Source organism: Bacillus salipaludis, assembly GCF_030938565.1.
Taxonomy (GTDB): domain Bacteria; phylum Bacillota; class Bacilli; order Bacillales; family Cytobacillaceae; genus Neobacillus; species Neobacillus salipaludis_A.
The window spans coordinates 1-115,343 of record NZ_JAVGVR010000001.1 but is presented as its reverse complement, the minus strand read 5'-3'; the positions used below and the strand labels follow the sequence as shown (position 1 = coordinate 115,343).

Genomic DNA, 115,343 nt, shown 5'->3' with positions numbered 1-115,343 from the left:
ATCCTCTGATAATTGAAAAATCAGGTTACAGTGAACAAAACCCTGAAGAATGGGTGGAAAAAACGAAGGCTGGATTAGCCGAATTGATAGCACAATTTGATGGCGATGTAAACGATATCGAAGGCATCTCTTTCTCCGGACAGATGCACGGCCTTGTTTTGTTAGACGAAAACAATCAAGTGATTCGAAACGCAATCTTGTGGAATGATACGAGGACGACGAAACAATGTCAGGAGATCTATGATGTGGTTGGCAAACAGCGTTTATTGGAGGTAACGAAAAACCCTGCTTTAGAAGGCTTCACGTTGCCGAAAATTCTTTGGGTAAAAAAAGAAGCGCCTGAACTTTTTGCGCGTGCGGGTGTTTTTATGCTGCCAAAGGATTATCTGCGTTATCGGATTGCCGGGAATATACATATGGATTATTCTGATGCTGCAGGGACTTTATTGTTAAACGTGGCGAAGCGGGAATGGAGCAATGAGATGTTAGAATTATTTGGCCTATCCCCCGACATCTGTCCGCCACTCGTGGAATCTCATGCATTGGTTGGGAATGTTACATCTGAGTTTGCTCAGGCAACAGGATTATCGGAAGCCACCAAAGTGTTTGCTGGAGGTGCGGATAATGCCTGCGGTGCAATTGGCTCCGGCATTTTATCAGAAGGTAAAACATTGTGCAGCATCGGCACCTCTGGTGTGGTCCTTTCTTATGAAGAACGAAATGACCTTGATTTTCATGGAAAGGTTCATTACTTTAACCACGGTGAAGAAAATGCCTATTATACGATGGGTGTAACCTTGGCTGCCGGCTATAGTTTAAGCTGGTTTAAAGATACCTTTGCAAAAGAAGAAGCGTTTGATCAGTTTTTAGAAGGTGCGGATGAAGTACCTGCAGGCTTGGCGGTCTGTTATTCACTCCATATATAGTGGGAGAAAGAACTCCGCATGCCGACCCGAATATTCGTGGAAGCTTTATTGGTGTGGACGCTTCCCATGAGCGCAAGCATTTTGCCCGTGCTGTTCTTGAGGGGATTATCTTCTCTTTAAACGAATCCATCGAAATCTTTAGAAGCAGCGGCAAGACAATTGACTCGATCATTTCAATCGGCGGCGGTGCCAAGAATGAAACATGGCTGCAAATGCAGGCAGATATTTTCAATGCAAAGATTGAAAAGCTAACCAGCGAACAAGGTCCCGGAATGGGTGCGGCAATGCTGGCAGCATACGGCTGCGGCTGGTTCCCGTCACTTAAAGAATGTGCAAAAAGTTTTATTCAAACCTCAAAAACCTATAATCCGATTCCGGAAAATGTCGAAGCATACAAGCAACTATTTAATATCTATCAACAAGTTTACGCGCAAACGAAGAAATTAAATGAGCAATTAAGTAAATTTAGAAAGTAACATAATCAGGATAAAGCAGTTTGATTAAACGGGAGGGAGAATCAAAATGAAAGTTATTCAGGAACATTTTGGTCAAATCGATGATCAGTCTGTCTCTTCGTTCACATTGGTTAACGATCATGGTGTAGAAGTTACTGCCATTAATTATGGCTGCATTATAACGAAAATAGTGGTTCCTGATAAGAATGGACATTACGAAAATATTGTCCTTGGGCATGATCAATTAAATGATTATCTTCGAGATCCCTATTTTCTTGGTGCTGTGGTAGGAAGAGTAGGTGGACGAATTAAAGGCGGCTCTTTTGAATTGGATGGTAAAACGTACACCCTTGAAAAAAACGATGGTAACAACCATTTGCACGGCGGCATAAGAGGATTTGATAAGGTTGTTTGGGATGCAGAGATGATGGAAGATGGAGTTTGTTTTTCCTATTTCAGTCCTGACGGTGAGGAAGGATACCCTGGGAATTTGCAAATCCGGGTAACGTATATTCTAAATAACGATAATGAATTGAAAATTAACTATGAGGCCCAAACCGATAAAAAAACCCTGCTAGCGGTTACGAACCACTCTTATTTTAATTTAAGTGGTAACTTAAAAAGGGATATATTGAATCACACGTTAACCATGAAGAGTGATCAGTTTTTAGAACTCGATCAGGGGTTTATTCCAACCGGTGTTTTTATCGACGTGAAAAATACGCCATTTGATTTTACAAGTGAAAGGGTAATAGAAACAGGAATCACATCTGCTCATCCACAAAACATATTAGTTGGGAATGGCTACGATCATCCCTTTCTATTAAACACAAACCATGCTGAGGAGATCGTTTTGAAGGATTCTGAAAGCGGTCGTATTTTAACCATTGAAACAGATGAAGTTGGGGTTGTCGTCTATTCAGGTAATTCGTTAAAAACAGAAGGTGAATTCCGGGGAGTACAATCAAGCAAATACCTTGGTATTTGCTTGGAGACTCAAGGCTTACCTGATGCGGTCCATCATTCTCATTTTCCATCCGCCATTTTAGATAAAGATCAGCGTTATTCATCAACGACCATATATACGTTTGGGATTGAAAAATAGAGATAAGGAGTTTAGAAAATGAATTATCGTGAACTAGGGAATACCGGAATAATGATAAGTGAAGTCAGTTTTGGAACATGGGCCATCGGCGGTGCATGGGGAAAGACCGATGATACAGGAGCGTTGAAGTCTTTAGATTATGCGATTGGACAAGGTGTTAATTTCTTTGATACGGCCGATGTATATGGGGACGGCCACAGTGAGGAATTATTGGCTAAGGCTGCAAAAGGCAAGCAAGACCAGATTTATATCGCTACGAAATTCTGCCGGCAGGGAGATATTTTTGACCCGCAAAATTACAGCTATGAAAAAGTCAGTTCTTATTGTGAAGACAGTCTCCGCCGCTTGAACAGAGAAGCAATTGATTTATATCAAATCCATTGCCCTGCTACTGAGATTTTGAAAGATGGCCAAGTATTTGAAGTGCTTGACCGCCTGCAGCGTGAAGGGAAAATCCGCCACTACGGGGTCAGTGTGGAAACGGTGGAAGAAGGGCTGATTTGTTTGGAACACCCGAATGTGAAAAGCCTGCAAATCATCTTTAATATGTTCCGCCAAAAACCGCTGGAAAAATTAATTCCGGAAGCCTATCAAAAAGGGGTAGGATTGCTCATCCGATTGCCGCTTGCGAGCGGACTGCTGACTGGTAAATTTACCGCAGATCACGTGTTTGAAGCGGATGATCATCGCCGTTTCAATGAAAATGGCGAGGCATTTAATGTTGGGGAAACGTTTGCCGGTTTGGGTTTCAGCAAGGGTGTGGAATTGGCTGACCAGCTTAAGTGGATTGCTGTGGGCAGAAAGTCTATGGCCAGTGCCGCACTGCGCTGGATTTTAGATCAAAAAGAAATTACTTGTATTATTCCAGGTTTTAAAAATATCAAACAGGTTGAGGATAATCTAACAGCACTAGAGACAAAAGCATTCTCAGAAGAAGAAAAGCAAGTAATTGAACGCTTTTATCAGGAATCAGTAAAGGATTTCATCAGAGGCCCTTATTAAGAATGGAGAGATTCCAATGGGGGAAAAAAGTTTAATGAATGAAGTACCTGTACCGCAAAAGGCAGTTGCCATTACGTTTGATGATGGTCCTAATCCCATTTATACTCCACAAGTGTTAGAGATTTTTTCGAACGCAGAAGGTAAAGCGACATTTTTTATGATCGGTGAGCAAATCATTGCAAATCCTGCCATTGTTAAACAGGTTTGGGAACGAGGGCATGAAATTGGGAATCATACTTACAGTCACCCTAAGTTAACTGAATTAAGCCCGGCAGAATGTCTAAAGGAAATCGAACGGACAGAGAAATTAATCGAGGATTTGGCAGGCCAAAAGCCCGTCGTCTTTCGCCCGCCTTACCTTGATTACCATGATGAAACGGTTTCTATTTTGGAGCAAAAGGGTTACCCCATGATTGGTGCTCTTAATCTGGAGGCCCAGGACTGGGACATGCCCGGGGTTGAGCATATTCTGGAAAAAACAAGAGACTGTGTGAAAAATGGCAGTATCCTTCTTTTTCATGATGGTTATGGAGACCGCTCACAAACAATAGAAGCGGTAGGGACGCTTGTTTCTGAATTAACCGCCCAAGGCTACAAACTTGTCACCGTAAGCGAACTATTAAAGTTGTCAGATTTAAAATAAAAAAAGGAAGCGTAATTAAAGTGATTACGCTTCCTCAGATTGTCGAAAAGGGTATTTTTCTCGGCAATTTTTATTTTGTCAGAATCTAAGCTATCGCTTTTTCATTAAATATTTGTACCTGCTACTGGCCCGTTGATTTCCGCTCCGGGTGCTTCGCTTTCCGCGGGCGTGCCGGGGAGCCTCCTCGTCGCTTCGCTCCTGCGGGGTCTCCCCTGCCCCGTACTCCCGCAGGAGTCTTCGCACCCTCCGCTCCAATCAACAGGGTGAGAATCAACCAAATGTATTGCCACACACCTTTTTCTAGCCTGGCTAAGAGTGAGACAATATTTTTTAAATTTGGCAGGCTGCAGATAGGAGAGTCTGTGCACTTATATTCATTCGATCCCCGTAACCGCCAGTAGCGAAGCATGCAGCTCTTTTGAGTGAGCGAAGCTTCGCTCACTTTTTTCCTTTCTAAATTCATAAAGAAATTTACCGATTTTATACAAACGATTTAACCTAACTAATCGTCGTGAACGTGAAAAAAGCAAGAAAGCGAGAACAATCAGGGGCTCATAGTGCCCGTAAATATGAAAAAAGCAAGAAATCGTGAACAATCAGGGGCTCAAAGTGCCCATGAACGTGAAAAAAGCAAGAAATCAGGAACAATCAAGGGTTCATAGTTCCCACAATGATGTGAAACCGAATTATGGAATTTAAACCTGAAAACCAAAGGCAGACAATGTTCATTTTAATTTCTTTATCAAGTTGTCTTTCAGAACAAATTCCAATTAGATACTCAATGAACATCATTTTAAAAAGAAGGAGGGGATTGGAGGTAGGACGTTATCCTCGCTATAAAAAGGATGAACTTTTTCTAAAAGAAATGAAAAATCTATATATTTGTCAATTAAACACAGAAGGTGATCGTCCGGAACTAGTTCATCAATAGACACAAATCCATAATTAATTTGGTTAAACTCTTTTGGCTTAAACATTAATTTCAACACTTATATTTATTTTATTAGTTTAGAGGAGGTCTTAAATTAATACCGCAGAGTTGATTGGAGCGGAAGGCGCGAAGACTCCTGCGGGAGTACGGGGCAGGGGAGACCCGCAGGAGTGAAGCGACGAGGAGGCTCCCCGGCACGCCCGCGGAAAGCGAAGCGCCTGGAGCGAAAATCAACGGACCTGTTGAAAAGCATATATATTAATAATACTATAACGATTTAACGCGTTTAATTATTAAAGTAGGAGAATACAATAAAAGGCTATCGAAAGTTTTTCGACAGCCTGAGGAAGCATAATTAAACGGATTACGCTTCCTTCTGCTTCTTTTCAATTCTTTGGAATGCTAGATAGCAGGATGACATAATGATCGCTGCCGAGATACTTCCGCCAAAGAAGAATAACAGTCCAGGCAGTACTTTCATAACAAAGATGGCCGCTGCAACTCCCAGCAGCATGACAAGATTGGAAATAGGATTAACCAGCATGATTAAGAACGCATTTTTAAATAGCTGGATAAACTTAACCTCATAGTGAACATAAACAGGGAAAATATACAAAACGGTCATGATGATCGCAATAATAATTAAATATAAAGGAATGTGAGTTAGTTGCAGCAGATTACTTTGACCGATTTTCATGTAAGATAAATCAATATAAATAATGCCCGTCAATAAAAGGAAAATGACTCCTATTAAATTACTTTTTAAAAATTCTTTTTTATAGGCATCCCAAAAGGTTCGAAACACCGGTATGTCGCTCTCCCCCATCGTCCATTTACGTAAAACGGTAAACATAGCGACAGTCGCAGGAAAAAAACCAAAAACTACTAATCCAAGAAAAGAAAGGCCTATCCAAAGCAAGTTGACATATGCAAACTTCGTGATCCACTCAGTAAAGGCATAAAGACCATTTATTGATCGTTTTTTCATAAACCTTCCTCCGCTATTTCATGACTTATTTTTCGGATTATTCAATTATATCCCATTGTATTAATCTTGGTAAACTTTTAAAATATAATTATTCTAAAAAAATATTAAAGATTCCACAATAATCAGGCAGGGTAAAGAACCAAACTACCTTATGATCCAAAAGGAAGATGGTAAATGTTTTCAAGATTAAATAAATGGAACACATTAAGAAATCAAATTCTAGTCGTATTTTTAGTTGTCATGGCGATTGTTTTATTGATTGTCGGCATTTTAACGTTTAATCAAGTGTCGGCCATGCTGAAAAAGAATGCAGAGAAACAAATCTATCAGACAGCAGTTGAAACAAATGGCAGAATGGAGTCTTTATATAAACAAATTGGCACGGCCTCTAAACTGGTCATGACAAATAATAATATTCAAAAAACGTTGACAAAAGGATATAGGGGAGAACGAGTTAGTTTTGGGGAGCGTCAGCAATTAGATGGGATTGTTAACACCATCCAAGCCAATACGGATGGAATTTTTTCATTTGAGCTTTATACGAAAAATTTGCACCGGTTACTTCCATTAGGTGATACCAGTTTAATCACCAGAATTAATGAAAAGTGGATCGAAAAGGCTGAGAAAGCAAATGGGCGGCTCGTTTGGATCGGTGATGATCCTCTTAACTCCGATAATATATTAGCCATACGGCGGGTAAATTTAATGAACCAGCACTATGCGAATGGCGGCTACCTTCTTATTAGTACGTATAAAAGCTATTTCCAGTTGACAAACCAAAATGAAAAAAAATATAAAAATCAGTATTCTATTTTATTGGATAGTGATTTAAAGCCTATTCTATCAAACTATAATCAATCACTTGAACCAATCATAAAGAATGATAAACCTGTCATAACGCTCTACAACCAGAATTATATGGTAACAAAACAAACCTCTGATGAAACTGGATGGACACTGATTATTCTTACCCCAATTAACGCCCTTACAGAAGGCATTAGTGTATTACGTATGGGCATTATGATTTCCGGTATTATTGGATTTATTATCTTTCTTATCAGTTCATTATTCCTATCCACTTTTATTACGAGACCCATTATCAAATTAACCAAGACCATGCAGCAGGCAAGCGCGGGTTCTTTAGCAATGAACCCTAATGTTACGACTATTAATGAAATAAAAGAATTAAATAGTACCTATAATCAACTCGTTAAAGAAACGAATCATCTGATAAAAATGGTCTACGAAAAGGAAATTACCCGGAGCCGCAGCGAGCTAAAAGCGCTGCAGGCACAAATTAATCCGCATTTTCTATTCAATACACTTGATGCACTTAGATGGTCGCTGGAGGATAAAGATGAGGAAGAACTCGCTGAGCTTGTTATCGCCATGTCAAATCTATTCCGTTATACCATCACCAAGCAAACGAATGGAGATTGGGTAACCATAAAGGAAGAAATGAACCATATCAAAGAGTATATGGAAATCATAAAAATGCGATTCGGTCATCATTTAAAATGGAATCTAACCTTGCCGCCTGAATGGGAGCATGTCAATATCCCCAAACTGCTGATTCAACCTCTAGTAGAGAATGCAGTGCTGCACGGGGCGGGGAATACAGTAAAGCCATGCACCATTTCCGTATCGATTCAACCTACGGCAGATACGCAGTACCTGCAAATCACTGTACGAGATGACGGTCCGGGGATAGACATGGGAAAATTGGAATCTATTAAACAAGCGATGAAAACCGGAGGGATTACCGCTATCAATAAAGGCCACGGAATGGCTATTTCGAACGTACACAAACGGCTGGAATTATACTATCAAAATCGTTTAAAAAGAGGACTAACCATTAATAGTGAGGTAAACGTTGGGACAACCGTTTCTTTTGTTATACCTGTAATGGGGGAGGAGCAACCATGCTGAATACGAAAACCATTTTGATCGTAGATGATGAACCAAGAACCCGCCAAGGGCTAAAGAAAACATTGGATGCTTGGGCAGATGGAAAATATCAGATCTTTACAGCTGCAAATGGAGAAGAAGCGATTGGTCTTATGCAAAAACAAAAGGTCCATATTCTCATAACGGATATCCGGATGCCGGAAATAACAGGCCTGCAATTATTAAAAATGGCAAAAGAGCAAAATATCTTCCCCGTTATGATTGTCATTTCGGCATACTCTGAGTTTGAGTATGCCCAGGAGGCCCTTCGATTAGGTGTGATTAACTATTTGCTAAAGCCAATTAGCAAAAAGGCTTTAATCGAAGCTGTAGAAGATGCCCTGCAGGCTGTTGAAAAACAAGAGCGGGCAGGAATGATGGAAAAAGTGGTCGATAAGAAACTTGTTGATGCCAGTACTCAAAATCCTTTGGATCGTGGACCGATCAGAGAGGCAATGGATTATATCAACAAGAATATTAAGAATGAACTAACCCAGAAAGAAGTGGCCGATCATGTTCATTTAAACCCAAGTTATCTTAGTGTCTTATTTAAAGAACATGTCAAGCTAAACTTTAGTGAATATGTAACCAGAAGGAGAATTCAACGGGCGAAGGAATTATTAATTACTACTAATTTTCCAATAAATGATATCGCAGAAGAATCAGGGTACAAAACCGCGAAATATTTTATTAAGATATTCAAAGAATTAGAAGGAATGACACCAAGTGCATACCGGAAAAACCAACAATGAAAGGGTTTTCTAAAAATAGTAGTATTTTTCCTAATCGTAGTGACCTATTTTTCTGAACTATCTGAATGTATTCTATAAATATAACCAAATATTAAAAAAGGTCATAGGGGGAATCATATTGTTTAAAAAGAAAACGGTTGCAATCTTAATGTCTGTAATCATGCTTATCTCTCTAGTAATAGCAGGTTGTTCTTCCACAAGTTCGAGTGAGGAAAGCAGCGCTGATGGCAAAAAAGTGATCAAATTTATGCATTTATGGCCTGAAGGCAGTTCCAATGCCCAGTTCTCCATCGTCAAAGATATCATTGGAGACTATGAAAAGGAACATAAGGATATAAAAATTGAAACAGAAATCCTCAATCCGGACCAGTACAGAGAAAAACTTAAGGTTCTAGCCTCTTCCAATGAACTTCCTGATATTGGTATGACTTGGTCAGATGGGTTCATTAAACCATACGTGGACGGCGGCATGTTAGCGCCATTGGACGATGTAGTTGATCAAAACCCGGATCTTAAAGATGCGTTTATTCCCGGTGTAAAAGAATCCTATGCAGTTGATGGAAAAACGTATGGTCTTCCACTAGAGTTAAACATTTCCTATGTTTTCTACAATAAGGAAATCTTTAAAAAGTACAACCTTGAAGTTCCAAAAACCTTTGAAGAATACAAAAACGTTGTTAAAACTTTAGCAGATCATGGAGTGATCCCTGCAACTGTAGGAGCAAAAGACGGCTGGCCGGCATCATTCTGGTTTATGTATCTTGCAGACCGTATCGGCGGACCTACTATTCTGACAGATGTTATCCATGGAAAAGCAAAAATGGATGATCCAGCCATTATAAAAGCAGCACAAGAAGTACAAAATCTTGTAGATATGGGCGGCTTTGAAAAGGGTGCCAGCGCTTTATCAAATGATGATGCAAAAGGATTCTTCATGAATGAAAAAGCGGCTATGTTCTTAACAGCTACTTGGGAACTGCCAAACTATACAACAAGCCCTGATGTTAAAAAAGAATTTAAAAATAAGATTGGTTATTTTAAGTTCCCAGTTTATGAAGGTGGTAAAGGCACTGATATCAACAGTTATGTTGGCGGCCCTGGTGTAGGTTTATTCGTAGCAAAAGATTCTAAAGTTCAAAAAGAAGCAAAAGATTTTGTTGGTTACTTTGTGAAGAAATGGGGAGAAAAGTCTGTAACGGATGCAGGTGTTATCCCTGCAACGAAAGTAGACACAGCAAACTTGGATCTTGATCCAATGTATATTCATATTTTGAAAGATTTGAGTGAAGCATCGAATGTTACCACTTATTTTGATACTCAATCCAGCCCTGCTGTATCGGAATTACACCATGATTTAGTTACAGCTTTATTTGGAAAACAAGTTACGCCAAAAGATTTTGTTAAGCAGCAGGCAGATGAACTTGCTAAGGAGCAAAAGAAGTAAAATTTAAGTATAGAGGGCATACAGGATATGCCCTCTATCATTTTAACCGCTTTTCAATCAGAAGGGAGTATAGAAAATGAAAAGTGTAATGTCAAACAAATGGGTAATCAGCCTTTACGTACTTCCTGCGTTACTTCTTATTTTATTATTGATTTATATTCCAATTGTTTTAACTGGTTATTATGGGTTAATGGACTGGAACGGCATCGGTAAGATGAAGTTCATTGGCTTAGACAATTACATGGAGTTAGTCAAGGACAAATTGTTCTGGCAAAGTACGTGGCATTCCTTGTTATTAGGTGCTTTCTCTGCATTGAGCCTGGTTGGTTATTTAATTTTATCGCTGATTTTGGCAAGTAAGATAAAAGGAGCTAACATTCTAAGAAAAATCTATTTGATTCCAATGTTATTATCATCGGTTGCGATTGGTCAGCTTTGGGCCAAGATCTTTGATCCTTCAAACGGTATGATCAATCGATTGTTAATCCTTTTTGGTGTTGATAACCCGCCTGTATGGTTAGCTGATTCAAACATTGTATTATATGCGCTGTTCTTCCCAATCGTTTGGCAATACGCAGGCTTTTATATCATCATTTTCTATGCTGCATTAAAAAATGTTCCAGAAGAACTAGTGGAAGCGGCGAAAATTGATGGAGCCACTCCGATTCAAATTGCTTATAAAATTAAATTGCCGCTTATTTCAGGTGTTATAAAAGTTATGGTGATTTTAGCGATTGTCGGTTCTTTAAAGTATTTCGATTTGATTTTTGTCTTAACTGGCGGCGGTCCGAACCATGCGAGTGAGGTTATGGCCTCCTATATGTATACAGAAGCATTTAGCAAATACCACTTCGGATACGGAAGTGCGATTGGATTTGGTTTATTGATCATTTGTCTTCTGATGACCTGGCTGATTCAAAAATTACTGTCTTCTAAAGATGTGGAATTTTAACAAAGTGGAGTGGAAAAGAATGAGTAGAGCAGCAATTGAAACCAAAGCCAATACGACCCTGTCAGCTTCTTATAAAACTAGTAAATCACTCGGAAATAGAATTGGATTTGGAATACTATATGTTATTCTCGGAGTCATTGCGATTGTTCAAGTTTACCCGTTAGTGTGGCTATTCCTGTTTTCCTTGAAAACCAATCAAGAGGTTTTTGGCATGTCTCCGTTCTCACTGCCGCATAATCCTCAGTGGGGCAACTATGCCAAGGCTTGGACAGCAGGTCACATTGATGTTTACTTTTTTAATAGTGTGTTGTACACCGTTATCGCTGTCGTACTAACCGTTATTCTTGCGAGCTTTGTTACGTTTGCGATTACAAGAATGTACTGGAAGTGGAGTGGAATCGTTCTTGGGTTGTTTATGGCAGGGTATATGATTCCTCTTCATTCAACCTTGATTCCATTATTCAACATATTTAAATCGACAAACCTCATTGATAATCCAGTTTCCGTGATTTTATCTTATGTAGCATTTAATTTACCCATTACGATTATGATCTTGGCAGGATTTTATCGAACGATTCCGCGGGAGATTGAAGAAGCAGCCGTAATGGATGGGTGTTCGGTCCACAGGATCTTCTTCCAAATCACATTGCCAATGACAATACCTGTACTTTCAACAACTGTTATTATTAACATGATTTATAACTGGAATGAATTTGTTTTTGTGAATACATTCCTTAGTTCTGATAAATGGAAAACCATTACGGTTGGCGTCAACAACTTTGTTGGCCAGTATTTAACGGATTGGGGAGCAATTGGGGCGACCCTTATGATTAGTATTATCCCGGTATTAATTGCTTACTTTATTCTTAGTGATCGAATCGTCGAAGGGATTGCATCAGGATCGGTAAAAGGATAAGAAAAAAGCTGACTCGAGTGACAGTTCAAAACCTTCGAGTCAGCTTTTTTTTGCTGATCAATAGCAATTGAAATGATCTTTTTAACAGCTCAAGCTGAACGTCGAAGGATGTTGAATTTTGTATTTTTATTTTATGATATTTTAGACTTAAACTTTGTTTATCTAGTAGACAAACCATATAATTGGGTTTAGAATAAATATGTAAATTCAGAATAGTTTGAAAGGTGGATGCAAAAATATAAGGATAGCTAAGGTTGCGGTCACTGCATGCAAGCATCATACTTCAAGCAAAAATGAAGGAATGAAATGCAACTGAAAAGCTAATGGACAAAATAATTAGAATAAGCATTTTTTGTTCTATACTTAGTTTGTTAATTATATAAACTAAGTTGGTGGTCCTAGTAGACAACCATTTTGTTTTGATTGTATTGAAAACGTCTTCAAAAGGAATCTCTCAGGTTAATGGAGGCCCTTCGTTAATCTGGTGGATATAAATTAAAAGGGGGATGAATATATGAGTAAGCGTAAAAAAACCTTGTCCGTGCTACTCACTGCCGGCCTTGGTCTTAGCTTATTTAGTAGTTTACCAGCTCAGGCAGCCAACAGTGCAGCAGGAACAAAACCAAATCCGGTTCAGGCACCTAATGTTTTAGCGAAACAGCCCATTTATCTGGACAAATCTTACTCTTTCCAAGAAAGAGCTGCGGACTTAGTTTCCCGCATGACGCTGGAGGAGAAGGCCTCCCAGATGAATAGCAGCTCAGCACCCGCTATACCAAGACTTGGTGTTAAAGCCTATGGCTGGTGGAACGAGGCACTTCATGGGGTAGCCCGTACCCAATACAATCCAACTGGTAACGCGACACTATTGAATAACACAACCTCCTATCCTATCGACCTTTCACTTGGTTCTACATGGGATCCGCAGCTAATGTATAAGGAAGCTGGGATGATTTCAGATGAGGCCCGTGAAGTGGCGCCGGAGAACACTCAGGATCTCGATTACTGGTCACCAACCATCAATTTGGCCCGCGACCCGCGCTGGGGAAGAAATGATGAATCATACGGAGAAGATCCATTCTTGACAACACAAATCGCTTCTCAGTTTGTTAACGGTATGGAAGGTAAGGACATGAATGGAAAGCTGCTGCCTGAGGGCGACGGCTATCTCAAAACAGTAACTACAATAAAGCATTATGTAGCGAACAATAGTGAAGTCAACCGTTTAAACGGTTCATCAAATGTAGATGAACGTTCACTAAGAGAGTATTTTTCTGCACCTTTTAAAGGGGTTGTACAGAAAGCCAATGTTAGTTCAGTCATGACTTCTTATAATAGCATTAACGGAGTACCAGGATCAGCCAATGTTCATACAATGGACACGCTCCTTCGTCAAACGTTTGGTTTCTCCGGTTATGAGACTTCTGACTGTGACGCCGTTTTTGAAGTTTCAAATCCTGGCGGCCACAACTGGACTCCGCCAGGATGGACGCGTCCTGTAAATCAGATAGAAAGAACAGCTTTTTCGATAGGAGCAGGTGAAGATCTTAACTGTAACGCAGGCTACAGTGATGGATACAGCTTTGGTAACACTGTACCGGCAGCTATTTCACAAAAAATTGTCACTCCGACTGGCACATTCTCAGAAAACGATGTTGATACAGCCTTAATCCGTCTCTTTACTGCTCGGATGCAGCTTGGAGAGTTTGATAATCCAAATAGTGTTCCATGGGTTAAAGAAGCGCGTAAGAATGTTCCAGAAGGTACTTGGACCAATAGTAATGATAATAACGCCATTACTCAGACGAAAGAAAGATTGGACATGGCCCGTAAAGTAGCTGCTAACTCTTTAGTTCTGTTGAAAAATAATGAAACCACACAGAAAGACGGTAGCAAAGGAAAGCTTCTTCCTCTAAAGGTTCCAGCGTCCGGCAGTTTCAAGGTTGCTGTGGTAGGCTATTTTGCCAATCCTGACAACATGTATCTTGGCGGGTATTCAAGTAATCAAGGCAGTGCCGGTGTTGCCAAATTTGTAAATGCTTATAATGGTATCAAAAATGCTGTAACAGCTGTTAACCCTAATGCTGAAGTTACCTACTATAAGGGCTTTACTGATCAAGGGACGACAGCTAAAGACCTCAAAACAGTAGATCCAGCCGCTGTTGAGGCTGCAAAAAATGCTGATGTTGTGATTGTATATACTGGAACGGACAACAGTACTGCAGACGAAGCCGGAGACCGTCACGACCTCGCTCTTCCTGGAGCACAGGCTTCTTTAATTGATCAAGTTGCTAAGGCGAACCCAAATACAATTGCTGTTATGGAAACAATTGGCCAAGTAGAAGTGAATTCATTTGATCAGGATATTTCTGCAATGATTTGGAGCTCTTATAACGGCGAGCGCAAAGGTGAAGGTCTGGCGGATGTTCTTTTAGGCAACCATAATCCAAGCGGACATTTACCATTCACATGGTATCAAAGCAGTTCACAACTTCCAGCGATCACTGATTATACATTAAGACCTACAGGAGATAATCCTGGCCGGACTTATATGTATTTTAACGGTCCGATTTCCTATCCATTTGGACATGGTCTAAGTTATTCAACCTTTAAGTATTCAAATCTTGATATTAGCAAGAAAAATCTTCAGGCTAATGACACATTTGATGTAAGTGTTGATGTTACGAATAGTGGAAAGACAAAAGGTGATGAGGTTGTTCAGCTTTATGTGAACACACCTGACGCGGCACCGGAACTACAGCGTCCAAACAAGCGTCTGGAAGGATTCCAGAAGGTTTCATTGAATCCTGGAGAAACAAAGACTGTTACCATGACTGTTAAAGTTCCTGATCTTGCTTTCTTTGATGAAGCACAGAATAAATATGTAGTAGACCAAGGCCGTTATGGTATTCAGATTGGTACATCAAGTGCTGATGCTGATATCCAGCAGCAAGGGTTCATAAAGGTACATGGAGACTTGAAGCCTGAACTAAGTGTTGTTACCGTGAAGCCTGTTCAGGAAGGTGACAAAGAGGCGGATGTTCCTAGCCGCGTGATGTATGACAAAGGTAAAGTAGTCATTCCTCAAGTTACTGTATCTATGAACGATGATAGTCTATATGGATACATTTACAAGAATAATAGCAAATCATTACCTGAAGGATTGAATATCAAATACAGCAGTAACCGTCCCGATGTAGTTTCCGTTGATGATGGCGTAATCAGAACGATTAAAGGTGGTGCAGCTACCATTACTGCTACTGCAAGCTATCATGGCGTTAAAAAGTCCACTCAATTTGTTGTGTATGTTAAGCAAGGAGAATTAGATGGAATTAATGTGGATGGTAAACCGTTAGCTGGATTTTCCGGTAATCAATACAACTACTCCGTACAAGTAGCGGATGGCACGAATACTGTTCCGCAAATTTCAGCCATCAGTCATGATTCCGATGTGAAAGTAACAGTAACCCAGGCAACTTCCATTTCCGGTACGGCGACAATCGTTACTAAGCAGGGTGATGTTACACAAACCTATAAAATCGGCTTCGGACGTGCTCCGGTTTCCGCTGATTTTAAGTCTGATACACTTGGTAACCAGTGGTCGATCTTAAATGAAGATAAAAATAATTACAGCTTGACAACTGATGGTTTGAAAATCGCAACACAGCCAGGCAATATTGCCGATGGATCGATTAAAAATATGTTCCTTCAGCAGGCTGCAGGCGATTGGCAATATGAAACGAAAATCAATCTATCAGCCAAACCTACAGGCACTCAAGAGGTTGGACTTGGAGTATATGATGATCAGAATAATTATATCAAGGTAACCTACGGAACATCCTATTCAGGCCAGCAATCTCTCAATCTCATCAGGTCTATCGATGGAGGCGAGATGTTGTTTAAAACACAAAATCTAAGTGCAACAAATCTTTATTTACGTATTGTTAAGGCAGGCAGCCAATATACTGCGTATTATTCTACTGATGGTTCTACTTTTAGATTGCTGAATACGGCACCGATATCAATGGCAAATCCAAAGATCGGTATAATCGCTACGAATGGAACAGCAAACGCAGCTGCTCCTATCAATGCAGTATTCTCATATCTTAAAAACTATTAATACGCAGGTAAACTAGCATTAACTTCGATGAATCAGCTATTGGCAGAGATTTCTGCCAATGCTGATTCATTTAAATCCATATGGAAAACCAGGCAGTTGAGGTGCTATCAAAATGTCTAATCAAAAAAAAGGTTCTAATCCTTCTTCTGCGAAGTTCATATTTTGGGTGGTCAGTTTTGTTGCAGTCATGACAATTGGCTTTATCTTTTTAGCTCCTCATAAAAGTCAAAGTACAACAAGTCCAAAAGTTGAGTCTAATACTGGAAAAAGTTCAGCAAAGATTGATTATACACATGAGCCTTTTATGGGAAAAAGTTCAGCACCTGTTTCGATTATTGAGTTTGGAGATTATAAATGTCCAGCCTGTAAAAATCTTAACGAAAAGGTCATCCCAACCATTAAACAAGAGCTAGTAGCTACGGGTAAGGCAAAGTTATACTTTATGAATTATTCATTTATTTATACTGATTCAGAACGTTCGGCAAAGTTTGCCGAGTCTGTTTATGCCGTACTGGGAAATAAGGCATTTTGGAAATTTCATGATCTTCTTTATCAAAAACAACCTGACAGCCAATATGAAAAAATGGATATTTATACTGAAAAATTTCTTACGGACACATTAAAAAAAGTTGTCAGTGAGGCCGATGTAAAAAAGGTTGTTGAATATTTTGATGCGAATAAAGCGGATGCTGCTTGGCAAAAGGATATGGATCTTGTGAAGCAACTGAATGTAAATGGGACTCCTACGATTTTTGTTAATGGTAAATTGGCAAAGACAATGGATGATTTGAAAAACATGGTAGACAAGGCAGCAAAGGAGAAATGAGACCCGCATACAAGGTAGAGGAGAAGAAACGAATAGCGGTGATTGTTGGTTCACAATGAAAGATGGGGAAGAAGGGTATAAACATTTTGTTAACTTAGTTTATCTAATGGACAAACTAATGGTGTGATGGTATATTGGTTTTGTAAGGAACAAAAGTAAAATTAAGGGGGCAACATAATGAAGAAGTGGAAAGGTATTATTGCCAGCTTACTAGTCGTTTTGTTAGTTGGAATGCTTGCGGCATGCGGCGGACAGGATCTGGCCAGCAAGAATGTAAGCGATAACAAGGCTGACGGTAAAAAGAGCGGAAAACTCAAAATTGGTTTATCTGTTTCAGACTTAACACTAGAAAGATGGCAGCATGACAGAGACATCTTTGTAGACAAAGCCAAATCACTTGGGGCAGATGTTTTAGTACAATCAGCGAATGGTGATGAAGCGAAGCAATTATCACAAATTCAAAATATGCTTTCACAAGGCATTGATGCCCTTGTTATCATTGCAATCAACTCTGATTCATTATCCCCAGTGGTTGAGCAAGCGAAAAAGGAAGGCATTCCTGTTTTAGCCTATGACCGCTTAATTAATAACGCTGATGTGGATGCATATGTATCCTTTGATAATGTTCGTGTAGGAGAAATGCAAGCTGAAGCCATTGTGAAATCAGTACCAAAAGGCAACTACTTCCTTCTAGGCGGATCACCAACAGACAACAACGCTAAAATGTTTAGACAAGGTCAAATGAATGTGATTCAGCCACTAGTGGATAAAGGTGATATTAAAGTGATTGGAGACCAATGGGCAAAAGATTGGGATGCCAATGAAGCTATGAAAATTATTGAAAATGGTTTAACCGCTAATAAGAATAAAATTGATGCAATTGTAGCATCAAACGATAGCACTGCTGGCGGTGCCATCCAAGCGTTAGCAGGACAACATTTAGATGGAAAAGTTGCAATTTCCGGACAAGATGCTGACTTGGCAGCTGTTCAACGGATCGTTGAAGGTAAGCAAACCATGACTGTGTACAAACCAATTAAGACGATTGCTTCGAAGAGTGCAGAAGTAGCCGTACAACTTGCCAAAGGTGAAAAAGTTCAGGCAGATAGTACTGTAAACAATGGAAAGATGGATGTTCCATTTATCAAGCTTGATCCAATCATGGTAAACAAAGATAACGTTATGGATACAATCATTAAAGATAATTTCCATCCTTATGATGATGTTTACAAAAACGTTCCAGCAAGTGAACGCCCAGCTAAACAATAACTGGTGAAAATTGAAGATAGGGGGCTATTATCCCCTTCTTCTTTTTTTAGAATGACAGAATGGCAGAATAAAAGTTTAAATGAATGAAAGAAACCCGGCGTCTTTTTATGATGTCCGACAATAGGCCGTCATAACGGTTTGAGTGAAGTCCAGCCTAAAAAAGATTTTTAATAAGGCGTTTTGCTTTATTGGGGAGGTACAAAGTATGGAAGCTTTTGCACTGCAAATGCAAGGCATTACGAAAGAGTTTCCCGGAGTTAAAGCGTTAGATAATGTAACATTTTCAGTGCGCAAGGGAGAGATTCATGCCTTATGTGGTGAAAATGGTGCAGGAAAGTCTACCTTAATGAAGGTATTAAGTGGTGTATATCCCAGTGGTTCTTACAGCGGTCAAATTTTGATTAATGGGAAGGAGGTTTCGTTCAAATCGATTAAGGAGTCACAGATTGCTGGTGTTTCGATTATCTATCAGGAACTGGCGCTAGTAGGAGAAATGTCAGTAGCGGAAAATATCTTCCTAAGTCATGATCTAATGAGAAGTAAAGTAATAGACTGGAATAAGATTAATACCGAAGCACAGAAATGGCTGAAATATATTGGTTTGGATATTGACCCTGAAACGAAGGTTAATCAACTGACCGTTGGAAAACAACAATTGATTGAAATCACAAAAGCATTGACACATCATACGGATATTTTGATTTTAGACGAACCGACCGCTGCACTGACCGAGAGTGATGTTGAAATTTTAAAAGGAATTTTAATGGATCTAAGGTCTAAAGGTGTTACCTGTATTTATATCTCTCATAAGCTTGGTGAGGTAATGGCATTAGCTGATAGTGTAACCATCCTTCGTGATGGTCGTACAATTGGAACCTATCCAATTTCAGAAATGAATGAAGACAAGATTATCGAAAAAATGGTTGGCAGAGAACTCACTGAATTATTTCCTTATGAACCAAGGAAAATTGGTGAAAACGTCTTGGAAGTGGAAAACTATTCTTTTTATGACAAAAAAGCAAATAAAATGATTGTTAAAAATGCTTCATTTAACTTGAAAAAAGGTGAAATACTTGGATTTTCAGGGTTAATGGGAGCTGGCCGTACAGAGCTGTTCATAAGTCTATTCGGTGGTCTTGAAGGCAAAAAGCAAGGCCAGGTAGTTATTGATGGGAAGGAAGTACATATTCAAAAACCAGCAGATGCTATAAAAGCAGGTTTGGCCTATGTTTCTGAAGATCGAAAAAAATATGGCCTTGTATTAGGGATGGATATTGCAAAGAATTCTACACTCGTCGCCCTTAATAAAGTAATTAAACTTAAAGTAATTGATGATGCCCTTGAGATTAAAAGAGCTGAAGAAATTACGAAAAAAATGAAGCTGAAAGCACCCAATCTTGAGGCAAAGGTTGGTCAATTGAGCGGGGGGAATCAGCAAAAAGTCGTTTTAAGCAAGTGGATCCTTAATGATCCCAAAATTCTCGTTTTAGACGAGCCAACCAGAGGCATTGATGTAGGAGCCAAATATGAAATTTACAAAATCATTAATGAATTGGCTGAGCAAGGAGTGGGAATTGTCATTGTTTCCTCGGAATTGCCGGAAGTACTTGGAATGTCAGACCGGGTCCTTGTCATGTCAGAAGGCGAGATAATGGGTGAATTCAGCCGTGTTGAAGCGACACAAGAAAAAATAATGGCATGTGCTACTGGAGGGAAAAAGCTATGAGCAGTCAGATCTCTACTTCTACTAAAATGAAACCGCAAGATAAAAGGGCAGTCAGCTTTAAATTTGATATACAATCTTATACATTAATTATCGCTCTGGTTTTTATTGCAATTATTTTTGGAGCTTTTACCGGCGGGGAGTTCCTATCATCTCGAAATCTTTCAAACTTATTTACACAAATGGCTGTTATGTCTGTTCTCGCTGTTGGGATGACACTTGTCATTGTTGCGGGGCATATTGATTTATCCGTTGGTTCCATTGTCGGTTTAACTGGGGGAATTGCGGCGATTTTACAAGTATGGAATGGCTGGAATACAGGAACCGTTATTATTGCGGCAATTGTGGTCGGAGCCATCATTGGTTTATGGCAAGGCTGGTGGGTTGCTTACCGCAATGTTCCTGCTTTCATTGTCACTTTAGGCGGTATGTTGATTTTTCGCGGAGTATTAATTGGTATCAGCAAGGGACAAACGATTGCCCCGCTAAGCCAGAGTTTTGGTCAAATTGGTAACAGCTTTTTGCCCTATGTTCTAGGATACATCCTTGCAATCATCGCTGTCGTTCTATTGTTTATTTCAAAAGTACGTTCAAGAGCAAAACGTCAATCTTTAGGTTTGTCCCTTTCACCATTGTTTATCGACTATGGAAAAATATCTGTTTACTCTATTTGTATATTATTTTTAACGTATATGCTTAATCGTTATTTGGGAATTCCTGTCCCAATGCTCATTGTCGTGATCTTAGCTGGAATTTTTCTATTTGTATCCCACAAGACATCCTTTGGCCGGTTCACCTATGCGATTGGCGGTAACGTTGAAGCCGCAGCTCTATCAGGGATTAATATTAAACGAACGATCTTATATGTATTTATTCTAATGGGTGCTTTGGCTGGTGTAGCTGGGGTTCTATTAACAAGCCGATTGAACGCTGCAACTGTAAGCGCAGGGACTTCCTATGAATTGGATGCCATCGCAGCTTGTGTAATTGGCGGTACAAGCTTGATGGGGGGAAAAGGGAAAATCGTTGGAGCCATTATTGGAGCCCTTATTATGACAAGTATTGATAATGGTATGAGTATGATGAATATTGAGGCATTTTGGCAGTACATCGTTAAAGGTTTGATCCTTATTTTTGCTGTATGGATGGACGTATCGAACCAGAAAAAATAATAGAGTATTTCGTAAACTCGTTTAAGGAGGCTCATTCATGCGAAAAGTTCGTTGGGGAATCGTAAGTACTGCTGATATTGCAAGAACACAAGTGATTCCTGCCATCCTTCAAGCAGGAAATGCAGAAATTGCAGCGATTGCAAGTTTAAGTGGCCGTGCGCAAGAAACAGCTTTAGAATTCAATATTCCTAACTATTATGATCGTTACGAGGAAATGTTAGCCAATCCGGAAATTGATGCTGTGTATATCCCACTTCCGAATCACTTGCATAAACAATGGGTGATCGAAGCGGCAAAACAGGGAAAGCATGTACTCGTTGAAAAACCGGCAGCTCTAAGCGCAGAAGATGCGCTTGAGATGGCCAATGTCTGTCGTGAAAATCATGTTAAATTCATGGAAGCCTTTATGTATCAATTCCATCCGCAGCATCAACGGGTTCGGGAAATTCTTGTTTCAGGTGAAATAGGGGAAGTTAAGCTAATGCGTGCCTCTTTTTCCTTTTTTCTTGAACAAAAAGAGGGAAACATTCGTATGGACAAAGCGAAAGGCGGCGGCAGCATTTACGATTTGGGATGCTACTGTATTCATGCAATCCGAAATGTTTTAGATTCGGAACCGGTAACAGTTGAAACTTACGCTGAATTTGATTCTAAAACAGGTGTGGATCTTTCAGCCATTGGTATACTAAAACTTGAAAATGGAGTAAAGGCCGTTTTTGATTGCAGCTTTGAAATGGCGTTCAAACATGAATATGAAATTGTCGGGACAAAAGGAAGAGTCGTTGTTCCAAGAGCTTTCCGTCCGGATGTTAATGGCGGCGAAGGGGTTATTATTGTTCAAAACGATTCTGTTGACAGAACGGAAAGAATATATGGAGATCTCTATTTACAGGAGGTCGAGTATTTTTCAAATGCTATTTTGAAAGATGAACCAATCCATTATACTGGTGAAAATATCATTAATAATATGCGTGTCATCGATGCTTGTTATCATTCTCTAAATAATAGATGAAAAAGTACAGCCAAGGGGCTGTATTTTTTCATTTTAGTCAAAAAAAAGTTTATAACGGTACATAAAAATGGTGGGCCGCACCTATTCGTTTCTGCGCTTTTTCCTTTTCACATTTATGTTATCGAAATTTTTTCACTGGATATCAATACAAAATTGAATTATATCAACACTTTTTAATAGGATATCGACACTTTTTAGTAGGATATCAACAATGGTTAATCAAAAAGTAATTTTGGGGCCCTGTAAAAAACTTGTCTATGACGGAACTGACAGCGGTATAAAACAACTTGTTACATCTGTACTTGCCTATGAAAAAGTTTGGGGTATGGACCTAAATCATGTGCCACTGTTAACAGAGTCGGTGACGAATTACCTCATTAAAATTGAAAATGATGGGATGCAAGAAGCTAATAAAGAGGTTACTAATATGAATGCCGCCATTTAGGTTGGCTGATCCTTGGCACGGTGAACCTTATCATAAAGACGGTATTTATTTAGTAGAGTTGGAAAATTATAAGCTGAAGAAATCAGGCGAATTTTTCACCTGATTTTTTCATTGTACAAATGAATTTTCTTGTGTTTTCGTCTGCTTTTTTGACAACTTTTTTGCATTTTTCTATCCATAAACCTATATATCAGAAGGGATTGTTCGGTTTTTAATCAAACGTTTGTGTAGAAGTCATGTTTGTCGAATTCGGTATAATTTTGTAACCGAAAGTCATTTTTTTGAGAATGGGGGGATATGAGCAGGGAAATTGAATGGAATTTATCGACAAAATATTTCCTCGGAAACGCGAGAATATTCGTTTTCTAAAAGGCTTTGTCCCGGTTTTAATCAAACGTTTGATTGAAAAAATAAGCGTCGGTAGCTGTCGATTCGTAAAGAATGGTGAGGGTTTTAAAACCATAGTCCGAATAGAAGGGCCTTTTTCCTACTCCATCCATCTTATTAATAAAACATAGATATCGGAAAATATACGATTTACCTAAAAATACAAAGAACGTCTGCCTTTATAAGCAAACGCTCTTTCATGAAAAGAAGGTAATGTAGAATATGTTGGTTCTACGCTGGTGGTAATCATAATATATGTACAAGATCATAAAATGGCATGGACAAGGGCTGATTTTAAAGAATTAATTCTTGGTCTGTGCTTAAATACAAATTCCCCTTAATCGGTTGGATACTCATTTAAACGGTCGTATAGTCTAGAGTGTACCGGAAACCTATAATCTGCCTTAACGCAAAGACTTGTTAGAGTAATCTCAATCAAAAAAAGCCCAACTTGGGCTTTTTTGTATTTTTCCTTATCAAAAAGTGCCCCTTTAGCATTTAATATAATGTGAAAGTAAATTCAAGTTTGTCTGGTGTATTTTTTTCAACATGATACTGGCGATTTTATAGACCTTTATCGGTTAGAAGATTGGAATTTGAAATAACTTGGCAGGTGGTAGAATTTATGGGATGTTCCTGTGGCGGCAGTAAAAATAATAATGCAAACCAAAATCACAAAGGTAAAAAAAACCTTCAAACAAATACGAAATACAAAACTCAAGAAAAAGGCAATGTAGCCTATATAAAAGCTGACAAGGGAAAGAATCATCAAGTCTGGGTTAAGAAACCGAATTAGAATCTAAAAAGCGAAGAAAGGCAGAATGCTCTGCCTTTCTTCGCTTTTTAGACTTCTTTTAATTTTGATAGTAAATTGTCAATTTTTAAAATATATAGACAACTAATTGTCAATTGTGTTAATATTTCCCTAACATAATTGAACGAACATCATGTGAACAAGAAAAGGAAGAAGTGAGGTGACTTTTGAAAAACGGTGACAAGGATTTTGGAAGCGTTCGCATAGGACCTTTCGCTCTGCCATGTTATCTTTAAAGAAAGGTCTTATACACACTGTAGGGCTGTTTTCAATTTTGGAGGTTAGAGACGATGACAACAAATTCGATGGATAAAATGAAGGGGATTAAACCGTCCATTTTATTGGAGCAAAACAAGCATACCTTTACGAAAGCAGAAACTAAAATCTATGAATACATTCGAAATCATAGTCAACAGGTGATCTATCATTCTTTAACAGAACTATCAGAGGCTAGCGGGGTAGCGGAAGCAACCGTTTTACGTTTTTTTCGAAAACTGGGGTTTAAAGGTTTTCAGGATTTTAAGTTTTTGTTTGCACAAGAGACATTACACGCAGCACAAAAGGACAGCCATGAAACCATCATTAGAAAAATCAGAAATACGATGATCCAAGCAATCAATGAATCATCTGAAATTGTCAGATTGGAAGACTTGCAAGCGGGAATCGACATGATCCATCAATCCGATGATGTCGTAATTTTTGGTATTGGAGCTTCAGGTATCGCCGGATTGGATATGCAGAATCGCTTAATGAGAATTGGAAAACATGCAAGTGTTGTTACGGACTCACATTTTCAAATCATGCGGGCATCGTCTATGACGGAGAAAACGGTTGTCATTGCCATTAGTCTTACAGGCAGTACAAAAGACATTGTCGATGCGGTGGAAGTAGCCAAGCGCAATAACGCGACGGTGATTGCCTTAACAAGTTATGTGAAATCCCCCTTAACACGGTTTGCTGATTTGCTCTTATTGTCGTCTGCGAAGGAGAGTCCATTAGATAGTGGATCCTTAGTGTCGAAAGTCGCTCAAATGTATCTCATTGACCTTCTCTGTACGGGACTGGCCATGCAAAAATTTGAAATTGCCAAATCGATGAATGCGAAGATATCTGAAAACTTATCAAGTAAGCTTTACTAGAATTTTTTGAAGGAAGAGTACAATACGAGGAGGAAATCGCTTGAAAAAATTTTTAATAGCAGGAATGACATCCATGCTGGTTCTTGGGAGCTATGTTGGGATTAAAGCAAACGCTTCTGAAAGTGCAAAATCTGTTGATCGAATCACATGGGAATATGGAGGAGAACTAGAGGCACAAAAGGGATTTGACAAGAATATCGGTACAGCAGGAGTGTTAGCGGGATCTTATAAAAAGAATTTAATCATTGGAGGCGGAGCGAATTTTCCTTTCGAATCCGTCTTAAATGGAGGGGCAAAGAAATATTACTCCGATATCTATGTTTTAAAAAATGAAGATCATCAATTAAAGATGGTCGAACATACAAATCTTGATCATGAGATTGGATATGGAACTTCGATCACGACAGATCAAGGCGTTTACTACATTGGAGGAAGTCCTGAAAAAGAATACGCAGATGATATCACGCTGCTAACTCTTGATTCACATAAAAAATTGAAAGTGAAAAAAATAGGCGATCTGCCATTTACGATCAGTGATGGGATCGCTGTTCAGAAAGATGGAAAATTGTATATTGGCCTTGGTAAGCAAAGTGGAAAAGATAGTAATAAATTATATGAATATGATTTAAAAACGTCTAAAACGAAAGAGCTAGCGTCCATCCCAGGGGAAAGTGCCAGGAATCAAAGTGTGGCCCAACTATTAAACGGAAACCTCTATGTCTTTAGTGGTGGAGGATCCGTTGCTTATACAGATGGGTATAAATATGATATTGAAAAAAATTCCTGGTCAAAAGTTTCTTCCGTCAAAGTGGATGGAAAAGAAATCTCTTTACTAGGAGCCAATTCGGTAAAATTAAATCGGGATGAAATGATGGTCATTGGTGGATTTAATAAGGAAATCTATGATAACGCTGTTAAAAATTTAGGCTCACTAACAGGAGAAGAATTAGCCGCTTTTAGAACGAAATATTTTAATGCGGACCCTTATGAGTTTCATTGGAACAAAGAGATTTTAATCTATAATGCAAAAAAGGATACATGGAGATCAATCGGAAAGGTTCCTTTTGATGCACCTTGTGGGGAAGGCTTAGTGTTAATGAATAAAAATATCTTTTCGATCAATGGAGAAATAAAACCTGGCGTAAGAACGAATGCGATTTATTCAGGAACCTTACTCAACCATTAACTAGATTAAATGATTTCTAGAAGTCCCTTTATTGCCTCGTGAAACGAATATTTCATACAGCTTATGAGGACAAGCTAAAATGCAGAGCTTACAGCACAGAGAGAAATAGTTGTTTCGTATAAAAAATTTATAGAAATGGAGTTTTGTATGAATACTTTTTTCGCTAAACGTCTATTTAATTTTTTGCTAGCTTTTGTGCTTGTATTCTCTCTTAGTTCGATGATCCATGTGAGTAACATAAAGGCAGAGGCCAATGCACTGCTTGATTACTCGATCAATCAGTCCTTTAACGGCACGAGTGACTACATAGATAAAACAGCGGATGTTCAAAAGGTTTCAGGGCTGACGAAAGGATCGATCGTGGCGAAGTTTAAAACCACTAGCGGTGCTGCTGCCAAAGCAATCATTAGTGGTACGGATAAAAAAGATCCTTCGAGTAATATCACCTTAAGTGTAAATGGATCTGATTTATATTTTGAAAATCGGGAAAACGGAAGTTACGCTGCTAGTCTGAAGGCAGCCGGTTATTATAATGACGGGAACTGGCACACGGCTGTCCTAACGGTGGATGCTGCTGGAACTAAATTATATGTCGATGGAATTTTAATGGCCACCCATTCTTCTACAGCATTTTTCTCCCATGTAACAGATATGGATGGTTTGTATATTGGCCGTAATGCCGATAATGGCGGCGGACAGTGGTACTTTAGTGGAGACATTGAGAACGTGAAGATCTTCAACCAAGCCTTAACGGCGGAAGATGTGAAAAAAATAAGCGGTGATACCATCTATCCTGCTCCAGATGTACCTGCGGCTGTTCCTTTATTTGAACCAGGCATGGCGAATACGGCGGCCTATCGGATTCCCTCTTTGCTTACCACCCAAAAGGGAACTATCATCGCTGCTGCAGATGTAAGAAAAATTGGTATAGCTGATAGTCCGAATAATATTGATACCGGCATCCGCAGAAGTACAGATAATGGTAAGACCTGGAGTGATTTGGATGTCATTATTGATTATCCAGGTTCGGGATATGATGGTGCTTCTACCATTGACTCTTCCATGCTGCAGGATCAAGAGTCCGGGACCATCTGGCTTTTGGTTGACCATTTCCCTGGCAGCATTGGGTTTGGAAGTGCTGTAGCAGGTAAAGGGTTTGATGCCAACGGATACCGCCTTCTTTATGACAAGGATGGAAAGGAATTTACCCTAAGAGAAAACGGACAAGTGTTTGACCAAGCCGGAGTCAAAACAGAATACACAGTGGCTTCCAATGGTGATGTCGATCTAAACGGCGAAAAACGTGGAAACATCTATCTGAAAAAAGGTGTTGACCCAAAAGAAAGCCTTCTTGAAGCAAGAACCGCCTTTTTGCAAATCATTAAAAGTGATGACGATGGAAAGACATGGTCAAAACCGATGGATTTGAACAGCCAGGTGAAGGAGTCCTGGATGAAATTCCTTGGTACAGGACCCGGAAGAGGACTTCAACTAACAAAGGGCGAGCATAAGGGACGATTAGTTTTTCCAGTTTACTATACAAATAAGAACGGGATGCAATCCAGTGCCGTCGTCTATAGTGACGATCACGGAAAGACGTGGAAACGCGGTGAATCTCCAAACGATGGCAGGGTATGGCAAGGCACAACGCTGCAATCTGAAACAACAGGTGTTTATGGGGCACAATTAACCGAATCACAAGTAATTGAACTGGACAACGGAACGTTAAAATTATATATGCGAAATACTTCAGGGACAGGAAGAGTGGCAGTTGCCGAAAGCTTGGATGGAGGAGAAACCTGGGGGATGTAACCTTTGATCAAACCCTGTTGGACCCTTATTGCCAGTCAACGGTTATCAATTATCCTGATCTGGGAGACGGTAAAAACCGTGTCATCTGGGCGAATCCGGCAAGTACTTCCGGCAGGGTAAACGGGACGGTACGTGTAAGTGAAGATGAAGGGAAGACATGGAAATCTTCCATGCTGGTAAAACCGGGCGGCTATGCTTATTCAGCTTTAACCGTTCTACAGGATGGGAAAATCGGTCTGTTATATGAAGATAACGCAGGGTCGATTTTATTCACCTCCTTCTCGCTCTATGATGTAACGAAAGAGGATTCCACCCCGCCTGTGATTGATCTTAAGGACTCTCTGACCGTAAACCAGACAGATGAAGCCAATATTCCAGTTACAGTGACGGATCCAATAAGCGGAGTGGCTGACGTTCAAATGACTTTGGATGGGAAAGAAGTCGAGAATCCGATTCATATCGAGCCGCTATCCCTTAAGGCGGGCGATCATACGCTTCAAGTGAAAGCAATGGATGTTGCTGGAAATGAAGCAGTGAAGACAAGTACGCTCCATGTATCCTTTGATATCGGTTATCTGGATGAATTCCTGGCTGTCGCGAAGAATAAAGGCTGGGTGACAGATGAAGGAATTTTGAACAGTTTAACGTCAAAAGTTCAGCACATTCAGTCTAAGCAGGATGACAAAGGCACCGTTCTGAACGGTCTGAAGGCTCTCGAGAACGAAGTGAAAGCACAAGAAGGCAAAAAGATGGATGAAAATGGTGCGAAATTGCTTTTGGATGATATTTCCTTTGTTAAAGCGAATTTAGAGTGAATTTTTGGGGACCATGGGGACGGTTCTGCCGGCTTTTTTAGTCCACGAGATGAATAAAGTAGACCAAGAGAACCGTCCCTGTGGTATAAAAGGAGACCGGCTTCACGAAGAATCCGGCCTCTCACTTTTATCCCGCATTAACGGACAGTAAGACCCCAACTTAAGAATTTGACGGACATTCAGATAAGCGGGGGTCAACTGTCCGTAAAAGCCCGATTGGTTTAACTAACAATCAGTGGGAAAAAGACCCCACTGATTGAAGTTTCACCTTAAACAAGCTCATAATCTGTTACATTACGTTCCACGATTCTTGCTCCTTTTGCTGAAACAAGATCGCCACTTCCTGTATAGAAAGCTCCGGAACTCACGATTTGATCCATTGATTGCTTTACAACGGCTTCATCAATCGGTTCCTTTGGGTTATCAACGGTAATTCGGGCAATTTTACCGGTAGCTGTTACGAATTGTAATTCCAATGTTTTAGCCAAACTCCTCACCTCCAGTCCTCAAAAAATAATTGCTTACTAGACTAATAAATCGGAACTGTCGTTTTTCTCGATGCGGTAAAGCGTATCGTTGCATAATACAAAGATGGCTTGTGCTGCTTGATAAAGCTGGTCCGCAGTAGCGTCTTTTTTGACATTGCTGAAGGTCTTGGATCGTAAAATTGGATTTCCTTCACCGTCCACGCCTGTTTCAAATACGATACGAAGCTTCGTCGTAGTTAATCGTGCCTGTGCCATTGTTTCTCACCTCCTCCTTACACCTTCTATATAAAGAAAAATGAAAGAAAAGGACAGGGTCTTGGAAAATAAAAATTAACCTGGTGTCGGCTAAGATTTGTCTTTCAGTGAAAGCAACCTTCGACAAATTCCTTACTGGAAAAAATAATGAAATCCTTATTTAACAAGGTAAAATTCGATTCTAATCAAACGTTTGATTGGAAATGGTTTTTGTGGAATAAGTAAAAGATTGTAAAAAGATCACTAGTTTTGCTAGCTTATTCGATAAATAGAGAGAACAGAACATTTTTATCGACAAAAAATTTTCTTGAAAAGGGGATAAAGTTTGTTTTTTAAAAGGCTTTGTTGCGGTTTTAATTAAACGTTTGATTAACAATATGTTTCGTGAAAAGGGTCGAGATTTGTCTGATTTAGTATGTTTATTCAGGAAGGGTGTATGAAATTCTTCTTATTTAGATTTCGTGGCAGAAATTTTGATCCGTTATGGGGGGACATATGAGCATGGCCATGGCAACGGTTCTAGCGGCTTTTTTGATCCAAGAAATGAATAAAATAGATTAATAGAAGTGTTCCTTTCAAATGCTTTTATTTTTAAAAGATTCTTAGCTTTCTTCGGTTCGCAGATAAAATGCTTCGGTACAAGATAAATGTTGTATTTACGCAGATAAATTCCTCGGAATCGCAGATAAACTCGCATTTAAAGCAGATAAAGCAGAGAAATGCCCGTAAAGTTCTGGATTATTTCCTTACTTGGGGGGAGATTTAGAAGTTTAGGGTATTTTGCCCCGAACCGTACCATAAGTAAATGCGGTTTTTTCAATCATTAATAAATGAGGCAACTACCGTTTTGTGGTAGTTGCCTTTAATCATTTCAAAAGTATTTAAGCTTTAATCCAGTACCTTATTTCTTGATTAAGCCAATCTCAACCAATCTTTCATACAGAAAGTCACCAGCTGTAATGGCAGGATATCTTTCTGGATTTTCTTCAGAAATACAAGCTGGAATGGTTTCTAATAAGCAAGTGCTATATGGATGGACAAAGAAAGGCATGGAATAACGAGCTGTGTTTTCTCCTTCAGGGTTCACGACACGATGCGTTGTGGCTGGGATTACCTCATTTGTAATACGAGATAACATATCTCCAGCATCGACAATAATTTGTCCTGGCTTCGCTTTGACTGGCATCCAGTCTCCTTCACGTGTTAACAGTTCTAGTCCTGAAGCAGTGGATTCCACTAATAACGTAATAAGGTTAATATCTTCATGCTCGGCTGCACGAATGGCATTTGGATCCATCAATTCCTCTAATGGAGGATAATGAATGGTGCGAAGGATACTATTTCCATCCTTAATCATATCCGCAAAGAAGTTAGGGCGAAGATCAAAATGCATCGCAAGTGCTTCGAGCATATTACGTGCCACACGCTCTAATTCACTGTAAAAGTTTACAGCAAATTGCTTCAGTTCAGGAACTTCCGCTGGCCAAATGTTGGCAGGATATTGACTGGTTAGAGGATGGCCGACAGGTAATTCTTGTCCAACATGCCAGAACTCTTTTAAATCGCCAACTGTACGGTTTTTCGCATGCTCTTTTCCAAAACCTGTGTATCCACGTTGACCTCCATTAATACCTTCATATTGTTTTTTTATATCAACATCTAGATTGAATAACGTTTTCCATAGCTCATAGTTTTTTTCAATTAGCTTAGGGTCAACCCCGTGGCCCTCTAAAATGATAAAGCCTGTTTCTTTTAAACCTGCAGCAAATTCTTCTGCAAATGCAGCGCGTTGCTTTGAATTCCCGTGGGTGTATTGCTTTAAGTCTAAGGTACGAATCATTAGATTTGTCATCTTCTATTTGTCTCCTATCTATATTGTAAGCGCTTCAAAACTATATAAAATTAACATACCATTTAGGTAAACACAATAGAAAAATTATTGGGAAAACCAGGACCATGGGACGGTTCTCGCGACGTAAGGCCAGCGTCACGAAGGATCCGGACCTCCTCTACAAAAAACAGCCCTCCCTAAAGTAGGGAGAGCTAGCCTAGTCTATTTTTTTATTGATATAGGTTTACCAGGAATAATTATATGCTTTCCAGATGCCATTTACTTTTACCATTGAGAGCTTTTGTTTAACATCAGGGGGATCCATTTGGAATTGGAAATTGTTTCGGCAAATGAAACCCATTAACAACTCTTTGCTTTAGCTTCATGAGCACCCTGATCATACAAATAATAACTGTTTTTTTTCAGTGATTTAGCTTTATACATGGCTACATCAGCGTTTCTTATTAATGTTATCGTATCTGTTCCATGTTCCGGAAAAAAGGCTAAACCAATACTTGTAGAAGTCTTGATTTGAATCTTATTGATGGTAATAGGCTTATTCATCTCCTCAAGGATTCTTTTAACAATGTTTATAACAGCAGGTTTGTCCGTGTCTGGTAAAAAGATCACGAACTCGTCACCGGCATAACGTGAAATCGTATCCTCTTTGCGTATGCAGTCCAAAAGTCGATTTCCCATTTCCTTTAATAAAAGATCACCCACTTCATGTCCATGATTATCGTTGACCTGTTTAAATCCATCAAAATCTAAAAATAAGACAACACCCGTTTTATTTTCTTTTCCTAAATCGATCAGTGAATGAGTCAAATTCTCTTCAAAATATCTCCGATTTGACAGTCCCGTCAACTGATCATAATAGGATAGGGCTTTAAATTTTTCTTCTGCCCCCTCTAATCGAATCCTTTGTTTCATTACAATAAAGAGGAAGGGCATAAAGATTAATGTAGTGCTAATCGTACCAATGAGCTCTTCCGTTCCAACCACCGGTATTTTCCAAAACCAATGGATCATCCTAAATAAAATGTTAAATTCAGAAACTTTTAAAACCAGTAAACCTATTAAGATAAAAATGATTTTATATGACCAATTTAAATATTTATTTTTTCTTATTTCCAAATAAGTCAACTCCAATTTAGTACATTTCATTAACAGATTACTAAATCTATATGAGTACTTCAAATGATGTTTTCTGGTAAAAAAAACTCACTCAAAATCCTGTTTAGTTAGATAACTCCCGTTCAACATTTTCTCTAATATCCACTTTTGCCAACTTTCTTATTGACAAATTTAAGCTGCTTCGGCAGCTTATTTATTTTTTTCTGAGCAATCAAGATGAATATATAGACGGAAAGAGTCGTTAACGAAGAACCTTTTTTGTGCTATTATGTCATTTTTTGATCGTTTGGAAGAGTAATCGGGAAAAGTTAAACGAAATAATCGACAAATTATTTCCACGGAAACTAGACGATGTTCGTTTTCCAAAAGGCTTTGTCCCAGTTTTAATCAAACATTTGATTAAAAAAATAAGCGTCGGCAGCTGTCGATTCATAAAGAAAGGTGATGGTTGTAACCATTTGGTTGGCTAATCCACATTTCATATATTTCCGCATAATAAAGCCATTAAATTTTTTCCAAGAAGCCGTAGCAGTTTCAGAGAGATTGTCGGAATGGAATGTAAGGGTTATTCGGATAGGACAAGCGGGAAATTGCCGGTAGAGAGTCCGAATGCAAGACCTAAGCAGAAAAGTTTCAAAAATAAAAAGTTAAATTAAACAGCAATTAGGATAAAACGAATCACTTTTGCATCATTCGATGTAAAAAAAGTTCAATGATAGATTCGTGTGAAAAGTAAACAATCATTTACACTTTCTACGAATTACACATTACAATGATGCGAAATGTGTTCAATCTGAAATGAGTATTTTAAAAACTATTCTATGAATGGGCCCTTTTTTCAGTACTTAATATGGCATAATTCTTGCATTTATAAAAAAAGGGAGGTGATGTCAGAATGGTATATGGTTTATAATCAATCAAAAGGTATAAAATCAAACTATTAAAAATTTTGGAAAATTTAGGGTCTGGTTATAAGCTATTTCAACAATTTTTGGAATTTAAGAAAGGAACAAATAGCAAACCTCTTAGAAGATTTATCCTCAATATCGTTATCTCCAAACAAGTTAAAATGGAATAGAAACAAGGGGCTTTTGGAAGTGGTTTTTAAAATTTAGAAAGCGCTTTAATTTTCAATCACTATAAACGAGAGGTGTAGTATATGAACATTGAAAAACGAAGCATTGAATTTATTCCTGAGAATGAGAGGCATGGCAATGCTAAAAGCTTAATCACAATGTGGTTTAGTGCAAATATGCAATTAATGACACTTGTTACTGGTGCTCTTGCAGTCACAATGGGTCTAAATCTCTTTTGGAGTGTTGTGGCAATACTTGCGGGAAATGGGATAGGCGGTATTTTCATGGCCTCTCATTCAGCACAAGGTCCAAAACTGGGAATTCCGCAAATGATCCAAAGTCGTGCACAATTTGGTGTAAAAGGTGCCGTCATACCATTGATTGTTGTTATTCTAATGTATATTGGTTTCTTTAGTGCAGTCGCTCTGCTTGGAGCAGAAGGACTTAGTGCAGTAACACCGATACCAATGAATTGGTCATTAGTAGGACTCAGTGTGATTACGCTGATTTTCGGTATTTTGGGATATGATTTTATTCATTCATTAGAAAAGTACTTAAGTTTTCTCTCAACGATTTTATTTGGTATTGCAACGATATTAGTCCTAACAATTGGAGTGCCAGCGGGCAGCTGGTCCATGGGTGATTTTCACTTTGTCCCTTTTATGCTATTTTTGAGCATCATTGTAACCTGGCAAGTGGGTTTTGGACCATATGTTGCAGATTATTCCCGATATCTTCCTAGCAAAACATCAACTTCAAAGACGTTTTGGTACACTTATTTTGGAAGTGTAATTGGGGCCGTTTGGATGATGACTCTGGGGGTTCTTTTGACATTGGCTATACCTGATTTCATGAATAATTCTACTTTGCACTTTGCTAACATGTTTGGTTCCAATTTCTCTGTGATCGTAGTATTGGCTCTTATTTTAGGAATCGTTGCACTAAATGTGCTGAATATTTATGGGACATTTATGTCAATCACGACAACACTCGTATCATTTGTTGACCTGCGCATAACGCCAAAGCTCCGAGCATGGCTTCTATTTGTAGCGGCTTTTCTAGGAACTGCAATTGCGATCGGAGTACAAAATAATCTGCAGGCATACTATACAGAATTTATGATTTGGCTGGCTTATTTTTTACTTCCATGGAGTTCAATCAACCTAACAGATTATTATTTCTTACGTAAAGGTGAGTACAGCGTAAAAGATATCTTTGATGTAAATGGGATATATGGGAAATATAATTGGATCAGTTTAATCGTTTACCTGTTTGTTGTTATGATTGAGATTCCATTTATGCACACCTCCATGTATAAGGGACCTATCGCAAATGCTTTGGATGGTGCCGATATAACCTGGATTGTAGGGATCTTTTTACCTGGAATACTCTATTACTATCCAATGAAACTCAAATTAAATCAAATGAATTTAAAGTTGGTTAAATCGAATATTGAAGGATAATTTCTATGATTTATCCTTCAATATAATCAATTATCTGAATAATCAAAATAATCTTTTCGGTCAGGAATTACAATTTGAAAATTTTATCCGAAATATGTGATTTAGATGAAGGCCCTTACAAATTTCAATTAAGGAGGGATGGAAAATGAATAACATGACTAAGGATGAAATGAAAATAGTAAACGACCATTTCCTTATGGACCAACAATTATCAATGGACCTGCAACATATTCTCAATGAAATGTCAGATGAATCTAATCTTGGTTTGGACTTCAATAAGAAGGAATACATTTTCCTTTTTGTTGTTGGAATAGTGATTCCTGCTTTACTGATGATTGGGGGATGGTTCTTATGAAAGCAGGAAAAAATATTGAATTATCTATTTCGCAGGAAGTAGCCCAAGGAAGCTGGCCATTACCGAAAAATAAACGGACTTGGACCTCCTGGGGACTAGCCGGAGTAGCTTTAAGTGCCGGAGTTGCAGCATGGAGCTACTCCATTGGCGGCTATGTTGCCTATTACCTTAATGCTACAATGGGAACATTGGCAATGATTGCAGGTTGTTTAGTAGGGATGTTTTTTGTTGTTCTTGCAACAGTTCCGGTAAGTGTTAAATATGGAGTAGAAAATATTGCTTCCAGTAAACCTATTTTTGGTCAAAAAGGATCGGTATTTGCAATTCTTCTGCAGTATGCATCCATTGTTGGCTGGAATTGCTTATTAATCATTCTATTTGGAAAAGCTGTAAGTGAGGTTCTTTTGGCCACCGGCTTACTTCATTCAACCTCACAACAAATCGTCACAGCCATTAGTTCCCTTGTAGCCATTTCTATTAGTTGGATTTCATTACGTGGCGGATCTGCTGCAGTTAAAAATACCTCACTTATTATTAGCCTGCTGGTAGGTTTAACCGGAATATTAATCATGTATAAATTAATCAGCACAGTTGGAATTACTAAGATTTTTCACGCAAAACCCCTTGCCTCTTCGGGTGACCGCCTATGGGATTACACGGCTGGTTTTGAGATCTTAGTTGCGAGTGTTCTGTCGTGGTGGCCTTATATGGGAGGCATTGTTCGAATGGTCCCAAGTTCCGGAAAAACGTTATGGCCCACCATGCTTGGAATGGGATTACCAACTGGTGTTATCAGTCTAATCGGCCTCTATTCAGCGCTTGCAACTGGAAACTATGACCCTACTAAATGGTTTGTAGAAGTCGGTGGAATAGGGTTCGGTATTATTGCATTACTATTTTTAGCATTGGCGAATATAGGAACTGCGATTGTAGGAGCATACACAACTGGAATTGGTTTAAGGCAAATAAAATGGATTGAAAAGAAAACGTCCTGGAATCAAACTACCCTAATTGTTCTATTACCTGTCGCGATTATATGTGTATTTTTTGCCGACCAATTTTTAAATTCAATTCCTTCGTTCCTTGCATTTCTTGGAGTTGTATTTGCTCCAATAATTGGAATTCAAATCACAGATTACTTTCTTTTAAGAAAACAAAGAATTTCTCTAAATCAGTTATATATGAATGGAAAGGAATCTAAATATTATTTTTGGAAAGGAGTTAATGTTGCAGCATTTATTTCGTGTATAATCGGATTTTTTGCATATATTTATTTACTTGACCCCATCACCTATAAATCTGCATCTTTCTTTAAATATACCAGTGCATCAATTCCAGTGATCATATTATCTGGACTTTGTTACTTCCTTCTAACTAAAATCATTGTGATACCTTCTAAAAAAGGTGATTACCTATAGGGTGGAAAAAGCACTGTTTCACGGTTGAAATTCCGAAATCCTATCATTAATAAATTAATCTAAGAAAGATATCTTAAAAAATCTCTAAAAGTTCACTGTAAATATAGCCTATATAAATAAAGCCAGAGAGCTCCATTCTAAAACTCTCTGGCTTTATTTTTCTTTGATTAGCAGAAATGAATTAAAACTCTTTCCCTAGATCATAGGCTTGTTGAAGGATATTTTGATAGAATACATGGGCAGAATCGATTCCATCTTCATGGATTCCTTCACCGAAGGTATTATAGATGATCTTTACCTCGGAATCTGCAATACCACAATAACCCGCTATCCCGATGTTTAGATGATGTTCTAGTAATTTATCATATTTCCTTTTTTTAAAGCTGCTTTCTGATTCACCTGCTAAGGCAATCCATAATATTTTGTTCTGCTCCATTTTTCGTCCTCCACCATAAGCAAAGCCATGGTTCCAAACCCTATCAATCCAACCTTTTGTGATAGCAGGTAAATTATACCACCACACTGGGAAAATAATAGATATTGCATCATTACGCCTCAATCTATTCATTTCATGTTCCACAGCGACAGAGTATTGTTTATTAGGATCGTTCCAGTCAGGCTCATCCGCTTGAAATAATCGCGGATCGAAATTTTCCCGATACAAATCCAAAACCTCGGGATTGTGGCCGGCATTTACGAGGCCTTCATTAAATGATCTTGCAACAGCAAAAGTAAGTGAATCTTCTCGCGGGTGACTTAAGACTGATAATACATTCATCGTTAGTTGATTTCTCTCCAATTTATAGGATATAAAGAGTATAAAAATCTCACCTCACTATCTGTTCCATATGTGACTTTTGCGCCTTCATTTAAAAAATATAAGTCGCCCTCTTTTGCCTCCATTTTGCGATCACCTTCAATGATAAACATTTCACCAGAAATCACATAGACCACTTCATCGTATTTCAATTCCCAATCAATTGTAGCTTTCTTTAGATGTTTAAATCCACTTCCAATGGTTGTAGATAGCCCGGATAGATTTCTTGAGAAGATGGCTAAATCGCCTTGAGCACCTGGTACATTTTCAAATTCGGTTTCATTTCCTTTTAATAAACTAACTAATTTCTTCATTTGACTGATTTCTCCTTTACATCATGATTTATTTTACACCTTATTTAAATGCAAAATATATGCCAACTTTTAATAGAAAGGAGTTTCAACTTATTGTAAGAATGGGTATTATTTTTAAAAAAATGGCTCTGTTAATCTTGGTTGTTGATTTCCGCTCCAATCAACTTTGTTTAAAAGTCAACAATGTTCTATAACACAGCCAAAAAAATAGAAGTTCGAATCTAAATTGTTTCATCTTGATGCAGTTTAGGTTCGAATAATCCCTTTTGTGATGTTTTTCTTTGTAAAAAAGATGAAAATTTGTTGGCATGTTAGTTGCATATATTTTGTATAAGTTTTTGTTTTGCCATAATCCAATTTTGGAAGGGGATCCGTTTTATGTTATTAGAAAATCTTTTAGAGGAAACAGCCAATCATTTAATTCGCTATTATTGTCTCGCATCAACGAATCATAGATATGATCTTGTTTTTATGCATTCAGAAATGTACTTCGGGAAAGCAATGGCTATTTCCATTCAAAATGGGCAAATGGTCATGTTAAATTATAATGACATTTCCGATGAAGATTACTGGGCGCGTAAGCTTGATATTAAAGAAGAAGACATTGAGGAGTTTCGAAACTTACTATCTTTGGTTTTAGATAAGAATCAATTACTAGAAAAATTTTAACTACTTAAAAAAGATTTATTTAATCTCCTTCAAGGAGCTGAAAAAGAGAATTTCTTTTGATAGTCTCTTATGTCAACCTGGTAGGGGAATTTTATGGTCAAAAAACATTCTGAAAAAAATCGAACACAAAAAGACTCAATACGATTCTTTTTGTGTTCGATTTTTTTGTTGAAACTTCCCACAAAATTCTTTTTTAATGGTTTTTTGATGCGTTTTTGCCTCAATGACAAATTTGTTTGATTAGAAGTTGTTTTATCTAAAGCTGATATTTTGTTGGCATATTTTTTGCAAGTATATGTGTAAGAGGTGAGGCAGTTTATGAATCATATCATTTGTTATGTACCAATTCAGAGTGGAAAGGTGATAAATGAAAAAACATGGGGGCTTTATCATTTTGCCAAAAAAATTGCACAACTAGAACATTCCCGTTTCCTGGCGATCGTAGTACATTCTGGACTAGAAGAAAAAACATTATTAGAACTTCCCTTTGACGAAGTTTATCATGTAAAGCTTGAGGAAGAACAATGGCACCTTGTGGAAGCTCATATTCAAGCATTTGAAAGAATTTACCAAGAATTATCCGCGATTCAGGGAATGTGTTTATTCTCATCTGGTTATCTCTATCACGATATTGCTACAAGTCTATCTGATAAACATAAATCAGATATTAGTATAAAGGTCTTAGAAGTTAAACAGATTGGCGATGGCCCAAAAAACTATATGGTTAGGAGAAGCTTATACAACGAGAAAATCCAAGAATGGATTACATTAAGTCCAGAAATAAACTTCCAATATGTCACAATCGATCAAGCAATCTTATACGGTGAAAAGGAAAATGGTCAAAGACCAAGACTAAAAGGTATCCATTTTAAGTTTGAAAATGATCGTAAAATCAAATTTGTTAAATCGTCGAAAATGTCACTAGAAGAACTTAAAATTACAGAAGCCCGTTGTGTCATTGGGATTGGAAGAGGGGTAAGCGGTTGTAACCAGGAGGAACTTAATCTGATTATGAAACTGGCAGAAATTCTGAACGCACCTATAGGGGGAAGTAAAGTGGCGGATGAATTGGGGTTAATTCCTAGGGAAAATAGAATTGGCGCAAGTGGAAGCAATATAGAGGCTGACATTTATATCGCAATCGGAATTTCGGGCTCAACACAACATCTTGAAGGAATAAGAGGAGTTAAAAATGTAATCGCGATAAATGATGATGCCTCAGCTCCAATTTTCAATCGCTGTGACATCGGAATCGTAGGGGATTTCAGAGAAGGGGTTAAAATGCTTGTTGAATCTTTTGAAATGGAAAGGCGGTATCAGGAAGCATATGCTTAATTTCGTAGTTCTTGTAAGATCTGTGTTTGATTCCATATCAATCAAGTGGGATTATCAAAATCAAAAACTTAAGTATTTGTCTGATAACTTTAATAAACAAGATTTACATGCACTGCAATGGGCATGTAATTACAAGGAGAAACAACCTGCACATATTACCGTGTTATTAATGGTAGAAGAAGGAAGAGAAGTCTCCTTGCACCGTATTAAAAAATTCCCAATCGATGTCTGCAAAGTTGTTCATGTTCCTGAAGGTGATCAACATTCAACGGATATGGCTCCATACATTTATGAAGAGCTAAAAGAGAGTCACTATGATGTAATTCTTTGCGGTTCAGAAAGTGAAGACATGCAAAGAGGTACAACTCCCATCCTTTTAGCTAGATATTTAAATATACCTTACATTTCCAGGGTGTATTCAATTGATTCCGAACTCGGTGATGATACATGGGGTGTTCAATGTAAGGAAGGCAGGAGTACACTGCATACTTTCACTATCAAACTCCCAGCCCTAATCGGTGTGGAGCGATCGGTCACACCATTAAGGTACATATCTCGAATCCATGGGAATAAATCAGTTGAAATCATAACCAAGAGGGCAGGTCCGATTCAAAGTGCAACGGTTAAAAATAAACGGATAAAAATTTCAGAGAAACAACCGGTGATCCGCTATCTTGAAGTTCCTACGGATTTTTTAGCCCAACATCGGATGTTGAGTGTCGCAGGGATTACAAAAAATCAAAATGAAAAAAGTTCAGCGAAGACTAAAAGTGTTCCTACTCCTGAGCATATTCATTTTATTGCTAGAAAAGTAGAACAATGGTTGAAAGAGTAGGTGGGGAATCAATGGTTGCAAGACACACTTTTTGGAACATTTCTTCAGGATTAAAAATTTCACTATATGTTTTTGCTTCGTTCGCTATTTGTATTTTTCTATACGGCTTTTACCGCCGCTATCGATTGTGGAAACAGGGGAGAAAGGTGAAGGTAAAGTGGGAAGATGTAAGAGATAATATAAAAATTTTTCTTACTATGACTGTCAAACAGGAAAAAATTAAACGGGATAAGTTTTTTGGACTCATGCATCGATTTACGAGTTATGGATTCGTTATTTTGTTTATTGGTACCTGCTTAGTAGTGGTTGATTATGATTTCCACATTCCGATCTTACGAGGGAACTTCTATCTTTTTTATGAACTTTTTTTGGATGTATTTGGTGTACTTTTCATTGCTGGTTTGTTGATGGCCATTTGGATTCGTTCAAAGAAGAAGAGACCCCGTCTTAAAAATGGTTTTGCCGATAATGCATTTTTGTGGCTGCTCGTTTTTATCGGAATTGGGGGCTTTATGGTTGAAGGCATTAGAATTGCAGAGACCAAGGTTGAATATGGGGGGTGGTCCCTGTTGGATATGCTCTGGCTAAACTGTTCCAAAACAATCAGGGATTATCGGGATTATATGGAGTATTTTGGTTCTCTCATGCATTACTCGCTTTTTTATTAATTGCACTAATACCTTATACAAAACTATTCCATATCATCATGGCTCCAATCAATATCTTTTTTCAACCAATCCACCGTACAGGAATGTTGAGAAATCCTGAATATGAGATGAAAAAAACAGGACAAATCGTTACAGACCTAAATAATATTCAAAGCGTTACCAAAATTAAAGACTTTACTACCTGGCAATTGTTAAGTACCGATGCTTGCACAGAATGCGGGCGTTGTGATTCTCAGTGCCCAGCAAATATAAGTGGCAAGCCACTATCTCCAAGATCGATCGTACTAAAGATTCGAGATAATATGGCAAAAGAAAGAGAAGTTGCTTCCTTTATCTCTGCTGAAGAGTTGCAGTCCTGTACGACCTGTAGTGCCTGTGAGGAAGCTTGTCCGGTTGCAATTAATCATGTTGATCTCATTATGTCAATGAGAAGAGGGTTAATTAGCGAGTCTGTTATGGGGAAACAGGTTGAGAATATGCTTTTAAATGTTGAGGAACAGCAAAACATCTGGGGAAAACCTTGGTCTGAAAGAAGTCGATGGAGCGAGGGGCTGCAAGTTCCGCAGTTAGATAGAGAAGATAACGAAGTGATACAGGAGGAGATTATCTAATGGAAGTATTGTTTTGGGTAGGATGCGCAACAGCATATGATGTACGTTTGCAAAGCATTGCCAGAGCATTTGTTGATATTTTAAAAAAAGCTGATGTCGATTTTGCAACCTTAGGTGCAGAGGAGCGTTGTACAGGAGACATGGCTCGACGTGCAGGAGATGAAGCTTTGTTTCAAGAGTTAGCATTTACAAATATAAAAACCTTGAAAAAACATAAGGTGGATTCCATTGTTACAACCTGTCCGCATTGCTTCAATATGTTTAAAAATGAATACCCGCAGCTTGGTGGCGATTATAAAGTAATGCATTATACAACATTTATTTATCAACTGATCGAACAAGGGAGAATAAAAATTCCTGATAAGCAAAATCGTGAGTTAATTACCTACCATGACCCTTGCTACCTAGGAAGACAAAACGGGGTATTTGACGAGCCAAGGGACATTTTAGAAATGCTTGGTTACGAGCTTAAAGAGATGGACAAAAATAAAAAACAATCCATGTGCTGTGGTGCTGGTGGAGCTGCAATGTTCCAATCACCCAGCTGCGGAAAAAAAATCAATACAATCCGTGCGGAAGAAGCAGTCCAAACCGGGGGGAGTATGACGGTTACCTCTTGTCCATTTTGCTTTAGCATGATGGAAGAAGCGCTTGGATTACTTCAACAAGATGGCAAAACAAACATGGTTTCAAAAGATATTGCTGAAATTGTAAATGAACTAGTAACGAAGGGAGATTAACCTATGTCTCAATTTAAGTATCTGTTCACACCGATAAAAATTGGTCCACACTGGATTAAAAATAGGATATTGAGTACTGGGCACATGACCACTTTTGTTAAAGATAACTTACCTACCGACCAATTCATTGCCTATCACGAAGAAAGAGCAAAGGGAGGCGCTGGGTTAATTGTAATAGAGGCAAATGCTGTCCATTGGACGGCTGCGTTTACCTCGCATACGATTATGGCTTATACGGATGAGATGCTCCCTTATTATAAAAAATTAGCAGAAGCTGTTCATCCCCATGGAACTAAAATGTTTGTCCAACTATTCCATCCGGGAAGAGAAGTATTCCCTTCAGGGGGGGCCATAGCAGTAGCCCCTTCTTCGATTCCAAATGATCGATTTCGGGTAATGCCCAAGGAACTAGAAGTAGAAGAAATACAAGAGATTATAAATGGTTATGTGGAAACGGCGGAAAGGGTAAAAAAAGGCGGACTGGACGGGGTAGAAATTGTCGCTTCACATGGTTATCTTATCAGCCAATTTTGGTCTTCGAGACTTAACCTGCGAACCGATCAATATGGTGGATCATTTGAAAATCGGCTGCGTTTCTTAAAAGAAATCATTGAGGGTATTCGGCAAAAAGTAGGAAGTGAAATAGCAGTTGGTATGCGTGTGAGTGTAGATGATTATGAGACAAATGGTTCTACTTTTGAGGAGGTAAAAGAAATACTGGTGTATATCGAAAAGGAAATTGGAGGATTAGACTACTTTAACTTAACCGGAGGAAGCTCTGCCACACTTATGAGCTCTATTTTTATTGCGCCGCCATCCCCTGTCCCTCCAGCACATTTTTCAGCTTATTCAGGGAAGATGAGGGAATTATTATCTACACCTGTATTCGTGAATTCAAGAATCAATGATCCTGTCATGGGTGAAAAGGTTTTGGAAAGCGGGCAGGCAGATATGGTGGGAATGACCCGTTCTCTTATTTGTGACCCTCACATGCCTAATAAGGCAATGAGGGAAGAGATGGAGAAAATTCGGTATTGTATTGGGTGCAACCAAGGGTGTATTGGACATATGCATAATGATTTACCCATAACGTGTATTCAAAATCCCGTTACCGGCAGAGAGTTGCAATTCGCTCATATGTCAAAGGCCAAAAATATCAAAACGGTAATTGTTATTGGCGGAGGTCCATCGGGGATGAAAGCAGCTGTTATTGCAGCGGAAAGAGGCCATAAAGTTACTTTATTTGAGAAAGAAGAAGAATTGGGGGGACAGGTGAAATTAGCACGCAAAATACCTGGACGTGAAGAGTTTGGGGAGCTGGTAGCTAATCTAAAGCGTGAGCTGGCCTATCACCGTGTTGTTGTAAAAACAAATACGAATGTAACCAAAGAATTAATTCTCTCGCATCAGCCTGATGAAGTGATCGTGGCAACTGGAGCAACCCCCTATATTCCGAATGTTTCCGGTATTCATCTTCCAAGCGTAATAACGGCTTGGGATGTGTTGATGAAAAAAGAACCGGTTGGAAAAAAGGTTATTGTAGCTGATTGGAAAGGTGACATGCCAGGTATAGGTGTAGCTATATATTTAGCTGAGCAAGGACATGAAGTGGAGTTAATCAGTGCTTGTTATCAAGTTGGATATGGTCTTCAACAGTATGTACGAGATGTGATGCTGTCCAAACTGCATTTATTAGAAGTGAAAATGACACCACAATACAATCTTCATAGGGTAGAAGCAGCAAATATTACATTTGAAAACATTTATACTGGGCAAATGTTGGTAAGGAATCAAGTAGATACGCTGGTGCTTGCCACAGGAAACCAACAAGTTGTAGACATTTATTATCAATTAAAGGGATCCGTACCAAGTCTTCATCGTATTGGGGATTGCATGTTGCCTCGAACGGTTGAAGAAGCAATTCTTGAAGGATTTGAAGTAGCCGCTAATTTATAGACAAATGAGAAGCCCCATTCTCATGGGGAATAACGAATCTTATAAATTAAAATTGGATAGATTAATAGTTTAATGTAACTGAATCATATAGAAAGTATGTAAAGGAGTAAAATGTATGCGTTATTTAAATTACATTAATGGCGAGTGGGTAGAACCATTTTCCGGATCTTACAATACAAATTCAAGTCCAATTGATGGCCGGGAACTGGGGGAATTTCCTGCTAGTTCAGTAGAAGATGCGCAGAGGGCGATTGCCTCAGCAAAAGGTGCTTTTTCATTATGGAAAAGCCTATCTTATAAGCAACGGGCATCCTATCTATTGGCAGCAGCAGCAATTTTGAAAGATAAAGTAGAAGAAATAGGTTATGACTTAACGTTAGAAGAAGGAAAAACAATAGCTGAAGGTATAGGAGAAACACAGCGAGCTATAAGTATTCTGGAATTTTTCGCGGGAGAATCTGCCCAATCGATTGGCAGTGTAATTCCTTCATCCAATGAGAAAACACTGATTTATACTAAGAGAATACCATTAGGACCTGTTGGATTGATTACTTCTTGGAATTTCCCAATAGCTATACCGGTATGGAAGCTGGCACCTGCTCTCATTTACGGAAACACAGTCGTGATGAAATCTGCCGACCTGACGCCTAAATCGGTTTATCATGTAATAAGTGCATTTCATGAAGCAGGCATACCACCGGGAGTCATTAACTGCGTGTTTGGAAGTGGTAGGGTCATTGGAACGGAGCTTGTCAAAAATCCTGATATTAAAGCAATATCTTTTACCGGATCAAATAAAGTTGGAAATGGGATTAAGGAACTGGCTATTAGCACTGGGAAAAAAGTGCAATTAGAAATGGGCGGGAAAAACCCATTAATTGTGTTGGCAGATGCAAATATTGACAAGGCGGTTGACCTAGCCATTAAAGGAGGATTTCTATCAACGGGTCAGAAATGTACTGCTACCAGTCGAGTCATCATAGAAGAAAAAATTTATGACGAATTTCGGACTAGATTAATCGAACAGACAATGTCACTTAAAGTAGGAAATCCCTTAGAAAAAGATACCTTTATGGGACCGTGTGTTTCCCATTCACAGCAAGAAACAGTACTTTCATTAATTAAAGCAGGAAAACAGGAAGGATTATTACTTTACGGGGGAGAAACACTGCAAAATCCAAATCTTCAGCAAGGCTTTTATATACAGCCGACCATATTTGAAATTGATTCTCAAGAAGCGCGTATTGCTCGAGAAGAGATTTTTGGACCTGTCATTGTACTTTTAAAAGCAAAGGACTATCACGAGGCCATCCGGTTTGCAAACGATACAGAATTTGGACTTAGTGCATCCCTTTGTACGAATAATCTTAGCCTAGCCCAAGAATTTATTGATGAGATAGAAGTAGGTATGGTTCATGTGAATTCAGAAACCACAGGTGCTGAGCCGCAAGTGCCATTTGGAGGGGTGAAAAATTCCAGTTATGGACCGAGAGAACAAGGGAAAACTGCCATTGAGTTTTATACTCAAGTGAAAACCATATATGTTGATCAATTATAGTTGACCAAAATATCGATGTAAGTTATGAACATCATAATTTAGAGATTGGATAACAATCTCTTTTTTGTGCAGATAGAGATCATTTATTTTAAAGTATATTGAAAATTATTAATATTAGTAATGTTGTGATAATTATGTTAGAATAAAGATGCAAATTGTGTTCAGTTAACAGAAAAATCTGATTAGTTAAATGAAATGGGCGATAAGGAATTTTATTTTAAAAAAACTTTCTAATGGTGGTATTGGATGATTAAATTTAAAACTGCTTTACCATTACGTACCTTCAAGGGACAACTTTGTAAAAACTTAAAGCAATTCCTAGATGTGTCAAATTTTCTTTATATCCTTGTAGATAGCCAAGAAGGGGTTCAGGGGATCGTAGATGAAATGAGCTTTTGGAAACATGTCGCGGTAAAAGGCTGGGAATCCGAAATAAGTGGCTGTTTTAACGATCGTTTTATCATGATTGAAAATGAGGAAGTGCTTATTTCTGAAGCAGGCACGAATCCTGATGTGGAGTACTTTATTTTGCGGGATTCTCTGGATGTATATAGGGTATATAGCAGCTTGGAAATTGAAACTACCGCCCTACGCCAGCATAATAATTCTCTCCTAAATAATGTTGATTTATTAAATAGAGAGATGGATTCACTTCGTCAGCAGGTCAATCAGTTAAAATGCATCCTTGATTCCTCCTATGATGAAATTTTTGTCACTGATGGACAAGGAAACACATTATTCGTCAGTGAAATTTCTAAAAAAATTACGGGTTTCCCACCGGAACTCTTTATAGGAAAGAACGTTAGGGAACTTGTTAACCAAGGTCTCGTTGAAAACTCCGTTAGTCTTGAAGTGATTAAAACCAAGAAAATAGTGTCTCGCCAGCAGACTTATACCAATGGAACAACGGTTTTGGCTACTGGAAAGCCGGTTTTTAATGATAAAGGAGAGATTAGTCTCATTATTATTAATTCGAGAGATATATCGGAACTTGTCAAGTTGCGCAATCAAATTGCTTATGCCAATTCTGTTATTGATCGTCAAAAACAATTACTATCTGATTTTCAATCAAATCCCCTTTTGGAAAGGCTGAATACGCGTTCCGAAAAAATGTTCTCTATTATTGAACTTATTGAAAAGGTGTCCCCAACTGATTCTTCTGTGTTAATTGAAGGGGAATCAGGAGTGGGAAAGAATTTATTGGCTCGCCTTATCCACGATAAAAGCAGAAGATATGATTGGAATTTTGTACAAATAAACTGTGGTGCTATATCTCCTTCCTTAATTGAGGCGGAATTATTCGGGTACGAGCCCGGATCTTTTACAGGGGCTAACAAAAGCGGGAAAATCGGCCTAGTAAAACAAGCGGATGGGGGGACTTTGTTTTTAGACGAAATAGGGGAACTACCAATGGACCTGCAAGTCAAGCTTTTGCAGCTCGTACAGGAAAAAACCTTCATCCCGGTTGGTGGCACCAAGGAAATAAAAGTGGACATCCGGATTATTTCTGCAACCAATAAAAATCTCAAGCAGAGAGTAAAGGATAATCTTTTCCGAGAGGATCTGTACTATCGGCTTTATGTGGTTCCAATCACCGTACCACCTTTACGCGAGCGTGTAGAAGATATAACCTTGCTAATAGAATATTTTCTTAAAAAGTTTAATGATAAGTATGAACACTCTATTATGATCGACGACGAGGCAATCAATCTTTTAAATGGCTATGAGTGGGGCGGGAATGTGAGGGAGCTTGAAAACCTTATCGAACAATTAATCGTGACTGCCAGGGGAGCAGTGATTTATGAAATCGATTTACCCTCTTATATTGTAAAAACGCAGGAGAAAACAACGCCAAGGGTAACCGTATCTGGTATTCTTCCGCTAAAAATAGCTGTGGAAGAAACGGAACGTCAGCTTCTAAAAAGGGCACAGGAAAAGTACAAAACCTCCCGTAAAATGGCTAGAATACTAGAAGTGAATCAGACGACAATTATTCGGAAAACACATAAATATAATTTAAATTTAAGTAATGAAGAAGAGTTTTCCGGCTTGTAAAAAGGGATTGTTTATCAGTGACCTCCAAATATAGGAGTATAGCAAGGGTAAGTTTGGTTGAACACATTTTGCATCGATTGTTCATTGTAGAATGTAATTCATTTTTTTAAGTCCACTTTGTGGTTGACATGAATAAAGCGATGGCAGGTTCCGTAAATGATATCATCATCTATTAGTATATCGAACCTTTATTGCATCAATAGATGCTTAATAGGTTCGATTTTTTCCGCATAATTTGTAGAATCTTACAATAAATTCCTGAAATTTAAAAAACTTTCCTAGAAGACCTCAATATTACTATATGTCCAGCAGTTTTCTTTGATTTTTGAAAAAGTGGCATAAAAATTGCATTTATAAAGTTTGTACTACTTAATGAAGATTTAACTATAAAACTAATAAATTAGGAGGAATTTTTTTATGGAAAAAACAGTCTCTAAGGCTATTTTGAATGCAAAAACGTATATTAACGGGATGTGGATGGATGGTGAAGGAGAACTTGTTGAAGTTGTTAGTCCTGTAAATGGAGAAATTATCGGTAACTACAGAAATAGCTCAATCGAACAAGTGAATTTAGCTATTAAAAGTGCAAAAGAGGCTCAGAAAGAGTGGGCAAATGTTCCATTATTAGATAAATTAGATTTACTTAAGAAAGCGGAAGAGCTCGGAAGAACAAAATATGGGGAAGAGATGGCCCGCTATATTACGTTAGAAATGGGAAAAACAATCACAGAGGCTCGTGAAGAAGTCTATGAACTTGGTATCTCTAACTTTGAACATGCGATTGGAGAAGTCCAAAGATTTAGAGGGTCTACACTGCCAAGTACTTTTGAAAGAACAAATAATAAAAGAATTCATATCACCCATGCTCCAATCGGAGTTGTAAGCGTAATCACACCATGGAATTTCCCGGTATCTCTATCAGCTGAACTTATCCCTTATGCATTGGCAGTGGGAAATACTGTAGTGTTTAAACCATCTGAAATTACCCCATTTAGCACTGAATTGCTGATTAGGCTATTTGATGAAGCAGGTTTTCCACCAGGGGTAGTTAATTTAGTTCAAGGAAAAGGGGACGTTGGAAACCGAATTGTAACTCATGAAGATGTACGTGGGGTTTGCTTTACAGGAAGTGCTGCTGTAGGTGAAAAGATCGCCCAAGCTGCTGGGTTAAAGAGAACTCTTTTAGAGTTAGGCGGTAACGGACCTCAAATTGTTATGGAAGATGCAAATTTAGAGGAAGCTGTAGAAGCTGCAATTAATGGTTGTTTTTATAATGCCGGCCAAGTGTGTACAGCAGCTGAACGAATCTTAGTTCATGAAAGTATACACGATGAGTTTGTTGATTTATTAGTTGAAAGAACTAAAAAAGTTCGTTTAGGTAACCCTTTAGAAGATGGTACAGAAATGGGACCATTATCGGGCCAACCAGTAGTAGATAAAATGAATGAACATATAAAGGATGCTGTCAATAAAGGTGCAAAAGTCGTTTATGGTGGGAATCACAGTGGTTTATATTATGAACCAACAATCCTCGTTAATGCAAATCAGTCTATGCTTTTAGGAAAAGAAGAAACCTTTGGCCCAATAGCACCAATTATTAAATTTAAAACTAGAGAAGAGGCAGTGGAGATTGCCAATGACACACCATATGGGCTTACATCTTCAGTATTTACATCTGGCCTAGCAGATGCCTGGTATATGGCAGATAATCTCGAACATGGAACGGTTCATATAAATGAAAGCACGAATTATTGGGATTTCCTAGCACCATTTGGCGGCATGAAGAATAGCGGGAATGGAAGGATTTTAAGCCAATGGGTATTCCAACATTTAACAGAGGTGAAACAGATTACATTTGATCCAACAAAAGCAAAGCGGAAATAATCTTTTGTACAAAAAGCATGATCAATACTCCATAGCAAACTAGGAAGTAGAATGGAAGTGGTCAGTTGTTTCCCTTGACTGGCCCGCCGTTCTACTATCTTTTCTATCCATTTGAAGCCTTATGATAATTAATGAACTAGCAGGACTAATTCCTCTCACACCGAACATTCAATTTCGAAAATATTATTCTTAGTGTTTTATATATTTTTTTAGTTTCTAAAAATGAAGTGGGGGTGTTTAAAATACATACCAGGAATATGATGGGTTCTAATGACTTTGATATCGAGGTAAAGGGACAGAGTGCTTTATTGGAAGAAATTTTTGAAGGATTTAATGAGTATGATCGTATTGGTGTGGTAGTAAGGGAAACAGCAGGCGGAATCGGGGCCAGTGCACTTCTTATGTCAGCTGTAGCCCGGTTCTATGATTTCTTCCGACCTCAGCTTGGGTTTAAGCCTGACCAACTTGTCATTTATCCTCAGTTCTATATTTTTCATGTTGGAAAAAAACAATCTAGTTATTATTATCTTGATATTTGGCCGCCACACAAGGAAGTTGTGGTCGAAGATGAACCCGAACAGATTCTCGGAGCCATTAATGACCGGGGGATTACTAGATTGCTTGTAGAAGATATTCCACCAGTTAAAGCAAACTTTTTGAGAGAAACAGTGAGTGCTGCTAAACATCAAATAATTACCGCTTTAGCATACTCTCCTACTGGAAATGTAAAAGACTCTGATGTGAAAATAACTAGTTGTGAGGCTGCTGAAAAATGTGTTTTCGATAGTCTTCAAAATTCAAAGGAGCTCTCAAAAGATGTTGTTGATGGTATATTAGAATATCGGAAAAAATTAATGATTAATGGTCGAGTAACTGAAACTTATCGGAAAATCGATTTAGAGACAGCCTTAAATTTGCTTTCTCCTAAGAGTAGTGTGACAGGAGAACGTTATTATGCACTTTTAGAAGAATAATAATAGGTGATTGGATAAAGAAAAGTTTTACTCATTCGGAGGGAATATTTCTTGCAAGTGAATTTTCATCACTAATATGATAAGCGCTGTTTTGGTACGATTTATCGACAAAAAATTTCCCCGGAAACTTGACGATGTTCGTTTTCCAAAAGGCTTTGTCCCGGTTTATATCAAACGTTTGATTAAAAAAATAAGCGTCGGTAGCAGTCGATTCGTAAAGAATGGTGTTGGTTTTAACCATTTGGTTGGCTAATCCATATTTCATCTATTTCCGCATACTAAAGCCAGCAGGGAATGCCGGTAGAGAGTCCGAAAGCAAGAGAAAAAAAGGCCCGATAAAAAGGGCCTTTTTCCTACTCCATTCATCTTATTAGTAGAACATAAAGGATGCACCAACGATGATAAGGAGAATGAATAGTACAACGATTAACGCAAAATTATTTCCATGCCCGCTCATTTATTACACCTCCAGCATTGATTCTTTACACCAGAACGTGTATTGGTCATTAATAAATAAAAGCAGTACCAACAATAATTAAAAGGATAAATAATACTACGATTAAAACAAATGTACTGCCTCCGTAAAAACCACCGCCATAGCCATAACCACCGTATCCAAAGCACATAATGATCACCACCTGTTAGAAGATCTTAAATAGAACTTTCACTATGTATCATATTTCATAAAACAAAAGTGGCTTGGACAACTATCATATTGGTATCGAAAAATATACGATTTTCCTAAAAATGCAAAGAACGTCTGCCTTTATAGGCAAACGCTCTTTCATGAAAAGAAGGTAATGTAGAATATGTTGGTTCTACGCTGGTGGTAATCATAATATATGTACAAGATCATAAAATGGCATGGACAAGGGCTGATATGAAAGAATTAATTCTTGGTCTGTTCTTAAATAAAAATTTCTCAAAATAGGCTTAATCGGTTGGATACTCATTTAAACGATTGCATAGTCTAGAGTGTAGCCGAAAACCCATGTTCTTCCTTAACGCAAAGATTTGTTAGAGTAATCTCAATCAAAAAAGCCCAACTTGGGCTTTTTTGTATGTTTAATACTTTCTGCTTAATAAAAGAATACATGACCAATGGTATGGAATAAACTCATGTTAATGCAGTGATTTCTAATTCAAGAATCGAACCGGCGCCTGAATGGGCACAGCAAAATACGGAAAGTGATGTCCAAAGTGAACATAAGGATGTTGTGGATGGTAGTGATGGTACAATGACAATGGATATCCGTATCCCATGTGGGTTCCAATAAAAGGATATGGTATATGACCTGTTCCATAAGGATGATACATAGATTTTCACCTGCATTTTTAAAGGGAATTGTCTAACCTGCTTCATGTTATGGTCTGTAACTAGAAAAGAGCTTATCAATATTCAAATTAGGTTATTACCTACAAAGGATGACTTTTTTTTATTAAACGAAACCTTATCCTTTTTAATGATTACATTTGTGATTTTTCCATGTACTGTCATTCTATTTTTGTCCCACTTATAGCGGTTATCATTGCTCATGCAATCGGTTATGGTCCAGCCTAATATAGGATGGTTAGATTTTATAGTGGGGACACCGACTAAGAAAAAGTTTTTAATCGTATTTGCATTCGCTTTAAAAAATTCAAAGCATAAATAAGGAACATTTTATAATACCCCCATCCAAAAGGACGGGGGTATGCATGTTAGAAGGATTAAACTGAAATAACTAATTTCTGGTGGTCGCTTCGCTGGTACTACTCCTTTTTGCAGCCTTTTTTAATTTCCTTGCGAACCACCGGAGCTACCTCCGTGGCAAATAGCTCTATGCTTTTAGCCACCTGATTAAACGGAACACCACCAATGTCCATTTGAGCTAGAAAGCGTTGATGCCCGAACAATTCATACTGTCGGAGAATTTTTTCAATCATTTCTTGGGGACTCCCGACGAACAAGCTGTTATTTGGACTAACCATTTGCTCAAAATCAGCTTCAGTGATATTATGTAGCATCCCGTTTTTCATATAAGACTTGAAGTAATTGGTATAATAAGGATAGAATTCTTTTTTCGCCTGTTGTGATGTTTTACTAAGATAACCATGTCCACCAACTGCCACCTTAAGTTTTGCTGGAATATGTCCTGCCTTTAATCCTTCACGCCGGTAGGCCTCAACGATTGGCTTAAAATAGCCAGGGTCTCCTCCTAGCACCGCTAACATTAGCCCTTGTCCCAGCCTGCCTGCTCGTTCTGCACTTTCTTGTGAACTTCCAACACCAATCCAAACGGGGATTCCCTGTTGAATGGGCCTAGGAGCAATCTCCGCGCCTTTAAGCTCCGAGCGGAACTGACCTTTCCAAGTAACGTGCTCATTCTCATTTAGTTTTAATAATAGATCTATCTTCTCTGCGAATAAATGATCATAGTCATCCAAGCTATAGCCGAACAGTGCAAATGATTCTAAAAACGCCCCTCTTCCTGCGACTATTTCTGCACGACCATTTGAAATAATATCTAATGTTGCAAAGTCCTCAAATAATCGGACCGGATCTGCTGTACTTAAAATAGTCGTTGCACTGATTAACTTAATTTGACGGGTAACTTGAGCGATAGCCGCTAATAAAACCGGTGGTGAGGATACAGCGAAATCTAAACGATGGTGCTCACCAATCCCAAACACATCCAGTCCCGCATCATCTGCCAGCTTGGCTGCCTCTACAATCTCATTTATACGTTGTTTTGCATTTATGATTTGACCAGTATAGGGATCTCTAAGTAGTTCCCCAAAAGTATAAATACCCATTTCAAATCCAGAATCATTTAATTTGATCTCTTTCCCCATAGGTCTCCTCCAACAAAGGTTATTGGGTCCGCGCGGAACTTATTCATCCGCTTTTAAATATGTATATGATGATTTTTTTGGCCAATCCACTTTAAATGATTAAAAAAAGTAAATTTTAAATGGTTACGCAAGGTTAGAGGAACCAATCTTCATCCTCTAAAACGACCTTCTGCCTACGGTATAAATCCTATTGGTAAGAAAAAAAGGATGTTGATTTTGAAATATTTGGGAAAGTCTATTCCTTATAGAGGATATTTTTTAAAGACTAAGTACAAAAAAACAAGAATTATGTCGAATGATATAAGCGTTAAGCAAAAAGTCCGATCACATTAAGCAAGACAATGAGGTAATCTTCCTATAAAAAAAGTAAACTTTTTTAAGATTACATAACCTATCTATGTCTTTAATAATTAAAATTCTAAATTTAAACGTTTTTGAGGTGCAACTATGTCATTAAATATTAAGAGTAAAGTGTTAGAGAAGAAAAAAAAGAAGGAAATGCTCGTTCGTAGATTAGATTTGCTGCTGCAGCAAAATAAAAAATTGCAGACTGATAGAAAAGAATCGTAGACTCCAGAACTTGCCCCTGCACTTCATTTTATACATAAGTGGACTGGATATGCATAAATGTCAGGACAATAAAGAGTTCCTTGCCCTTGGTACAGCCCCAAGCGCCCCTCCGAGTGAAACCGTACCATGAATCATCCCCAGCAAATTTCAAAAGTTTTACAAAAAAAATGACTCCTACCAGAAATAATGTATCTTTTTTCTGGTAGGAGCCATTAGCCTCTCGGCTTTTATGATGAACTCCATTGATTATATATACTAGAAAGGAAAAGTCTTCATTTACCGTTCCAATCATGATGAATGGAGCTTTTTATTCTTTGCCCAATGCTGAATGTCTTTTTCCATAGCTAAAGTAAATAATTAAACCAATCAATAGCCATACGATGAAACTGATCCATGTTATGGATGGAAGTTGCAGGACTAAATATCCGCAGGATAGGAAGGCTAGGATTGGAATCCATGGTACAAACGGAACGCGGAAACCTTGTTTTGGCGGACCTTGTTTTTTACGTAAAAACAAAATGCCGATCGAAACGGACATGAACGCAAATAGCGTGCCGATATTCGTTAATTCAGCCAGCTTACCAAGTGGGATTAAGCCAGAAAAAATAGAAACGAGAACAAAGGTAATCCACGTATTTACAACCGGTGTTTTCGTTTTCTTATTTATTTTTGAAAAAGCCTTTGGAAGCAGTCCATCTCGGCTGATGGAATAAAACAAGCGGGTTTGTCCATAAACCATGACGATTAGAACGGTTGTAATCCCAGCAATGGCTCCAAGGGAGATGAAACCAGCAATCCAGTCCTGATGAATGTAATTAAGTCCAAATGCGACAGGATTTTTTACATCAAGTAATTGATAGGGAACAATTCCTGTTAATACCGCTGATACTGCCACATATAGAATCGTACAGACGATCAGGGATGCAATAATTCCAATTGGCATATTGCGCTGTGGGTTTTTTACTTCTTCCGCTGCTGTTGAGACTGCGTCAAAACCAATATAGGCATAGAAGGCTGTTGCAGCTCCAGCTGTTACCCCTGAGAATCCGAACGGCATAAAAGGAGTCCAGTTAGCAGGCTTCACATACCATGCACCGACACCAAGAAATAGGAGAACAACCAATATTTTTATAATTACCATGATGGCATTAAAACGTGCTGATTCTTTTGCTCCTCTTGTTAACATGAATGCGACGATCAGAGTGATTAAAATGGCTGGTACATCTATATACGTACCATGTGCCGGGTCATATGCGCTCGAGATGGCTTTAGGAAAGTGGATCCCAAATCCGGCAATTAAACCTTGAAAGTAACCCGACCATCCGCTGGCAACAGAAGCACTGGCAAATCCATATTCGAGAATTAAATCCCAGCCTAGGATCCAGGCGATAATTTCGCCAAAAGTGGCATAACTATAGGTGTAAGCACTGCCTGATACGGGTACCGTAGAAGCAAACTCTGCATAGCAAAGGGCAGCGAACACACAGACGAGCCCAGAAATAATAAAGGATAGGACTAGGGCTGGACCTGCATGTTGGGCTGCGGCGACCCCGGTCAGAACAAAAATTCCAGTTCCAACAATGGCGCCAATTCCGAGCATCGTTAAGTCAAAGGCGCCTAACTCTTTCTTTAATGAAACCTCTTTTCTTCCTGACTCTTTTATTAAATCTTGAATGGATTTTTTTCTAAACAAATCCATATGATAGTTCCTCCTCAAATCAAAATCAACTAAATATTCTGATAAAATGAACAAATAAGAATCATAGCGATTTTTGTCGAATTTCACAACGAAATTAATAATATAATTTATTTTGGAAAAAATCAATATTTTCTAAAGACCATGAGGACGGTTCTGCTGGCTTTTTTTTTGAGCATGAGAACCGTCCCTGTGGAATCGAAGATATTTTACATAGGTTTTACCAATTATTAAAATTTGATTAAAATTCTATAATCCAGTACCTTATTTCTTGATTAAGCCAATCTCAATCAATCTTTCATACCTTTTTCACTTGTAGTAATTAATGCTAAGATAAACAAGTACTACAATGATCGAATGGAGGGGTATAAATGAAATTAGATGAATTTACAGTTGGGCAGATTTATAAAACAAAATTATTCAAATTAACAAAAGAGGATATTATGAGGTTTGCAGCGGAATATGACCCTCAATATATGCATTTGGATGAGGAAAGGGCAAATCAGGGAAGGTTTCAGGGAATCATTGCTTCCGGTATCCATACGCTAGCCATTTCATTTAAGCTTTTAGTGGAAGAAGGAATCTATGGGGACGATATCATTGCAGGAACACAGATGAATCATCTTAAATTTATGAAGCCCGTGTATCCTGGAGATGAATTGCAAGTCATTTGTAAGGTTATGGATAAAAAAGCAATGAAAAATCAAACGGGGATTCTTACGTTACAATTATCTACATTCAATGATAAAGAAGAAAAAGTTTTTGAGGGCGAGATGTCCACATTGATGGAGCGATGAAGGGGAGACCGAGGGGACGGTTCTGCCGGCTTTTTTATTCCAAGAAATTTATAAAATAGACCAAGAGAACCGTCCCTGTGGAACCTACAACTCTTGTTGAGCAGGCCGAACAATCATCTCACTTACAGCTACGTCTGCTGGTTGTTCAATGGCGAAGCTAATCGCAAGGGCAATATTTTCGGCTTCAATCGCACCTTTGTACAGTTCATCGAATGCCGCTTTTAGTTTAGGTTCTGTAATCGTTTCTGTTAATTCGGTGCTAATCGCTCCTGGCGAGATAATGGTTGTACGAATATTGTTGCGAAACTCTTCTTTGCGGAGACCTTCCGTAATGGCACGTACGGCAGATTTGGTAGCACTATAAACTGAACTAGCTGGCCATACTCCGTATCCGGCAACGGAAGAAAGATTAATAATATGACCCGATTTTCTTTCTCTCATGGATGGAAGGCAAGCCGCTATTCCATAAAGTACGCCTTTAATATTGACATCAATCATTGTATTCCATTCTTCAATTTTTTTCTTATAGAGGAATGATTGAGGCATTACGCCTGCATTATTCACTAAGACATCGATTTTCCCAAACTCTTTCAGAGTATACTCCGCTAACTCTTCCATTTGTTCATGCGAAGTCACATCTGTCACCTTGTATGTAGCTTGTCCGCCATTTCTTTGAATCTCTTCTTGCAGTTTCTTTAGACGATCTTCACGTCGAGCCGCCAGTACCAACTTCGCCCCTTTTGATGCAAGTTCTTTTGCGGTCGCTTCCCCAATTCCGCTGGAGGCGCCTGTAATGATCACCACTCTATCTTGAATCGTAGACATTCTGGATAACATCCTTTCTTAATACTATTATGGGTCAGCCAAAAAAATCGCCCGGGATAACGGATTTTTGGCTATCATCAGTTTAACACTTTCAAGAGTGAACATGGGACCGGGCTTGTTATTTGAACCATGAGAACCGTCTATTTGGTGTACTGCTTTAGTGATGGGAGTGGTCAGTTTTTCCATGCAATTTGGGGCACTTTTCGTAGTAATTATCCAAGGAAAGCCAAAAAATAAATATTGATATAATTCCTAATCCGATACTTGTTATTCTACTCATATTGGTAATAACCATAATGACATCAATAAACAATGAAATTATTACGAGCGAAATCGTTATTGCATTCCTTAAAACTCTAGTTGATGAAGGTTTCTTTTTGACCTCTTCAATTATTGGTGACGGTTCCAAAAGAGGATGTTCCATCTTATTCATCTCCATTCGAGTATTTTTAAAGATTATACAAATAAATAATTATAGTTACTATCCACTAGGAAAAATGTTTACATTATTTATAAAAATTTAACAAAAGATAATGCTCCATATCCTCCTCATCTCGTTCAATTTGTTCTGTCTTTCCAGAGAGTTAGAAGGACAAAAACCAATGAAAAAGCTGGAAACTGTCTTTCCAGAGTGCTGGAAGGACAAACTCTGTTGAAAAAGCTGAAACCTGTCTATCCAGAGTGTCTGGAGGGACAAAATCTAATGAAAAAGCTGGAACCTGTCTATCCAGAGTGTCTGGAAGGACAAAATCTGTTGAAAAAACTGGAAACTGTCTATCCAGAGTGTCTGGAAGGACAAACTCTGTTGAAGAAGCTGGAAACTGTCTTTCCAGAGTGTCTGGAAGGACAAAATCTAATGAAAAAGCTGGAAACTGTCTATCCAGAGTGTCTGGAAGGACAAAATCTGTTGAAAAAACTGGAAACTGTCTTTCCAGAGTGGCTGGAAGGACAAAATCTGTTGAAGAAGCTGAAACCTGTCTTTCCAGAGTGTTTGGAAGGACAAAATCTGTTGAAGAAGCTGGAAACTGTCCTTCCAGAGTGTCTGGAAGGACAAAATCTAATAAAAAAGCTGGAAACTGTCTTTCCAGTTTGCTCGAGGGACAAAATCTGTTGAAAAAGCTGAAACCTGTGTCTGGAAGGACAAAATCTGTTGAAGAAGCTGAAACCTGTCTTTCCAGAGTGTCTGGAAGGACAAAATCTAATAAAAAAGCTGGAAACTGTCTTTCCAGTTTGCTCGAGGGACAAAATCTGTTGAAAAAGCTGAAACCTGTGTCTGGAAGGACAAAATCTGTTGAAGAAGCTGAAACCTGTCTTTCCAGAGTGTCTGGAAGGACAAAATCTGTTGAAAAAGCTGGAAACTGTCTATCCAGAGTGTCTGGAAGGACAAAATCTAATGAAAGAGCTGAAAACTGTCTTTCCAGAGTGTCTGGAAGGACAAAATCTGTTGAAAAAGCTGGAAACTGTCTATCCAGAGTGTCTGGAAGGACAAAATCTGTTGAAAAAACTGAAAACTGTCTTTCCAGAGTGTCTGGAAGGACAAAATCTGTTGAAGAAGCTGGAAACTGTCTTTCCAGAGTGGCTGGAAGGACAAAATCTAATGAAAAAGCTGAAACCTGTCTTTCCAGAGTGTCTGGAAGGACAAAATCTGTTGAAAGAGACGATCCTATTTTGTTTCTACAATTAATTGTTAATTTTGTAAAACAATCTGACCTTTCTCCTTCCCGAAAGGCATTGAGGAAGGTATGATGAAACATGGCCATATTATTGCAGTTGACAATTTATGATGGCTGATTATAAAATTTAATGGAATTGAATATTAAAACCTGTCTTCGGATGTGGATTTTTCTAGAGTAACTCTAGTTTCGCCACACAATTACCTTATTGGTAATTGTGTGGCTTTTTTTATTGTAAAGGCTGTGTTAAAGGACAATGTTGATTTTTTGACCTTGTTGATTGGAGCGGAAAGCGAAGTGCCTGGAGCGGAAATCAACAACTAGGTTTAACAGAGTCTTATTGTAAAAAAGGAGGTAAAGATTTTGAAACTTTGGCATTATGCATTAATTGTATTTTTAGGTGGATGCTGTTACGGAGTATTATCAACATTTGTCAAACTTGCCTACTCAGCAGGTTTTTCAGCGCCAGAGGTAACAGGTGGACAATTCTTTTTCGGAACCGTGCTGATTTGGATCGTTTTTTTGTTTACAAAAAAGGCAAAAGTAACGTTTAAACAAATCTTCAAACTGCTAGTATCCGGAATTCCGGTTGGCTTATCAGGTTTATTTTATTATCAGTCACTGCAAACACTTGATGCTTCATTGGCCATCATTTTTTTATTTCAATTTATTTGGATGGGTACGCTTTTTGAGTGGATATTTCATAAGAAAAAGCCGTCCAAAGAAAAGCTTGTTTCTATAGCCATCCTACTCATTGGTTCTGGTTTAGCTGCAAATATGATTTCACAAGAGGGAGCTGCTCTCTCGTGGCAAGGAACGATTTGGGGTGTGCTTGCTGCTTTCATGCATACCACTTTCATTTTTCTGAGTGGTTCAGTTGAGAAAGATACTCCTCCGGTGCTAAAAAGTGCTCTTCTTACTACCGGTGCATTAATCGTTGTATTTGCATTGTATCCACCAACATTTCTATTCGACTTTTCTGTCTTAACGGGCTTGGCGCCATACGGGCTATTTCTTGGTTTATTTGGAGTTGCTCTTCCACCGCTTTTATTTTCAATTGGAATGCCGCATATTGGACCAGGGCTTGGCACCATATTAGTTGCTTCCGAACTGCCAGTAGCCGTTACCCTGTCTTCGTTCGTTTTGACGGAACCCGTAAGTTGGTATCAGTGGATTGGAGTATTCCTCATATTAGGAGGGATTATAAGTGGGAATGTCCGGTACGGCAAAAGAAAAATCGATTCTTTTGATGAACAAAAGATGGCCCAATGAGAGGGTATGAATAGGGTGCAATAAAAAACGAATGTCCCATGAAAATGGTAATTTAAAAGTAGGGGAACGTGCGAATAGTAGTTTACAGCGTTATATACTTAAGAGAAAAATGATCTGAGCCAGGTGCCCGCCTGGCTTCTCGTTATTTGAAATTATTAATTGATATAGACCAAGAGAACTGTCCCTGTGGAATTAAACCCCTCCCGTACTGCCTTTTACAAATTTAAAAGGTTTAATAACGACGACAACTTGTTAATTTCCGCGAGTGGCTTATGGTCGGTTAATGGTTCCCGGCTCCGGTGGTTAAACCAAATCGCATTCCAACCAGCTGAAATCGGCCCCACGACATCATTTTCCCAGGTATCCCCTACATAGAGGAGGTGCTCCGCAGGGAGATCAATCTTTTTTGCGGCTGTATGAAAAAGCTGGGGATTTGGTTTGGCAAAACCGACTTGGTCGGAAATAAATATCAACTCTTCATTAATAAAATCTTGAAGTCCGAGCTGGCTGATTTTATTTTGCTGATGAGTGATAGGACCGTTTGTAATGAGCCCAACCTCGATCCCTTTCCTCTTTAAGGCGTCGAAAACAGAAGGGACTTCTGTAAATAAGATGGGGGTATTTAGATTATTTTCATAGTTCTCCTGAAATCGCACGGCTTCTTGCTCAGATATCCCTTTCCCCAGGTTTTCTAATGTTGCTATGATTCTGTTGATCCTAAGCTGCTCCAAAGAAATGTTTCCTTGCGTGTAATCCTTCCAAAAATAATCACTATAATATCTGAACTTTTTATAAGCGGTATTAAGATCAGGCATGGATGGCCAATGATGAATTGTATCAAGCAGCGCCTTGGCAAAAGGGGCCTGATGATCATGCAGCGTATCATCCAAATCAAAAAAAACAGCTTTAATCTCCATCACAATCTCCTTTCCATTAACGAGACCATGCCTACTGGCCCTCTCCCAAAAAACAAGAGAAGCGGCCCTGCGGCTTTATAATTCTTTAACCGTTTCGCCTTCAACTAATTCCGGCTGATAGTAGTTTTCATTTGGTAAATCTTTCTTTCCTTGTAACTTTTTAATGACCCAATCCGCTGCATCACGTCCCATTTGTTCTTGTGGGTGTGTTAATGTAGTTAGCTTGATATTTGCATTTTTGGCAATATAAGAATTGTCCTGGCCAATAATGGATAGTTTTTCCGGTACAGAAATATCCAGTTGTCTGCATACATTTGCCACTTCTAACCCTACCTCGTCGTTATAGCAAACCATTGCCGTCAACACGTCTCTATTTTCAATGAGGAACTTCTTCAAGTTACTGGATAGGTCCGGCTTCGTCTCTGTAGTATAGGAAAGCACTTGCTCCGGTTGAAATCGCAATTTGGCTTCTCCAAGCGCTTTAATGTACCCCTTCATACGAAACTTTCCTTGTAAATCATCGGTTTTTGAAATCAGTCCAATTTGTGTGTGTCCCTTTGAAATCAACTCTTTTGTTGCGAGATAGCTGGATTGCACATCATCTAGACATAAAAAAGGAACTTCCAATTCTTCATAATACGCATTGATCATGATGAAGGGGACATCCTGCTCCTTAAACGAGAGGTAGTAAGCAATATTGGGATTGTACAAATTGCTTTTCGTAGGTTCAATGATCAATCCATCCACGCCATAGGACAACATCATTTCCAATGCCTTCTTTTCTTGTTCTACATCGTTATTTGTACTGGCTAACAGCAACGAATAATTATCCTCCTTCAATCTTCTTTCAATTCCGCGAATAATGGAAGGGAAAATGTAATCCGAAATGTAAGTCGTGATGACCCCAATCGTTTTATTCGTAGAATTTCCACCGGATTTTGATTGATATTTGTTACTGACGTACGTGCCAGATCCTTTTTCACTTCTTAGGAATCCCTCATTCGCCAGTTCTAAAATGGCCTTTCGAACCGTGTGTCTGCTCACATTGTACGTTTCTTGCAGGTCGGATTCAGTTGGAATTTTTTCGTCTAACTTGTAATCTCCTGAAAGTATTTTACTTTTAATCTCATCAATGATGATCTGATACTTTGTTTTCATTTATCTCACTCTTTCTAGTTGTTCACTTACGAATGAATTCGCTCGAAAAATTTGTATGGACATATTTTACCATAGTTTTAAATAAACCAACATATCACGCTTGTTTTTTTAAAAAATACCAATTTCCTGGTTGTATTTCATACGAATATTTTATCCCCAATAAGGAGAGTAGGGCAGAATCATATCGAAACTACATGTATGGACTTTTTTATAAAATTATTGACAAATGTACGTACAGAAAATATACTAGGGTTGTAGATAAGTTAAGCAAAAGGAAATCGACTCCTTACGAAGATAAATCATGACAGATGAAATTGAAACCGCTATCGGAAAGGGGATTCATGTGAAAACGAATCGAGCAGACATAAAACAAGCGATTGCCAAAGGAGAAACTTCCCTTGGAATCGAATTCGGATCCACACGTATCAAAGCGGTGTTGATTGATCATCGTTTTGAAACCATAGCCTCTGGAAGTTATGAGTGGGAAAACCGCTTGGAAGATGGATTTTGGACGTACAACTTAGTCGATATTATCACTGGATTGCAAACAGCTTATAGTGAAATGAAACAAGAAGTGGAACGGAATTATGGGATTACCATTCGAACCATTGGTTCCATTGGATTTTCTGCCATGATGCACGGTTATATGGCATTCGATCGTACTGGCGAGCTGCTTGTTCCGTTTCGGACTTGGCGCAATGCAACAACTGGTGTTGCAGCAAAAGAATTAACGGATCGATTCCGGTTTAATATCCCTGAACGGTGGAGTATTGCCCACTTATATCAAGCCATATTAAATGAGGAAAGTCATTTGCCCCGGATTGATTTTATTACCACTTTAGCTGGATATATTCACTGGTTACTAACGGGTAAGAGAACAATCGGCATTGGGGATGCTTCGGGCATGTTCCCCATTGATGAATCGACACAGGATTACCATGAAGCGATGGTCCAGCAATTTGATGAACTCATTGCACCAAAAGGTTATCCATGGAGGCTAAGGGATATTCTTCCCGAAGTTTGTATATCAGGCGAACAGGCAGGTACCTTAACTGAAGTTGGAGCAAAAATTCTCGATCAATCACAAAATCTGCAACCGGGCATTCCGCTTTGTCCGCCGGAAGGTGATGCCGGAACAGGGATGGTGGCGACGAACAGTGTGAGGAAACGGACTGGAAACGTCTCAGTCGGAACTTCCGTTTTTGCCATGATTGTTTTAGAGAAAGAACTTTCAAAGGTATACCCGGAAATTGATTTGGTCACGACACCAAACGGCAGTCCGGTGGCAATGGTCCATGCGAATAACTGTTCAAGTGACCTCAATGCCTGGCTAGGATTGTTCCGTGAATTTTCGGAGGCAATGGGACAAAAGATTGAAACGAACCAATTATTTGAAGTGATGTTGAATAAGGCGCTCGAAGCTGACTCAGATGGCGGCGGGCTGTTAAGCTACGGTTATTTCTCAGGTGAAAATATTACAGGGTTAGAAAAGGGACGGCCATTATTTGTCCGGACACCCGAGAGTCATTTCAATTTAGCGAACTTCATGCGGACTCATCTTTTTACCGCTTTTGGAGCTTTGAAAATCGGAATGGATATTTTAACAAAGAATGAAAGCGTGGCCATTGATAGCATTTTAGCTCACGGAGGTTTATTTAAAACCCCCGTTGTTGGACAGAAAATTGTAGCAGCTACCATGAATGCACCCGTTTCCGTGATGGCAACGGCCGGGGAAGGCGGAGCGTGGGGCATGGCGATTCTTGCATCTTATATGATGAACAAACATCAAAATGAAAGTTTAGAAGAATTCCTTGACCTAAAAGTGTTTGAAGAGGTTGATAGGATTGAAATGTATCCTGACCGATTAGACGTTAAAGGATTTGAAGCATTTATCGAACGATACAAAAAAGGTTTAATGATTGAACAGGCTGCAGTAGAAACCTTGATCGTATGAGTGGGAAACGGGAGGAATGAACGTGTTAGAACAACTGAAAGAAGAAGTATTTCAAGCCAATTTGGACTTACCGAAGCATGGACTTGTGAAATACACATGGGGAAATGCAAGTGGCATTGATCGCGAAAGCGGTTTATTCGTCATCAAGCCCAGCGGTGTTGATTATGAAAAGATGAAACCGAGTGATATGGTGGTGGTTGATTTAGAGGGCAAGGTGGTTGAAGGAGAGTTGAACCCTTCATCCGATACACCGACACATGCCGTACTGTATAAGCATTACCCGGAAATCGGAGGCATCGTGCACACTCATTCCACTTGGTCGACCATTTGGGCTCAAGCAGGTCTTGATGTTCCTGCGATGGGAACCACACATGCAGACACCTTCTATGGTCCCGTTCCATGTGCCCGCTTTTTGACACAGGAGGAGATTGATAGTGGGTATGAAGTGGAAACCGGTAAAGTCATCATTGAGACATTTGAAGAGCGCGGTTTGGATATTTTGGCCGTTCCCGGTGTCTTACTGCATGGCCATGCTCCATTTACGTGGGGGAAAGATGTAAAAACGGCTGTCATGAATAGCGTGGTGTTGGAAGAAGTTTCGAAGATGAATTTATTTGCCCGAGAATTAAATCATTTTGCTGAATTATTACCACAACGTATTTTAGATAAGCACTACTTGAGAAAACATGGGAAAAATGCCTATTACGGTCAAAAACAACACATTCTATCAAACTAAGAAAAGAGGATCATAATGACCACAACAGAAAAAAAAGAGTTTTGGTTTGTCGTAGGTTCACAGCACCTTTATGGGAATGAAGCGTTAGCAGAAGTCAAAGCACATGCACAAACGATGACCGATGCATTAAATGAAAGCGGTGTTTTCCCTTATCCACTTGTATTGCAAGATTTGGCTGTTAGTGCCGATAAAATCACAAGCATTATGAAAGAAGTCAACTATCGGGACGAAGTTGCCGGTGTCATCACGTGGATGCATACGTTCTCACCTGCGAAAATGTGGATTCGCGGAACCAAATTATTGCAAAAGCCATTGCTTCACTTAGCAACCCAATTTAATGAAAGCATTCCTTGGGCCACGATTGATATGGACTTCATGAACTTGAACCAATCTGCTCATGGAGACCGTGAGTATGGCTTTATCAATGCCCGTTTGAAAAAACAAAATAAAGTGGTCGTCGGTTATTGGCAACGCGCTGAAGTGCAAAAGCAAATTGCAGAATGGATGGACGTAGCAGTTGCTTATAATGAAAGCTTTAACATCAAAGTTGCCCGCTTTGGCGATAACATGCGGAACGTTGGCGTTACCGAAGGGGATAAGGTCGAAGCACAAATTCAATTTGGGTGGACAGTGGATTACTTTGGTATCGGTGACCTTGTTCAATACGTGAATGCTGTTACGGACGAAGAAATTGATGCATTATTTGCAGAATATGAAAACCTTTATGAATTTGATTATGGTCCATACAGCAGGGAAGATTGGGAGAAGAGCGTAAAAGTTCAAGCGAGCTATGAAATCGCCATGAAACGTTTCCTTGATGATGGCGGTTACAATGCCTTCACAACGAACTTTGAAGATTTATATGGGATGAAACAGCTTCCTGGTCTTGCCGTTCAACGTTTGATGGAACAAGGATATGGCTTTGCTGGTGAAGGAGATTGGAAGACGGCGGCGCTCGATCGCCTGCTCAAAGTCATGAGCCATAACCAATCAACCGGCTTTATGGAAGATTACACCTATGAATTAGCGGTTGGTCAAGAATCAGCCCTTCAATCCCATATGCTTGAAGTAGACCCCACTTTGGCAAGCAACAAACCAAAAATTATCGTCTCTCCATTAGGGATTGGGAATCGTGAGGATCCGGCACGTTTAGTATTTGACGGTAAAGCAGGAGACGGTGTAGTGGTTTCCATGGCCGACTTTGGAACCCATTACAAGCTGTTGATCAACGAAGTTTCTGCCTTTGAGCCGACTGTTCCAGCACCAAACCTTCCAGTGTCCCGTGTCATTTGGAAGATTCGGCCGAACTTCCAGGATGGGGTGAAAGCTTGGATTGAGAATGGCGGCGGTCACCATACAGTGGTTTCTTTGAATTTAACAACAGATCAAATTATCACGTATGCAAAACTTGTTGATTTGGATTATGTTGTGATTAAATAATGACTTTTCTCTCCGAGGAGGCTTTGCTTCCTTGGGGGTATTAGTACTTTCCATTGGAAGCGATATCAGTATTCCGAAAATTGGAAAATGATAGAGGGACAATAAGCGTTATAATCAAAACATGGTCTCCTTATTTGTAAGCGGGATCATGGATTTTAGGAAAAGTTGAAAGCGTTTAATCAAGCGGAATGAAACTATGTGATTTATAGGGAAAAGCAGTTTTTATTTCTTAAAAAGCCATCCTTATTTTAAGTAGTAGGATTTTTAACAATATAATTTTAAAACCTTGAGGGGGAACTTTAATGGTTAATGAAAAGAAAATCTCAAGTGGCTTCATTTATTTTTTTGGGGCTTTTGCCGGCATTCTTTTCGGTTATGATATCGGCGTTATGACGGGTGCTTTGCCTTTCCTGCAACATGATTGGAACCTTCAAAACGACGCTGGTGCTATTGGCTGGATTACCTCATCAGTGATGTTTGGAGCTATTTTTGGAGGTGCCTTGGCCGGACAACTTTCTGATCGTTTAGGACGGCGCAAAATGATTTTAATATCTGCTTTAATTTTTGTTGTTGGATCGATTTTGTCAGGAATCGCCCCTCATAATGGGATATTTTATTTGATTGTTGCTCGGATTTTATTAGGATTGGCTGTTGGTGCTGCTTCTGCGTTGGTCCCAGCCTATATGTCAGAAATGGCGCCTGCCCGTTTACGTGGACGTCTGTCCGGTATTAATCAAACCATGATTGTTTCCGGAATGTTGCTTTCGTACATTGTTGATTATTTATTGAAAGATTTACCAGAAACCATGGCATGGCGGTTGATGCTTGGTTTGGCTGCTGTACCTGCTTTGATCTTATTTTTTGGAATGTTAAAATTACCCGAATCACCACGTTTTTTGATCAAGAACCATAAATTTGATGAAGCTCGTAAGGTGTTGGGCTATATTCGCTCTAACAAACAAGAAATTGAATCTGAAATCACGCAAATTCAAGAAGCTGCCAGAGAGGAAAGAAAGGCAAAGCAAAAAGCATCATGGGGTACACTCTTTAGTAATAAATACCGTTATTTAGTCATTGCCGGTGTGGGTGTTGCTGCTTTTCAACAATTCCAAGGCGCAAACGCAATTTTTTATTACATTCCTTTGATTGTAGAAAAAGCAACAGGGCATGCGGCTAGTTCAGCGTTGATGTGGCCCATTATTCAAGGAGTTATTCTCGTACTAGGTTCATTCATATTCCTAATGATTGCTGATAAATTTAATCGCCGTACTTTATTAACCGTAGGCGGAACGATTATGGGGCTATCCTTTATTTTGCCGGCCATATTGAATTCATTAATTCCTAATGCAAGTCCGATGATGATGGTTGTTTTTTTAAGTATCTATGTAGCACTTTATTCCTTCACGTGGGCTCCTTTAACTTGGGTCATCGTTGGAGAAATTTTCCCGCTAGCCATTCGCGGGCGTGCGTCTGGATTCGCTTCATCTTTTAACTGGATTGGTTCTTTCTTGGTTGGATTGCTATTTCCAATCATGACCGCTTCCATGTCTCAAGAAGCTGTTTTTGCCATCTTCGGTGTTATTTGTATACTTGGAGTTTTCTTTATCCGGACACGCGTTCCTGAAACGCGCGGTCGTAGTTTAGAGGAAATTGAAAAAATTGGAGAAAATAGAAAAGTTAACGGAATAAGTGCGTAAAGAAAGGCCAGGGGACGGTTCTCCTGGCTTTTTGAATGGAAATCCGCAGGTCGGCACATATATTTGCTAGTTTGGTCCATATATCGGAAAAATGGCACATAAACTGAGTGAAATGGAACATAAAAAGAACGAGATACAATAATAAGCAGAATCTCCGATGAAAATGGTAATTAAGAAGGATGCTTACATGCTTGTAAGAATAGGGGGGGTGGCAACTAAACGGCCAGCCCCCCTATTAGGTATTATTTTAAAAAATTAAAGGAAACGTAAATGCAACGATAGCTGCCCAAAGTGCGTAGACCGGCAAATACTTCGTAACGGCATCTTGGATAGGTGAAGGCCCGGTTTTGTTTTGTAGAAATCGCATATAGGAGAGCATAATCCATATTAGGTTTGCCCAGATCAGTATGTTGACGCCTAAAACAGCAAGTCTATTGGGCGTAATCCCATAAGAAGAAAGTCTGAACACGATGGCTGACAAAGCCACACTGTCAATGATTAGTGCAAGAACAATTAAGGCAAAGTTGATATAATCTGAAATGGTCTTTTTCTCGTCTGTGTCGCTTTCAGTAATGGAAAATATGGTGACAGCCAATACACCAAGAAGGATTCCGTTGAAAGCAATTAGGAAATTGCGGTCCAAGAATGGATTTTTCCCGACCAAAATCACCGTTATCAGATAGACCAACAATGTGGCCAGGACAAGCGGGCTAAAAATTTTCGCTATATAGGGTGTAATATTTTTAGCAAATTTAAGATTCATGGAAACAAGGTATGCAGCCACAATCGCGAGAGCCGCAGCGCCAAATACAACGATATTTCTAAAATAGAAGTCTTCTATATTCAAGCCGACAAAGCTAAATAACCGCATGGTTAATCCTGCTAGCAGCATTCCGCAAACTGCCATGCTCGCGTAGAGAATACCAAATTCTAAATTACATTTAAGATAGGCTAATCTTGTGCTGCCTTCCCCATATTCATTTCCTGTAAATGCAAGCCCAACCAATCCCCATAAGAAAATGGGAAGGTGTATATAAGCTAAGATCATACTGTCTTTATAATTCAATGGCAGCATATTAAGATAAATCCCGGAGATGAGGAACAGCGCTGCAAGGGAAATCACAACCATTTTTTTGGGGGGATTCTTGTATACAAAATAGGCTGCAATAAAGGGAAGTATACCGAAAGCAAGATTAATGGGTGCAATGGTTTGCTGTTCGACATAATGGAAAATGATCCTGGTGCATATCCCGGCCAGAATCGCTAACAGACCCATGAATAAGAAACCTTTCTGAAGCAAGAAAGCTTTTTCTGTATTTGATGTCTCCTTGAAATGCAATCTTTCATACCAAACGGCAAGAACCTGCGAATCAGGGCTTTGCTCCCAGGCATGTGGGAAGGACTTTTTAAATGCTTTAGGGTCTTTTCTAAACAGTCTCTCCAGCTCATGGGGGTTTGCGATATTTTCATTAATCAAATTGTTCATGTCCATGGTTCAACCTCCCTCAATCATTGTTTATTTGATTTTAAAACATTATTTATTGTTTATCAATAAATTTTTATTAGTTTTCATAATATTTTTGTTGTAGATTAAGAAGGCTACTAGGACGGTTCTCGTGGCTTTTTTGGACCATGTGACTATGTGGTCAGACCCCCATTCCACTATTAAAAGATCGCAGCCTTTGCGGATAAAGCGAAAGATGGCCTCACCCCTCAAGAGAAATCAGAAATTACAAGCCAAGTATTAAAAAGACTAACACCTGAGGAATACAATGCGCTTAAAACCTTTGCGGTGATAGAAGTAAGTAAAAGCTAATTCGACAAAAATCGGGTGGTGCCAGGCACCACCCGATTTTTGTCGAAGAGATCAATATTTGGTTCATTCCCCATCACGATTTGATTAGGGACAATCCTGAAACAAGACGGATTCATTCTCAAAGATACGGTAATAAAGCCGGAACAGCTGAAAAGTACACGGCATAAAAGAAATCATGCGAACAATAGTGGAGTTTACCCGTGCTTTAAGCAGGTTTTTTAGGATATCGACACTTTTTCATCGAATATCAACACAAAATGGGATTATATCAACACTTTTTTGTAGGATATCAACACAAATTCCGATTATATTAACACTTTTTAAGGTTTTATCAATCTTCCCTTTGCACTGATCATGCTAGGGGATCGGTTTCAGGGGCAAGACCCCATTCATTATATTAGCTCCGGCAAATTTTTATGCAGTTTGCCATTCTGCTTTTAAGAGAGTATTCTCGCTAAACCAAACGCAACTGCTGCTGCAAGTCCTCCAGTAATCGTCGTTTGAACAGCACTCTTAATAGGGGAAGTACCCGTAAACCTTCCTTTTACGTAGCCAAAAATCATCAATGCGATCAGTGTAACGATTGCCGAAACCATTAATGCTGTTGCAGGATGTTTTAAGATAAAATAAGGGAACAGAGGGATTAACCCGCCGACAATATAAGAAACAGCAATGGTAATCGCACTGTTCCTTGCCCTTGTCGGCTCTGGTTTCTCCAACCCTAATTCGAATTTCATCATAAAATCCACCCATTTTTCAGGGTTCTTTTTCATGGTTTCTGTAATTGATTTGATTTGTTCTTCTTCCAGTCCATATTCCCTGAAAATTTCCGATACTTCCTCTTCTTCGCGTTCTGGAAGCTCTATTATTTCACGCTGTTCACGAGCAAGTTCTGATTCGTAATGTTCCATATCTGTTTTTCCTGCCAAGTATCCGCCGAGTCCCATTGCAATTGACCCTGCAGCAATTTCAGCACCTCCTGCTGTGAGAATCAATGTTGTTGTATCCACAGCACCCGACAAACCAGCAGCTAATGCAAACGGTACAGTTAATCCGTCTGACATACCAATTACAATATCCCGAATGAAATCAGACCCAGAAAAGTGTTCTTCCACGTGATGCAGGTGTTGATCCATCTTTTCACCGCCTATTAACTAATCTAACATCAATATGTGACTCTTTTTGTTGTGTTTAATGTTTTCCTAACTCCTCCTAAAAGGAAAAAGTTTTTTATAGTATTTACGATCGCTAGTAAAAAAATCTCCGAATAAAATTGGAAACAGTTTATTCGCAAAGATACAAAAACGTTAATTTGGTATTCAATGTTAAAAAAAAGCATTTTTTTAACATTAAGAATTCATTCATTTAAAAAATGTTTCATTTTTCGTGCTAGATTGTATTTAAATAAAATTGAAGGCTATTTTAACTTTAAGGGGTTTTTTTTCGAAAAGGCGGGATTCGGTGACAATGCCCAAGTTATTTATAGGAGGACATACCAATGAGTACACGGGAAATCAAGGTCCAAAAACAAGGATGGATTCCTAAAAAGGAACGTATATGGGTAATTGTGGCGATTATGGTCGCTGCTTTAATCATGCTTTGGGAGCTTAAAGGACTATTACAACTTTCATTCACCACCCTGCATAGCAGGCAGTTTGAACATACATTTAAAGGTTTTGGCTCCAATGCAAGAATTGCCGTATTTTTTGTACTTGCTTATTATGTGCTCCTTCGGGTTATGAAGCTTCGTCATTTAAAAGGTCAAGTTAAGGTGAAAAAATGGTTGTCCACTTTACTACGTTTTGCCCGAAAATGGCATACTCCAGCAGCGATTATCGCCATCGCTTTTATTGTCTTGCATACGGTAGCTGTCTTTATGCACGGTTTCAAATTTGATTTTAATAATATAAGTGGATTGATTTCCTTGGTAGTCCTGCTTCCAGTTCCTATATCGGGACTATTTCGATATAAGAAGATGGACCGGAAATGGCATTTGCGGTCTGGTATTGCTTTTGCAGTTCTATTTTTAATTCATTCTTTTTTATAAACCACGGGGACGAGAACCAGCCCCGTGGTTCTATCTTTTTTTACCACATCGAACACAAACGCTGGTGTAGTAATCATACTTATGATATTTGCGAAAAAAACAAAAGATCCTTTTTATCTTCATTTGTGTTTTCTCCTCTTTAGGTTATTTAGCTATTTGGAAACCTATTGTGATTCGTTATGAATAAAAAAAGGCCATTAATTTTCTTAATAGTTTGAAATTGATATTTTTATCATACTACAAAATCACCCAATTGTTGGTAAGGAAGTTCGGGGATTTTCGACAGGTTTTTTGTGGGACCGGAAAATTGAGGCTATAGATCTCTTAATCTTCATTTTTTTATGTGAAACATTAGAAGAAGGGAAAATAGTAGATATAGGAAATGTGTGCATAATGAGAACATTTTATTGATTTTTCACCAGTTAATTATATAATAGCTAATGTAAATACGCGTTGTGCGGAAATATATGGAAATAAAGTGTAAATTCCAGATTGTGAATTTGGCTTAAAATTCACTCTCAAGAGAAATGAAGGATCGTCTTGCCCGTTTGCATACGATGAAACATCTACAATGATAGAATCATTAAAGTTTTAAAATAGACGTTGTATTTTAGAAGAATTGCAATGAATTAAAAATGGAGTTGGTATTGTCATGAAGGTTTTACAAAAAACACAAACCATTGTTCGATATGAAAATCATAATGGTGAAGTATATTACGGAATGGTTGAGGACAATGATATTTTACAATTGTCCAGTACTTTTGCTGAAATTGCGAACAATGAACTGAAATATGATGGTGTAAGAGTTCAATTTAGTGATGTGAAAATTTTAGAGCCTGTAGCCCCATCAAAAGTGATTAATTTTGGCTGGACCTATGCTGGACACGCTAAAGAGACTGGCGGGGAGGCCAATCTCAAAGAACCCTTTTTGTTCTTAAAACCGGCCTCTTCCTTGATTCCAAATGAAGGGGATATCATTCTTCCGTCAAGTGATTTAACCCAGCAGGTGGAATTAGAGGGGGAAGTTGCCCTTGTCATTGGGAAACGCGGCAAAAATATAAAAGTAGAAGAGGCAATGGATTATGTTTTTGGCTGTACGATCTTTAATGATGTAACGGCAAGAGATCTTACCAAAAAGGATCCCCAGTTTACACGCGCAAAAGGTTTTGACACGTTTGGTCCATTGGGTCCGTGGATTGTGACAGGTATTGATCCATCGAATTTACGGATCGTTACCACTTTAAACGGGAAAGTTGTACAAGACGGGAATACGAATCAGATGTCACTTTCCATTCCATTCCTAATCAGTTGGATTTCACAGGTTATGACACTGGAGCCAGGGGATATTTTGGCTACTGGTTCACCTTCCGGCAGTTGTCCAATGAAGTCGGGCGATGTCGTAACGGTGGAAGTAGAGAATATTGGTAAACTACGTAATTATGTAATCTAGCAACCATTAGGCTGAAGGTAGAGAAGTGCTAACTGCACTTCTCTTTTTTTAAGTCGGTTTCATTGCCCGATAGAGGTGGAAGGACAAAATCATGCGTAATACCAATAAAAGTGTCCTTCCAAAGTAGGTGGAAGGACAAAATCATGCGTGAAACCAATAAAAGTGTCCATCCGAAGCAGCTGGAAGGACAAAAATCGAAGCAAGACCAGTAAAAGTGTCCTTCCAAAACAGGTGGAAGGACAACATCATGCGTGAAACCAATAAAAGTGTCCATCCAAAGCAGCTGGAAGGACAAAAATCATGCGTAAAACCAATAAAAGTGTCCATCAAAAGTAGCTGGAAGGACAAAATCATGCGTAAAACCAATAAAAGTGTCCATCAAAAGTAGCTGGAAGGACAAAATCATGCGTAAAACCAATAAAAGTGTCCATCTAAAGTAGCTGGAAGGACAAAATTATGCGTGAAACCAATAAAAGTGTCCATCCAAAGCAGCTGGAAGGATAAAAATCGAAGCAAGACCAGTAAAAGTGTCCTTCCAAAACAGGTGGAAGGACAAAATCATGTGTGAACCAATAAAAGTGTCCATCCAAAGCAGCTGGAGGGACAAACGTTTGTGTAGAAGCCCAGCTTGTAGAAACGCGTATCATTGTGCGATATGAGGTCATTTTTTGATAGTTTAGGAGATCAATCGGGAGAATGGGACAGAATTTATCGACAAATAATTTCCTCGGAAACTGTACAATGCTCGTTTTCCAAAGCGCTTTGGAACGGTTTTAATTAAACGTTTAATTGAAAAAGAAAGCGTCGGATGCTGTCGTTTAGGAGATAGAAATCTAGATCCGCTAAGGCTAGAAACAAAAGATTTAACATTATGGAAGATCGAGCCGAATGATTCAGCCTCCAGTTAGATAAAAATATTAAAGAAGACCTTTTTAAGCAGCTGCAATTTGATAAGGTAGATGATGGTTATATCACTGGGGACCCGACACACCCTCGCCTAGCTGAATGAGGCTGGTATTTGGACATGAATCGTAGAAAATTAAGAAGTCTTGTCTGAATAAAAAACATGGTTTTGAAATACAATTTCAAAAGGTTAAACTGTTTATGAGGAAGGAAAGTTCGTTTAACGAAAGAGGGATATGATGAAATTATCAGGAAATACAGTACTTATTACGGGTGGGGCGGCAGGAATCGGGTTTGCTTTTGCCCAGAGATTCATTAAAGCAGACAATAAAGTTATTGTCTGTGGCCGACGCGAAGCAAGTCTTCAGGAAGAAGGAAAAATATCCTGAACTCATCACACGTGTTTGTGATGTCACCAAAGAATCGGACCGGATTGCTTTGTTCGACTGGATCACGAGCGAGCACCCCGATGTGAACGTACTTGTAAATAACGCCGGCATTCAGCAGCGCTTCCATGTTCTTAAAACGAACGCGAAGGATGATTGGAGCTATTACAGCCAAGAAATCGCCTCCAATGTAGAGGCTCCCTTTCATTTTGCCATGCTCTTTGCGCCGTACTTTGCCAACAAGGACTATGCGGCGATCCTTAATGTATCATCCGGTTTAGCCTTTACTCCAATGGCGATTGCGCCGATTTATTCCGCAACGAAAGCGGCGGTTCATTCTTTTACGATGAGCTTAAGAAGTCAGCTTGAAGATACGGCCATTGAAGTGATCGAAGTTGCGCCGCCGGCCGTGAATACCGATCTAGGCGGAGTAGGCCTTCACACCTTTGGCACACCTGTAGATGAATTTGCTGATGCGATCTTTAAAGGCCTTGAAGCAGGAAAAAACGAAATCGGTTATGCCCGTTCTGAAAATGCGCTGAGGATGTCCCGAGATGAAATTGATGAGACCGTAAAGGCGATGTACGCCAATATGAAAAACACCATTCTATAATGAATAAAGAGCTTCCCTTGTGGGGAGCTCTTTATTATTGAATTCTCGGGGTGTGGGAGCAAGGAGAATAGCCAGCTGGTTTAGGATATCGACACTTTTTGGAAGGATATCAACACAAAATGGGATTATATCGACACTTTTTGGAAGGATATCAACACAAAATGGGATTATATCGACACTTTTTGGAAGGATATCAACACAAAATGGGATTATATCAACACTTTTTGGCAGGATATCAACAAAAATTGGATTATATCAACAATTTTTTAGATCTACTGCAACAAGATACAAGTGGGGCCCCCCTTTTTTGGACCAAAAAATAAAATAGAATAAGAGAATGGTCCCTTTTATGAAAAAAGAGAATTTCTTTGCAGCGAATAATATTTTGAATATTTAGTCTAAAAGTCACTTAAGGAAATATATCATTAAAGAACAAATAAAGGGGGGAAACGGATTGAAGAAATTTTTAAGCGCAATACCGTTATCGTTACAACATTTGTTTGCGATGTTTGGTGCAACCGTTTTGGTGCCAGCCCTCACCGGTCTTGATCCAGGAAGTGCTCTTATTGCTAGTGGTGTCGGAACTTTGATTTTCCACCTTATTACAGGCGGAAAGGTTCCAACGTATCTAGGTTCATCCTTTGCCTTTATTGCTCCGCTTGCGTTGTATGTCGGGAAGCTGCATTCACCGGGTGAAGCCGTTGCAGGTCTGATTAGCGTTTCGATTGTTTATGCCATTGTATCATTGATTATTTCAATTGTCGGTTTTGAAAAAGTCCGGAAGGTAATTCCTGCAGTTGTCGTCGGACCGGTTGTCAGTATTATCGGTCTTTCGCTGGCAACCACGGCGGTGACTAACATGGCTTCGACCCATTGGGATGTCGCAATCGTCAGCCTTCTTGCAGCAGTCATCGCAACGCTCGCAGGCACAAAGATAATCCGACTCTTGCCGCTTATCATCGGTCTTGCTGTTGGGTATGTTTATGCCGCCATACGTGGGTTTGTTGATTTTCAAACCATCGCCGCTGCACCGGCTTTTGAACTTCCGCATTTCGTCGCGCCGGAATTTACCTGGGTTGTCATTCTTGGAATGGCGCCGATAGCCCTGGTTACCATCATCGAAGACCTTGGACATATGTTTGTACTAAATGAGATTATCGGAAAAGATGTAACAAAGAATCCTGGATTTTCAAGGATCTTATGGGGGAATGGCATTGCAACCTTAATCTCCGGTTTCATCGGCGGACCCGCGCAAACCACCTACGCCGAAAATCTTGGGGTTCTCGCCATCACTCGCCAGTTTTCCAGCAGGATCATTCAGGGGGCTGCTGTTCTTGCGATTCTTCTTGGCTTGTTCGGTAAAGTGGGAGCTGTGATTCAATCCATTCCCGTTGCGGTGATGGGTGGTATCTGTATTTTGTTATTTGGTATGATCGCAGCAATGGGAATCCGTCACCTCCTTGAGGAGAAAGTGAGTCTGGCTAATATGAAAAATTTGGTCATTGTCGCGATTATTTTCATCATCGGGGTTGGATATGCGCATAATGGGATCGCCTATGCTACTATTGCCGGATTGCTCATTTATTGGATCGTACCTGATTTTACGACAAAGAGAGAAAATCAAAATGAAAAGGCTATTTCGAACAATTGAGGCGGTAGGAGAATCTTTTGCGGTCAGACTTTGGCTCAATTAAAGAAAAAGGGTCTCAATGCCTGGTAATGGGAAGGTTTTATCTAAAAGATATAGAGAATGTGAGTGGATTTTAGGTGAAAGGTAGTCGATGTTTTAGGATATCAACATATTTTTACGTGATATCAACACCAATTGGGATTATATCAACACATTTTAGGAGGATATCGACACTTTTTGGGTGTATATCAACACTTTTTACTCTTTTATCTACAATTCTATTGAACACTGAAACCATGAAAACAGTCCCCCATGGCCCTATTTAAAAGCCGTAACCTGTAAATAGGCTACGGCTTTTTTATGAAAGATGATTGCAAGTATTTCCTACTTTGGACGGGTGGGTTAACCCCCTTATTTCATTTGCTCCCTCATTCGGTCCGGCAGGCTCTGTATGGACTGGACCACCATATCAAGCTTCGCTTCAATCCGATAAAGCAAATAGAGTGTCACTACGATCGGAAAACCTACTTCACTAATGATTGGAATAATCTGCTCCATTTTCTGCCACCTCCTTCCATTCTAGTAAAGGAGACCGGTTTCACGAAGAACCCGGCCTCTCTCTTTATCCCGCATTAACGGACAGTAAGACCCCAACTTAAGAATTTGATGGACCATTCAGATAAGCGGGGGTCAACTGTCCGTAAAAGCCCGATTGGTTCAACTAACAATCAGTGGGAAAAAGACCCCACTGATTGAAGATTCACCTTATACAAGCTCATAATCTGTTACATTACGTTCCACGATTCTTGCTCCTTTTGCCGAAACAAGATCGCCGCTTCCTGTATAGAAAGCACCGGAACTCACGATCTGATCCATTGATTGTTTCACAACCGCCTCATCAATGGGTTCCTTTGGATTATCAACGGTAATGCGAGCAATTTTACCGGTAGCTGTCTCGAATTGTAATTCCAATGTTTTAGCCAATTTCCTCACCCCCTATCCTCAAAAATGAATTGCTCACTAGACTAATAGATCGGAACTGTCATTTTTCTCGATGCGGTAAAGCGTGTCATTACACAATACAAAGATGGCTTGTGCTGCTTGGTAGAGTTGATCCGCTGTTGCCTCTTTTTTTACATTGCTGAAGGTCTTGGATCGTAAAATTGGATTTCCTTCTCCGTCCACACCTGTTTCAAATACGATGCGAAGCTTCGTCGTAGTCAATCGTGCCTGTGCCATTGTTTATCACCTCCTCACACCTTCTATATAAAGAAAAATGGAGGGAAAGGACATGGTGTTGGAAAATAAATTTTCTGCTTAGGGGAAGAAAGCTCCATCTTCTTAGATACGCAGATAAGATGCTTTCGAACGCAGTTAATAGTCCCATTTACGCAGATAAATACATCAGAATGGCAGATAAAATCTAATTTTAACGCAGATAAAACATGGGAGTACAAACAGGGAAGTACATGGAGAGATTTTATCTTTCTTTTTAAAGTGGAAGAAGGATCGATTGGCGTAAAGGCAGACATTGGTATTATGTAGTAAGTGACAATTATCTCATATGGTGATAATATTTTAAGTTGTTACAGTATTAAATTAATAGAAATGACGCAATTTATAGCGGAGGAATTTATGAATAGAAGCAGTAAGAAAAAACGAAGTAAATGGAAGGTTTTTGGTTATTCTCTTCTAGGGATTATCGTGGTAGCCATTGCAGCGGTTGGCTTTGCCTACTATCAGCTTCAACCAAAGAATCACTTTAAAAATATTCCCGTAGTGAACGCGAACGCGGGGACAACCGAACAAAAAACACAACCAAGCAATTCTACTGGAACGAATTTTAACCTATTAATCATGGGTTCCGATGCGAGACCAGGTCAAAAAATTGGTCATACGGACAGCATGCTCCTTGCGCATGTTGATTTGGATAAAAATCAAATTAATGCAGTAAGTATTCCACGTGATACACGTGTTCATCTAGATGGTTATGGTTATACGAAACTCACAAGTGTCCAGTATATTTTGCAGGCCAATAAAGGTCCTAAGCAAGGGATGGAAGGGGCCGTAAAAGCAATCAGTGATTTTACTGGGGTGCCGATTAATTACTATGTGGAAACCAATTTTGACGGTCTTCAATCGATGATTGATACATTGGGTGGTATTAACATGTACGTGCCAACAGATGTGAAGATTGGTAATAAAGTGGTCACTGCCGGGTCTCATTTCTTAGACGGAAAAACTGTATTATCTCTTTCCCGTGAGCGCCATTCGCTTGCAAATGGAGATTATGGACGTCAGCAGCTTCAATTGGAGGCTCTAAAAGGAATTGCCAAACAAGCTTTAAACCCTAGCAATGTTGCAAAAATGCCTTCACTCGTTAATTCGGTTTCCAAATATATGGTTGGTACGAATATGTCAACATCGGATATGGTTAGCTTAGGCCTTGCCATGAAAGATTTTGATCCTAATAAGCAATTAAAATACAAACAACTAACAGGGGTTGGCCGAACGATGTATGATGACATCCTAAAGGCCAACAATTCCGAAATCATTATTGATCCAGAACAATTAAAAAGCACAATTGCTAAATATTTTAATAGTTAAAAAGAAGCCGTAACCTGTAGATAGGTTACGGCTTTTTTAAAATTAATACTAGGTCCATGATTATAAAAAGGCAGATTAATAGAGCAATCCGAAATAGTGCTACATTAGTGGGCTGGATATCTATAAAACGGTTGCCAAAAGCCTGAAAGGATCATCTTGATTTTAGAGCCTACCTATAGGGTTAATAATAGTTTGATCCAGCCGAGAATAGCAATCCATAACGGAATACTTAAAGAGGCACCCCAAATCAAACCGCAAAAAAAGTTCTCTTGTCGATCCAAAAAATCAACCCCTATTTTATGTGGTAAACCATTCCCGTCTATCAAATGACCATTCTGGTATATAGAACAATAGGTTCATTATATATATAAAGATAGCAAACAGTGGATGTGAAAAAGCGGGAAGTATGTCGTAGTTAACAAAATGTTTTCGACATGGGCCCAGGTATTAAAACTTTCAGATATCAGTGCTGCGGATTTTGTCAAAGAATGATAGGTTATTGTATTTATAGATATCCTATTCGTGAGTAAGCGAAGGGCCTCTATTATGATATCAACACTTTTTCACCGGATATCAACACAAAATGGAGTGATATCAACACTTTTTCATCGGATATCAATACAAAATGGAGTTATATCAACACTTTTTAGTGGAATATCAACAAAAATAGGATTTTATCGACAATTTAATAAATCCCCTTGGAATGCGGACAACTTCGACCAAATCCGGCGTAGAACCGCCCCTATCTGAACTCCAGAGCACTTGCTATCATCCGCAGTTTTCCCTATGATTATATTATTATTCTGAATTTTGAATCCTTATGCAAAGGAGGCCGTGTTATCCGAGAACTGGCAAGAAGGCTTTTTATCATCATAAGTCTCCTATTATTTATATCCTTACTACAACCTATCGTATTTGCTGAAGGGAAAACCTATAAAATCGCCGGAGAATGGGACCTTCCTCCTTTTTCTTATAAAGATCAGCAAGGGTCACTGACAGGCATAAGTATTGAATTAATGGAAAAAATTGCAGATGCAAATGGGCTTAAATTTGAATACATACCAATGGAGATGCATGAAGCGGAGCAGGCCTTACGAGATGGTAAAATAGATGCAATCGCGGGGGTAACCTATACCACCGAAAAGGATAAAGTATTCGATTTTTCTCAATCCTACTTTACGATGTCCGATTCGTTAATTATCCCAAAAGCAAGTAAGGACAGAATTAAAAGTATCGAAGACCTAAGGAACAGGCATATTGTCCTGCAAGATCATACTCCTGTACTAGGCACGCTACTAAATTTAAGGAATACGAATCTTACCTTGGTGTCCAATCAATACTCTGGTCTGTTGACGCTTCTAAATGGCCGGGCGGACGTTTTTATTGGGAATGAATTTACCGCTTCCTATTTTCTAAAAGAGTTTGATCAACAAGACAACTACCTCATTCTGGATGAAGTCATGAATCCGGCCGATTATGCGATTGCCGTAAAGGAAGGGAATGAGGACCTTCTTTCGATGATTAATCAAACGCTTACAAAATTAAAGGCTAAGGGAGAAGTCAGTAAATTAATTGATCAATGGGTTCGTCCCGAAACCGAAGCGAAAATTGCCCGTTTGGAACATTTTATCTTCTATTTATCTCTCTTTCTTTTGATTGGTGCCCTGATCCTCATTGCAATCTATATTTGGAATCAACGGTTAAAAGCAGCTGTGAATCTTCAAACAAAAGACCTCCAACTATTAAATGAAGATTTACACATGCAACGGCAGCGAACGGCTGATAGCAATGCATTTAAAGATCAAATTTTAAATAATATCGACACTGGCATTGTCACGTTCGATATCGATTTTAAGATCACAAGCTGTAATCAGCGGGCATTGGAAATTCTCGAACTTCCTGCCCATACGAAGTTCAACCTTCAGGATTCGCCCATCTTTTTAAAGCTTTTTGAGCATGATCGTTCTGGACAAGCTTTGCAACAAGAGGGTGCTGATTATTATCGCTTTTTAGAAATAAATGAGAATGGTGAACGGAAGGTCATCTATTATTCTCTCAATAAGATGTTTAACTCACTTGAAAACCAGGCAGGCTATTTGCTCTCCATGAACGACGAAACAGAAAAAAAGAAACTCGAACAAAAGCTGATTACACAAGAAAAGCTCCATGCGCTCGGCCAGTTAGTAGCGGGTGTAGCTCATGAAATTCGGAACCCGTTAACATCGATTAAAACGTTCATCGACCTGATTCCAAAGAAATACGATCAACCGAAATTTCAAAAGGTTCTAATGGAGCATTTACCAGAAGAGGTGAACAGACTCAATCGGATTGTAACCGACTTAATTGATTATGCTCGTCCCAGCTTACCGAATATTCAACCCTGCACGGCTCAACAGCTGACGTCCTTACTCGCTATTCTAAAAGTAACGATGGATAAAAATAGGATTGAATTTGAACAATGCATCGAACCTGATCTTGTTTTTCACATTGATCCGCAGCAAATTCGTCAGGTCCTCCTTAATCTATTATTAAATGCCGTTCATGCAGTGGAAGAGACAGAAGAGAAGAAAATTACAATCTGCATGGCGAAAGAGGATCTCGAGAAGGGGAGGATTTTGATTATAGATACGGGTAAAGGGATGGAGCAAGGGGTGCTCAACCATATCTTTGAACCATTTTTTACGACCAAGGGAAAAGGTGTCGGGCTGGGGTTGACCTTATCTTACAATTTAATCAAAGAGAACCATGGAGATATTCAAGTAAATAGTATTCCTGATCAAGGAACGACATTCACGATTTTATTGCCTTTATACACAAAGGAGGAGATTCGGATTGAAGCCAAGGGTACTGGTTATTGACGATGAACAAGCCATTTGTGCTTCACTTAGCTTTGCTCTTGAGGATGATTATTTTATGATGACGACAACGGATCCGGAGGAAGGCATTGGCATCGTGGAAAAAGAACGGGTCGATATTATTCTGCTGGATCTTCGGATTGGACGTTATAATGGGCTGGATGTTTTGCAAAGAATTAAACAAAAAGATCCATCTGTGACGGTCATCATGATGACTGCTTATGCTTCGATTGAAACCTCCATCGAAGCGATCAAAATGGGTGCCTTTTATTATATTGAAAAGCCGATTAATATCGAAAACCTATCCTTGCTTTTATTAAGAGCCGCTGAGTTTAAGCAAATCTCGAATATGCTTGAAACCCTCCATGAAGAGCTGGAGGAAAGGAAGGGCTTTAAAGACTTCTTAGGAAATAGTAAAGCGATGAAAAATGTCTTTTCAATGATCGATCGCATTAAAGATATCGACTCTTGCGTCTTGATTTCCGGAGAAAGTGGAACGGGGAAAGAACTGGTTGCGAAAAGGATTCATTTTTCAGGGAAGCGTAAGGATGGACCATTAGAAATTTTGAATTGTGCAGCCATCCCTGAAACCTTACTTGAATCGGAATTATTCGGGTATGAAAAGGGAGCGTTTACAGGGGCAACACAGTCAAAGGAAGGAAAGTGGGTCGCCGCCAATGGAGGAACTTTATTTCTTGATGAAATTAGTGAGATGCCTCTGCCCCTTCAGGCTAAATTATTGAGGGTCATTCAAGAACGTGAAGTGACACCTCTCGGATCGAATAAGAAAATCTCATTAGATGTTCGGATTCTATGTGCGGCGAATAAAGATATTGCCCAAATGGTCCAGGAAGGGAAGTTCCGGGAGGATTTGTATTTCAGGCTGAACGTGATTCCGATTAAAACACCGCCATTACGAGAGCGAAAAGAGGATCTGCCGCTGTTGATTGATTATTTTTTGCAAAAGTATTGTAAAGAAATGAGCAGAGAAAAGAGATCCCTTTCTGCAGCTGCCCGCAGACTTTTACTTGACTATCACTATCCGGGTAATGTTCGGGAGCTGGGAAATATCATTGAATACGCAGTAGCGCTTTCCATTGATACCGTCATTGATGAGGGGGATTTGCCTTATTACATGCTAGAGCAAAAGAAAGAGGCTGGCGGTATTTTAAATGATTCTGAGAATAGTATCGTTATTCCGGTCGGTCTATCGATGAAGGAAATTGAGAAAAAGGTCATTTCTGGGACTTTAAAACATTGTGGAAAACACCGTCAAAGGACTGCCGAGACGTTACAAATTTCTGAAAGAAGTCTCCGGGAGAAAATAAAACTATATGAAATCGGAATTGAATAAATTCCGGTATACGGCAAATTTTGCCGAAAATAGCGGCAGAATTTGCCGCTTTTCTTTTTAAAAAAGGGACAACTATTTATGAAAACGCTTTTAAATTCAATAATCTGAAAATTGGCACGGTAATTGCATATTATCTGTGTGAAAGGAGGACAGTCATTGAAAACAGGGACACTTATAAAAATTTTAGTCCTTTTACTCTTTCTTTTGATTGGGTGTATAACGGTTAGTCGGGAATTATTTCCAAGTGGGGTTCAAACCGTTCCTCCACCTGCAGAGGAACTTACAGAAAGTCAAACTCCATTAGTGATTGCGACGGGGGATATGTCAGGTGTCTATTTTCCTTTGGGAGAGGCGATGGCAGATTTATTTCGAAAGTACAATGGAAAAGCAGCTGGAACACAAGTGACGCACGCTTCGATTCAGAATACAAAGCTAGTGAGTCAGAAACAAGCGGAATTAGGATTTAGTACGGTGGATGTCCTGTCATTGCCAGAAACGAAAAAAAAGAAAATTCTCGCCCTTACTGGACTTTACTCGAATTATATCCAAATTGTCACAACCAAAAGTGATATTCATACTTTAGAAGATTTACGTGGGAAAAGGGTCAGTATTGGAACCGTCGAAAGCGGAACCAAACTGATGGCTGAAAGGGTCCTGAAGGCTGCCAATCTAGCAAGCAATGAAATGGATGTATCTACTCTTTCCTTCACACAATCGGCAGATGCCTTAAGAAATGGAACGATTGATGTTGCGTTCTTTTCTTCCGGGTTACCGAATCCAGTGATTTCGGAACTTGCGTCAGAGATGAAAATTTCTCTTATTCCGATTCCAAAACAAATGGCAAAAAGCCTTCATGAGAAGTTTGAATTTTACACACTGGATGAAATAAGCAGTCAAACTTACGCTGGCATCAAGCGTACACCAACATTAATCGTAAAAAATGTCCTTTTTACATACCCGGATTTGCCTAAACAAGAAGCTTACAAAATAGTAAAAACGTTATATGACCATTTACCAGAATCCAAAAACGCTCACCTAGAAGCAATGGAACTCCATTTATCTAATGCAACTGCAGGGATTCCAATCAAGCTCCATCCTGGAGCAAAACAATTTTTCAAAGAAATCATCCATTAAAATACTACTACAAAAAAATAGGGGGCAAGTGAAAATGAAAAAGATCCTTTCATTAATTTCAATCGCTTTACTAATTATTTTATCAGCCTGTGGAGCTCCTAATCCACAAAAGGCCGGAGGGACTGCGAAAGCGGGAAAAGATGGGGAAAAATCTATTACCATTGCAGGAAATGGCGGGGTTATTGAAAAAACCATCCGGGACGTCATTGCTCCGAAATTCAAAAAGGAAACCGGCATCACGGTTAACTTTGTTCCAGGACTTTCTGGAGAAATTTTATCGAAGGTAGAATTACAAAAAAATGCTCCACAAATTGACATTGCCATCTTTGTACCAACCGATGTACAGCGTGCAAATGATAAAGGGCTTATCGATAAAATCGATGAATCGAATGCTCCGAATATGAGTCATGTCGATCCGAAGTTTGTAGCCGTTAAGGATGCAGGTGCTCCAATATTTGGATTGGCCATTGCCCCTGCCTATAATACAAAAACGTTTAAAGAGAAGGGCTTGAAACCGATTGAATCCTGGAACGACTTAGCATCTGGCCAATATGAAGGAAAAACAGCGTTTGTAGATATTACAAATGACTGGGGCTTTAACACCTTAAACGCACTTGCGATGGCAAACGGTGGCGGTACAGATAATGTGGAGCCAGGGATCCAAAAAGCAAAAGAGCTTGCCGGTTACTCCACAACTTTTTATAAAAATTCAACGCAAGTGATGCCAGCGCTTCAGCAAGGTGCTGCTGATGTAACCGTTATGGGAAGCTATGCGATTGGTGATTTAGCGGTTCAAGGTGTTCCACTTAAAATGGTGGTACCAAAAGAAGGGGTACCGATTCAAGCCTTTAGTGGAACTCTTGTGAAAAATACTCCTCACCAGAAGGAAGCACTCGAATTCCTCAACTATGTAGTAAGTGCTGATTCACAAGCTTTAATTGCAGAACAGGGATTTTATCCAGTTGTTGAAGGCGTGAAGTTTCCAGAGAAGTTCCAAGAATCGATTGGGCTAAAGGATACAGACAAAACCTATAAACCTGATTTTGCTGCATACGCGAAAGTACGGGCTGAATGGTCTGATCGTTGGACGAAAGAAGTCGTTCCACAAATCGGTAAAAAATTAAAATAAGAATGGAGGGACAGACCATGAACGCAATTCCTTGCGATGTAGAGATCAGGGGTGCAAGAAAACAATTTGGATCCAATGTCGTACTGAATGATATTGACTTGGAAGTAAAACAGGGTGAATTGTTAACATTGCTCGGACCTTCAGGCTGCGGGAAGTCGACTACATTGAATTTAATTGCAGGCTTTCTGGAAGCCGATCAGGGGGATGTGTACATTAAAGGGAAAAAGGTAACGAAAGTCCCCCCTTATAAGCGCGATTTAGGAATGGTCTTTCAAACGTATTCCTTGTTTCCACATATGACGGTGCAAGAAAACCTAAGCTTTGGTTTGAACCTAAGAAAAGTGGCTAAATCGGAGCAAAAAAAGAAAATGGATCGAGTTCTGGAACTGGTGAAGATGTCCGGGCTTGAACATCGTTACCCAAGGGAATTATCGGGAGGGCAAAGGCAGCGTGTCGCGATTGCTAGAGCACTCGTCGTTGAGCCGGAATTATTGCTGCTCGATGAACCACTATCCAATCTGGATGCAAAATTACGACATGAACTGCGCGCGGAAATTAAGCGTTTACAAAAGGAAATAGGGGTCACCACGATTTTTGTTACCCATGATCAAGAGGAAGCTTTATCGATGTCGGACAGGGTCGTTGTGATGAATGCAGGAAAAATTGAACAAATCAGCACACCGACCGCGATCTACAATCATCCGAACACGGAATTTGTCTTTCAATTCATCGGAAAATCGAATTCGTTTGAAGGAGTGGTTGTGGTAGCCGAAGGAAGGAAAATTTCGGTGATAGTCGGTGAGGAAATCATTCATGTCGATTCGGCCAATATGATTGGCGAGAATCGTTCATTGAGAGCAGGGGATGAGGTGAGACTTTATATTCGCCCTGAGAATGTTCACATTTCCTCAACGAGGGAAACCTCCTCACCAAACTTGGAACTTCAGCCGGCTAAAATCATTCAGCTGAATTACCTTGGTACTTCATGGGAAGTAGATGTTTCCCTGCAAGGGAAAACGCTACAATTATTAACCAGTTCCTATGACTCAACCTGGCAAAATGGAAGTGAGGTGTATGTTGGATGGAACCCGTCAGAAATTATGCTGATCAAGAAGTAAGTGAACAAAAAACGGTAAAGGCGGAACCACAAAAGAGGACGAAAGTGAAAAAAAGAAGAACTTGGATTGCCGGGCTTCTTCTTTTAGTCCCAATCCTGTTATTCATCTTTGGATTCTTTGTGGTCCCGATGCTGTATATTTTGTATTTAAGTTTTATTTCTACTGATAGTTTGAATGGTACCGATGCCGCTTTTAGTTTACAAAACTATATCACGTTATTTACCGACCACTATTACTTATCTTCGATGTGGTTGACGGTAAAAATCAGTTTATATTCTGTACTTGTTTCCCTTATTCTGGGATACCCCATCGCGTTAACGATGGCGAAAAGCTCACCGAAAGTTCGGGGATATATTACTTTATTAATTGCTTCCCCTCTTTTGGTCAGCATTGTTGTACGTAATTTTGGATGGTACTTATTATTATTACCGAACGGTACGATCAATTCACTTTTAATGAATCTGGGCATTATTCATAAGCCGCTCAATCTATTATTCTCTGAAATTGGTGTGGTCATCGGTCTTTCAAATGCCTATTTGCCTTTCATGGTGTTAGCGATTGTGACGAGCTTGTATAATATTGACCCATCATTAGAGAAAGCGGGAGCGATTCTTGGTGCCAGTCCACTGCGGAGCTTTTTTTCGATTACTCTTCCGCTTAGTTTGCCAGGGATTGTATCGGGCTGTGTGCTGGTCTTTAGTTTATCGATGAGTGCCTATGTCACTCCTTCTTTAATGGGAGGCGCAAATGTTCCGATGATGCCAGTGGTTGTATATGATCAAATTAACAACCTTCTGAAATGGACATTTGGTTCAGCATTGTCGTACGTACTCCTTTTGATTACGCTTCTTTCCGTTTTCATCTTTACACGTGCATTTGAAAAAAGTAAGTTTCGGGAGGTGTTCCGATGATGAAAGTACTTGGAAAGTTCCGTGTGGTCCTTGCTGTGATCGGGATCATCTATATCTTACTTCCATTAATGGTGGTCATCCCTGCATCGTTTACAAGTGCAGCTTATCCAAGCTTTCCACCAAAAGGTTTTTCGCTGCAATGGTATACAAAGATTTTAGAACGCACTGAATTCGTCGAAGCCTTTTATAATAGTTTGCTCTTTGCTTCCTTAGCTGCCTTTTTTGCTGTTTTATTCGGGACGCTGGGGGCCCTTGCGATTGCGAAGTATGATATTCCCGGAAAGCACTATATTACATCCATCTTGACCGCGCCGTTAAGTGTACCTCAACTTGTACTAGGGATTGCCCTGCTGATCTATTTCACACCGATGATGCTTGCAGGTACTTCAACAGGCTTTTTAATTGCACATACGATCATTTGTATCCCGTATGTGATTCGCTTGGTCCTAACAGGGTTAAGCGGATTTGATTACAATTTGGAAAAAGCAGCCGCGATTCTAGGGGCAAATCCATTGATTGTCTTTTGGAAGGTGACCCTGCCGCTCATCCGGCCGGCCATGATCTCTGGAGGATTATTTGCATTCTTGACATCTTTTGATAATGTTACCGTCTCATTGTTTATGATATCTCCGGATATGCGAACCCTTCCAATCGAGATTTTCTCAACGATGCAGGATGCGTATAATCCAATCGTCGCTTCTGTGTCGAGTGTGGTTATTTTCATTTCTGTCATTTTAATCGTGGTACTTGAAAAGATTCATGGGGTTGGAAAGTTATTCGGTGGCACCCAGCATTAGGAATTAAGAGGAAAAAGAAAAGCCGGCATTTTGCTAGTAAAAGCAAAACAGCCGGCTGTTTTAAGTTCAAGAGGAATGAGATTTTAAATAGCCTAAACATCTGTTCACCGTTGCTTGTGGTGCAGTAAGAATCGGAACAGAGGTCTGAACCTGATCGGCAACATGAGCCATACTGTACTGTGAAAGGACAATGACATCCACTGTTCCGTCCATTTGCTGGATCATGTTACGTACCCTTTCATCATGTTCATCAATCCTTCCTTGAAATAGAAGATGGATTAGTCCCGGTTCTACTAGAGATTCAATGATACAATCCGGTCTTTTTTCTCGTAAATAACTCATTAAGGCGATTGGGGTTTCTTTAACGGTGGAAATGAGGCCAATTCGTTCATAAGCTAGTGCTTCATCCAACATTGCTTCATCGGACCGAAAAAGTTTAACCGCATGCATCGGCTGCAAAATCTTTTGTGTGTTATTAAAGGCTGAACAAGTCAATTGAATGCAATTGGCTTCCGATTCAGCAGCAAGGTTTACCAATACCGAAAATCTGCGAATGATTTCGGGAGTGAGGCCCCCGGCTTTTTCCATCATGGAAAGCAGATGGGTGTCCATAAAATGTTGCAGCTCTACTTCAGGAGCAGATTCCTGAAACGCTTTTTCAATCGGCTGTAAGGCTGTGGTTGTTGCATGAATTAAGGCTACTTTCAAAATTGTCATCCTCTCTCATTCTCATTTTGTTCATTATAACTAATTTTTATCTATAATACTCTCAATATTCTGTCTATATATTTTTTAGAAAGGGAGGTGGGGGTTGTGATACATGCAGAAATCGAAATAGAAATCCGCCAAGTGGTTCAGGACAAACGTCGAGTCCTTACAAATGAAGCGGATCTTGCCAGTTATTCCTATGATGCCTCTTTCGGCGTGTTTCCACCGGATGTGGTTGTGCAGCCCACTTCTACGAATGAAGTGGTCGGAATTGTCAAAGTAGCCAATAAACATAAAACACCGATTTATCCAAGGGGAAAGGGAACGAGCTTAAGCGGGGGCCCATTACCGGTTCATGGCGGGATTGTCCTTGATTTTTCTAAATGGACAGATACGTTAGTGATCGAACCAGATGATTTAGTCGCGATTGTTTCCCCAGGAGTGATCACGGCAGATATCAATAAAATGGCCAGTGAATATGGTCTAATGTATCCTCCTGATCCGAGCAGCTCCCATGTGTCTACCATTGGCGGGAATTTAGCGGAGAACGCCGGCGGCCCGCGCGGACTTAAATATGGGGTGACGAAGGATTATGTGCTCGGCCTTGAAGTGGTTACGGCTGACGGGGAAGTCATCCAAACAGGGGGAAGAACGGTAAAAAATGTAACAGGCTATGACTTAACGAAATTAATGGTTGGTTCTGAAGGGACGTTAGGGATTATCACAAAAGCGATACTACAGTTAATCCCTAAACCACAGTCGACCGGAACGTTAATGGTCCTTTTTGATGACCTCGTCATTGCCGGAAAAGCGATTTCCAGCATCCTGACAGGTGGGATTTTACCATCGAAATTAGAAATTATGGATCAAGCATCTGTTATCGCAGTAGAGCAATTTGAGCCATCCGGGTTACCCACCGATATCGAAGCGCTGTTATTAATCGAATTGGACGGACATCCTGCTGCCATCGAAGCAGAAGCCCAAAGGGTGAAGGAAATTTGTTTAGAAATTGGCGCGAGAGAAGTGAAAATAGCAGAAACAAAGGAAGAAGAAGCCGAACTTTGGAAGGCGAGAAAACTCGTTTCTCCAGCGATTGTTCGAAAAAAGCCAACGAAGATTTCAGAAGATGCTACGGTTCCGCGCAGTCGGATTCCCGATATGTTTCAACGGTTAAAGGAAATAAGAGAAAAGTATACCATCGATTTAGTTGTATTTGGCCATGCTGGAGATGGGAATTTGCATCCGAATATCATAGCGGATAAACGTGATATCGAAGAAATGAAACGAGTGGAAAAAGCAGTCGAGGAGATTTTTCAAGCTGCAGTCGAAATGGGCGGCACATTATCAGGAGAACATGGGATTGGAACAATGAAGGCTCCGTTTATGGAAATGGAGCTTGGTGCAGCTGGTTTATCGATGATGAAACGGATGAAACAAGCCTGGGATCCTCATAATCTCTTAAACCCCGGAAAAATATTTCCGGAGCCTGGACAAAGGTTTGTGTTAACCGATGAGTAGAAGCGATAGATTAGCCTATGAAGAAACCTTTGCCTGTGTCCAATGTGGTTATTGTTTGCCAAAATGCCCCACCTACGAGACGACCGGTGTGGAAACCCAGTCACCACGGGGGCGAATCAATTTAGTGAAATTATTATCAGAAGAAAAGATTTCAGTCGAGGCTGCCGCATCCTCCATTGAATTATGTTTAGGCTGCCGAGCTTGCGAAACCGCCTGTCCGACCAATGTTCAATACGGAACCATTTTGCAATCCGCGAAGGAATTCATCGCGAACAAGAAGCCTGCTTCCAAAATGGAAACGATGCTCCTTGAAAAAGGATTACCGAATAAAAAGTGGCAAAAGGTTGCGGGAAGAGGGTTACAATTCGCACAAAAAACCGGAATGGTTTCTTTAGCGAGAAAGTCAGGCATTATGAAGGCATTCCCAGAAAGTATTCAGGCAATGGAATCCATTACTCCCATGATCAAGATGCCGGCAAAAAAGGAAAGAGAATATCGAGTATTACCTCCGATTGGGAAGAAGACCCATACAGTTGGATTTTTTGTGGGTTGTATTATGGATGTGATGTTTTCAAAAATCAATGATGACAGTATGAAATTACTGCAGCTTGCTGGCTGTGAAGTCACCTTGATTGAAGAACAATCCTGTTGTGGAGCCCTTTTGCATCATAGTGGGAAAAAAGAAGAGACCATCGCCCTTGCTAAAAAAAATATCGCCGCCTTTGAACACTATGATTTTGATTTTATTGTCAATAGTATCGGCGGTTGTGGTGCGATGTTGGTGGAGTATCCTGAATTGTTTGAGGCAGAATCAGAATGGCATTCTCGTGCAGAGAAATTTGCTGCGCGGTGTAAAGACATTAGCGTTTTATTGACCGAGAGTTCATTGCCATTTACCAAAGAAATTCGAAAAATCGTTGCCTACCAACCCTCGTGTCATTTACGGCATGTTCAAAAAGTCGCTGATGAGCCTCATCAATTAATTAAGAAGGTTCCGGGGATTGATTACCGTATGTTTGAAAAACAGGACATGTGCTGTGGATCTGCAGGAATTTACAATGTCGTCCATTACCATGAAGCGATGGAAGTGTTGGATCAAAAGATGAATCATATTGAAAAAGTGGAGCCGGACATCATCGTCACAAGTAATCCGGGATGCCATTTACAGATGAAATTAGGTGTTAGGCGCGAAAGGAAAGAAGAAAAAATCAAAGTGGTTCATCTTGTTGAACTGCTAGCGGAAGCCTGTGAAATCGATAAAATTTGATATGGGGGAGAAAAAAATGGACTTACATTTAGCAGGAAAGACAGCGATTGTGGTGGCATCTAGCCAAGGATTGGGAAAAGCGATAGCGGCCCAACTCGTTATGGAGGGCGCTAACGTCATGTTAACCAGCCGAAATAAAGAAAAGCTGAAGGAAGTTCAAGAAGAGCTGCAGTCGTTAGGAGAAGGGAAAGTTGCCTATTTTCCCGCGGATATTACCAAAGCGGAGGAAATTGAAGCATTAGTCAAGCATACGAGGGAAACCTTAGGAAACATTCAGATTTTAATTAATAACTCGGGAGGACCAAAGGGGGGAGGTTTTGAAGACTTTCAAGATCAAGATTGGTATCAAGCTTTCGAATTGAATCTATTAAGCTATGTGCGACTTGTCCGAGAAGTTCTGCCAGATTTAAAGAAAGAAGGCGGCAGAATCATTAATATCGCTTCCTCTTCCATTAAACAACCGATACCTGGCCTAATTTTATCGAATACCTTTCGTTTAGGCGTTCTTGGACTTGGGAAAAGTCTTGCGGAAGAACTGGCTCCGTACAATATTTTGGTCAATACCGTATCACCGGGTAGAATTGCAACAGACCGAGTAGCTTTTCTAGATCAGCTTAAGGCAGATAAGTTGGGGGTTTCTCCTGATGAGGTGGAGGCGGCTTCCAAGAAGAATATTCCTCTTGGCAGGTATGGGAAACCAGAGGAGTTTGCTAGAGTTGTCACTTTTTTAGCTTCGGATGCGAACACCTATGTTACAGGAAGTTCGTTGCTTGTGGATGGTGGGATGGTGAAATCGGTTTAAGAATATAGCTACATTTCGGGCAGGCTTCGACTCTATATGAAGCTGCCCTTTTTATTTTGGAGGGTAAATAGGAAGTAGTGGTGGGTAAAAGGGGAGAATCGGAATGTAAACGCCCCAAAGTGGTGGGTAAAGAGCCATAACTAGTGGGTAAATGAAATTAGGTTGAAAAGGAGGCCTAATTTAGGGCTAGGGGTTTACTGAAAATGGTAATTTTTAAAGAAAGATACCTGATTTTCAGTAGCTAAAATGCGAAGTGGAGGGTGAATGGCCAGAAGTGGTGGATAAAAGGGGAGAACTGGAATGTAAACGCCCCAAAGTGGTGGGTAAAGAGCCAAAACAAGTGGGTAAATGAAATTAGGTTATAAAGGATACCCAATCTAGGGCTAGGGGTTTACTGAAAATGGTAATTTAAATTTTAAAAAGGTAATTTTTAGAAAAGGATAACTGATTTTCAGTAGCTAAAATGTGAAGTGGAGGGTAAAAGGGGAGAACCGGAATGTAAATAGCTCAAATAGGTGGGTAAAGAGCTAAAACGGTGGGTAAACGAATGGCCGTTTTTATGATATTGACACAAAATGGGATTATATCGACACTTTTTGCCGTATATCAACACAAAAATGAATGATATCAACACAAAATTAGCTTTTATCGACAATTTTGGCGACAAAGGGACCGTTCTCACTCATAGACAAAAAAAGCCGGGAGAACCGTCCCGGTGGAATTTAATATTCTCCTTTAATGACAAAATACGAGCCCCGAATGGTTCCTGCTAGTTTAGACTTCTGCCTAGCAAACTTAAACTTCCCTTCTAACTCCTTAGGGACCTCCATCCCCTCAGAAAGCTTAAAACCAACGGCCCGCTTTGGCTTAGGGCCATCAAGCGTATACAGGACGTTGACCGAAAGACCATCCTCATAAAAGACATAAGTCCAATCGATATTTTCCACTTGTAAACGCGAGGTCTCTAAAGGTTTGGCTGCAAACTCAATATCACGTTCTTCTTTCAAAATTCGGTTCACATAATCAAGGGTTTCCTTGCTTTCGCTAGCTGGGACAACCGTAAATTCATGCTTGTATTTGTTCATAAAGTAACGGGCTTCATTCGCACGTAAACCAGCAAGCGCATCTGCTGCAGGTGAAGACTCTAAACCAATCGTAGACACATTTTTAAAATCAACAACATAGGACATTTCCATTCCTCCTCTTATATCTAAAGGACAAATCCTTACCCTTCCAGTATGGTCAGTTTTTGAAAATTTAACTAGACATGTCCATGTATTTATACTATCACCAATTATTGTACTTCACGGAAAGTTAACGAGCCATAAAAAAGAAAAGAAGCTTTTCATAAGGGCAGTTCTGATAGCCGCTCTGCGAATTTTGTCGAAGATTGATAGGCTATTGTATTTATAGAAAGTGTTAGAATGGAGTTGCAACTGAATATTGTTAGGGTGGTAGGTTGTCAGTCTTCTTTCCGTTGCTAAGGAAGGGAGGTGATAATCATGGAAACATTTCTTGAAATTCTACGAGAAGTTCTGAAAGGGCTACTGCGTGAACTGACTGCTTATTTCTTTCGGAAAAACATTCTAGAAAACAAGAAAACCACCCTACGCCGTCGTAAGCAAAAGGGAGGTTCTCAAGAAAATCAATAAGGTATTTGACAACCACCACCCTGACGGTAGCAGCTGCAGGGAGAAGTGTTTGCAGCACTTCTCTTTTTTAGTATATATCCATTATATACAAAAAAATTCCGTTATAAAAGTAAAAAACACATCGGAAACCTGAAACAAATTGGCTGCTTTAGAGACTATGGGGACAGTTTTGATACAACCAAGACAACCGCCCATGTGGAATTTTTATATTTGTGCTACTGCCACATTTTCATTCATAAGCTTTTTCCTATACACCACCCTCGACAAAGTAATGCTCAACTCATACAGAACAAGTAAAGGAATGGTCACTAAAAAGTCAGATAGAAAATCCGGCGGAGTAATGACCACTGCTATTACAATCAAAACCAGATAGGAGACTTTCCGAGCTTTCGCGAGCCTCTTCGGATTGAGAATCCCTAGTTTTGTTAAAAACATCACCACAAGCGGCATTTCAAATAGAAATCCGAAAGGCAAAATAAGATTGATCATGAACCTGAAGTATTTTTCGGCAGTAAACATCGTCACGAATTGACCGTCCGATAAAGAAGTTAAGAACTTCAGGACCATCGGAAATAATACGAAGTATCCAAACGAGATTCCTAAGAGAAATAATAGAAAGAGACCTGGGATGAATCGTAACGTGACCTGTTTTTCTTCCTGTTTTAAAGCGGGGGAAACAAAGCGCCATGTTTGATAGGCCGCCACAGGAATTGTCACAGCGATTGAAATGACTGCCGCAATCACCATATAAATCCACAGGATATCACTCGGTCCAAGTATGGCAAGTTTCTGATCCATATCTTGAACGAGCCAATGATAGATTTCCTTTACAAAACAAAAACTCACGATCAAAAAGAATACAAATGCCACTAATGTTTTTATGATTCTGCTCCGTAATTCTTCGAGATGCCCTAAAAGATGTTGATGTTCCATGTCTGTACCTCCCTTTTTTAATCTTCATAAAAGAAGTAGACGAGTTGCCTCGTCCACTTTTTTTAAAATCGATTATCCCTTTTTCTCTACAGCCGTCAGGACAGGCTTTTTTTCATCCTCTTTTTCTTCATCTGAAATGAGTCCCTTGGAGGCACTTTTAAATTCAGTTAATGTACGCCCAAACGCCCGGCCGATATCCGGTAATTTAGAGGGGCCAAAAATAATTAATGCGATCACGAGAACGATAATTAAACCGGGGATTCCAATATTGGATAACATGCTTAATCACTGCCTTTCGATTTTGAATTAATGTAGGATTTTTCCACGCTGTTTCTCTACTTGTTTTTCATGTGCGCGTGTATGGGCACGATCACGATCTTCCTCTACTTCATTCGATCGCCGCTTGCCGTGTGGAACAGCTGCTTTTGATACTTCCTTCAGTCCGTTTTGGTCTTTTTCAAAGACGAAGGAAGCTCTAGTCGTAATGTCTGCCCCCTGGGAAGATACGTATGGAACCACGCGGTAATCTGCTTGCCATTTCTCCGGTGTTACCTTACAGCGTACATACCCTCGAAAATCATTGAAAAATTGAATATGCGGATTGAGGCCCAAGATTTTATCCGTATCGGCTCGTTTATCCGATCCATCACCACCAGGGTAATCGAAGTTCCAACAAATTCAGCTCCAATGATCTTCGAGTTCGGATCATCAAAATTGGTCAATAGGTTGGAAGCCCAGTTTGCATGAACATCTCCACTTAAAATGATTAAGTTGTCGATGTTTCTGTTTTTTGCAAAATCTAGCAGGTGCTGGCGTGCAGCCGGATAACCATCCCAGGCATCCATACTGAATTTTGGTGAAGCAGCGGTGCCGTAATTCCGCTGTGCAAAGAAGATTTGCTGTGCCATCACATTCCATACCGATTTTGAGTGTTCCAGGTTGTCGAGAAGCCATTTTTCTTGTTCCATGCCCATTAAAGTACGGTTTGGATCAAGAGACTCAGCTGTCTGCGGACTGCTTTTATCTCCATTTGCCTGGTCATCCCGGTATTGGCGGGTATCGAGGACAAAGAAATTGGCCAAATTCCCATATTGGAAGCTGCGATATAATTGCATGTTACCGCCAAGCATGGTGGATTTGCGCAGCGGCATGTTTTCATAATAGGCTTGATACGCAGCTGCACGTCGTTTGATAAACTCCTCAACAGATTGTCCCTTTTCTGGAATGACATTTGCATAGTTATTTTCCACTTCATGATCATCCCAGGTTACAATCCAAGGGAAGGCGGCATGGGCAGCTTTTAGGTTTGCATCACTGCGATACTGGGCGTAACGATTTCGATAATCTTGAAGAGTGATAATTTCTTGACCAATATGCGTCCGGACGTTTCCGTTCGCTGCAACATATTCGTTTGCTCCGTATTCATAGATGTAATCCCCAAGGTGAAATACCACATCGAGATCTTCTTTCGCCAGATGCTGATAAGCGGTATAGTAACCATGTTCATATTGCTGACAGGATACAAAGGCAAATTTTAGATTGGAGACATTAGAACCTGCCTTTGGCAGTGTTTTTGTTCTTCCTACTGAACTGATTTCGTTTCCGCTTTTGAAACGGTAATAGTAAAGATGATTGGCTTTTAACCCGCTTACTTCAACATGGACGGTATGTCCGAGTTGAGGGGAGGCAATCTCCGTTCCTTTTTGGACGATGTGGCGGAAATGCTCGTCTTGTGCCATTTCCCATTTTACCTCGAATTCGGTGTCGGGCATTCCGCCTCCGTTTAACGGGTCTGGTGCAAGTCTTGTCCATAATACGACTCCATCAGATAGCGGGTCACCGGATGCAACACCAAGGGTAAAAGGATAATCACTAAACATTGGAGCAGCTTCAACATTCAATCCTCCAACTGACTGGGCGAGAGCGAGTCCTAATGATAGTCCTGCAATCTTAGTGGCGCCTTGTAAAAAGCTGCGTCGGTCCAAATTTTTGCTCAGGCTTTCCTCGCTCCAGTTTTTGATCCATTCATCCAGTGCTCTTTCGTTATTCATGAAATTACCCCTCTTTTCCCTATATCGTTTTCAATAAATCCTATTATAGTTTGCTAGTTTTAACTGGATGTTAAGAATTGTAAATTGCTGTAGTTAGAAAAGAGGGAGTAAAGGCCCGTTTATTTTTTGACTAAGATTTTTACAACTAACGAACTCTTCTCCTGGTGATGGAGAAGAGAGGAAGTTTACTAGTTCCTATGGCTTATATTTCTTAATCATTTATTAATAAAAGCTTAATAAATGGGAAGTAATTGAGAACCGTCCCTGTAGAATTCCCATTTATAGGTCCTTCCCTTCATTATTCTATTAAAAGAGACCGGCTTCACGATATGGCCGGTCTCAACTATATTGATTTGTTATTGGGATAGTGTCTGTTTTTGTCTGTTTTTATCTTGTTTTATCGAATTGATTTTTTAAAAGTCGGAAAATGATATAATGATTTTAGTGTCCAAGTTGCCTCATATGATTAGCAGATATGCACAGTTATAATAATTTTTCGAGGTGTGAGTCCATAATGAAACTGGCAGATTTGGAGTTTGCTATAAGCAAGAAAAGAGAAGAGATGATTAAGGTAGGAATGGATAAAGGATTGGTGTGTCAAGAAACAATCAAGTGTAGCCAAGAGCTCGACCAGCTGCTAAATGATTATAATCATTTAGTATTAATTGAAACAAAACAAACCAATCCAATGGATGTATACCATGAATTTTTACTGTTTATACAAAAAACACTTTTTAAGTCTGTACGTATAGGTTACAGTTCTATTTTTTCTATACTATAATATGAAAATTATATTTCATTTTGATAGGGAGTGGCTAAAAATGTCACTCTTTTTTTCTCTATTCCTTATTGTTTTTTGCATAATGACCATGAGAACATCCCTATAGAAGTGGGTATGATGATAAAGGAAGGAAGTGTAAAATGATGAATTTCGAAACGGTTATGCAAGAACTAGAGGCGCTTGGCAAGGAACGAATGAAAAAGACGTACATAAGCAATGGTGCACATGAGCCGCTTTTTGGTGTGGCTACAGGTGCAATGAAGCCGATTGCGAAGAAAATCAAGAAAGATCAGCCTTTGGCAGAGGAGCTTTACGCCACCGGAAACTACGATGCCATGTATTTTGCCGGCATCATTGCGGATCCCATGGCCATGACGGAGGAGGATTTTGAGCGTTGGATTGGAGCGGCGTATTTTTATATGCTGTCTGATTATGTTGTTGCCGTAACGTTGGCTGAAACCGATATTGCGCAAGCTGTTGCCGATAAATGGATTGCCAGCGGGGAGGAGCTTAAAATGTCGGCAGGCTGGAGTTGTTACTGCTGGCTTTTGGGTAATCGCCCGGACAGTGAGTTTAGTGCAAGCAAGCTTGCCGGAATGCTTGATCTGGTGAAAAATACGATTCAAGATGCTCCAGACCGGACGAAATCGGCGATGAATAATTTTATGTACACCGTCGGGATATCCTATTTGCCGCTCCATGATAAGGCGGTTGAAGCTGCAAAGGCAGTGGGTCCAGTCGAAATCAAGCGTGACAAGAAAAAAAGCAGTATTCTGCATGCTTCCGAAAATATTCAAAAGGATCTAGACCGAGGGCGGCTTGGCTTCAAACGTAAATATGTTAGGTGTTAAGTGACCATGGGGACGGTTCTTGCAGCTTTTTTGGGCCATGAGAACCGTCCCTGTGGCTTTTTTCAAGTGTTTAACATCTGATTCTAGTATACATAGAAGAGTTCTTACTCCGTTGTATCATTTATCTAACTCTAGTGATAAGAATTTCTAGCATTTCAGACAAACTTATGACGTTTGCCCTAGCAAGAAGTCATATCTATCATACCTTATAGTAAGTCCACTTTTGAAAGGAGGGACTTACATGCAATTAAATTATGAAAACGCCCGTCACTTAGAGGGTGAATTGGTTCGTTTTAAGAAAGAAAACGGAGAATGGGCAGTAGGGAGAGTCGTAGAAGTAAGACAGGATGGATTAGAAATTGTTGAATTCAATCCTTCTTATAAAAATGAAGGGTATGGATATGGATTTTGGGGAGCATGTTTCATTCCATTTTGCTGGCCAATATTTCCATTTTGTTGGTTTTAATTTCTACATGAAGGTGACCCAAGCGGGCGTTGAATGACAACCCATTTGGGTCAGTTTTTTTGTACGGGGTGGGGAACCACGGGGACGGTTCTGGAGGCTTTTTTAGCCCGAAAAAGGCAAGTAGAACCGTCCCTGTGGATTTACAACTGTATATCCAGCTAAAAATAAGGATATTTTAAGGATAAATAGAAACAAATTACTAAAAGAGGCCGGTTTCTCACAAAGAACCCGGCCTCCCTCCTTACGAAACAAGCTCATAATCTGTTCCATTGCGTTCCACGATTCTTGCTCCCTTTGTCGAAACAAGGTCGCCGCTTCCTGTATAGAAAGCCCCTGAGCTTACGATTTCATCCATCGATTGATTCACAACCGCTTCGTCAATCGGTTCCATTGGATTATCAACACAATACGGGCAATTTTACCGGTGGCCGTTACGAATTGTAATTCCAATGATTTAGCCAATTGACTCACCTCCTATCCTTAAAATTAATGCTTACTAGACTAATAAAGTTTTTCTCAATCTAGAAAACACTTTTCTCAATTATGAAAGGAAATGAGACTGACTAGCTTAATACAATCTTTGAAGAACAGTCACTTAACAGAGAATTAAAGATTGGCATGGGAATTGCAAAATATATATACATTAGCAAAGGAGACTGATATCACTGATTGCTTTAAGGAGGAATAAAAAATGGAACTTATGAAATATGTGGAAGAATACAAATATCTAAAAATAGAAATGGAAAAGTCAGGATCAATATATGGCCTGTCTGATCCAAGAACCATTAAATATAGTCAAGATTTAGATATATTAATTAACAAAATGATGAAAATTAGATATCCAGGATTAGCACGGAGAATTAAGCGCCTCTCCTAATCGGGCTAGTGGAACGGGTGTTTCGGGCATACGAAATACTTAGAAGCTAGAATAATATTTAGAATCCCTCCAATTATAGGAAAGTATTCTCGATATTGCAAAATTGGTAGGTTCGATCATTACAATGTTTTGCAGTGAACCTTGGCAAAAATGAAAATAACTTGAAAATTTTAAAATGAAAACTGCAGATTTTATAAGGTTTACAGAATTGGCATAACTTTTGCATATAAAGACTTGTATACACCGAATAGGAAGAAATAAAAACTGCAACATTTCAGGTTACAAAAATTAGGAGGCGAAAATACTCATGAACTATACATCAAAACTAGTAAAAGTAAACAAAGATCCAGGGCATGGCTCACACATCTCCCCTGTTTATATGACTTCCACATTTGTTTTTGATAATGCAGAGGTAGGAGCACAACGCTTCGCGGGAGCGGATCCAGGATTTATGTATTCACGCCTGGGAAATCCAAATGTAAGAGAACTGGAGGAGAAGGTAGCAGAATTGGAATTTGGTGAAGGGTGTTTGGCTTTCTCATCTGGAATGGCTGCCATAACTGGCTGCCTTTTGGGTGTTTTGCAAGCAGGGGATCATGTTGTTGCACACACAGCGTTGTATGGGGCGACGCACGCATTTCTATCTAAAACGGTAAAGAAATTTGGAATTGATGTAACATTTGTCCCCTTTAAGACAGGGGAAGAGATTGAACCACACATAACAGATAGAACGAAAGTAATCTACTTTGAAACCCCTTCCAATCCTACGCTTTCCTTGGTAGATATGAAGAGTGTAGCGGGGCTTGCTAAGCAAAAGGGAATCTTGACGGTTGTTGATAATACATTTTTGTCTCCATACTTACAAAATCCTATTTTATGCGGCATTGATATTGTCATCCACAGTGCAACAAAATATTTGTCTGGTCATGGATATCTTATTGGCGGACTCGTCATTTCCAGTAAGGAAATCATTGATCCGATGAGGAAAGAAGTGCAGAAGACGATGGGAGCAAATTTGTCCCCTATGGATGCCTGGCTTCTCTGTCAGGGGATACGTACCTTGCATATTCGCATGGACCGCTCTCAAGAAAATGCACAGATTTTGGCTGAACGTCTGGAAAAACATGAGGCGATAGAGAAGGTATATTTTCCCGGACTTGCAAGCTTTGAAGATCAACAGATCATGGAGAAACAAATGAAAGGTCCCGGAGCAATGATTTCTTTTGTCTTGAAGGGGGGATACGAAACAGGGGTTAAACTTATGAATTCAGTAAAACTGAGTACTTTAGCCGTTTCCCTAGGTGATGTAGGTACATTAATTCAACATCCAGCTTCGATGACACATGCCATCATCCCAAAAGAAGAAAGAGAAAAAGCAGGTCTCGATGATGGACTCGTTCGTTTTTCAGTTGGAATTGAGGATGTAGAGGATATATGGAACGATCTTGAAACAGCATTAGAATAACAGTACGGCAAAAGGAATTGCTCCTCAGTAAGGTCTTTGGTAGGTAAATATCTGAAATTTTATCAACCTTGAGAGAATGTATTTTCATAATTGAGAAATTTAGTATAATAGAAAAATAGAAAATTGGCAAAACAATGATGTTTTGCTTTTTTTTACATAGTTTTTCGGAAATTTATTGTTGGCTTGAAAATTGCATATAGAAATAGTACGTGGAAAAATTTAAAAGCACTGGAGCATACGGGAGGTAGAAAACGTGAGAGGTATCACTCAAAATCGGGAATTCATTCAACTATTTTCGGAAAACCTAACAGCGGTACTTGGTTTTGATATCACCATCCTTGACCGAAACGGATATCGGGTTAGCGGTACAGGAAGCTATCAACATCAAATTGGCAAACCTGCACCTGATGGCTCCTTGTTGCGTGCTGTAATGAAGACCGGCAGACCCGATATGACCTATGATGTTATTAAAAATGAATCCCATTGTATGAGCTGTAAATTTTTTAAGGAATGCAAAGAGACAGCAACCATTGGTTTTCCGATTGTCAAGGGAAGTGAGACATTAGGAGCCATAGGACTCATGGGCTTTTCAATGGAACAAAAAGAAAAGATGATTGAAAATGCTGAATCACTTAAGGGATTCCTCCAACATCTAAGTCTTGTAGTAGAATCCCAGTTAATATCGCAGAATGAAAGATTCGCATCACAATGCAATTTATACGAAGAGACATTAAATACAAATAAAATCATTACCTTTGATAACTTTGTCAGCAAAAACGAGGATATGAAAGAGGTAATCCGTAAAGCCAGGCGGATTGTAAACAGCACGGCAAACGTTTTAATTAGAGGGGCAACGGGAACGGGGAAAGAGGTATTGGCAAAGGCGATTCATTATGAAGGGAATCGGAAAAACAACCCTTTTATTGCGGTTAATTGTGCCGCTATACCGGAGAGTTTACTAGAAAGTGAATTGTTTGGCTATTCGGGCGGGGCTTTTACAGGGGCAAACCGGGAAGGAAAAGCAGGGAAGTTTGAGCTGGCGAATCATGGAACCATCTTTCTTGATGAAATAGGGGATCTACCTCTTTCCCTGCAGCCCAAACTTCTTAGGGTATTACAGGAACGAGAGGTTGAAAGAGTAGGAGGAAACAAATCGCTTCCTGTCAATATTCGTGTGATAACGGCAACACACCGCAATTTAGAAGAGATGGTTCAAAATGGTACCTTCCGTGAGGATTTATATTATCGAATCAATGTGATTCCGCTAAATACAAAGTCATTGAAGGAGAGGAGGGAAGACATTCCCTTCTTCCTCCAATACTTCATTTGTAAGTATTGTTCAATCTTAAACCGTCCGTACATGACGGTGGACCCACAGTTAGAAAAATGGCTAATCCAATATGATTGGCCAGGGAATATTCGGCAGTTAGAAAATATTGTGGAGTATATGGTGAATATGGCGGAATCGGATGTAATTGGTTTTCAAGATCTTCCGGATTATTTGTACCAGATTAAGGCACCTATTCAGACAGGAGGGTTAAGCTTAGATGAGATGGTTGCCGAATATGAAAAGTCCATTATTCAAAGTTTCTTTATGAGTGGTCATGGCCGAAATGACAAAGAAAAAGTAGCCGATGAATTGAAAATTAGTTTATCGACACTTTATCGTAAGCTAGAACGATATCATCTAAAAGTTTTCTAACTTTTCCCTGAGATTGCAATTTCATTTGCAATCTTTTTACTTTAAGGAAAAATATTTTTGAATAATTAATAAAATATTTTTCAAATTTGGGAATAGAAGAGCAGTACTGAATGGTCATGTTTCGCTATAATCATCGCGGAAATGATAATTTCATCTCCTTTTTGCAAGCAGGAATGTTGAATTAACAAGGATTTTATTATGGCACAACTCTTGCATAATTATTAATCAAAAGGAGTGAACAAAATGGAACTGGATACAAAATTAATTCACGGTGGTCCGTTGATTGATCAGCATACCGGAAGCTCATCCGTACCGATCTATCAATCATCTACCTTTCATCAAGCTAAATTTGCGCAATCACAAGAGTTTACCTACACGCGTTTTGGCAACCCAACAAGGAAAGCATTGGAGGAAACGGTTGCCTGTTTGGAGTTTGCTAAATATGGATATGCCTTTGCTTCCGGTATGGCGGCAATTTCTGCGGTATTGCTAAATTTCTCACAGGGGGATCACGTAATCCTTTGTAAAGATATATACGGGGGAGCCTATCAGCTCGTAACCGAGATGTTTCCGAGATACGGAATTGAATACACTTTCGTGGATGAGACGGATCTTAACGCCTGGAAGAAAGCAATCAAGCAAAATACAAAAGGAATTTATATTGAGACACCCTCTAATCCCCTATTAACGGTTACCGATATTAGAGGTGTTGTTAATTTAGCAAAGAAATACAACTTGCTGACCATCATCGACAATACGTTTATGACACCCATTTTCCAAAATCCGATTAAATTGGGAGTGGATATCGTCATCCATAGTGCGACAAAATTTATCAATGGCCATAGTGATGTAACCGCTGGATTGGTTGTGACCAATGATCAAGAGATTGCGGAAACGTTATTCAAAACGCAAAAAATGCTGGGCAGTATGCTCCCCCCATATGATTGTTGGTTAATTTTAAGAGGAATCAAGACCCTGAAAATCCGTATGGAAAAGGAAGTTGAAAATGCGGCATTTATAGCGGGTGAGCTTCTAAAACATAGCAAGGTGAAGGCTGTTTATTATCCGAGTCTTGAATATCACAATGGACGGGAGATTCATTTTTCCCAAGCAGGCAGCGGTGGAGCTGTTTTAACATTTGATTTAGGAAGCTATGAAAATGTGAAGGACTTTTTTGCCCATGTAAGCATACCTATAGTGGCCGTTAGCTTAGGCGGTGTTGAATCGATATTATCTTATCCTTTCACGATGTCCCATGCCGTAATTCCTGAAAAAGAGAGGCTTGAATTAGGGGTGACAGACGGGCTAGTTCGGCTGAGCTGCGGCATTGAAGATAAAAATGATCTTCTAAATGATTTATTTAAAGCCTTGGATCATGTAAAAACAGCCGATGTCTTACAGAAAAAAATACTATAATGATTGGAAAATACTTAATGGAGAAAATAGAGATCGCCAATGTACCCACAAAGGTTGAAAAAGTGGACTTTTTCAATAAACACTTAAACAAATCAGTTTTTATCAAGCGCGATGACCAGACGGGAATGGGATCATCGGGAAACAAAATTAGAAAGCTGGAATATTTATTAGCCGATGCAAAAAACAGAAAATGTGATTATTTAATTACCTGTGGCGGGATCCAATCGAACCACGCGAGGGCAACTGCGGTGTTGGCGGCTAAATATCAGATGAAATCCTTGTTGATTTTAAAAGAAAGTGAAGTAAATAGAACGGAAGGGAATCTATTTCTTACTAAATTAGTTGGTGCAACCATTAAGGTGGCAACTGAGGATGAGTATCAAGATTTAACACCCATGATTGCAAAATTGACAAAAGAATTGATTGCCTCCGGGCACAACCCCTATGTCATTCCGATGGGAGGCTCAAACGGCATTGGTGCTCTAGGGTATGTAGAAGCCTATTATGAAATACTCCTTCAAGAACAGGAATTAGGAATCGTGTTCGACACGATTGTGGTTACGAATGGGTCGGGCGGTACTTATGCCGGTTTGTTATATGGAAATAAAGAAAGTAATCAAAATAAAACCATTATTGGCATGAGTGTCTTAAATCAGAGGGAACAAGCCGTTCATGATCTATTACACATTTTAGAAGATATGGATCAATATAGAGACCATCATCTCCGTTTTTCGGCTGAGGAAATCAACATTATTGATCGCTATATAGGTTTAGGTTACGGTAAGAGCCAATTGGATGAACTGAGATTCATAGAGAAATTCGCACAAGAAGAAGGGATTATCCTTGATCCGGTATATACCGGGAAGTCGATGTATGGTTTATACAACGAACTTAAAGATGGAAAACTTCAGGGAAGCCAAAACATACTGTTTATTCATACCGGTGGGATTTTTGGCTGGACGGACGAGAAGATTAAAATGTTATATGGAGCTATTTAATTGTCTGTTCTTTGGACACATCTCGGGGTGTGTCCGGAAGACTTTTAAAAAGTTTCATTTGATATATTGGCTGCGAAAATGTAAACGCATTCGCAGTAATTTTTTAGAAAAATGGGGGGTAAGCATGATTCACAACTTTGATGAAACGATTAATCGAATTGGTACGGATTCCGATAAATGGGACAATGAAGGAAAATGCGGCCAATTGATTCCACTGGGCATTGCTGATACCGATTACAAGGCACCATGTGAAGTTTTAGAGTCTGTAAGGGAAAAGGTGGATTTTGGCGTATTTGGTTATGGATATTTTCCGCATGATCGATTTAATGATGCGATCAAAGGGTGGTATGGCCGCCATCATAAAATTGATATTAGGGCAGACGATATTAGTTATGCGCCTGGATTAATGACAGGGGCGTTATGGATGTTTTTAGATGCCTATACCAATCCGGGAGACAAAGTAGTGATACAGCCTCCTGTCTATGCAACCTTTAAAAGGGTAATAGAGAATTTTAATAGAGTTGCAGTCGACAATCCATTAACTTACTACAACGGAAGTTATCAGATTGATTTTGAAGATTTAGAAGCTAAACTAAAGCTACCAGATGTGAAAATACTTCTTGTATGTAATCCAGCCAATCCAATCGGGCGGGTATGGACAAAAGCGGAAATGCAGAGAATGTATGATTTATGCCGTGAGAATAACGTAATGATTATAAGTGACGAAATTCATAGCGATATGATTCACAAAAGTTTGCCTTTTCACTCCTTTTTAGAGATTTGTGAGGAAGAAGATCAAAATGTGGTGGTAATGAACTCTCCAAGTAAAACCTTTAATTTAGCCTCTTTCTTCAGTGCATATGTGATTATAAAAAATAAAAAAATGAAAAAAGCATTTGATGATATTTACACAAAATACCACTTTGATTATAACTATTTAGGAGTTGAGGCTTTAATTACGGCTTATAATAAATGCGATTATTATGTGGATGAATTAAATGCTTATTTACGAAGCAACATTGATTTTTCGATTAACTATATCCATAAACATTTACCAAAGTTAAAAGTTCAGTATCCTGATTGTTCCTATTTGTTATGGATTGACTGTGAGGGGCTGGGCCTCACCAGTACGGAATTGGATGAATTTTTTACAGACGCAGGGGTTAGAGTCAATGATGGGAGTTCATACGGAAAAGATAGTGGTAACTTTGTAAGAGTAAATATTGCTTGCACAAGGGCTTTACTAGAGCGCGCATTGAAACAGATTAAGCTAAACTATGATAAATATGGTTTTAAAAAAAACTAATTGAATTGTGAGGTTTTGCGTATGGGGAACAAACCTGAAAAGCAGGGAAATGCAACTGTTTCGTGGGATGATAAATCTTATAAATTTCCGGTGTCATTTAAATATGCAGTGGTTTCTGTCTTAATCTTTTTCGGCCTGCTGCTTACAGGAACACTTGGTTTTGGTGCATCTCTGGAATTAATGTTTTTGTTGTTATGGATTGTTGTGAGCCTGCTAGTTATGAAACTGGGATACAAATATAATGAGGTTCAAAATATGGCTTGGGAAATGGGAAAGCAATCTTTTGAGCCGAATACGATTATTTTAGTAGTCGGCGTCATGATTGCTACCTGGATGGCTTCTGGTACAATCCCTTATGTTATGTATTGGGGCTTAGAATTAATTTCACCGCAATACTTTTTAATCACGGCTTTGCTCCTAACATCAGCAACATCTCTTGCAACCGGAACTTCATGGGGGACTTTGGGTACAGCGGGTTTGGCCTTAATGACAGTTGGTAATGCACTTGGAGTTCCCCAAGCAATGACAGCAGGTGCCATTATTTGTGGTTCCTTCTTTGGAGATAAGTTGTCACCATTGTCTGATAGTACCATTTTAGCAGCTACCGTTGCCGGCTCTAAAGTAATGTCACACGTAAAACATATGTTATGGTCAACTGTCCCGGCGTATATTCTAACAGCAATTATCTTTATCATTTTAGGTTTAAAGTATGGAAAAAGTGGAGCGAATATGCAGGAGATTCAACAAATCACTGGTGTAATATCAAAGCATTTCCATTTATCCTGGATTTCATTGATTCCTCTTCTGGTTGTACTAGTGATGCTTATAAAGGGCATTCCATCTATTATCTCGCTATTAATGGGAGTGTTTAGCGGCATGGCTGTCGCTGTTTTTACTCAGGGGTATAATTTAACAAAAGTGTTTGATATCATGACCAATGGATTTGTGTTTAAAAGCGGCAGTACGTTAGTTGACCCCATCCTAAGCAGAGGCGGGCTCTACAGTTTAATGAGCTCATTCCTTGTTGTCCTTTTAGCCATGTGTGTAACCGGCATGTTAGAACAATCAGGCATTCTCAGTGCTTTAGTAGAGCCTTTAGTTAAACGTACACACGGTTCTACTTTTAAAATAACTTTAGTGACTATGTTAATTGCCTTAATCACAAATATGATTGGCTCATCGATGTTATTAACTGCGATTGTAGCGGGTTCGCTTATGAGAAATGTCTTTAAAAATAATCATTTGGCGCCAGAAAATCTTTCGCGTAATATCGAGGATGTTGGAACGATGGGTGCACCGGTTATTCCATGGAATTCCAACGCCATCTATTGTTCGCAGATGCTGGGTGTATCGCCATATGCTTATTTCCCATATGTCTTTTTAGCTTTCTTTGTCCCATTATTCGATTTACTCTACGGTGCCACTGGATTTGCAATAAAGAAGTTAAAGCCTGAGAAGCTCGAGGATGTTGAAACAGTAACTAAAGCGATCTAACTGAATAGGTTTTAATGTAGGCGATTCCTAATCGGAATCGCCCTTTTTTAATTGGTAAGTTGACCTGGTTCATGTTTTCTTAGTTTTAAAAAAATTTTTTTCAAACATGATAGGAAATAGGAATAAGTAACCTATCAGAAGCTGGGGAAATAGTGATTTTGCAAGGAATTTAAAATTGGCACGAATATTGCAAGTTAATCTTCATGACTAAGAGAAAGGGGGGAATGAGATGTATAAAGCTATTATTCTAGGGACTGGACCTGCTGGGTTAACCGCTGCAATCTATTTAGCACGTGCTAACATAAGTCCTTTAGTCATTGAAGGGCCAGAACCAGGGGGGCAATTGACATTGACAACAGATGTCGAGAATTTTCCTGGTTTTCCTGAAGGGGTTCTAGGACGAGAGTTGATGCAGAACATGCGAAAGCAAGCTGAGCATTTTGGAGCAAAGTTTAAAAGAGGTTGGGTTAAAAAGGTCGATTTTTCAAACAACCCTTTTACCTTAACGGTGGAAGGAATAGGGGAGCTAAAAACGCAATCATTAATCATTTCAACGGGAGCTTCTGCAAAACTTTTGGAAATTCCGGGGGAAAGAGAAAATATTGGCCGTGGGGTAAGCACCTGTGCAACATGCGATGGATTTTTCTTTAGAGGAAAGAAAATTATCGTTGTCGGCGGCGGGGATTCAGCTATGGAAGAGGCCAATTTTTTAACGAAGTTTGCTTCGGAGGTTCGCATTGTCCATCGCAGAAAGGAGCTTCGCGCTTCCCAAATTATGCAAGACCGTGCCAAAAAGAATCCCAAAATTACGTGGAGCTTAAATTCCATTCCTGAAGAAGTAATTGCAGGGGATCGACACGTTACTGGCTTGAAAGTAAGAAACAGCGAAACAGGAAAAGAGGAAATCCTGGAAACGGATGGTATTTTCGTTACCATCGGCCATAAACCGAACACAGCATTTTTAGACAATCAAATCAAAACGGACGATATGGGATATATCGTGGTGAATCCTGGTACCACCGAAACCAATATTCCAGGTGTATTCGCCTGTGGGGATGTTCAAGATCATAAATACCGCCAAGCCATTACCGCTGCAGGAAGCGGTTGTATGGCTGCACTGGATTGCGAAAAATACCTTGATGCAAGTGAATTATGTAGTGAAAACAATCAATCTATCATGGAAAACCAAATATAGGGAGGATTTAAAAATGAAAGAGATTAAAACGAAACAAGAGTTTGAAGAGGCAATTTTATCAACAAAACCAGTTATGGCCAAATTCTATGCCGAATATTGCCCAGACTGCCAGCATACCGATTTATTTATGCCCATTTTAGAAGAATCGTATAAAGAAAAGGTAGACATGATTGCAGTAAACCGAGAACATTTTCCAGAAGTTTTAGAGAAACTAGACGTGTACGGAATCCCAAGCTTTATTGCTTTTCAAGAAGGGAAGGAACTGGACCGCTTTGTAAGTAAACTTGGAAAAAGTCAGGAAGAGGTTGAACAGTTTCTTAATCAAATTGTTGAGGCAAGTGGAAAACTAGGATAGAAAATCCTTGCCAGGGGCCAATAAATATGGAGATATTGCTCTATATTTATTGGCTTTAAAAGGAATATTTTTGAATAATTGAAAAATATTTTTCGAATTTGGGAATAGGAGAATAGTACTGAACAGTAGGTTTTCACTAGAATTATTGCAGAAATGATAATGATGCATCTTTTTTTTTAGCAGGAATGTTGAATTAACAAGGATTTTATTATGGCACAACTTTTGCATAAAAAGTAATTGAATAGGAGGAGGTGGAGTTCATTTGAAAAAAGTAGATATTGAAACGGGATAAATTAACAGAATATTTAAATGATACTGAAAAATGAAACTAATAAACCGCAAATCATCCATTTTTTATAAATACAGGGGGGAGTTTTATGAAAAAGAGTTTATTTATATTTGCTTTTTCAGTATTCGTAGCACTTGTATTAACGGCATGCGGGAACACTCAAAAAGAAACATCAGCCAAACCTGATCAGGCGGCAGAAAGTAAGAAACTACTGGAAAAAATAAAAGCAGATGGGACGATTAAAATTGGTACAGAAGGAACATATGCACCGTTTAGTTACCATGATGCATCGGGGAAATTGACTGGTTTTGATATCGAAATCGCTGAAGAAGTAGCAAAAAGACTTGGTGTGAAAGCTGAATTTGTTGAAACCCCGTGGGACGGAATTTTTGCGGGACTTGATTCGAAGCGCTTCGATATTATTGCATGTCAAGTAGGTATTCGTCCTGACCGGCAGGAAAAATATGATTTTTCTGATCCAACGAATGTGTCAAAACCTTACTTAATTGTCAGCAAAGACAATAACACGATTAAAACGTTCAAAGATTTGAAGGGGAAAAAGTCAGCCGAGTCACTAACTAGTATGTTTAAAGACATGGCAGCTTCCAATGGTGCTGAAATCGTCGGTGTTGAAGGATTTAATCAAGCTATTGATTTATTAATTTCAAAACGTGTGGATGCGACGATTAATGATGGGTTGTCTTATCTTGATTTCAAAAAGCAACAGCCTAATGCGCCGCTTAAAGTTGCAGCCGAACTTGATGAACCAACAAAAATGGGAATTATGTTAAGAAAAGGGAATATAGAATTGGTCGATGCTATCAATAAAGCACTCGCTGATATGAAGAAAGATGGGATGTATTTAAGCATCTCAAAAAAATACTTTGAAACCGATGTTTCCAAATAAGGAGTGTTCGAATGTTGGATCAAGAAAGAATGGACCGAATTATTGACATCGTTGTCAACTCATTTTTTCCGATGTTAAAAGCCGGGGTTGCTTTTACCGTGCCGTTGACACTCCTTTCTTTTTTTCTGGGACTGATTCTTGCTCTGCTTACTGCACTGGCTCGAATCTCTGGAATTAAACCTCTGGATGCTGCTGCACGATTTTATGTATGGGTGATTAGGGGAACACCGCTGCTTGTTCAGCTGTTTGTTATTTTTTATGGTCTTCCAAGTATAGGGGTTACCATTGGTCCGCTGCCATCCGCAATAATCGGTTTTACCATTAATATGGGCGCCTATAACTCAGAGATTATTCGCGCAGCTATCCTTTCCATTCCCAAAGGTCAATGGGAGGCAGGTTACTCCATTGGGATGAGCTACCCGCAGGCATTAAAAAAGAATTATTCTCCCGCAGGCAACAAGGGTGTCTGTTCCGCCTTTGGCAAACAGTTTTATTAGTTTGGTAAAGGATACATCTTTGGCCGCTACCATTACGGTGACGGAAATGTTTAGAGTGGCCCAGCAAATTACCGCAACAACCTATGAACCATTGGTACTCTATTGTCTAGCAGGATTTATTTATTTGATTTTCAGTACAGTTCTTTCTAACGCTCAAGGACGGATGGAAAAACGGTTTGATCGTTATGTGACGGGTTAATTTGATAGGGGGATATCCGCGTGATTGAGATAAAGAACCTGCATAAGCAATTTGGACAAACAGAGGTTTTAAAGGGAATCGATCTTAAAATTGAGGAAGGCAATACAGTCTGTATTATTGGGCCATCGGGTTCAGGGAAAACAACCTTGTTACGTTGTCTGAATTTATTGGAAGCGCCTACAAAAGGGACCATTACGCTTGGAAAGTTTTCTTTGGATTTTCAGGAGAAAAAACAAGTTCCAAAAGATCGAGTGATTAAGTTCCGTCAACAAACAGGTATGGTTTTCCAAGGGTACAATTTGTTTCCTCATATGACGGCACTAGAAAATGTTATGGAAGGTTTAGTTTACGTTCGTAAACAAGACAAGGAAACCTCTCGTACGAAGGCTCTTAAATTGCTGAAAAAAGGTAGGATTATCGGAACGGGCGAACCACTATCCATCCCAGCTTTCCGGTGGACAACAACAACGGGTAGGAATTGCCCGGGCGATGGCAATGGAGCCTGAAGTCCTCCTTTTTGATGAACCTACTTCCGCGTTAGATCCTGAGTTAGTAGGAGAGGTTCTAAAGGTCATGAAAGAACTTGCTAAAGAAGGAATGACGATGGTTGTCGTGACACATGAAATGAATTTCGCACGTGAAGCGGCGGATAAAGTCGTATTCATTGATAAAGGTGTGATCGTTGAAGAAGGAACACCTCAACAAATTTTTGAACATACAGGGCATGAACGGACATTACAATTTTTAAATAAACTTTGTTCATAGGAAAGGCCTAAAGATTGCAAATCTCATTTGCAATCTTTTTTTTGAATAATTAAGAAAGTATTTTCAAATTTGGGAATCTAAAAACAGTACGAAACAGTAGATTTACACTATTTTCATATCGGAAATGATAAATTACTGGTTTTTTGGGTGGCAGAAAGCTCAATTACCAATGGTTTTATTTTTGGCACGACACTTACAAGATAAAAAAACAAAAAGGGGGAGGGGGAGGAAATTAAAAAAGAATGACTTTAAATATGTGGAGAAGACTTAGGTGACTAGAGGAGGGTTTATATCAATGATAGGACAGACTACAAAGTTGTGATTGTAGGCAGCAGGAAGTGCCGGTATTACTGTGGCAGCACGAGTCTATAAAAGAATCAAGGGCTCTTTATGGGGAAATTGCCATTATTGACCCTGCTGAAAAAACATTATTTCCAGCCGCTATGGACACTGGTTGGTGGCAGGGGTTGTTGATAAAAAGGTAACAGAAAGAGAACAGTCTACTTAATTCCAGATGGTATTGTTTGGATAAAGAAGCGGTTGAAGATGTTTTCCAAATGAACAATGGATCGTAACATCATATGGGCAACAAATTGGATTATGACTATTTAGTGGTTGCAGCAGGTATTCAAATTGACTGGACCAAGGTGAAAGGTTTAAAAGAAAGCATTGGCAAGAATGGCGTCTGCAGTAACTTACTCTTTTGATTATGTCGATACATATTTGGGAAAATATTCGCGATTTCAGCGGCGGTAATGCCATCTTTACAAATCCGAATACACCAGTAATGTTGGCGGTGCACCGCAAAAAATTATGTACCTGGCGGATGATTACTTTCGCAAATCAGGGGTTCACTCAGAATTCGCGATCCACTTTTTCTCAGGAGCGGGCAGTATTTTTGGCGTAAAAAAATATGCAGTACGTTGAACAAAGTAATTGAAAGAAAAGAAATTGAAACACATTATCAGCACAATTTAGTGGAAATGGATGCACAGCAAAAAAAGGCTGTTTTTTAAAAACCTTTCGACTGATGAATTGGTAACGGTTTCCTATGACATGATTGGTGTTTGTCCGCCAGATCAGTGCACTGATTTGGTGGAAAAATCCATCACCAAGCAGACTGGCTGGGTGGATGTAATCCGTATACATTGCACCATAAAAAATATGGAGATCTCTTTGGAATTGGAGACTGTACCAATTTGCCAACATCAAAAACTGGCGCCGCTATTCGAAAACAAGCGCCGGTTCTTGTCCAGAACTTATTATGTCTAATGAACCAAAAGACGGGTATGCAAAAGTACAACGGCTA

At 39.4% G+C, this 115,343-nt stretch carries 99 protein-coding genes and 7 pseudogenes (1 of these 106 running past the window's edge); 77 read left to right on the top strand and 29 right to left on the bottom strand.

The window, feature by feature from the left end; genetic code table 11:
* From xylB to RCG21_RS00510, 4 genes and pseudogenes are all read left to right on the top strand, one after another.
* Window positions 1-1,402: pseudogene (gene xylB, locus RCG21_RS00525) on the top strand (xylulokinase) (it extends 97 nt beyond the left edge of the window).
* 46 nt (window positions 1,403-1,448) lie between these two features.
* Entirely contained in the window at window positions 1,449-2,486 is a 1,038-nt protein-coding gene (locus tag RCG21_RS00520; RefSeq protein ID WP_308912687.1) for an aldose epimerase family protein, read from the top strand.
* A gap of 18 nt (window positions 2,487-2,504) precedes the next feature.
* Complete coding sequence (locus RCG21_RS00515) at window positions 2,505-3,488, top strand: aldo/keto reductase (RefSeq protein WP_308912686.1); 984 nt, start codon at window positions 2,505-2,507, stop codon at window positions 3,486-3,488.
* Between the two features lie 16 nt (window positions 3,489-3,504).
* On the top strand, window positions 3,505-4,131 hold the full coding sequence (locus RCG21_RS00510; protein WP_308912685.1) for a polysaccharide deacetylase family protein: 627 nt from the start codon (window positions 3,505-3,507) through the stop codon (window positions 4,129-4,131).
* A 330-nt stretch (window positions 4,132-4,461) separates the two neighbouring features.
* Here the strand turns inward: RCG21_RS00510 and RCG21_RS33430 are convergent.
* The 3 genes and pseudogenes from RCG21_RS33430 to RCG21_RS00500 form a co-directional block, all read right to left on the bottom strand.
* Window positions 4,462-4,634: pseudogene (locus RCG21_RS33430) on the bottom strand (IS5/IS1182 family transposase); the annotation flags it as partial.
* Window positions 4,635-4,779: 145 nt separating this feature from the next.
* Window positions 4,780-5,108: pseudogene (locus tag RCG21_RS33740) on the bottom strand (transposase).
* Window positions 5,109-5,426: 318 nt separating this feature from the next.
* On the bottom strand, window positions 5,427-6,050 hold the full coding sequence (locus tag RCG21_RS00500) for a YesL family protein (RefSeq protein ID WP_308912684.1): 624 nt from the start codon (window positions 6,048-6,050) through the stop codon (window positions 5,427-5,429).
* Window positions 6,051-6,224: 174 nt separating this feature from the next.
* On the opposite strand from RCG21_RS00500, the gene RCG21_RS00495 reads away from it, so the two are divergent.
* The 17 genes from RCG21_RS00495 to RCG21_RS00415 all read left to right on the top strand — a co-directional run bounded on the left by RCG21_RS00495 (window position 6,225) and on the right by RCG21_RS00415 (window position 28,781).
* Window positions 6,225-7,979, top strand: a complete 1,755-nt coding sequence (locus RCG21_RS00495; protein WP_308912683.1) for a sensor histidine kinase — start codon at window positions 6,225-6,227, stop codon at window positions 7,977-7,979.
* Entirely contained in the window at window positions 7,973-8,749 is a 777-nt protein-coding gene (locus RCG21_RS00490; protein ID WP_372512539.1) for a response regulator transcription factor, read from the top strand. Before RCG21_RS00495 ends, RCG21_RS00490 begins: the two co-directional genes overlap by 7 nt.
* Window positions 8,750-8,897: 148 nt before the next feature.
* Window positions 8,898-10,193 (top strand): extracellular solute-binding protein, encoded by a 1,296-nt coding sequence (locus tag RCG21_RS00485; protein ID WP_308914228.1) that lies wholly within the window; start codon window positions 8,898-8,900, stop codon window positions 10,191-10,193.
* Window positions 10,194-10,269: 76 nt separating this feature from the next.
* Window positions 10,270-11,145 (top strand): carbohydrate ABC transporter permease, encoded by an 876-nt coding sequence (locus RCG21_RS00480; RefSeq protein ID WP_308912682.1) that lies wholly within the window; start codon window positions 10,270-10,272, stop codon window positions 11,143-11,145.
* Window positions 11,146-11,164: 19 nt separating this feature from the next.
* On the top strand, window positions 11,165-12,061 hold the full coding sequence (locus tag RCG21_RS00475) for a carbohydrate ABC transporter permease (protein ID WP_308912681.1): 897 nt from the start codon (window positions 11,165-11,167) through the stop codon (window positions 12,059-12,061).
* A 514-nt stretch (window positions 12,062-12,575) separates the two neighbouring features.
* Window positions 12,576-16,181: a glycoside hydrolase family 3 C-terminal domain-containing protein gene (locus tag RCG21_RS00470; RefSeq protein WP_308912680.1), complete on the top strand. Its 3,606-nt coding sequence runs from the start codon at window positions 12,576-12,578 to the stop codon at window positions 16,179-16,181.
* Window positions 16,182-16,293: 112 nt separating this feature from the next.
* On the top strand, window positions 16,294-17,007 hold the full coding sequence (locus RCG21_RS00465; RefSeq protein WP_308912679.1) for a DsbA family protein: 714 nt from the start codon (window positions 16,294-16,296) through the stop codon (window positions 17,005-17,007).
* 177 nt (window positions 17,008-17,184) lie between these two features.
* The gene (gene xylF, locus RCG21_RS00460; protein ID WP_308912678.1) at window positions 17,185-18,276 is read left to right on the top strand and encodes a D-xylose ABC transporter substrate-binding protein; all 1,092 of its coding nucleotides are present in this window, start codon (window positions 17,185-17,187) and stop codon (window positions 18,274-18,276) included.
* Between the two features lie 205 nt (window positions 18,277-18,481).
* A complete protein-coding gene (locus RCG21_RS00455) occupies window positions 18,482-20,002 on the top strand; it encodes a xylose ABC transporter ATP-binding protein (protein ID WP_308912677.1) in 1,521 nt (506 codons plus the stop codon).
* Window positions 19,999-21,171 carry a sugar ABC transporter permease gene (locus tag RCG21_RS00450; RefSeq protein ID WP_308912676.1) on the top strand — a complete coding sequence of 391 codons (1,173 nt, stop codon included), beginning with the start codon at window positions 19,999-20,001 and terminating at the stop codon, window positions 21,169-21,171. The genes RCG21_RS00455 and RCG21_RS00450 overlap by 4 nt, the downstream gene beginning before the upstream one ends.
* Before the next feature lie 37 nt (window positions 21,172-21,208).
* A complete protein-coding gene (locus RCG21_RS00445) occupies window positions 21,209-22,183 on the top strand; it encodes a Gfo/Idh/MocA family protein (RefSeq protein ID WP_308912675.1) in 975 nt (324 codons plus the stop codon).
* A 211-nt stretch (window positions 22,184-22,394) separates the two neighbouring features.
* Window positions 22,395-22,628 (top strand): hypothetical protein, encoded by a 234-nt coding sequence (locus tag RCG21_RS00440; RefSeq protein ID WP_308912674.1) that lies wholly within the window; start codon window positions 22,395-22,397, stop codon window positions 22,626-22,628.
* Between the two features lie 1,012 nt (window positions 22,629-23,640).
* Window positions 23,641-23,811, top strand: a complete 171-nt coding sequence (locus RCG21_RS00435; protein WP_308912673.1) for a hypothetical protein — start codon at window positions 23,641-23,643, stop codon at window positions 23,809-23,811.
* Window positions 23,812-24,119: 308 nt separating this feature from the next.
* Window positions 24,120-24,968, top strand: coding sequence for a MurR/RpiR family transcriptional regulator (locus RCG21_RS00430; protein ID WP_308912672.1), 849 nt, complete (start codon window positions 24,120-24,122; stop codon window positions 24,966-24,968).
* Window positions 24,969-25,008: 40 nt separating this feature from the next.
* Window positions 25,009-26,154: a cyclically-permuted mutarotase family protein gene (locus RCG21_RS00425; protein WP_308912671.1), complete on the top strand. Its 1,146-nt coding sequence runs from the start codon at window positions 25,009-25,011 to the stop codon at window positions 26,152-26,154.
* A gap of 147 nt (window positions 26,155-26,301) precedes the next feature.
* A complete protein-coding gene (locus RCG21_RS00420) occupies window positions 26,302-27,966 on the top strand; it encodes an exo-alpha-sialidase (protein ID WP_308912670.1) in 1,665 nt (554 codons plus the stop codon).
* 17 nt (window positions 27,967-27,983) lie between these two features.
* Window positions 27,984-28,781 (top strand): sialidase family protein, encoded by a 798-nt coding sequence (locus RCG21_RS00415; protein ID WP_308912669.1) that lies wholly within the window; start codon window positions 27,984-27,986, stop codon window positions 28,779-28,781.
* A 269-nt stretch (window positions 28,782-29,050) separates the two neighbouring features.
* Here RCG21_RS00415 and RCG21_RS00410 read toward each other — a convergent pair whose 3' ends face one another.
* From RCG21_RS00410 to RCG21_RS00395, 4 genes are all read right to left on the bottom strand, one after another.
* Window positions 29,051-29,269: a DUF2922 domain-containing protein gene (locus RCG21_RS00410; RefSeq protein WP_133333134.1), complete on the bottom strand. Its 219-nt coding sequence runs from the start codon at window positions 29,267-29,269 to the stop codon at window positions 29,051-29,053.
* A gap of 36 nt (window positions 29,270-29,305) precedes the next feature.
* The gene (locus RCG21_RS00405; protein WP_133333135.1) at window positions 29,306-29,524 is read right to left on the bottom strand and encodes a DUF1659 domain-containing protein; all 219 of its coding nucleotides are present in this window, start codon (window positions 29,522-29,524) and stop codon (window positions 29,306-29,308) included.
* Between the two features lie 901 nt (window positions 29,525-30,425).
* Window positions 30,426-31,376: an isopenicillin N synthase family dioxygenase gene (locus tag RCG21_RS00400; protein WP_308912668.1), complete on the bottom strand. Its 951-nt coding sequence runs from the start codon at window positions 31,374-31,376 to the stop codon at window positions 30,426-30,428.
* A gap of 339 nt (window positions 31,377-31,715) precedes the next feature.
* The gene (locus RCG21_RS00395; protein ID WP_308912667.1) at window positions 31,716-32,492 is read right to left on the bottom strand and encodes a diguanylate cyclase domain-containing protein; all 777 of its coding nucleotides are present in this window, start codon (window positions 32,490-32,492) and stop codon (window positions 31,716-31,718) included.
* A gap of 1,159 nt (window positions 32,493-33,651) precedes the next feature.
* Between RCG21_RS00395 and RCG21_RS00390 the strand changes: the two genes are divergently transcribed.
* The 3 genes from RCG21_RS00390 to RCG21_RS00380 all read left to right on the top strand — a co-directional run bounded on the left by RCG21_RS00390 (window position 33,652) and on the right by RCG21_RS00380 (window position 36,804).
* Window positions 33,652-35,031 (top strand): purine-cytosine permease family protein, encoded by a 1,380-nt coding sequence (locus tag RCG21_RS00390; RefSeq protein ID WP_133333138.1) that lies wholly within the window; start codon window positions 33,652-33,654, stop codon window positions 35,029-35,031.
* A gap of 145 nt (window positions 35,032-35,176) precedes the next feature.
* Window positions 35,177-35,386: a hypothetical protein gene (locus RCG21_RS00385; RefSeq protein WP_133333139.1), complete on the top strand. Its 210-nt coding sequence runs from the start codon at window positions 35,177-35,179 to the stop codon at window positions 35,384-35,386.
* Complete coding sequence (locus RCG21_RS00380; RefSeq protein ID WP_165976173.1) at window positions 35,383-36,804, top strand: purine-cytosine permease family protein; 1,422 nt, start codon at window positions 35,383-35,385, stop codon at window positions 36,802-36,804. Before RCG21_RS00385 ends, RCG21_RS00380 begins: the two co-directional genes overlap by 4 nt.
* A gap of 181 nt (window positions 36,805-36,985) precedes the next feature.
* On the opposite strand, the gene RCG21_RS00375 is transcribed toward RCG21_RS00380, so the two are convergent.
* Together RCG21_RS00375 and RCG21_RS00370 are read right to left on the bottom strand one after the other, a co-directional pair.
* Window positions 36,986-37,582: an NAD(P)H oxidoreductase gene (locus tag RCG21_RS00375; RefSeq protein ID WP_133333141.1), complete on the bottom strand. Its 597-nt coding sequence runs from the start codon at window positions 37,580-37,582 to the stop codon at window positions 36,986-36,988.
* Between the two features lie 2 nt (window positions 37,583-37,584).
* Entirely contained in the window at window positions 37,585-37,935 is a 351-nt protein-coding gene (locus tag RCG21_RS00370; RefSeq protein ID WP_133333142.1) for a EutQ-related cupin domain-containing protein, read from the bottom strand.
* A 378-nt stretch (window positions 37,936-38,313) separates the two neighbouring features.
* Between RCG21_RS00370 and RCG21_RS00365 the strand changes: the two genes are divergently transcribed.
* The 11 genes from RCG21_RS00365 (at window position 38,314) to RCG21_RS00315 (ending at window position 51,220) form a co-directional block, all read left to right on the top strand.
* On the top strand, window positions 38,314-38,604 hold the full coding sequence (locus RCG21_RS00365) for an SAV0927 family protein (RefSeq protein ID WP_133333143.1): 291 nt from the start codon (window positions 38,314-38,316) through the stop codon (window positions 38,602-38,604).
* A 318-nt stretch (window positions 38,605-38,922) separates the two neighbouring features.
* Entirely contained in the window at window positions 38,923-39,939 is a 1,017-nt protein-coding gene (locus RCG21_RS00360) for an electron transfer flavoprotein subunit alpha/FixB family protein (RefSeq protein WP_133333144.1), read from the top strand.
* Window positions 39,932-40,774: an adenine nucleotide alpha hydrolase family protein gene (locus tag RCG21_RS00355; protein WP_133333145.1), complete on the top strand. Its 843-nt coding sequence runs from the start codon at window positions 39,932-39,934 to the stop codon at window positions 40,772-40,774. Before RCG21_RS00360 ends, RCG21_RS00355 begins: the two co-directional genes overlap by 8 nt.
* 11 nt (window positions 40,775-40,785) lie before the next feature.
* Window positions 40,786-41,442 carry a hypothetical protein gene (locus RCG21_RS00350; protein WP_308912666.1) on the top strand — a complete coding sequence of 219 codons (657 nt, stop codon included), beginning with the start codon at window positions 40,786-40,788 and terminating at the stop codon, window positions 41,440-41,442.
* Complete coding sequence (locus RCG21_RS00345; protein WP_308912665.1) at window positions 41,334-42,053, top strand: 4Fe-4S dicluster domain-containing protein; 720 nt, start codon at window positions 41,334-41,336, stop codon at window positions 42,051-42,053. The genes RCG21_RS00350 and RCG21_RS00345 overlap by 109 nt, the downstream gene beginning before the upstream one ends.
* Window positions 42,053-42,793 carry a (Fe-S)-binding protein gene (locus tag RCG21_RS00340; RefSeq protein WP_133333147.1) on the top strand — a complete coding sequence of 247 codons (741 nt, stop codon included), beginning with the start codon at window positions 42,053-42,055 and terminating at the stop codon, window positions 42,791-42,793. Before RCG21_RS00345 ends, RCG21_RS00340 begins: the two co-directional genes overlap by 1 nt.
* Before the next feature lie 3 nt (window positions 42,794-42,796).
* Complete coding sequence (locus tag RCG21_RS00335; protein WP_308912664.1) at window positions 42,797-44,749, top strand: oxidoreductase; 1,953 nt, start codon at window positions 42,797-42,799, stop codon at window positions 44,747-44,749.
* Window positions 44,750-44,864: 115 nt separating this feature from the next.
* The gene (locus tag RCG21_RS00330) at window positions 44,865-46,307 is read left to right on the top strand and encodes an aldehyde dehydrogenase family protein (protein ID WP_308912663.1); all 1,443 of its coding nucleotides are present in this window, start codon (window positions 44,865-44,867) and stop codon (window positions 46,305-46,307) included.
* A 246-nt stretch (window positions 46,308-46,553) separates the two neighbouring features.
* A complete protein-coding gene (locus tag RCG21_RS00325) occupies window positions 46,554-48,362 on the top strand; it encodes a sigma-54 interaction domain-containing protein (RefSeq protein ID WP_308912662.1) in 1,809 nt (602 codons plus the stop codon).
* 417 nt (window positions 48,363-48,779) lie between these two features.
* Window positions 48,780-50,246 (top strand): aldehyde dehydrogenase family protein, encoded by a 1,467-nt coding sequence (locus RCG21_RS00320; RefSeq protein ID WP_133333151.1) that lies wholly within the window; start codon window positions 48,780-48,782, stop codon window positions 50,244-50,246.
* 233 nt (window positions 50,247-50,479) lie between these two features.
* Window positions 50,480-51,220, top strand: coding sequence for a hypothetical protein (locus RCG21_RS00315; protein ID WP_308912661.1), 741 nt, complete (start codon window positions 50,480-50,482; stop codon window positions 51,218-51,220).
* A gap of 31 nt (window positions 51,221-51,251) precedes the next feature.
* Here RCG21_RS00315 and RCG21_RS00310 read toward each other — a convergent pair whose 3' ends face one another.
* The 5 genes from RCG21_RS00310 to RCG21_RS00290 form a co-directional block, all read right to left on the bottom strand.
* Window positions 51,252-51,485, bottom strand: a complete 234-nt coding sequence (locus RCG21_RS00310; RefSeq protein ID WP_133333152.1) for a hypothetical protein — start codon at window positions 51,483-51,485, stop codon at window positions 51,252-51,254.
* Window positions 51,486-51,590: 105 nt separating this feature from the next.
* Window positions 51,591-51,677, bottom strand: coding sequence for a YjcZ family sporulation protein (locus tag RCG21_RS00305; protein WP_133333238.1), 87 nt, complete (start codon window positions 51,675-51,677; stop codon window positions 51,591-51,593).
* Between the two features lie 49 nt (window positions 51,678-51,726).
* A complete protein-coding gene (locus tag RCG21_RS00300) occupies window positions 51,727-51,846 on the bottom strand; it encodes a YjcZ family sporulation protein (protein WP_308912660.1) in 120 nt (39 codons plus the stop codon).
* A gap of 511 nt (window positions 51,847-52,357) precedes the next feature.
* Window positions 52,358-52,537 carry a hypothetical protein gene (locus tag RCG21_RS00295; protein ID WP_308912659.1) on the bottom strand — a complete coding sequence of 60 codons (180 nt, stop codon included), beginning with the start codon at window positions 52,535-52,537 and terminating at the stop codon, window positions 52,358-52,360.
* Window positions 52,538-52,972: 435 nt separating this feature from the next.
* Window positions 52,973-54,055 carry an LLM class flavin-dependent oxidoreductase gene (locus tag RCG21_RS00290; protein WP_133333153.1) on the bottom strand — a complete coding sequence of 361 codons (1,083 nt, stop codon included), beginning with the start codon at window positions 54,053-54,055 and terminating at the stop codon, window positions 52,973-52,975.
* Window positions 54,056-54,502: 447 nt separating this feature from the next.
* On the opposite strand from RCG21_RS00290, the gene RCG21_RS00285 reads away from it, so the two are divergent.
* Window positions 54,503-54,625: a hypothetical protein gene (locus tag RCG21_RS00285; protein WP_308912658.1), complete on the top strand. Its 123-nt coding sequence runs from the start codon at window positions 54,503-54,505 to the stop codon at window positions 54,623-54,625.
* Between the two features lie 307 nt (window positions 54,626-54,932).
* Here the strand turns inward: RCG21_RS00285 and bcaP are convergent, their stop codons facing one another.
* On the bottom strand, window positions 54,933-56,324 hold the full coding sequence (gene bcaP / locus RCG21_RS00280) for a branched-chain amino acid transporter BcaP (protein ID WP_133333154.1): 1,392 nt from the start codon (window positions 56,322-56,324) through the stop codon (window positions 54,933-54,935).
* A 368-nt stretch (window positions 56,325-56,692) separates the two neighbouring features.
* Between bcaP and RCG21_RS00275 the strand changes: the two genes are divergently transcribed.
* Window positions 56,693-57,118 carry a MaoC family dehydratase gene (locus RCG21_RS00275; protein WP_308912657.1) on the top strand — a complete coding sequence of 142 codons (426 nt, stop codon included), beginning with the start codon at window positions 56,693-56,695 and terminating at the stop codon, window positions 57,116-57,118.
* 84 nt (window positions 57,119-57,202) lie between these two features.
* On the opposite strand, the gene RCG21_RS00270 is transcribed toward RCG21_RS00275, so the two are convergent.
* Complete coding sequence (locus RCG21_RS00270) at window positions 57,203-57,943, bottom strand: SDR family oxidoreductase (protein WP_308912656.1); 741 nt, start codon at window positions 57,941-57,943, stop codon at window positions 57,203-57,205.
* 681 nt (window positions 57,944-58,624) lie between these two features.
* On the opposite strand from RCG21_RS00270, the gene RCG21_RS00265 reads away from it, so the two are divergent.
* Window positions 58,625-59,689, top strand: coding sequence for a hypothetical protein (locus RCG21_RS00265; RefSeq protein ID WP_308912655.1), 1,065 nt, complete (start codon window positions 58,625-58,627; stop codon window positions 59,687-59,689).
* A gap of 290 nt (window positions 59,690-59,979) precedes the next feature.
* Window positions 59,980-60,888 carry a DMT family transporter gene (locus tag RCG21_RS00260; protein ID WP_308912654.1) on the top strand — a complete coding sequence of 303 codons (909 nt, stop codon included), beginning with the start codon at window positions 59,980-59,982 and terminating at the stop codon, window positions 60,886-60,888.
* Between the two features lie 215 nt (window positions 60,889-61,103).
* On the opposite strand, the gene RCG21_RS00255 is transcribed toward RCG21_RS00260, so the two are convergent.
* Both RCG21_RS00255 and RCG21_RS00250 read right to left on the bottom strand, forming a co-directional pair.
* Window positions 61,104-61,805 carry an HAD family hydrolase gene (locus RCG21_RS00255; protein ID WP_308912653.1) on the bottom strand — a complete coding sequence of 234 codons (702 nt, stop codon included), beginning with the start codon at window positions 61,803-61,805 and terminating at the stop codon, window positions 61,104-61,106.
* Between the two features lie 75 nt (window positions 61,806-61,880).
* Window positions 61,881-62,963, bottom strand: coding sequence for a GntR family transcriptional regulator (locus RCG21_RS00250; protein WP_308912652.1), 1,083 nt, complete (start codon window positions 62,961-62,963; stop codon window positions 61,881-61,883).
* A gap of 301 nt (window positions 62,964-63,264) precedes the next feature.
* On the opposite strand from RCG21_RS00250, the gene RCG21_RS00245 reads away from it, so the two are divergent.
* From RCG21_RS00245 to RCG21_RS00230, 4 genes are all read left to right on the top strand, one after another.
* Entirely contained in the window at window positions 63,265-64,917 is a 1,653-nt protein-coding gene (locus RCG21_RS00245) for a xylulokinase (protein WP_372512537.1), read from the top strand.
* Between the two features lie 22 nt (window positions 64,918-64,939).
* Window positions 64,940-65,653, top strand: coding sequence for an L-ribulose-5-phosphate 4-epimerase (locus RCG21_RS00240; protein WP_308912651.1), 714 nt, complete (start codon window positions 64,940-64,942; stop codon window positions 65,651-65,653).
* Between the two features lie 15 nt (window positions 65,654-65,668).
* Window positions 65,669-67,093 carry an L-arabinose isomerase gene (gene araA / locus RCG21_RS00235; protein ID WP_308912650.1) on the top strand — a complete coding sequence of 475 codons (1,425 nt, stop codon included), beginning with the start codon at window positions 65,669-65,671 and terminating at the stop codon, window positions 67,091-67,093.
* Window positions 67,094-67,395: 302 nt separating this feature from the next.
* A complete protein-coding gene (locus RCG21_RS00230; protein WP_308912649.1) occupies window positions 67,396-68,790 on the top strand; it encodes a sugar porter family MFS transporter in 1,395 nt (464 codons plus the stop codon).
* 247 nt (window positions 68,791-69,037) lie between these two features.
* On the opposite strand, the gene RCG21_RS00225 is transcribed toward RCG21_RS00230, so the two are convergent.
* Together RCG21_RS00225 and RCG21_RS00220 are read right to left on the bottom strand one after the other, a co-directional pair.
* Window positions 69,038-70,282 (bottom strand): DUF4153 domain-containing protein, encoded by a 1,245-nt coding sequence (locus tag RCG21_RS00225; protein ID WP_308912648.1) that lies wholly within the window; start codon window positions 70,280-70,282, stop codon window positions 69,038-69,040.
* 761 nt (window positions 70,283-71,043) lie between these two features.
* Window positions 71,044-71,742 carry a VIT1/CCC1 transporter family protein gene (locus RCG21_RS00220; RefSeq protein ID WP_308912647.1) on the bottom strand — a complete coding sequence of 233 codons (699 nt, stop codon included), beginning with the start codon at window positions 71,740-71,742 and terminating at the stop codon, window positions 71,044-71,046.
* Window positions 71,743-72,104: 362 nt separating this feature from the next.
* On the opposite strand from RCG21_RS00220, the gene RCG21_RS00215 reads away from it, so the two are divergent.
* The 5 genes and pseudogenes from RCG21_RS00215 to RCG21_RS00195 all read left to right on the top strand — a co-directional run bounded on the left by RCG21_RS00215 (window position 72,105) and on the right by RCG21_RS00195 (window position 77,656).
* On the top strand, window positions 72,105-72,653 hold the full coding sequence (locus RCG21_RS00215; protein WP_308912646.1) for a hypothetical protein: 549 nt from the start codon (window positions 72,105-72,107) through the stop codon (window positions 72,651-72,653).
* A gap of 652 nt (window positions 72,654-73,305) precedes the next feature.
* A complete protein-coding gene (locus RCG21_RS00210) occupies window positions 73,306-74,103 on the top strand; it encodes a fumarylacetoacetate hydrolase family protein (protein ID WP_133333167.1) in 798 nt (265 codons plus the stop codon).
* Between the two features lie 247 nt (window positions 74,104-74,350).
* Window positions 74,351-74,491 (top strand): hypothetical protein, encoded by a 141-nt coding sequence (locus RCG21_RS00205; protein WP_308912645.1) that lies wholly within the window; start codon window positions 74,351-74,353, stop codon window positions 74,489-74,491.
* Window positions 74,492-75,245: 754 nt separating this feature from the next.
* Window positions 75,246-76,005, top strand: a pseudogene (locus RCG21_RS00200) (SDR family oxidoreductase).
* A 454-nt stretch (window positions 76,006-76,459) separates the two neighbouring features.
* Window positions 76,460-77,656 (top strand): uracil-xanthine permease family protein, encoded by a 1,197-nt coding sequence (locus RCG21_RS00195; protein ID WP_308912644.1) that lies wholly within the window; start codon window positions 76,460-76,462, stop codon window positions 77,654-77,656.
* 390 nt (window positions 77,657-78,046) lie between these two features.
* Here RCG21_RS00195 and RCG21_RS00190 read toward each other — a convergent pair whose 3' ends face one another.
* From RCG21_RS00190 to RCG21_RS00180, 3 genes are all read right to left on the bottom strand, one after another.
* Window positions 78,047-78,193 carry a YvrJ family protein gene (locus RCG21_RS00190; RefSeq protein WP_026574333.1) on the bottom strand — a complete coding sequence of 49 codons (147 nt, stop codon included), beginning with the start codon at window positions 78,191-78,193 and terminating at the stop codon, window positions 78,047-78,049.
* 207 nt (window positions 78,194-78,400) lie between these two features.
* Window positions 78,401-78,619, bottom strand: coding sequence for a DUF2922 domain-containing protein (locus RCG21_RS00185; RefSeq protein ID WP_026574131.1), 219 nt, complete (start codon window positions 78,617-78,619; stop codon window positions 78,401-78,403).
* Between the two features lie 36 nt (window positions 78,620-78,655).
* On the bottom strand, window positions 78,656-78,874 hold the full coding sequence (locus tag RCG21_RS00180; RefSeq protein ID WP_026574130.1) for a DUF1659 domain-containing protein: 219 nt from the start codon (window positions 78,872-78,874) through the stop codon (window positions 78,656-78,658).
* A 396-nt stretch (window positions 78,875-79,270) separates the two neighbouring features.
* Between RCG21_RS00180 and RCG21_RS00175 the strand changes: the two genes are divergently transcribed.
* The 8 genes from RCG21_RS00175 (at window position 79,271) to RCG21_RS00140 (ending at window position 89,540) form a co-directional block, all read left to right on the top strand.
* Complete coding sequence (locus RCG21_RS00175; RefSeq protein WP_208025317.1) at window positions 79,271-80,242, top strand: LCP family protein; 972 nt, start codon at window positions 79,271-79,273, stop codon at window positions 80,240-80,242.
* A 746-nt stretch (window positions 80,243-80,988) separates the two neighbouring features.
* A complete protein-coding gene (locus tag RCG21_RS00170) occupies window positions 80,989-83,100 on the top strand; it encodes a transporter substrate-binding domain-containing protein (protein ID WP_308914226.1) in 2,112 nt (703 codons plus the stop codon).
* Window positions 83,075-84,451, top strand: coding sequence for a sigma-54-dependent transcriptional regulator (locus RCG21_RS00165; RefSeq protein WP_133333172.1), 1,377 nt, complete (start codon window positions 83,075-83,077; stop codon window positions 84,449-84,451). Before RCG21_RS00170 ends, RCG21_RS00165 begins: the two co-directional genes overlap by 26 nt.
* A 156-nt stretch (window positions 84,452-84,607) precedes the next feature.
* A complete protein-coding gene (locus tag RCG21_RS00160; protein ID WP_308912643.1) occupies window positions 84,608-85,585 on the top strand; it encodes a TAXI family TRAP transporter solute-binding subunit in 978 nt (325 codons plus the stop codon).
* A 34-nt stretch (window positions 85,586-85,619) separates the two neighbouring features.
* Window positions 85,620-86,714, top strand: a complete 1,095-nt coding sequence (locus RCG21_RS00155) for an ABC transporter substrate-binding protein (RefSeq protein ID WP_133333174.1) — start codon at window positions 85,620-85,622, stop codon at window positions 86,712-86,714.
* A gap of 17 nt (window positions 86,715-86,731) precedes the next feature.
* Window positions 86,732-87,832 carry an ABC transporter ATP-binding protein gene (locus tag RCG21_RS00150; protein ID WP_308912642.1) on the top strand — a complete coding sequence of 367 codons (1,101 nt, stop codon included), beginning with the start codon at window positions 86,732-86,734 and terminating at the stop codon, window positions 87,830-87,832.
* Window positions 87,796-88,743: an ABC transporter permease gene (locus RCG21_RS00145; protein ID WP_133333176.1), complete on the top strand. Its 948-nt coding sequence runs from the start codon at window positions 87,796-87,798 to the stop codon at window positions 88,741-88,743. The genes RCG21_RS00150 and RCG21_RS00145 overlap by 37 nt, the downstream gene beginning before the upstream one ends.
* On the top strand, window positions 88,743-89,540 hold the full coding sequence (locus tag RCG21_RS00140) for an ABC transporter permease (protein ID WP_133333241.1): 798 nt from the start codon (window positions 88,743-88,745) through the stop codon (window positions 89,538-89,540). The genes RCG21_RS00145 and RCG21_RS00140 overlap by 1 nt, the downstream gene beginning before the upstream one ends.
* 66 nt (window positions 89,541-89,606) lie before the next feature.
* Here RCG21_RS00140 and RCG21_RS00135 read toward each other — a convergent pair whose 3' ends face one another.
* Window positions 89,607-90,248: a hypothetical protein gene (locus tag RCG21_RS00135; RefSeq protein WP_133333177.1), complete on the bottom strand. Its 642-nt coding sequence runs from the start codon at window positions 90,246-90,248 to the stop codon at window positions 89,607-89,609.
* A gap of 105 nt (window positions 90,249-90,353) precedes the next feature.
* Between RCG21_RS00135 and RCG21_RS00130 the strand changes: the two genes are divergently transcribed.
* The 3 genes from RCG21_RS00130 to RCG21_RS00120 are packed head-to-tail and all read left to right on the top strand — an operon-like array spanning window position 90,354 to window position 93,835.
* The gene (locus RCG21_RS00130; protein ID WP_235824718.1) at window positions 90,354-91,766 is read left to right on the top strand and encodes an FAD-binding oxidoreductase; all 1,413 of its coding nucleotides are present in this window, start codon (window positions 90,354-90,356) and stop codon (window positions 91,764-91,766) included.
* A complete protein-coding gene (locus RCG21_RS00125) occupies window positions 91,759-93,033 on the top strand; it encodes a (Fe-S)-binding protein (protein ID WP_308912641.1) in 1,275 nt (424 codons plus the stop codon). The genes RCG21_RS00130 and RCG21_RS00125 overlap by 8 nt, the downstream gene beginning before the upstream one ends.
* Before the next feature lie 16 nt (window positions 93,034-93,049).
* On the top strand, window positions 93,050-93,835 hold the full coding sequence (locus tag RCG21_RS00120) for an SDR family oxidoreductase (RefSeq protein ID WP_133333179.1): 786 nt from the start codon (window positions 93,050-93,052) through the stop codon (window positions 93,833-93,835).
* Between the two features lie 722 nt (window positions 93,836-94,557).
* Here the strand turns inward: RCG21_RS00120 and RCG21_RS00115 are convergent.
* Entirely contained in the window at window positions 94,558-95,025 is a 468-nt protein-coding gene (locus RCG21_RS00115; protein ID WP_133333180.1) for a DUF8821 family protein, read from the bottom strand.
* Between the two features lie 312 nt (window positions 95,026-95,337).
* Here RCG21_RS00115 and RCG21_RS00110 point away from each other — a divergent pair, with 312 nt between their 5' ends.
* The gene (locus tag RCG21_RS00110; protein ID WP_165976177.1) at window positions 95,338-95,487 is read left to right on the top strand and encodes a hypothetical protein; all 150 of its coding nucleotides are present in this window, start codon (window positions 95,338-95,340) and stop codon (window positions 95,485-95,487) included.
* Between the two features lie 204 nt (window positions 95,488-95,691).
* Here RCG21_RS00110 and tatC read toward each other — a convergent pair whose 3' ends face one another.
* The 3 genes and pseudogenes from tatC to phoD all read right to left on the bottom strand — a co-directional run bounded on the left by tatC (window position 95,692) and on the right by phoD (window position 98,471).
* Window positions 95,692-96,420, bottom strand: a complete 729-nt coding sequence (gene tatC, locus RCG21_RS00105) for a twin-arginine translocase subunit TatC (RefSeq protein WP_308912640.1) — start codon at window positions 96,418-96,420, stop codon at window positions 95,692-95,694.
* A 72-nt stretch (window positions 96,421-96,492) separates the two neighbouring features.
* Window positions 96,493-96,699, bottom strand: a complete 207-nt coding sequence (tatAD, locus tag RCG21_RS00100) for a sec-independent protein translocase protein TatAD (RefSeq protein ID WP_133333182.1) — start codon at window positions 96,697-96,699, stop codon at window positions 96,493-96,495.
* Between the two features lie 27 nt (window positions 96,700-96,726).
* Window positions 96,727-98,471 (bottom strand): annotated as a pseudogene (gene phoD, locus RCG21_RS00095) (alkaline phosphatase PhoD).
* Window positions 98,472-98,985: 514 nt separating this feature from the next.
* On the opposite strand from phoD, the gene RCG21_RS00090 reads away from it, so the two are divergent.
* From RCG21_RS00090 to RCG21_RS00080, 3 genes are all read left to right on the top strand, one after another.
* Window positions 98,986-99,252 carry an aspartyl-phosphate phosphatase Spo0E family protein gene (locus RCG21_RS00090; RefSeq protein ID WP_133333184.1) on the top strand — a complete coding sequence of 89 codons (267 nt, stop codon included), beginning with the start codon at window positions 98,986-98,988 and terminating at the stop codon, window positions 99,250-99,252.
* 143 nt (window positions 99,253-99,395) lie between these two features.
* Window positions 99,396-100,103 carry a DNA alkylation repair protein gene (locus tag RCG21_RS00085; protein WP_308914225.1) on the top strand — a complete coding sequence of 236 codons (708 nt, stop codon included), beginning with the start codon at window positions 99,396-99,398 and terminating at the stop codon, window positions 100,101-100,103.
* Between the two features lie 241 nt (window positions 100,104-100,344).
* The gene (locus RCG21_RS00080; RefSeq protein ID WP_308912639.1) at window positions 100,345-100,569 is read left to right on the top strand and encodes a hypothetical protein; all 225 of its coding nucleotides are present in this window, start codon (window positions 100,345-100,347) and stop codon (window positions 100,567-100,569) included.
* A 241-nt stretch (window positions 100,570-100,810) separates the two neighbouring features.
* Here the strand turns inward: RCG21_RS00080 and RCG21_RS00075 are convergent, their stop codons facing one another.
* Window positions 100,811-100,960, bottom strand: coding sequence for a DUF2922 domain-containing protein (locus tag RCG21_RS00075; protein ID WP_235824719.1), 150 nt, complete (start codon window positions 100,958-100,960; stop codon window positions 100,811-100,813).
* A 300-nt stretch (window positions 100,961-101,260) separates the two neighbouring features.
* Here RCG21_RS00075 and RCG21_RS00070 point away from each other — a divergent pair, with 300 nt between their 5' ends.
* The 14 genes and pseudogenes from RCG21_RS00070 to RCG21_RS00005 all read left to right on the top strand — a co-directional run bounded on the left by RCG21_RS00070 (window position 101,261) and on the right by RCG21_RS00005 (window position 114,741).
* The gene (locus RCG21_RS00070; protein ID WP_133333186.1) at window positions 101,261-101,446 is read left to right on the top strand and encodes an aspartyl-phosphate phosphatase Spo0E family protein; all 186 of its coding nucleotides are present in this window, start codon (window positions 101,261-101,263) and stop codon (window positions 101,444-101,446) included.
* 307 nt (window positions 101,447-101,753) lie between these two features.
* Window positions 101,754-102,911 (top strand): trans-sulfuration enzyme family protein, encoded by a 1,158-nt coding sequence (locus RCG21_RS00065; RefSeq protein WP_133333187.1) that lies wholly within the window; start codon window positions 101,754-101,756, stop codon window positions 102,909-102,911.
* 253 nt (window positions 102,912-103,164) lie between these two features.
* The gene (locus RCG21_RS00060) at window positions 103,165-104,613 is read left to right on the top strand and encodes a sigma-54 interaction domain-containing protein (protein ID WP_133333188.1); all 1,449 of its coding nucleotides are present in this window, start codon (window positions 103,165-103,167) and stop codon (window positions 104,611-104,613) included.
* 243 nt (window positions 104,614-104,856) lie between these two features.
* Window positions 104,857-106,029, top strand: coding sequence for a trans-sulfuration enzyme family protein (locus RCG21_RS00055; RefSeq protein WP_308912638.1), 1,173 nt, complete (start codon window positions 104,857-104,859; stop codon window positions 106,027-106,029).
* A 17-nt stretch (window positions 106,030-106,046) separates the two neighbouring features.
* Window positions 106,047-107,027, top strand: coding sequence for a 1-aminocyclopropane-1-carboxylate deaminase/D-cysteine desulfhydrase (locus tag RCG21_RS00050; protein WP_208025318.1), 981 nt, complete (start codon window positions 106,047-106,049; stop codon window positions 107,025-107,027).
* A 124-nt stretch (window positions 107,028-107,151) separates the two neighbouring features.
* Window positions 107,152-108,333 carry a MalY/PatB family protein gene (locus RCG21_RS00045; protein ID WP_133333191.1) on the top strand — a complete coding sequence of 394 codons (1,182 nt, stop codon included), beginning with the start codon at window positions 107,152-107,154 and terminating at the stop codon, window positions 108,331-108,333.
* 21 nt (window positions 108,334-108,354) lie between these two features.
* Complete coding sequence (nhaC, locus tag RCG21_RS00040; RefSeq protein ID WP_133333192.1) at window positions 108,355-109,827, top strand: Na+/H+ antiporter NhaC; 1,473 nt, start codon at window positions 108,355-108,357, stop codon at window positions 109,825-109,827.
* A 229-nt stretch (window positions 109,828-110,056) separates the two neighbouring features.
* The gene (gene trxB / locus RCG21_RS00035) at window positions 110,057-111,022 is read left to right on the top strand and encodes a thioredoxin-disulfide reductase (protein ID WP_133333193.1); all 966 of its coding nucleotides are present in this window, start codon (window positions 110,057-110,059) and stop codon (window positions 111,020-111,022) included.
* Window positions 111,023-111,035: 13 nt separating this feature from the next.
* The gene (locus tag RCG21_RS00030; protein WP_026573868.1) at window positions 111,036-111,377 is read left to right on the top strand and encodes a thioredoxin family protein; all 342 of its coding nucleotides are present in this window, start codon (window positions 111,036-111,038) and stop codon (window positions 111,375-111,377) included.
* Window positions 111,378-111,754: 377 nt separating this feature from the next.
* Window positions 111,755-112,573, top strand: a complete 819-nt coding sequence (locus RCG21_RS00025; protein WP_308912637.1) for an amino acid ABC transporter substrate-binding protein — start codon at window positions 111,755-111,757, stop codon at window positions 112,571-112,573.
* Between the two features lie 11 nt (window positions 112,574-112,584).
* Window positions 112,585-113,269, top strand: a pseudogene (locus RCG21_RS00020) (amino acid ABC transporter permease).
* 20 nt (window positions 113,270-113,289) lie between these two features.
* A pseudogene (locus RCG21_RS00015) lies at window positions 113,290-114,034 on the top strand (amino acid ABC transporter ATP-binding protein).
* Window positions 114,035-114,372: 338 nt separating this feature from the next.
* Entirely contained in the window at window positions 114,373-114,519 is a 147-nt protein-coding gene (locus RCG21_RS00010; protein ID WP_308912636.1) for a hypothetical protein, read from the top strand.
* Between the two features lie 96 nt (window positions 114,520-114,615).
* Window positions 114,616-114,741 (top strand): hypothetical protein, encoded by a 126-nt coding sequence (locus RCG21_RS00005; RefSeq protein WP_308912635.1) that lies wholly within the window; start codon window positions 114,616-114,618, stop codon window positions 114,739-114,741.
* The last annotated feature ends 602 nt before the right edge of the window (window positions 114,742-115,343 follow it).

Bases quoted from the DNA above. Each gene is read 5' to 3' on its own strand.
- RCG21_RS00520 (WP_308912687.1), top strand. From the start codon at position 1,449: ATGAAAGTTATTCAGGAACATTTTGGTCAAATCGATGATCAGTCTGTC.
- RCG21_RS00515 (WP_308912686.1), top strand. From the start codon at position 2,505: ATGAATTATCGTGAACTAGGGAATACCGGAATAATGATAAGTGAAGTC.
- RCG21_RS00510 (WP_308912685.1), top strand. From the start codon at position 3,505: ATGGGGGAAAAAAGTTTAATGAATGAAGTACCTGTACCGCAAAAGGCA.
- RCG21_RS00500 (WP_308912684.1), bottom strand. From the start codon at position 6,050: ATGAAAAAACGATCAATAAATGGTCTTTATGCCTTTACTGAGTGGATC.
- RCG21_RS00495 (WP_308912683.1), top strand. From the start codon at position 6,225: ATGTTTTCAAGATTAAATAAATGGAACACATTAAGAAATCAAATTCTA.
- RCG21_RS00490 (WP_372512539.1), top strand. From the start codon at position 7,973: ATGCTGAATACGAAAACCATTTTGATCGTAGATGATGAACCAAGAACC.
- RCG21_RS00485 (WP_308914228.1), top strand. From the start codon at position 8,898: ATGTCTGTAATCATGCTTATCTCTCTAGTAATAGCAGGTTGTTCTTCC.
- RCG21_RS00480 (WP_308912682.1), top strand. From the start codon at position 10,270: ATGAAAAGTGTAATGTCAAACAAATGGGTAATCAGCCTTTACGTACTT.
- RCG21_RS00475 (WP_308912681.1), top strand. From the start codon at position 11,165: ATGAGTAGAGCAGCAATTGAAACCAAAGCCAATACGACCCTGTCAGCT.
- RCG21_RS00470 (WP_308912680.1), top strand. From the start codon at position 12,576: ATGAGTAAGCGTAAAAAAACCTTGTCCGTGCTACTCACTGCCGGCCTT.
- RCG21_RS00465 (WP_308912679.1), top strand. From the start codon at position 16,294: ATGTCTAATCAAAAAAAAGGTTCTAATCCTTCTTCTGCGAAGTTCATA.
- xylF (WP_308912678.1), top strand. From the start codon at position 17,185: ATGAAGAAGTGGAAAGGTATTATTGCCAGCTTACTAGTCGTTTTGTTA.
- RCG21_RS00455 (WP_308912677.1), top strand. From the start codon at position 18,482: ATGGAAGCTTTTGCACTGCAAATGCAAGGCATTACGAAAGAGTTTCCC.
- RCG21_RS00450 (WP_308912676.1), top strand. From the start codon at position 19,999: ATGAGCAGTCAGATCTCTACTTCTACTAAAATGAAACCGCAAGATAAA.
- RCG21_RS00445 (WP_308912675.1), top strand. From the start codon at position 21,209: ATGCGAAAAGTTCGTTGGGGAATCGTAAGTACTGCTGATATTGCAAGA.
- RCG21_RS00440 (WP_308912674.1), top strand. From the start codon at position 22,395: ATGGTTAATCAAAAAGTAATTTTGGGGCCCTGTAAAAAACTTGTCTAT.
- RCG21_RS00435 (WP_308912673.1), top strand. From the start codon at position 23,641: ATGGGATGTTCCTGTGGCGGCAGTAAAAATAATAATGCAAACCAAAAT.
- RCG21_RS00430 (WP_308912672.1), top strand. From the start codon at position 24,120: ATGACAACAAATTCGATGGATAAAATGAAGGGGATTAAACCGTCCATT.
- RCG21_RS00420 (WP_308912670.1), top strand. From the start codon at position 26,302: ATGAATACTTTTTTCGCTAAACGTCTATTTAATTTTTTGCTAGCTTTT.
- RCG21_RS00405 (WP_133333135.1), bottom strand. From the start codon at position 29,524: ATGGCACAGGCACGATTAACTACGACGAAGCTTCGTATCGTATTTGAA.
- RCG21_RS00400 (WP_308912668.1), bottom strand. From the start codon at position 31,376: ATGACAAATCTAATGATTCGTACCTTAGACTTAAAGCAATACACCCAC.
- RCG21_RS00390 (WP_133333138.1), top strand. From the start codon at position 33,652: ATGAACATTGAAAAACGAAGCATTGAATTTATTCCTGAGAATGAGAGG.
- RCG21_RS00385 (WP_133333139.1), top strand. From the start codon at position 35,177: ATGAATAACATGACTAAGGATGAAATGAAAATAGTAAACGACCATTTC.
- RCG21_RS00380 (WP_165976173.1), top strand. From the start codon at position 35,383: ATGAAAGCAGGAAAAAATATTGAATTATCTATTTCGCAGGAAGTAGCC.
- RCG21_RS00375 (WP_133333141.1), bottom strand. From the start codon at position 37,582: ATGAATGTATTATCAGTCTTAAGTCACCCGCGAGAAGATTCACTTACT.
- RCG21_RS00370 (WP_133333142.1), bottom strand. From the start codon at position 37,935: ATGAAGAAATTAGTTAGTTTATTAAAAGGAAATGAAACCGAATTTGAA.
- RCG21_RS00365 (WP_133333143.1), top strand. From the start codon at position 38,314: ATGTTATTAGAAAATCTTTTAGAGGAAACAGCCAATCATTTAATTCGC.
- RCG21_RS00360 (WP_133333144.1), top strand. From the start codon at position 38,923: ATGAATCATATCATTTGTTATGTACCAATTCAGAGTGGAAAGGTGATA.
- RCG21_RS00355 (WP_133333145.1), top strand. From the start codon at position 39,932: ATGCTTAATTTCGTAGTTCTTGTAAGATCTGTGTTTGATTCCATATCA.
- RCG21_RS00350 (WP_308912666.1), top strand. From the start codon at position 40,786: ATGGTTGCAAGACACACTTTTTGGAACATTTCTTCAGGATTAAAAATT.
- RCG21_RS00340 (WP_133333147.1), top strand. From the start codon at position 42,053: ATGGAAGTATTGTTTTGGGTAGGATGCGCAACAGCATATGATGTACGT.
- RCG21_RS00335 (WP_308912664.1), top strand. From the start codon at position 42,797: ATGTCTCAATTTAAGTATCTGTTCACACCGATAAAAATTGGTCCACAC.
- RCG21_RS00330 (WP_308912663.1), top strand. From the start codon at position 44,865: ATGCGTTATTTAAATTACATTAATGGCGAGTGGGTAGAACCATTTTCC.
- RCG21_RS00325 (WP_308912662.1), top strand. From the start codon at position 46,554: ATGATTAAATTTAAAACTGCTTTACCATTACGTACCTTCAAGGGACAA.
- RCG21_RS00320 (WP_133333151.1), top strand. From the start codon at position 48,780: ATGGAAAAAACAGTCTCTAAGGCTATTTTGAATGCAAAAACGTATATT.
- RCG21_RS00310 (WP_133333152.1), bottom strand. From the start codon at position 51,485: ATGAAATATGGATTAGCCAACCAAATGGTTAAAACCAACACCATTCTT.
- RCG21_RS00305 (WP_133333238.1), bottom strand. From the start codon at position 51,677: ATGAGCGGGCATGGAAATAATTTTGCGTTAATCGTTGTACTATTCATT.
- RCG21_RS00300 (WP_308912660.1), bottom strand. From the start codon at position 51,846: ATGTGCTTTGGATACGGTGGTTATGGCTATGGCGGTGGTTTTTACGGA.
- RCG21_RS00295 (WP_308912659.1), bottom strand. From the start codon at position 52,537: ATGTATCATCCTTATGGAACAGGTCATATACCATATCCTTTTATTGGA.
- RCG21_RS00290 (WP_133333153.1), bottom strand. From the start codon at position 54,055: ATGGGGAAAGAGATCAAATTAAATGATTCTGGATTTGAAATGGGTATT.
- RCG21_RS00285 (WP_308912658.1), top strand. From the start codon at position 54,503: ATGTCATTAAATATTAAGAGTAAAGTGTTAGAGAAGAAAAAAAAGAAG.
- bcaP (WP_133333154.1), bottom strand. From the start codon at position 56,324: ATGGATTTGTTTAGAAAAAAATCCATTCAAGATTTAATAAAAGAGTCA.
- RCG21_RS00275 (WP_308912657.1), top strand. From the start codon at position 56,693: ATGAAATTAGATGAATTTACAGTTGGGCAGATTTATAAAACAAAATTA.
- RCG21_RS00270 (WP_308912656.1), bottom strand. From the start codon at position 57,943: ATGTCTACGATTCAAGATAGAGTGGTGATCATTACAGGCGCCTCCAGC.
- RCG21_RS00255 (WP_308912653.1), bottom strand. From the start codon at position 61,805: ATGGAGATTAAAGCTGTTTTTTTTGATTTGGATGATACGCTGCATGAT.
- RCG21_RS00250 (WP_308912652.1), bottom strand. From the start codon at position 62,963: ATGAAAACAAAGTATCAGATCATCATTGATGAGATTAAAAGTAAAATA.
- RCG21_RS00245 (WP_372512537.1), top strand. From the start codon at position 63,265: ATGACAGATGAAATTGAAACCGCTATCGGAAAGGGGATTCATGTGAAA.
- araA (WP_308912650.1), top strand. From the start codon at position 65,669: ATGACCACAACAGAAAAAAAAGAGTTTTGGTTTGTCGTAGGTTCACAG.
- RCG21_RS00230 (WP_308912649.1), top strand. From the start codon at position 67,396: ATGGTTAATGAAAAGAAAATCTCAAGTGGCTTCATTTATTTTTTTGGG.
- RCG21_RS00225 (WP_308912648.1), bottom strand. From the start codon at position 70,282: ATGGACATGAACAATTTGATTAATGAAAATATCGCAAACCCCCATGAG.
- RCG21_RS00220 (WP_308912647.1), bottom strand. From the start codon at position 71,742: ATGGATCAACACCTGCATCACGTGGAAGAACACTTTTCTGGGTCTGAT.
- RCG21_RS00215 (WP_308912646.1), top strand. From the start codon at position 72,105: ATGAGTACACGGGAAATCAAGGTCCAAAAACAAGGATGGATTCCTAAA.
- RCG21_RS00210 (WP_133333167.1), top strand. From the start codon at position 73,306: ATGAAGGTTTTACAAAAAACACAAACCATTGTTCGATATGAAAATCAT.
- RCG21_RS00205 (WP_308912645.1), top strand. From the start codon at position 74,351: ATGCGTGAAACCAATAAAAGTGTCCATCCAAAGCAGCTGGAAGGACAA.
- RCG21_RS00190 (WP_026574333.1), bottom strand. From the start codon at position 78,193: ATGGAGCAGATTATTCCAATCATTAGTGAAGTAGGTTTTCCGATCGTA.
- RCG21_RS00180 (WP_026574130.1), bottom strand. From the start codon at position 78,874: ATGGCACAGGCACGATTGACTACGACGAAGCTTCGCATCGTATTTGAA.
- RCG21_RS00175 (WP_208025317.1), top strand. From the start codon at position 79,271: ATGAATAGAAGCAGTAAGAAAAAACGAAGTAAATGGAAGGTTTTTGGT.
- RCG21_RS00155 (WP_133333174.1), top strand. From the start codon at position 85,620: ATGAAAAAGATCCTTTCATTAATTTCAATCGCTTTACTAATTATTTTA.
- RCG21_RS00150 (WP_308912642.1), top strand. From the start codon at position 86,732: ATGAACGCAATTCCTTGCGATGTAGAGATCAGGGGTGCAAGAAAACAA.
- RCG21_RS00145 (WP_133333176.1), top strand. From the start codon at position 87,796: ATGGAACCCGTCAGAAATTATGCTGATCAAGAAGTAAGTGAACAAAAA.
- RCG21_RS00140 (WP_133333241.1), top strand. From the start codon at position 88,743: ATGAAAGTACTTGGAAAGTTCCGTGTGGTCCTTGCTGTGATCGGGATC.
- RCG21_RS00125 (WP_308912641.1), top strand. From the start codon at position 91,759: ATGAGTAGAAGCGATAGATTAGCCTATGAAGAAACCTTTGCCTGTGTC.
- RCG21_RS00120 (WP_133333179.1), top strand. From the start codon at position 93,050: ATGGACTTACATTTAGCAGGAAAGACAGCGATTGTGGTGGCATCTAGC.
- RCG21_RS00115 (WP_133333180.1), bottom strand. From the start codon at position 95,025: ATGTCCTATGTTGTTGATTTTAAAAATGTGTCTACGATTGGTTTAGAG.
- RCG21_RS00110 (WP_165976177.1), top strand. From the start codon at position 95,338: ATGGAAACATTTCTTGAAATTCTACGAGAAGTTCTGAAAGGGCTACTG.
- tatC (WP_308912640.1), bottom strand. From the start codon at position 96,420: ATGGAACATCAACATCTTTTAGGGCATCTCGAAGAATTACGGAGCAGA.
- tatAD (WP_133333182.1), bottom strand. From the start codon at position 96,699: ATGTTATCCAATATTGGAATCCCCGGTTTAATTATCGTTCTCGTGATC.
- RCG21_RS00090 (WP_133333184.1), top strand. From the start codon at position 98,986: ATGAAACTGGCAGATTTGGAGTTTGCTATAAGCAAGAAAAGAGAAGAG.
- RCG21_RS00085 (WP_308914225.1), top strand. From the start codon at position 99,396: ATGAATTTCGAAACGGTTATGCAAGAACTAGAGGCGCTTGGCAAGGAA.
- RCG21_RS00080 (WP_308912639.1), top strand. From the start codon at position 100,345: ATGCAATTAAATTATGAAAACGCCCGTCACTTAGAGGGTGAATTGGTT.
- RCG21_RS00075 (WP_235824719.1), bottom strand. From the start codon at position 100,960: ATGGAACCGATTGACGAAGCGGTTGTGAATCAATCGATGGATGAAATC.
- RCG21_RS00070 (WP_133333186.1), top strand. From the start codon at position 101,261: ATGGAACTTATGAAATATGTGGAAGAATACAAATATCTAAAAATAGAA.
- RCG21_RS00065 (WP_133333187.1), top strand. From the start codon at position 101,754: ATGAACTATACATCAAAACTAGTAAAAGTAAACAAAGATCCAGGGCAT.
- RCG21_RS00055 (WP_308912638.1), top strand. From the start codon at position 104,857: ATGGAACTGGATACAAAATTAATTCACGGTGGTCCGTTGATTGATCAG.
- RCG21_RS00050 (WP_208025318.1), top strand. From the start codon at position 106,047: ATGGAGAAAATAGAGATCGCCAATGTACCCACAAAGGTTGAAAAAGTG.
- RCG21_RS00045 (WP_133333191.1), top strand. From the start codon at position 107,152: ATGATTCACAACTTTGATGAAACGATTAATCGAATTGGTACGGATTCC.
- nhaC (WP_133333192.1), top strand. From the start codon at position 108,355: ATGGGGAACAAACCTGAAAAGCAGGGAAATGCAACTGTTTCGTGGGAT.
- trxB (WP_133333193.1), top strand. From the start codon at position 110,057: ATGTATAAAGCTATTATTCTAGGGACTGGACCTGCTGGGTTAACCGCT.
- RCG21_RS00030 (WP_026573868.1), top strand. From the start codon at position 111,036: ATGAAAGAGATTAAAACGAAACAAGAGTTTGAAGAGGCAATTTTATCA.
- RCG21_RS00025 (WP_308912637.1), top strand. From the start codon at position 111,755: ATGAAAAAGAGTTTATTTATATTTGCTTTTTCAGTATTCGTAGCACTT.
- RCG21_RS00005 (WP_308912635.1), top strand. From the start codon at position 114,616: ATGGGCAACAAATTGGATTATGACTATTTAGTGGTTGCAGCAGGTATT.